The organism is Neisseria sp. HMSC061H08 (assembly GCF_001836795.1).
Lineage (GTDB): Bacteria > Pseudomonadota > Gammaproteobacteria > Burkholderiales > Neisseriaceae > Neisseria > Neisseria subflava_A.
This window is the reverse complement of the sequence record NZ_KV830588.1, coordinates 115,591-215,575: the sequence shown is the minus strand read 5'-3', so window position 1 is coordinate 215,575 and position 99,985 is coordinate 115,591. Positions and strand designations below refer to the sequence as shown.

At 49.9% G+C, this 99,985-nt stretch carries 95 protein-coding genes, 3 tRNA genes and 1 riboswitch; of the genes, 43 read left to right on the top strand and 55 right to left on the bottom strand.

The window, feature by feature from the left end; all coding sequences use genetic code 11:
* Positions 1-58 precede the first annotated feature (58 nt).
* From HMPREF2675_RS10040 to HMPREF2675_RS09980, 13 genes are all read right to left on the bottom strand, one after another.
* Positions 59-134, bottom strand: a tRNA-Val gene (locus HMPREF2675_RS10040).
* Positions 135-203: 69 nt separating this feature from the next.
* On the bottom strand, positions 204-2,186 hold the full coding sequence (locus HMPREF2675_RS10035; RefSeq protein WP_070814968.1) for a monovalent cation:proton antiporter family protein: 1,983 nt from the start codon (positions 2,184-2,186) through the stop codon (positions 204-206).
* A 264-nt stretch (positions 2,187-2,450) separates the two neighbouring features.
* Positions 2,451-3,197 carry a 3-oxoacyl-ACP reductase FabG gene (fabG, locus tag HMPREF2675_RS10030; RefSeq protein ID WP_070460425.1) on the bottom strand — a complete coding sequence of 249 codons (747 nt, stop codon included), beginning with the start codon at positions 3,195-3,197 and terminating at the stop codon, positions 2,451-2,453.
* Positions 3,198-3,241: 44 nt separating this feature from the next.
* On the bottom strand, positions 3,242-4,279 hold the full coding sequence (locus HMPREF2675_RS10025) for a glycosyltransferase family 8 protein (RefSeq protein WP_070460423.1): 1,038 nt from the start codon (positions 4,277-4,279) through the stop codon (positions 3,242-3,244).
* Positions 4,272-5,342: a WaaS/CpsH family glycosyltransferase gene (locus HMPREF2675_RS10020; protein WP_070460634.1), complete on the bottom strand. Its 1,071-nt coding sequence runs from the start codon at positions 5,340-5,342 to the stop codon at positions 4,272-4,274. Before HMPREF2675_RS10020 ends, HMPREF2675_RS10025 begins: the two co-directional genes overlap by 8 nt.
* Positions 5,343-5,397: 55 nt before the next feature.
* On the bottom strand, positions 5,398-6,399 hold the full coding sequence (locus HMPREF2675_RS10015; protein ID WP_070814967.1) for a WaaS/CpsH family glycosyltransferase: 1,002 nt from the start codon (positions 6,397-6,399) through the stop codon (positions 5,398-5,400).
* A 73-nt stretch (positions 6,400-6,472) separates the two neighbouring features.
* The gene (gene fabD / locus HMPREF2675_RS10010; protein ID WP_070814966.1) at positions 6,473-7,399 is read right to left on the bottom strand and encodes an ACP S-malonyltransferase; all 927 of its coding nucleotides are present in this window, start codon (positions 7,397-7,399) and stop codon (positions 6,473-6,475) included.
* Positions 7,400-7,408: 9 nt separating this feature from the next.
* Positions 7,409-7,756 carry a DUF1294 domain-containing protein gene (locus HMPREF2675_RS10005; RefSeq protein WP_070460417.1) on the bottom strand — a complete coding sequence of 116 codons (348 nt, stop codon included), beginning with the start codon at positions 7,754-7,756 and terminating at the stop codon, positions 7,409-7,411.
* Between the two features lie 51 nt (positions 7,757-7,807).
* The gene (locus tag HMPREF2675_RS10000) at positions 7,808-8,770 is read right to left on the bottom strand and encodes a beta-ketoacyl-ACP synthase III (protein ID WP_070460415.1); all 963 of its coding nucleotides are present in this window, start codon (positions 8,768-8,770) and stop codon (positions 7,808-7,810) included.
* 152 nt (positions 8,771-8,922) lie between these two features.
* Positions 8,923-9,993 carry a phosphate acyltransferase PlsX gene (plsX, locus tag HMPREF2675_RS09995; RefSeq protein WP_070814965.1) on the bottom strand — a complete coding sequence of 357 codons (1,071 nt, stop codon included), beginning with the start codon at positions 9,991-9,993 and terminating at the stop codon, positions 8,923-8,925.
* Between the two features lie 122 nt (positions 9,994-10,115).
* Complete coding sequence (locus tag HMPREF2675_RS09990) at positions 10,116-10,640, bottom strand: phosphoribosyltransferase (protein WP_070814964.1); 525 nt, start codon at positions 10,638-10,640, stop codon at positions 10,116-10,118.
* Between the two features lie 92 nt (positions 10,641-10,732).
* Complete coding sequence (rpmF, locus tag HMPREF2675_RS09985; RefSeq protein WP_002240035.1) at positions 10,733-10,912, bottom strand: 50S ribosomal protein L32; 180 nt, start codon at positions 10,910-10,912, stop codon at positions 10,733-10,735.
* 33 nt (positions 10,913-10,945) lie between these two features.
* The gene (locus HMPREF2675_RS09980; protein WP_070814963.1) at positions 10,946-11,449 is read right to left on the bottom strand and encodes a YceD family protein; all 504 of its coding nucleotides are present in this window, start codon (positions 11,447-11,449) and stop codon (positions 10,946-10,948) included.
* Positions 11,450-11,504: 55 nt separating this feature from the next.
* On the opposite strand from HMPREF2675_RS09980, the gene HMPREF2675_RS09975 reads away from it, so the two are divergent.
* Both HMPREF2675_RS09975 and HMPREF2675_RS09970 read left to right on the top strand, forming a co-directional pair.
* Positions 11,505-12,095, top strand: coding sequence for a Maf family protein (locus tag HMPREF2675_RS09975; RefSeq protein ID WP_070815027.1), 591 nt, complete (start codon positions 11,505-11,507; stop codon positions 12,093-12,095).
* Between the two features lie 54 nt (positions 12,096-12,149).
* Positions 12,150-12,860: an SAM-dependent methyltransferase gene (locus HMPREF2675_RS09970; RefSeq protein WP_070814962.1), complete on the top strand. Its 711-nt coding sequence runs from the start codon at positions 12,150-12,152 to the stop codon at positions 12,858-12,860.
* A 94-nt stretch (positions 12,861-12,954) separates the two neighbouring features.
* Here the strand turns inward: HMPREF2675_RS09970 and yidC are convergent, their stop codons facing one another.
* From yidC to rpmH, 4 genes are all read right to left on the bottom strand, one after another.
* A complete protein-coding gene (yidC, locus tag HMPREF2675_RS09965) occupies positions 12,955-14,601 on the bottom strand; it encodes a membrane protein insertase YidC (RefSeq protein ID WP_070814961.1) in 1,647 nt (548 codons plus the stop codon).
* A 118-nt stretch (positions 14,602-14,719) separates the two neighbouring features.
* Positions 14,720-14,941, bottom strand: a complete 222-nt coding sequence (gene yidD / locus HMPREF2675_RS09960) for a membrane protein insertion efficiency factor YidD (RefSeq protein ID WP_003684591.1) — start codon at positions 14,939-14,941, stop codon at positions 14,720-14,722.
* Complete coding sequence (gene rnpA, locus HMPREF2675_RS09955) at positions 14,938-15,279, bottom strand: ribonuclease P protein component (protein WP_070713604.1); 342 nt, start codon at positions 15,277-15,279, stop codon at positions 14,938-14,940. Before rnpA ends, yidD begins: the two co-directional genes overlap by 4 nt.
* A gap of 2 nt (positions 15,280-15,281) precedes the next feature.
* A complete protein-coding gene (rpmH, locus tag HMPREF2675_RS09950; RefSeq protein ID WP_002214728.1) occupies positions 15,282-15,416 on the bottom strand; it encodes a 50S ribosomal protein L34 in 135 nt (44 codons plus the stop codon).
* 319 nt (positions 15,417-15,735) lie between these two features.
* On the opposite strand from rpmH, the gene dnaA reads away from it, so the two are divergent.
* On the top strand, positions 15,736-17,304 hold the full coding sequence (dnaA, locus tag HMPREF2675_RS09940; RefSeq protein WP_070814959.1) for a chromosomal replication initiator protein DnaA: 1,569 nt from the start codon (positions 15,736-15,738) through the stop codon (positions 17,302-17,304).
* A 148-nt stretch (positions 17,305-17,452) separates the two neighbouring features.
* The gene (dnaN, locus tag HMPREF2675_RS09935) at positions 17,453-18,556 is read left to right on the top strand and encodes a DNA polymerase III subunit beta (RefSeq protein WP_003758101.1); all 1,104 of its coding nucleotides are present in this window, start codon (positions 17,453-17,455) and stop codon (positions 18,554-18,556) included.
* A 135-nt stretch (positions 18,557-18,691) separates the two neighbouring features.
* On the opposite strand, the gene HMPREF2675_RS09930 is transcribed toward dnaN, so the two are convergent.
* The 6 genes from HMPREF2675_RS09930 to orn form a co-directional block, all read right to left on the bottom strand.
* On the bottom strand, positions 18,692-19,054 hold the full coding sequence (locus tag HMPREF2675_RS09930) for an ACP-like domain-containing protein (RefSeq protein WP_070460395.1): 363 nt from the start codon (positions 19,052-19,054) through the stop codon (positions 18,692-18,694).
* Between the two features lie 297 nt (positions 19,055-19,351).
* Positions 19,352-20,938 carry an L-lactate permease gene (locus HMPREF2675_RS09925; RefSeq protein ID WP_070460394.1) on the bottom strand — a complete coding sequence of 529 codons (1,587 nt, stop codon included), beginning with the start codon at positions 20,936-20,938 and terminating at the stop codon, positions 19,352-19,354.
* Between the two features lie 333 nt (positions 20,939-21,271).
* Positions 21,272-21,907 (bottom strand): 7-carboxy-7-deazaguanine synthase QueE, encoded by a 636-nt coding sequence (locus HMPREF2675_RS09920; RefSeq protein WP_070713886.1) that lies wholly within the window; start codon positions 21,905-21,907, stop codon positions 21,272-21,274.
* 108 nt (positions 21,908-22,015) lie between these two features.
* Complete coding sequence (locus HMPREF2675_RS09915; protein ID WP_049359223.1) at positions 22,016-22,387, bottom strand: DUF1304 domain-containing protein; 372 nt, start codon at positions 22,385-22,387, stop codon at positions 22,016-22,018.
* Between the two features lie 73 nt (positions 22,388-22,460).
* Positions 22,461-22,883, bottom strand: a complete 423-nt coding sequence (queD, locus tag HMPREF2675_RS09910) for a 6-carboxytetrahydropterin synthase QueD (RefSeq protein ID WP_070814958.1) — start codon at positions 22,881-22,883, stop codon at positions 22,461-22,463.
* 63 nt (positions 22,884-22,946) lie between these two features.
* Positions 22,947-23,504 carry an oligoribonuclease gene (orn, locus tag HMPREF2675_RS09905; protein WP_039862353.1) on the bottom strand — a complete coding sequence of 186 codons (558 nt, stop codon included), beginning with the start codon at positions 23,502-23,504 and terminating at the stop codon, positions 22,947-22,949.
* 133 nt (positions 23,505-23,637) lie between these two features.
* Here orn and dxs point away from each other — a divergent pair, with 133 nt between their 5' ends.
* Genes dxs through HMPREF2675_RS09890 form a run of 3 tightly spaced genes read left to right on the top strand, consistent with a single transcriptional unit; the run spans position 23,638 to position 28,011 of the window.
* Positions 23,638-25,527, top strand: a complete 1,890-nt coding sequence (dxs, locus tag HMPREF2675_RS09900) for a 1-deoxy-D-xylulose-5-phosphate synthase (RefSeq protein ID WP_070814957.1) — start codon at positions 23,638-23,640, stop codon at positions 25,525-25,527.
* 35 nt (positions 25,528-25,562) lie between these two features.
* Complete coding sequence (locus HMPREF2675_RS09895; protein WP_070814956.1) at positions 25,563-26,573, top strand: glycosyltransferase family 2 protein; 1,011 nt, start codon at positions 25,563-25,565, stop codon at positions 26,571-26,573.
* A gap of 37 nt (positions 26,574-26,610) precedes the next feature.
* Positions 26,611-28,011 (top strand): L-serine ammonia-lyase, encoded by a 1,401-nt coding sequence (locus HMPREF2675_RS09890; RefSeq protein ID WP_070814955.1) that lies wholly within the window; start codon positions 26,611-26,613, stop codon positions 28,009-28,011.
* 79 nt (positions 28,012-28,090) lie between these two features.
* Here the strand turns inward: HMPREF2675_RS09890 and HMPREF2675_RS09885 are convergent, their stop codons facing one another.
* Entirely contained in the window at positions 28,091-28,312 is a 222-nt protein-coding gene (locus HMPREF2675_RS09885) for a hypothetical protein (RefSeq protein ID WP_036492912.1), read from the bottom strand.
* Between the two features lie 8 nt (positions 28,313-28,320).
* Positions 28,321-28,950: a C40 family peptidase gene (locus HMPREF2675_RS09880; RefSeq protein WP_049343546.1), complete on the bottom strand. Its 630-nt coding sequence runs from the start codon at positions 28,948-28,950 to the stop codon at positions 28,321-28,323.
* 260 nt (positions 28,951-29,210) lie between these two features.
* On the opposite strand from HMPREF2675_RS09880, the gene hslO reads away from it, so the two are divergent.
* The gene (hslO, locus tag HMPREF2675_RS09875) at positions 29,211-30,107 is read left to right on the top strand and encodes an Hsp33 family molecular chaperone HslO (protein ID WP_070814954.1); all 897 of its coding nucleotides are present in this window, start codon (positions 29,211-29,213) and stop codon (positions 30,105-30,107) included.
* Positions 30,108-30,281: 174 nt separating this feature from the next.
* On the opposite strand, the gene tyrS is transcribed toward hslO, so the two are convergent.
* The 4 genes from tyrS to ppc all read right to left on the bottom strand — a co-directional run bounded on the left by tyrS (position 30,282) and on the right by ppc (position 38,657).
* The gene (gene tyrS, locus HMPREF2675_RS09870) at positions 30,282-31,577 is read right to left on the bottom strand and encodes a tyrosine--tRNA ligase (RefSeq protein ID WP_070814953.1); all 1,296 of its coding nucleotides are present in this window, start codon (positions 31,575-31,577) and stop codon (positions 30,282-30,284) included.
* Between the two features lie 75 nt (positions 31,578-31,652).
* Positions 31,653-33,512: an acyltransferase family protein gene (locus HMPREF2675_RS09865; protein ID WP_070814952.1), complete on the bottom strand. Its 1,860-nt coding sequence runs from the start codon at positions 33,510-33,512 to the stop codon at positions 31,653-31,655.
* A gap of 485 nt (positions 33,513-33,997) precedes the next feature.
* Entirely contained in the window at positions 33,998-35,089 is a 1,092-nt protein-coding gene (ychF, locus tag HMPREF2675_RS09860; RefSeq protein WP_070814951.1) for a redox-regulated ATPase YchF, read from the bottom strand.
* A gap of 865 nt (positions 35,090-35,954) precedes the next feature.
* On the bottom strand, positions 35,955-38,657 hold the full coding sequence (gene ppc, locus HMPREF2675_RS09850; protein ID WP_070814948.1) for a phosphoenolpyruvate carboxylase: 2,703 nt from the start codon (positions 38,655-38,657) through the stop codon (positions 35,955-35,957).
* A gap of 187 nt (positions 38,658-38,844) precedes the next feature.
* Here ppc and HMPREF2675_RS09845 point away from each other — a divergent pair, with 187 nt between their 5' ends.
* The 6 genes from HMPREF2675_RS09845 to HMPREF2675_RS09820 all read left to right on the top strand — a co-directional run bounded on the left by HMPREF2675_RS09845 (position 38,845) and on the right by HMPREF2675_RS09820 (position 44,044).
* On the top strand, positions 38,845-39,309 hold the full coding sequence (locus HMPREF2675_RS09845; RefSeq protein WP_004519536.1) for a cyclic pyranopterin monophosphate synthase MoaC: 465 nt from the start codon (positions 38,845-38,847) through the stop codon (positions 39,307-39,309).
* Between the two features lie 49 nt (positions 39,310-39,358).
* Positions 39,359-40,105 carry a HesA/MoeB/ThiF family protein gene (locus HMPREF2675_RS09840; RefSeq protein ID WP_210399862.1) on the top strand — a complete coding sequence of 249 codons (747 nt, stop codon included), beginning with the start codon at positions 39,359-39,361 and terminating at the stop codon, positions 40,103-40,105.
* Positions 40,106-40,290: 185 nt separating this feature from the next.
* Positions 40,291-40,635 carry a CidA/LrgA family protein gene (locus tag HMPREF2675_RS09835; RefSeq protein ID WP_070814944.1) on the top strand — a complete coding sequence of 115 codons (345 nt, stop codon included), beginning with the start codon at positions 40,291-40,293 and terminating at the stop codon, positions 40,633-40,635.
* A 5-nt stretch (positions 40,636-40,640) separates the two neighbouring features.
* Positions 40,641-41,333 (top strand): LrgB family protein, encoded by a 693-nt coding sequence (locus tag HMPREF2675_RS09830; protein WP_107792257.1) that lies wholly within the window; start codon positions 40,641-40,643, stop codon positions 41,331-41,333.
* 42 nt (positions 41,334-41,375) lie between these two features.
* Positions 41,376-42,596, top strand: coding sequence for a bifunctional glutamate N-acetyltransferase/amino-acid acetyltransferase ArgJ (argJ, locus tag HMPREF2675_RS09825; RefSeq protein WP_070814942.1), 1,221 nt, complete (start codon positions 41,376-41,378; stop codon positions 42,594-42,596).
* A 77-nt stretch (positions 42,597-42,673) separates the two neighbouring features.
* Positions 42,674-44,044: a chloride channel protein gene (locus tag HMPREF2675_RS09820; RefSeq protein WP_079453746.1), complete on the top strand. Its 1,371-nt coding sequence runs from the start codon at positions 42,674-42,676 to the stop codon at positions 44,042-44,044.
* Between the two features lie 74 nt (positions 44,045-44,118).
* Here HMPREF2675_RS09820 and ubiB read toward each other — a convergent pair whose 3' ends face one another.
* Positions 44,119-45,630, bottom strand: a complete 1,512-nt coding sequence (ubiB, locus tag HMPREF2675_RS09815) for a ubiquinone biosynthesis regulatory protein kinase UbiB (protein ID WP_070814939.1) — start codon at positions 45,628-45,630, stop codon at positions 44,119-44,121.
* A 206-nt stretch (positions 45,631-45,836) separates the two neighbouring features.
* Positions 45,837-45,934: riboswitch (glycine riboswitch) on the top strand.
* Positions 45,935-46,144: 210 nt separating this feature from the next.
* On the opposite strand from ubiB, the gene gcvT reads away from it, so the two are divergent.
* The 18 genes from gcvT to HMPREF2675_RS09725 all read left to right on the top strand — a co-directional run bounded on the left by gcvT (position 46,145) and on the right by HMPREF2675_RS09725 (position 64,336).
* A complete protein-coding gene (gene gcvT / locus HMPREF2675_RS09810) occupies positions 46,145-47,245 on the top strand; it encodes a glycine cleavage system aminomethyltransferase GcvT (protein ID WP_070814937.1) in 1,101 nt (366 codons plus the stop codon).
* Between the two features lie 147 nt (positions 47,246-47,392).
* A complete protein-coding gene (locus tag HMPREF2675_RS09805; protein ID WP_141759974.1) occupies positions 47,393-47,932 on the top strand; it encodes a hypothetical protein in 540 nt (179 codons plus the stop codon).
* 36 nt (positions 47,933-47,968) lie between these two features.
* Positions 47,969-48,367, top strand: a complete 399-nt coding sequence (gene gcvH / locus HMPREF2675_RS09800; RefSeq protein ID WP_036492952.1) for a glycine cleavage system protein GcvH — start codon at positions 47,969-47,971, stop codon at positions 48,365-48,367.
* A gap of 107 nt (positions 48,368-48,474) precedes the next feature.
* Positions 48,475-49,026, top strand: a complete 552-nt coding sequence (locus HMPREF2675_RS09795; protein WP_070814933.1) for a DNA-3-methyladenine glycosylase I — start codon at positions 48,475-48,477, stop codon at positions 49,024-49,026.
* Between the two features lie 237 nt (positions 49,027-49,263).
* Complete coding sequence (locus HMPREF2675_RS09790) at positions 49,264-50,559, top strand: AAA family ATPase (RefSeq protein ID WP_070814931.1); 1,296 nt, start codon at positions 49,264-49,266, stop codon at positions 50,557-50,559.
* Positions 50,529-51,041, top strand: a complete 513-nt coding sequence (locus tag HMPREF2675_RS09785; RefSeq protein WP_210399860.1) for a hypothetical protein — start codon at positions 50,529-50,531, stop codon at positions 51,039-51,041. Before HMPREF2675_RS09790 ends, HMPREF2675_RS09785 begins: the two co-directional genes overlap by 31 nt.
* A 120-nt stretch (positions 51,042-51,161) precedes the next feature.
* Positions 51,162-54,014 carry an aminomethyl-transferring glycine dehydrogenase gene (gene gcvP / locus HMPREF2675_RS09780; RefSeq protein ID WP_070814929.1) on the top strand — a complete coding sequence of 951 codons (2,853 nt, stop codon included), beginning with the start codon at positions 51,162-51,164 and terminating at the stop codon, positions 54,012-54,014.
* Positions 54,015-54,237: 223 nt separating this feature from the next.
* Complete coding sequence (gene thiD, locus HMPREF2675_RS09775) at positions 54,238-55,047, top strand: bifunctional hydroxymethylpyrimidine kinase/phosphomethylpyrimidine kinase (RefSeq protein WP_070814927.1); 810 nt, start codon at positions 54,238-54,240, stop codon at positions 55,045-55,047.
* Positions 55,048-55,158: 111 nt separating this feature from the next.
* Positions 55,159-55,578, top strand: coding sequence for an OsmC family protein (locus HMPREF2675_RS09770; protein ID WP_049348121.1), 420 nt, complete (start codon positions 55,159-55,161; stop codon positions 55,576-55,578).
* Between the two features lie 260 nt (positions 55,579-55,838).
* Positions 55,839-56,552: a GntR family transcriptional regulator gene (locus HMPREF2675_RS09765; RefSeq protein ID WP_003748847.1), complete on the top strand. Its 714-nt coding sequence runs from the start codon at positions 55,839-55,841 to the stop codon at positions 56,550-56,552.
* Positions 56,553-56,624: 72 nt separating this feature from the next.
* Positions 56,625-57,404, top strand: a complete 780-nt coding sequence (locus tag HMPREF2675_RS09760; RefSeq protein ID WP_070814925.1) for a DeoR/GlpR family DNA-binding transcription regulator — start codon at positions 56,625-56,627, stop codon at positions 57,402-57,404.
* A 105-nt stretch (positions 57,405-57,509) separates the two neighbouring features.
* Positions 57,510-59,198: a glutamine--tRNA ligase/YqeY domain fusion protein gene (locus HMPREF2675_RS09755; protein ID WP_070814923.1), complete on the top strand. Its 1,689-nt coding sequence runs from the start codon at positions 57,510-57,512 to the stop codon at positions 59,196-59,198.
* Positions 59,199-59,281: 83 nt separating this feature from the next.
* On the top strand, positions 59,282-60,184 hold the full coding sequence (locus HMPREF2675_RS09750; protein ID WP_070814922.1) for a DMT family transporter: 903 nt from the start codon (positions 59,282-59,284) through the stop codon (positions 60,182-60,184).
* A 244-nt stretch (positions 60,185-60,428) separates the two neighbouring features.
* The gene (gene rho, locus HMPREF2675_RS09745) at positions 60,429-61,688 is read left to right on the top strand and encodes a transcription termination factor Rho (RefSeq protein WP_070814920.1); all 1,260 of its coding nucleotides are present in this window, start codon (positions 60,429-60,431) and stop codon (positions 61,686-61,688) included.
* A 56-nt stretch (positions 61,689-61,744) separates the two neighbouring features.
* The gene (locus tag HMPREF2675_RS09740) at positions 61,745-63,103 is read left to right on the top strand and encodes a deoxyguanosinetriphosphate triphosphohydrolase (protein WP_004519554.1); all 1,359 of its coding nucleotides are present in this window, start codon (positions 61,745-61,747) and stop codon (positions 63,101-63,103) included.
* A 132-nt stretch (positions 63,104-63,235) separates the two neighbouring features.
* Positions 63,236-63,312, top strand: a tRNA-Arg gene (locus HMPREF2675_RS09735).
* A gap of 12 nt (positions 63,313-63,324) precedes the next feature.
* Positions 63,325-63,399, top strand: a tRNA-Glu gene (locus tag HMPREF2675_RS09730).
* A gap of 391 nt (positions 63,400-63,790) precedes the next feature.
* Entirely contained in the window at positions 63,791-64,336 is a 546-nt protein-coding gene (locus HMPREF2675_RS09725) for a hypothetical protein (protein WP_070815025.1), read from the top strand.
* A gap of 83 nt (positions 64,337-64,419) precedes the next feature.
* Here HMPREF2675_RS09725 and HMPREF2675_RS09720 read toward each other — a convergent pair whose 3' ends face one another.
* The 3 genes from HMPREF2675_RS09720 to HMPREF2675_RS09710 form a co-directional block, all read right to left on the bottom strand.
* A complete protein-coding gene (locus HMPREF2675_RS09720; protein ID WP_070814918.1) occupies positions 64,420-65,730 on the bottom strand; it encodes an NCS2 family permease in 1,311 nt (436 codons plus the stop codon).
* Positions 65,731-65,957: 227 nt separating this feature from the next.
* Positions 65,958-67,280: a tRNA (N6-isopentenyl adenosine(37)-C2)-methylthiotransferase MiaB gene (miaB, locus tag HMPREF2675_RS09715; RefSeq protein ID WP_003684389.1), complete on the bottom strand. Its 1,323-nt coding sequence runs from the start codon at positions 67,278-67,280 to the stop codon at positions 65,958-65,960.
* 73 nt (positions 67,281-67,353) lie between these two features.
* Positions 67,354-67,749, bottom strand: a complete 396-nt coding sequence (locus tag HMPREF2675_RS09710) for a hypothetical protein (protein WP_049333912.1) — start codon at positions 67,747-67,749, stop codon at positions 67,354-67,356.
* 198 nt (positions 67,750-67,947) lie between these two features.
* Here HMPREF2675_RS09710 and hemL point away from each other — a divergent pair, with 198 nt between their 5' ends.
* Positions 67,948-69,231, top strand: a complete 1,284-nt coding sequence (gene hemL, locus HMPREF2675_RS09705; protein ID WP_036492983.1) for a glutamate-1-semialdehyde 2,1-aminomutase — start codon at positions 67,948-67,950, stop codon at positions 69,229-69,231.
* Positions 69,232-69,309: 78 nt separating this feature from the next.
* Here the strand turns inward: hemL and HMPREF2675_RS09700 are convergent, their stop codons facing one another.
* The gene (locus HMPREF2675_RS09700; RefSeq protein WP_003748822.1) at positions 69,310-69,774 is read right to left on the bottom strand and encodes a universal stress protein; all 465 of its coding nucleotides are present in this window, start codon (positions 69,772-69,774) and stop codon (positions 69,310-69,312) included.
* 186 nt (positions 69,775-69,960) lie between these two features.
* Here HMPREF2675_RS09700 and HMPREF2675_RS09695 point away from each other — a divergent pair, with 186 nt between their 5' ends.
* From HMPREF2675_RS09695 to rpmG, 6 genes are all read left to right on the top strand, one after another.
* The gene (locus HMPREF2675_RS09695) at positions 69,961-70,737 is read left to right on the top strand and encodes a tRNA threonylcarbamoyladenosine dehydratase (protein WP_070814916.1); all 777 of its coding nucleotides are present in this window, start codon (positions 69,961-69,963) and stop codon (positions 70,735-70,737) included.
* A gap of 10 nt (positions 70,738-70,747) precedes the next feature.
* The gene (locus HMPREF2675_RS09690) at positions 70,748-71,215 is read left to right on the top strand and encodes a hypothetical protein (protein WP_070814914.1); all 468 of its coding nucleotides are present in this window, start codon (positions 70,748-70,750) and stop codon (positions 71,213-71,215) included.
* Positions 71,216-71,307: 92 nt separating this feature from the next.
* Positions 71,308-72,204, top strand: coding sequence for a segregation and condensation protein A (locus HMPREF2675_RS09685; RefSeq protein WP_070814912.1), 897 nt, complete (start codon positions 71,308-71,310; stop codon positions 72,202-72,204).
* A 1-nt stretch (position 72,205) separates the two neighbouring features.
* On the top strand, positions 72,206-73,534 hold the full coding sequence (brnQ, locus tag HMPREF2675_RS09680; RefSeq protein ID WP_083323919.1) for a branched-chain amino acid transport system II carrier protein: 1,329 nt from the start codon (positions 72,206-72,208) through the stop codon (positions 73,532-73,534).
* A gap of 250 nt (positions 73,535-73,784) precedes the next feature.
* Positions 73,785-74,018 carry a 50S ribosomal protein L28 gene (gene rpmB, locus HMPREF2675_RS09675; RefSeq protein ID WP_002216391.1) on the top strand — a complete coding sequence of 78 codons (234 nt, stop codon included), beginning with the start codon at positions 73,785-73,787 and terminating at the stop codon, positions 74,016-74,018.
* A gap of 30 nt (positions 74,019-74,048) precedes the next feature.
* Positions 74,049-74,204 (top strand): 50S ribosomal protein L33, encoded by a 156-nt coding sequence (rpmG, locus tag HMPREF2675_RS09670; RefSeq protein WP_003684373.1) that lies wholly within the window; start codon positions 74,049-74,051, stop codon positions 74,202-74,204.
* A 224-nt stretch (positions 74,205-74,428) separates the two neighbouring features.
* Here the strand turns inward: rpmG and nqrM are convergent, their stop codons facing one another.
* From nqrM to HMPREF2675_RS09580, 18 genes are all read right to left on the bottom strand, one after another.
* Positions 74,429-74,650: a (Na+)-NQR maturation NqrM gene (nqrM, locus tag HMPREF2675_RS09665; protein ID WP_070814910.1), complete on the bottom strand. Its 222-nt coding sequence runs from the start codon at positions 74,648-74,650 to the stop codon at positions 74,429-74,431.
* Positions 74,651-74,667: 17 nt separating this feature from the next.
* The gene (locus HMPREF2675_RS09660; RefSeq protein ID WP_083323917.1) at positions 74,668-75,735 is read right to left on the bottom strand and encodes an FAD:protein FMN transferase; all 1,068 of its coding nucleotides are present in this window, start codon (positions 75,733-75,735) and stop codon (positions 74,668-74,670) included.
* Between the two features lie 132 nt (positions 75,736-75,867).
* Complete coding sequence (gene nqrF, locus HMPREF2675_RS09655; RefSeq protein WP_070814908.1) at positions 75,868-77,085, bottom strand: NADH:ubiquinone reductase (Na(+)-transporting) subunit F; 1,218 nt, start codon at positions 77,083-77,085, stop codon at positions 75,868-75,870.
* Between the two features lie 13 nt (positions 77,086-77,098).
* Positions 77,099-77,692: an NADH:ubiquinone reductase (Na(+)-transporting) subunit E gene (nqrE, locus tag HMPREF2675_RS09650; RefSeq protein WP_003684365.1), complete on the bottom strand. Its 594-nt coding sequence runs from the start codon at positions 77,690-77,692 to the stop codon at positions 77,099-77,101.
* Between the two features lie 3 nt (positions 77,693-77,695).
* A complete protein-coding gene (locus tag HMPREF2675_RS09645; RefSeq protein ID WP_003684313.1) occupies positions 77,696-78,322 on the bottom strand; it encodes an NADH:ubiquinone reductase (Na(+)-transporting) subunit D in 627 nt (208 codons plus the stop codon).
* Entirely contained in the window at positions 78,322-79,098 is a 777-nt protein-coding gene (locus HMPREF2675_RS09640) for a Na(+)-translocating NADH-quinone reductase subunit C (RefSeq protein ID WP_070814906.1), read from the bottom strand. The genes HMPREF2675_RS09645 and HMPREF2675_RS09640 overlap by 1 nt, the downstream gene beginning before the upstream one ends.
* Complete coding sequence (locus HMPREF2675_RS09635; protein WP_070460324.1) at positions 79,091-80,323, bottom strand: NADH:ubiquinone reductase (Na(+)-transporting) subunit B; 1,233 nt, start codon at positions 80,321-80,323, stop codon at positions 79,091-79,093. The genes HMPREF2675_RS09640 and HMPREF2675_RS09635 overlap by 8 nt, the downstream gene beginning before the upstream one ends.
* A gap of 2 nt (positions 80,324-80,325) precedes the next feature.
* Positions 80,326-81,669, bottom strand: a complete 1,344-nt coding sequence (locus HMPREF2675_RS09630; protein ID WP_070460322.1) for a Na(+)-translocating NADH-quinone reductase subunit A — start codon at positions 81,667-81,669, stop codon at positions 80,326-80,328.
* A 339-nt stretch (positions 81,670-82,008) separates the two neighbouring features.
* The gene (locus HMPREF2675_RS09625) at positions 82,009-83,427 is read right to left on the bottom strand and encodes a sodium:proton antiporter (protein ID WP_070460320.1); all 1,419 of its coding nucleotides are present in this window, start codon (positions 83,425-83,427) and stop codon (positions 82,009-82,011) included.
* A gap of 442 nt (positions 83,428-83,869) precedes the next feature.
* Entirely contained in the window at positions 83,870-84,229 is a 360-nt protein-coding gene (locus HMPREF2675_RS09620; protein WP_070460318.1) for a YbaN family protein, read from the bottom strand.
* Between the two features lie 14 nt (positions 84,230-84,243).
* Entirely contained in the window at positions 84,244-84,840 is a 597-nt protein-coding gene (locus HMPREF2675_RS09615; protein ID WP_070460316.1) for a DUF1415 domain-containing protein, read from the bottom strand.
* A 117-nt stretch (positions 84,841-84,957) separates the two neighbouring features.
* The gene (locus tag HMPREF2675_RS09610) at positions 84,958-85,440 is read right to left on the bottom strand and encodes an Lrp/AsnC family transcriptional regulator (protein ID WP_003684427.1); all 483 of its coding nucleotides are present in this window, start codon (positions 85,438-85,440) and stop codon (positions 84,958-84,960) included.
* Positions 85,441-85,842: 402 nt separating this feature from the next.
* Entirely contained in the window at positions 85,843-86,316 is a 474-nt protein-coding gene (locus HMPREF2675_RS09605) for a pilin (RefSeq protein ID WP_070460313.1), read from the bottom strand.
* 104 nt (positions 86,317-86,420) lie between these two features.
* Positions 86,421-86,870, bottom strand: a complete 450-nt coding sequence (locus tag HMPREF2675_RS09600; RefSeq protein WP_070460312.1) for a pilin — start codon at positions 86,868-86,870, stop codon at positions 86,421-86,423.
* Between the two features lie 792 nt (positions 86,871-87,662).
* On the bottom strand, positions 87,663-90,221 hold the full coding sequence (gene glnD / locus HMPREF2675_RS09595; RefSeq protein WP_070814904.1) for a [protein-PII] uridylyltransferase: 2,559 nt from the start codon (positions 90,219-90,221) through the stop codon (positions 87,663-87,665).
* A gap of 19 nt (positions 90,222-90,240) precedes the next feature.
* On the bottom strand, positions 90,241-90,537 hold the full coding sequence (locus HMPREF2675_RS09590; protein ID WP_003680870.1) for a helix-turn-helix domain-containing protein: 297 nt from the start codon (positions 90,535-90,537) through the stop codon (positions 90,241-90,243).
* Between the two features lie 422 nt (positions 90,538-90,959).
* Complete coding sequence (locus HMPREF2675_RS09585) at positions 90,960-91,400, bottom strand: TIGR01244 family sulfur transferase (protein WP_049323902.1); 441 nt, start codon at positions 91,398-91,400, stop codon at positions 90,960-90,962.
* Between the two features lie 78 nt (positions 91,401-91,478).
* Complete coding sequence (locus HMPREF2675_RS09580; RefSeq protein WP_070814903.1) at positions 91,479-93,230, bottom strand: M61 family metallopeptidase; 1,752 nt, start codon at positions 93,228-93,230, stop codon at positions 91,479-91,481.
* 332 nt (positions 93,231-93,562) lie between these two features.
* Here HMPREF2675_RS09580 and ccoN point away from each other — a divergent pair, with 332 nt between their 5' ends.
* Genes ccoN through ccoP form a run of 4 tightly spaced genes read left to right on the top strand, consistent with a single transcriptional unit; the run spans position 93,563 to position 97,153 of the window.
* Positions 93,563-94,996 carry a cytochrome-c oxidase, cbb3-type subunit I gene (ccoN, locus tag HMPREF2675_RS09575; RefSeq protein ID WP_210399859.1) on the top strand — a complete coding sequence of 478 codons (1,434 nt, stop codon included), beginning with the start codon at positions 93,563-93,565 and terminating at the stop codon, positions 94,994-94,996.
* A gap of 23 nt (positions 94,997-95,019) precedes the next feature.
* Entirely contained in the window at positions 95,020-95,631 is a 612-nt protein-coding gene (gene ccoO / locus HMPREF2675_RS09570) for a cytochrome-c oxidase, cbb3-type subunit II (protein WP_070814899.1), read from the top strand.
* A 4-nt stretch (positions 95,632-95,635) separates the two neighbouring features.
* Positions 95,636-95,803 (top strand): cbb3-type cytochrome oxidase subunit 3, encoded by a 168-nt coding sequence (locus HMPREF2675_RS09565; protein WP_003680865.1) that lies wholly within the window; start codon positions 95,636-95,638, stop codon positions 95,801-95,803.
* 30 nt (positions 95,804-95,833) lie between these two features.
* On the top strand, positions 95,834-97,153 hold the full coding sequence (ccoP, locus tag HMPREF2675_RS09560) for a cytochrome-c oxidase, cbb3-type subunit III (protein WP_083323916.1): 1,320 nt from the start codon (positions 95,834-95,836) through the stop codon (positions 97,151-97,153).
* Positions 97,154-97,303: 150 nt separating this feature from the next.
* Here ccoP and HMPREF2675_RS09555 read toward each other — a convergent pair whose 3' ends face one another.
* The 3 genes from HMPREF2675_RS09555 to HMPREF2675_RS09545 are packed head-to-tail and all read right to left on the bottom strand — an operon-like array spanning position 97,304 to position 99,672.
* A complete protein-coding gene (locus HMPREF2675_RS09555) occupies positions 97,304-97,750 on the bottom strand; it encodes a ubiquinone anaerobic biosynthesis accessory factor UbiT (RefSeq protein ID WP_070814897.1) in 447 nt (148 codons plus the stop codon).
* Entirely contained in the window at positions 97,737-98,654 is a 918-nt protein-coding gene (locus HMPREF2675_RS09550; RefSeq protein ID WP_070814896.1) for a U32 family peptidase, read from the bottom strand. The genes HMPREF2675_RS09555 and HMPREF2675_RS09550 overlap by 14 nt, the downstream gene beginning before the upstream one ends.
* Before the next feature lie 10 nt (positions 98,655-98,664).
* Positions 98,665-99,672 carry a ubiquinone anaerobic biosynthesis protein UbiU gene (locus tag HMPREF2675_RS09545; RefSeq protein WP_070814894.1) on the bottom strand — a complete coding sequence of 336 codons (1,008 nt, stop codon included), beginning with the start codon at positions 99,670-99,672 and terminating at the stop codon, positions 98,665-98,667.
* Positions 99,673-99,985: the final 313 nt, after the last annotated feature.

The window sequence follows — 99,985 nt, the reverse complement described above, 5'->3', positions numbered from 1 at the left end:
CTCTAACCAACTGAGCTACCACCGCGCATCCACTGTCAAAGACAATGAAAAGGAAACTTGGTGGGTGATGACGGAGTCGAACCGCCGACATTCTGCTTGTAAGGCAGACGCTCTACCAACTGAGCTAATCACCCGTGCGCAAAATTGCGAAGACGCTATTAAACCAAAAAATCCTGATGCGCGCAAGATTTATTTGCTGATTATTAGATATCTCCCTGCAAGCACCAGTTTTCAAAGGAAATAATTTCTTCCTGCTTGCCTGCGACAATCAAAATATCGCCGTTTTCCAAAACAAAATCAGGATCAAGTTCTTGGATTTTTCCGGTATTGCGGCGGATAAACAATAGTTTCAGATAATGCGCTGCCAATGGCAATTCACGGATGGTTTTACCGATGGCGTGTGCCTCGCCGTGCAATGGGAAAGCGTGGCGGCAGACGGCCTTGCTGTCTTCGTCGGAGAAGCTGTCATCATCACTGCCGACAAACAAGTCTTGCAACGATGCATAGCGGCTGTGACGGATGTGGGTTATGGTTTGATAAACATGGTTGTAGGAGAGGCCGTGGCCCAACATGGCATAGCTTGCCAGCACCAGGCTGGTTTCTTTGGTATCGGAGACGGTTTCTTCCGCGCCCATTTCGGTAAAGGTTTTGACGTAATCGTCATTGGTGGCGCGAACATAAACCGGCATGCTCGGATGCATGGACATGATGTTGCCGAGAACATGTTGTGTTTCATGCATATTGTTCAGCGTGATGACCACCATTTTGGCGCGTCCCAAGCCGGCGGCTTCCAAGACTTCGCGGCGTTTGGCATCGCCAAAGGAAACCGGCTCACCTGCGTTGCGTGCCACTTGTACGCGGGCAATGTCCAAGTCAAGGGCAAAGTAGGGGATGCCTTCTTGCGCTAATACACGGGCAACCGATTGACCGCCGCGTCCGAAACCGATAATCAGGACGTGTTCGGATTTGCTCATGGTTTCCACCAGCATGGAGTGTAAGTCCAAGGCTTTCATGTCCCAGTCGGATTTAACGAAGCGGCTGACGATGGCATCGCTGCTGCCCAAAATGAATGGCGCGGCAATCATGGAGAGCAAGACGGCTGCGGTGGCTGCTTGTTCCAATTCGGGCGAAACCATATTGATTTTGCTGGAAATGGCCAGCATCACGAAGCCGAACTCGCCGCCTTGCGCCAAATAAAGCGCACTCTTGAGGCTGTCGCCCACAGGGTTTTTCATGCGCAAAGCGATGATGAAGACGACCAGTGCTTTCAAGACCAACAGGATTGCCAACAAAATCAGGATTTGCTGCCAGTTGCCGATCAGCGCCTGAATATTCAGCTTCATACCGACGGTAATGAAGAAGAAGCCAAGCAGGATGTCGCGGAATGGACGGATGTCGTCTTCTACCTGAATACGGTATTCGGTTTCGGAAAGCAACATACCGGCGACGAATGCGCCCAATGCCATAGACAGGCCTTCAAGCTCTGTCAGATAGGCCACGCCCAAAGTAACCAGCAAAACGTTGATCATAAAGAGTTCGGACGATTTGCGTTTGGCAACCAGTCTGAACCAGCGTGACATCACTCGGCTGCCGACAACAAACAAAATGCCCAAGGTCAGCAACATTTTCAAACCGGCCAAGCCCAGCTCTACCCACAAGTTGCCTTCGCTGCCGCCAGCAAGCGCCGGAATCAGAATCATCAGCGGTACCACGGCAATATCTTGCATCAGCAAAACACCCATGGCCATTTGACCATGCGGCTGACCCAGCTCGGTTTTCTCCGACAGAATGCGGCTGACGATGGCGGTGGACGACATGGTCAGTGCGCCCGCAGTGGCAAACGCCCAGTTAAACGGCGTGCCCATTGCCATCAAAATGCCCATAATCGAGAGCATGGTAATGATGACTTGTAAACCACCCAAGCCGAATACGAGGCGGCGCATGGCTTTGAGTTTGGGTAGGGAGAATTCGAGACCGATGCTGAACATCAAGAACACAATGCCGATTTCGCCCAAATAGTCGGTGGCGTAGCTTTGCGGAATCAGTTTGAACATACCCGGACCGGCAATAAAACCGACCAAAAGATAACCGAGCATGGAAGGAATGTTGAACTTGCGACAGCAGATAACCGTAATAACGGCAACCAACAGAACAATGACAATGGGACCGAGGGAGAATTCGTGCATAGAGTGGGCGGCCTTTCGTTAAAAGTAGCTATTGTTATATAGGCCGTCTGAAACACGTCGAAAACCGACAGCAAATCCAAATAAAAACGCACAGAATGAACTTCATTTCTGCGATTTGATTTCCCGTATCATGCTTATTTGGACTTACTGTTTCGAGCGTTATCTAACGGATTATTAAGATTATATCAAGATAGAATGTAAAGTAGTGTTTTGATTGACAAAAAGGGCCGTCTGAAATATTCAGACGGCCTTTAAATAAACGGTTTAAGGCATCAACATGCCGCCGTTGACATGAAGTGTCTGACCGGTAATGTATTTTGCCTGTTCAGAAGCCAAGAACAAAACTGCATCGGCAATATCTTGCGCTTCACCGAATTTGCCCAAAGAAGTTTGCGCTTCAAAGGTTTTGCGGGTTTCTTCCGGCAGGGCGCGGGTCATATCGGTGTCGATAAAGCCCGGGGCAACGCAGTTGACGGTAATGCCGCGGCTGCCGACTTCACGCGCCATAGATTTGGAGAAGCCGATTAAGCCTGCTTTTGCCGCTGCATAGTTGGTTTGCCCGGCATTGCCCATCACGCCGACAACAGATGTAATGTTAATGATGCGGCCGGCACGCTGTTTCATCATACCGCGCAATACGGCTTTGGAGGCACGGAACACAGATTTGAGGTTAACCTGCATGATGTCGTCCCACTCTTCCTCTTTCATGCGCATTAGGAGGTTGTCACGGGTAATGCCGGCGTTGTTGACCAGAATATCCAGTTTGCCGAATTCTTTTTCGATGTCGGCAATCAGGTTTTCGATGGTTTCAGGTTCGGCAGAATTCAATGCACGGCCTTCGCCGCCCCATTGTGCCAAGCGTTCGCCGATTGCAGCCGCACCGCTCTCACTGGTGGCTGTACCGATAACTTTTGCACCGGCCGCAGCCAAAGTATCGGCAATCGCCGCACCAATACCGCGAGAAGCGCCGGTTACCAAAGCGATTTTGCCGCTCAAATCTTGTGTACTCATGTTTTATTCCTTAATTGCGATTGGAAAAATGGTTTCAGACGGCCTTATTTACCTAGGGAGGGTGCTTGATACCGTCGTTTGTTGATTCTTCGTAATAAATATTCTTTGTAGTATGCCCATGCTTGCTTTTTTTGTCCTTGTTTCCAAAGTCGTTTGGCTGCTTGTCTAAATTTCCTTTTAGGATTTGGAAAGGGCAACCAAGTTGATAGAGGTTGTTCTAGATATCCGTTATTCCATGGGGAATTCTTAAAATATTGATCATATGCGGGGTGGAAGCCTAATTGATGCCACGGTTTGATATGACCAACAAAATGGACTAAGCGGATATTGTTGGGATTATCGATCAATTCACTGTATTTTTGATGCCAATGTATCCAGTTAAAGTTTTCTGAAAGCCAGTGTACATGACCTATACAGGCTAAATTCAAAATATCTTGATCTGGGCAGGAGAGTTTAAAATTTTGTTTTTCTACGGCTTGCATTTTTTCAGACAAAATTTTATCTATTGCCATATCATTCCATTTGTCAATATTGAATAGAATGACCCCGGAGTTGAAATAAGGCTCAGTATCTGTAAAACCAAATTGATTGAGTTGTTTTATATATGCTCTGTATAAGATTGCATCAGGTACGGCGGCAATCAAAGAATTTGAAATGTCGATTTCAAATAAATCATCAATGTTACCCAAGCACAGTACATCAGTATCTAAATAAAGTGCAGTATGAGCAATACCTTTTAATAAGCAAGGGATACTCATACGGTAATACATAGCGATAGTAAAATAATGAGTAGTTTGCAGGGTAGAAAAGTATTCTGTATTTAAATGGTAAACGCTTATTGCGTAGTTTTGATTTGATGTTTCAATTTGATCGAAAATATTAAAATCATAACCTTCTGAACCACTAACTAACAAATGAAAATGTATTGGGCTGGTATTGTTTTGCAATACAGAAAGTAACGCAGTGCCGATGTGTTTGATATAGTTTTGATCGGCTGCATAAACAATATGTTTCGGCTGTTCAATGAATTCTCGTTTGCGGATATGAACAGTTTCTAATACCAATTTTTCTCTATCAAACATTTAAATTCTCCACAACTTCTCTATTGATTTCAGGTAATCTGATAGGGATATTCGGTTCAATATCAAATGCGCAGCTGATCCAGTTGCTGAAGCTGTATTTGTGTTTCAGGCCGGGGGCAAGCGGTACGTACGGCAAGGTCAGGAAGGCTTTGAGTTCTTCAAGGTTGCTTCCGTCCCAGTAGAACATATTGTTCGGGTGATAAAAATCGTAATGTACGATGGTCGGATTGGTCGTAATCAGTTTTTTGTCCAATCCAATCGCTTCGAAAATCCGCAAAGAGAGGCCGTAGTGCTTGCGGTTGAGGAAATCTACCAATACAGAGGATTTGGCCGCTTCTTCTAAGTTTTGACGATAGGAGAGGGCGTTTTCAAATGAGAAGAATTCGACTTCGGGAATGCCTAAAGCCGCTTTTTCTTCTTCGATTTTCTTACTGGCCAAGCGAAAATCTATTTCTAAACCGATTGAACGCGCAGCTTCGCAAAATGCACGGATGTCATTGTTGCGGTCGGCAGCGTACGAACCGATAAACAAGATTTTGTTTTGCGGGTTTTCAGACGGCCTGAAGCTGTCAAAGTAGAAGCTGGTGGTTGGAAAGAGTTTTTCGGTGTATTCGGGATGTTTGCCTTGGTCAAACGGATCGAAAAAGTAAAATTTGTCGAAAAATTCGATGTTGTCGAAGTCTTCTTTTAAGAAGGTCAGGGCTTCCCAGTTGTAATACACCATTAATTTTGAATGCGCTCTGAGCTTGGCGATGAAGTCTTTCGGATAGGCACCCAGCCAAATCATGAAGCAATAATCCGCTTGTTCGGGATGTTCGCTTAACAGGGAATTGAGGCGTTCTTCTACGGCGCGGAACATGGTCCGTTTTTTGAAGTCTTTTTGTCCAAGAATATTTCGATACCAGATTTTTTTCAGCCGTTGAAATACATTTTTGTATTTGAACTCTTTTTCTTCATAGGTCAGGGACAGCACTTCAAATCCGCATTTCTCCAAGTTCTCAATAATGAGTTCGTGGATTTTGAAGAGTTCCGGCATGGCGAGAATGACTTTTTTCTTACTCATAATGTATTCAATATAATATTTTGTCAGGCAGGTATATTTGCCATAGGCAATAGAGTTAATCAATGCCGAGCAGGCGGTTTAGCCATTGTGTAAACGAATAATAGGCTTTGATTTCAGGGGCAGGTTGCTGATACGGACGTGCCAAAAACTCAGGCAATGCGTCTAAATTACCGCCGTCCCATACGAACACGCGGTCTGGGTGGTATAGGTCGGTTTCCAAGATATGTTTGTTGGTGGTAATCAGTTTTTTATCGAAACGCAACGCATCAAAGATACGGAATGATAAGCCGTAATGTTCGAATTGTGCAAAATCGACGACTGCGCCGCAACTTTGCACTTGGCTGAGGTTTTCTTCAAAGCTGAGGATGCTGCTGCGGTCGAGATAGCGGATGCCGTTGTGTCCGAAGGCTTTTTCAGCCCTATCGTCTTTGCAGTAGATATGAAAATCCAAGGGCAGGTTGAGGCGTTCGGTTTCTTGGATAAAGCGTTTGGTTTGTTCTTCGCGTCTAAGTTCGTAGCCGCCCAAAAAGTAGAGTTTGTTGGTGGGGGCATATTCCGCCACGGGAAAGTCAAAGTAAAAATTGGTGGTGGCTTTGAAACGGCATTGTGGATATTTTTGAATATCATCGGGATCGAAAACCCAACATTGATCAAAATAATCCAAATATTCAATAATGTCTGGGAAACGGCCTACGCCATCCCATTGATAATTCACGCAAACATTGCTGTGTTCGCGGATGGTGGCGATGATTTCTTTTGGGTAAATATTGGCGCGGATACAGAGCGCATAATCGGCTTTTTTGCCGTTTAACAAGGCCAATTTTTGTTGAATGTTGTCGAGGTGGCGGCTGTATTTGAGGTATTTTTTATAGTTGCCGTCTTTGGTGATGTGTTTGTGGTAGAGGCTTTTGAGTCTGCTGCCCAAGTTCGGGTAATAGGAATCTCGGTCGTCATAGCACAGATTAATGACATCAAAACCAAGAAAACGCAGATTTTTTTCGATACATTGATCCAGTCCATACATGTAGGGAACGGCAAGAATAATGGTTTTTTTCATAATGTATTCGGATTGGAGTAGGCTGATTTTTCAGACGGCCTTGCCTGACAGGATAAGGCCGTCTGAAAACGTTTTAGTGGGCTTCGATAAATGCAGCCACTTGATCGGCATTGGTCAATGCGCTGCATACGGCTTCTTTGTTGATACGTTTGGCGAGGCCTGCGAGGACTTTGCCGGGGCCGCATTCGGCGGATTCGGTGATACCTTCGGAAACAAGCGCGTTGACGGTTTCTGTCCAGCGCACCGGGCTGTACAGTTGGCGTACCAAGGCATCTTTGATTTTGTCGGCATCATCGTAAGAGGCAACATCGGCGTTATGGATGACGCGGATTTGCGGTTGTTTGATGGTGATGTCTTTCAGTGCTTCGGCAAGTTTTTCCGCTGCAGGCTGCATGAGGCTGCAATGTGAGGGTACGGAAACAGGCAGCGGCAGGGCGCGTTTGGCTCCGGCTTCTTTGGAGGCGGCCATGGCGCGTTCGACTGCGGCGGTATTGCCGGCAATCACGACTTGGCCGGGGGAGTTGAAGTTGACGGCTTCAACGACTTCGCCTTGTGCAGCTTCGGCACAAATGGCTTTTACTTGTTCATCTTCCAAACCCAAAATAGCGGCCATTGCGCCTACGCCTTGCGGTACGGCAGATTGCATAAGTTCGGCGCGCAGACGGACCAGTTTGACCGCGTCTGCGAAATTCAATGCGCCGGCAGCGACGAGGGCAGTGTATTCGCCGAGACTGTGACCTGCAACGACTGAAGGGATTTTACCACCGGCTTCCAAGTAGGCGCGGTAGGTGGCAATACCGGCAGCCAGCATGATGGGCTGGGTGTTGACGGTTTGTCCGATTAATTCGGCATCTTCGCCGTTAATCATTGCCCACAGGTCTTGACCCAATACGGCGGAAGCTTCGTCAAATGTGGCTTTAACGATGGCTTGCTCGGCAAAGCCGTTCATCATGCCTAGGCTTTGTGAGCCTTGTCCGGGGAAGAAGAATGCGAAAGACATGGTAATTCCTTATTGGTTTGAATGTTTGAGGGTGTCTGCCAGCAGAAGGAGGGTGGCGACAGTATTGGTTGCGGTGGTCAGCCGGAAGGTGCGGACAAATCCGGGTTTGCTGGTTTTATGCCGGAATATGAGGCTGCCGCAATAACCGCCCGGCCAGCCACCAAGCAGGTTGAGCAGGTGCAATTTTGCTTCGGGTATGCGCCTGCCGTGCTTGCGTGCGCGCTGTTTGTCTTGGTAGTAAAGCAGGAAAACGTATGCACTTAGCGCGAGATAGGCAATTGCCAGTTTGGGCAATATTACAGCCGTTATGCTTAAAAACAGGCTGCTGATGCAGAGTGCAAACGTTAGGGATTTCATGGGTTTGAGCAGAATAGGCCGTCTGAAAGAGGTGTTCAGACGGCCCAATCGTTAGTATTTCACTAAAACCGCACCCCAGGCAAAACCGCCGCCGATGCCTTCGAGCAAGAGGTTTTGTCCGCGTTTGATTTGGCCGTTTTTAATGCCGACATCCAGTGCCAACGGAATGGAGGCTGCGGAAGTGTTGCCGTGGTCTTGGACGGTCAAGATCACTTTGTCCATGCTCAAACCCAAGTGTTTGGCGGTAGAGTCGATAATGCGCTTGTTGGCTTGGTGCGGCACAATCCAATCGATTTGATCAGCGGTGTAACCGGCTTCTTCGATAACGTCATCTGCGATTTTGGATAGCATTTTGACGGCAAACTTGAATACGCCGGGGCCGTCCATGCTGATGTAGGGCGAACCGCAAACCTGGCCGTTGGCGATTTGTCCGGGGACGTTCAAAAGGTCGAGGTAGTTGCCATCGGCTTTGAGTTTGCCGTGGATGATGCCCGGTTCGTCAGATGCGCTTAAGACAACCGCGCCAGCACCATCACCAAAGAGGACGCAGGTGGTGCGGTCGTTCCAATCGACGATGCGGCTGAAGGTTTCCGCGCCGATGACCAAAGCGTTTTTCGCCATGCCGCTTTTGATGTAGGCATTGGCAGTGGTCAGGGCATACATAAAACCGGCGCACACGGCTTGTACGTCAAAGGCAGGGCAGCCGTTGGCAATGCCCAATTTTTGCTGCACGATGGTTGCCGTAGAAGGGAATTGCATATCGGGAGTGGCTGTGGCGACGATAATCAGATCGATATCGTCAGCCTGCAAATCGGCATCTGCCAAGGCGCGGCGCGCTGACTCGGCGGCCAAGTCGCTGGTTTTTTCGCTGTCGTCTGCAATATGGCGAAATTTGATACCTGTACGCGTGGTAATCCACTCGTCGGAAGTGTCCACTTTTTTTGCAAGGTCGTCATTGCTGACGCGGTTGGCAGGAAGGTAGCTGCCTGTACCGGAAATTTTGGCATATTGCATGAGAACGGCCTTTTTAGAGAGTTGATTCAGATAGTCGGGTATTGTAAGCGAAAATGGGAAAATTCCCAATATTAAGAATGAAGTCGGTGATTAAAGATAAAAACAGGCCGTCTGAACATTTTGAAGTTTCAGACGGCCTGTGTATATCAGCCTTAAGCTTCCGTTGTTAGAGCAGCGGTTTCTTCCAGTTCGGCTGCTGCTTTGGCGGCTTCCAAAGCGGCCAACTGGGTGGCTACGCCTTGTTCGATTTGAGCGAGGCCGGCAGATTTGGCTTCGTGGTAGGCCTCTTCCAAAGCATAACGGAAGCCGACTTCGTCGGTTCCACCGTGGCTCTTAATCACAATACCGCGTAAACCAAGTAGGATGGCGCCGTTAAATTTGCGCGGATCCAATTTGCCTTTCAAGCCTTTGAGTGCGGGCAGGGCGGCAATGGCGGCAAGTTTGTTGAACAGGGTGCTTTGGAATTCACGGCGGATGGCGCCGCTCATGAATTTAACTGCGCCTTCGATGGTTTTGAGCATAACGTTGCCGACAAACCCGTCTGCGACAACGACATCGGCTTCGCCATATAAAACGCCGTTGCTTTCGATATTGCCGATAAAGTTGAGTTTGCTGCTGCTCAACAGTTTAAAGGTTTGTTTGACGGCATCCGTACCCTTGATGTCTTCTGTACCGACGTTCAAAAGGGCGACGCGCGGGCTGCCTTTTTCTGGGTGCAACGCGTGTACCAGCTCGCTGCCGATGATGGCAAATTGAACCAGTTGTTCGGGCGTACAGTCGACGTTAGCTCCCAAATCCAAAGCCAGGGTAACGTGTTCGCTGTCGGAAGGCAGGAATTTAGCGATGGCAGGACGCTCAATGCCGGGAATGGTTTTGAGGACGAATCGGGCGGTCGCCATCAGTGCGCCGGTATTGCCTGCCGATACGGCGGCTTGCGCGTTGCCTTCTTTGACTTGGTTGATGGCGATGCGCATGGATGATTCTTTTTTGTTTTTCAGCGCGGATTGCGGCGCTTCATCCATTTCGACGACTTGCGCTGCATGGCAGACGGTAATGCGGTCCATAGGTGCGCCTGCCGAGCTTAATGCTTGGCGGACTGCTGCTTCATCTCCGACCATAATCAGATGTACGTCGGATTGTTGTTTTAGGAAATCCACTGCACCGGGGACGGTAATCGCAAGGCCTGCATCTCCGCCCATGGCATCTACGGCCAGTGTAATCATGTTGTTCTCCGGTTTGTGTGTTTCAGACGGCCTCAGACAATAGGACAAGCACACTCATCTGATTTTCAGGAGATTGAATTGAAAATCAGATGAAAAGGCTTGTTGCGACGGTCGTGCCAGATTTATTGGTTTTGCGCGGCCAATTTGTTGTGTTCGTCGATGTCCAGCGCGTCCCAAGGATAGTTGATCCACCAGTCTTCAACGGTGATGCCGCTGAAATAAGGGACGCCTTCGGGAATTCTGCCGACTTTGGCTTTAATTTTTTCATGCAATACTGCCACGCCGATGGTGCCGAAATCTTCTTTCAGCAATTCGGTCAGGCAAAATTCCATGGTAACGCGGCTGTCGTCTACTTCGTCAACAACCAGTACGTTTTTGCCTTTCAGTACATCGGGAACGGGATCGAGCCATTGGACCTTTTTCACTTCCTCGGTCACTTGACCTTCGTGATCGTTGTCGTAGTAGGCTGTGGTCACGGCGTAAATCGGGATTTCCAAGAAGCAGCGCAACATGCGGGCAGGGATGAAACCGCCGCCGCCAATGGCAATCATGGCATCGTATTTGGTGCCGGAGTTTTGGATTTTTTCCGCCAATCCTTTGATTACGCGGTGGATGTCGTCGTAGGTGTACCAGATTTTACGTTTCATGGTGTGCTTCCGAAGAGGAAAATACAGGGTGCAATGCAAAAAAGCCAGTCATTGCATGGCAATATTCTGGCTTTTTCAGTCAGACGAACGGATTATTCGCCTTTAGCTTTTACCACTTTACGGCCACGGTACATACCGTTTGGAGAAATGTGGTGTGGACGATGCACTTCACCAGTTGCGCTGTCGACAGACAGAGAAGGCGCAGTCAGAGCGTCGTGTGAACGGTGCATACCGCGTTTAGAAGGGGATTTTTTGTTTTGTTGAACGGCCATTTCAAGCTCCTAGATAAATAAACTGTGTCCTAATTAACTGCTTTTCAAACCTGCTAAAACAGCGAAGGGGTTTGGTTTGTCCCGATTGACTTCGTCCAGTGTTCCATTGTTGTCGCAGTCTTCGTGTCGAGGGGAGAAAGGGAGCGACATCAGGATTTGGTCTTCAACCAGAGTCCGCACGTCAAGCTCTTTTTCGAGCAGCATGCCTTCCAATTCTTCATCGGCAAGCATGGCTTCGTCCAAACTCTCTTCATCGGCAAACAGGACGATACGGCTGGTTTCATCGAGCAGAAACGGCATGGGCGTAATGCAGCGCTGGCAAATCAGGGGCATGTCGGCTTTGACGTTCAAATCGAGAAACAGACGTTGCAGCCGGTCGCGGCCGCCTTGCAGCGTAAACGACACGCGCGTCTGTTTGTCGGCCGGATAATCGTGCGAACTTACTCGTTCATCCAATTCTTCGAGCAGGAAGCTGCCTTGCAGATTCTGCCCTTCGGCGGCGAAAACTTCTGGGTCAATCAAATTAGGGTATGACATAAACGGAGTATGATATAATTTCGGCGGTCTAACGTCAATGTTTTTAAGTAAAAATATGGAAGTAAAACTGCCTTTGGTTTTAGGGTCGACTTCGGTTTTCCGTTGCGGACAGCTTCGCCGTTTGGGTGTCGATTTTCAGACGGCATCGCCTGATTTTGACGAAACGCCTATTGCGGGCGAGCATGCGGGCGAAACGGCGCTGCGTTTGGCTAAAGGCAAAGCCCGTTCATTGGCGGCAGCTTTTCCTGCCGCGCTGATTATCGGCGCAGACCAAGTCGCATGGTGCGAAGGACGTCAATTGGGCAAACCGATGAACGTCGCAAATGCACAACAGATGCTGGAAAACTTAAGTGGAAAACGGATTGAATTTTACAGTGCAATCGTGCTTTTGAATACTGCCACGGGCAAGGTTCAGCATCATGTCGATCATACGGTGGTTACCATGCGCCAGTTGTCGCAGGAACAAATCAGCCGATATTTGGAACGCGAGCCGGATGCGGTTTATTGTGCCGGTGCGGCGAAGAGCGAGGGTTTGGGCGCTGCTTTGTTGGAGCGTATTGAAAGTACGGACCCAAATGCTTTGATCGGTCTTCCGATTTTCCGTCTGATTGATTTTTTGAAAAACGAAGGTGTGGAAGTTTTATAGTTTGAGGCCGTCTGAATGTGTTCAGACGGCCTGAGATTTTTTGGAGCTGCAAGAATGAAACCGATTTTGTATTTGATTCCTACCCCTTTGGGTGCGCCTGATACGCCATGCCTGTTGCCGCATGAGCAACAGGCGATTGTCGGGCTGACGGATTTTGTCGTGGAAGCGGAAAAAACAGCGCGCGCGCATTTGAAACATTTGGGCGTAACTACGCCTATCCGCGAGCTGAATCTGCAAACGCTGAATGAACACACGGATTTGAAGACTTTGCCGGAATTGCTGAAACCTTTGCAAGAAGGGCGCAGTATGGGTATTGTCAGCGAGGCAGGTTGCCCGGCTGTTGCCGACCCGGGCGCGAATTTGGTGGCGTTGGCGCATAAACACGGTTTTGAAGTACGACCTTTGGTCGGGCCGTCCAGTTTGTTGCTGGCGCTGATGGCTTCGGGCGCGAATGGTCAGAACTTTGCGTTTAAGGGTTATTTGCCGTCTGAAAAAAATGAGCGGATTCAGCGTTTGAAGGCTTTGGAACAACGTTCGCGCCAGCAGAATGAAACGCAGCTGTTTATCGAAACGCCGTATCGCAACGATGCGTTGTTGGCTGATGCGGTGGAAAACCTGCATCCTGAAACGCGATTATGCGTGGCTACGGACTTAACTTTGCCGACACAGGAAATCATCAGCCAGCCGATTGCGCAGTGGCGGAAAAGAAAAGAAATGCCGAATTTGAAAAAACGCCCGACGATTTTTGTGTTGCATGCCGCTTAAAACTGGATTGGGTTCAATTTCAAACTGTATTTGTTTGGGGAAATAAAAAAGGCCGTCTGAACAACAGACGGCCTTTGTGTTGCCTAAGCTTTTATCAAGAAACGACTTCGCCTTGGGCGCGTTGTTTTTCGATGCTGCGGTTGATGTGCCATTGTTGGGCGATAGTCAAGAGGTTGTTGACTACCCAGTACAGAACCAAACCGGCAGGGAAGAAGAAGAACATGATGGAGAAAATCAAAGGCATGACTTTCATCATTTTCGCCTGCATAGGGTCGGTTGACGGCGGATTCAGATAAGTTTGTGCAAACATGGTCGCCGCCATAATCAAAGGCAGGATGTAGAAAGGATCCGGACGGCTCAAGTCGGTAATCCAACCCAACCAAGGCGCTTGGCGCAATTCTACGGAGGCGAACAATGCCCAGTACAGGCCGATGAAGACGGGGATTTGCAACAGCATAGGCAGACAGCCGCCCAGCGGATTGATTTTCTCGTCTTTGTAAAGCTGCATCATGGCTTGTTGTTGCGCCATGCGGTCATCGCCGTATTTCTCTTTGATGGCTTGCAATTTAGGTGCGGCAGCACGCATTTTTGCCATAGAGCGGTAAGAGGCGTTGGTCAATGGATACAGTACGGCTTTGACGATGATGGTCAAAACGATGATTGCCCAGCCCCAGTTGCCGATGATGTTGTGCAGTTGGTTCAAGAGCCAGAAGAGCGGGGAGGCGAACCAGTGTACTTTGCCATAGTCTTTGGCCAGTTGCAGTTTGTCGGCGATGTTGGCGATAACGGAAGTGGTTTGCGGACCGGCATACAGGTTGATAGCGGTTTCGGCTTTTGTACCGGCTTGGATGGCGGCTAAAGGCACGCTGACGCTTGCGCTGTACAAGTTGTCGTTGCGGCGTTTGATGTCGATACGGCAGTCGCCTGCGGTGCAAACGCTTTGGCCGTCTTTAGGCTGCAAAATCCAAGTGGACATGAAATGGTGTTCAATCATGCCGAGCCAGCCGGTCGGCGTTTTGCGGATGTATTCGGCTTCGGATTTGCCGGATTTGGCATCGTCGTCCAAATCAGAGAAGCTGACTTTTTGGAAGCCGCCTTCAGGGGTATAAACCACCGGGCCGACGTAAGAGCGGGTGAAGTAGCCTTGGCCTTCGGGTTCGCTGTGGTCGCGGACGATGCGGTAGTCTGCGCTCAGGTTGATAGGTTGGCCGTTGCTGTTGGTAATGTCAAAGCGGACGTTAACCAAGTAGCTGCCTTTGGTGAAAGTATAAACTTTGTTGATTTTCAGGCCGTTGGTTTCAGGTGCGCTCAAGCGGACTTCAACTTTGTCGCCTTCCAAACTGTATTGTTTTTGCAGAGCGGTAAAGCTGATGCCTTTCAGAACGTTGTTGCCTTGTGCGTCCAAAAGCTCGGATTGGGCAACGTAGGTGTATTCCTTGCCGTCGTTAAACAGGACGAAAGGTTTGTGTTCGTCGCCGGTTGCTTTGTATTGCAAGAGGGTCAGCTGACGCAGGTCGCCGCTTTTCTCATCGATGACGGCTTTAACTGTGTCTGTGGTAACGGTAATAGGAGAAGCCGGGGCAAGCGCGGCTTCGGCAGCGGCTTTTGCCGGAGCAGTGGCCGTTTGCTGTTGCGCGGCTTGTTGCGCCGGATTAGGTTTGGGGCTGGGGAAAAAATGTTCCCAGCCGGCAAAAATTGCCACTGAAATGGCAAAAAACGCCATTAGTCTTTTAAAATCCATAAGAGATTCCTGGAATTGACGGATAGGTAATCGAGATGAAAACTGCTTCAGACGGCATTATATAGAAACCGACGGGAAATTAAAGGAAATCGTGTTCTTTAAATGGTTGACAGCAGCATTATGGAACAGGGTCATGGCCGTGTCCGCCGAAAGGATGGCATCGTGCGATGCGTTTGATTGCCAGCCATCCGCCTTTGAATGCGCCGTATTTTTTGACGGCTTCGACTGCGTATTGTGAACAGGTCGGGGTATAGCGGCAGCGCGGCGGAATGAGGGGGCTGATGCAGTATTGGTAAAAGCGGATGAGTGCAAGGAAGAGCTTGGAAAGCAGGGTATTCATCGGCGTTTTTTCATCAGCTGGGCAAGTTGGTCTCGGGCTTCAGGGGCGGTTTCCCGATTAAACGCCTGACGCACGCGCACAACAAAATCATGCGGCGGCAGTTGGTGTTGATTCAGCCTGAACCAGTCGCGGATGACGCGCTTCATGTAATTGCGGTCATGGGCGCGTTTGGCGGTCTTTTTGCTGACGACCAAACCAAGGCGCGGATGGCCGAGCGTGTTGTCTGCGGACTGGGAGACTTGCAGCAAATCGCGGCTGCGTCGGTTTTTCAACGCAAAAACGGATGAAAAATCATCCGTTTTTAATAAGCGATACTGCTTCGAGAAGCCGTAATTCAAAATTATACAGCCAGGCGTTTGCGGCCTTTGGCGCGACGGGCAGCCAATACTGCGCGACCACCGCGGGTTTTGGAGCGAACCAAGAAGCCGTGGGTGCGTTTGCGTTTGGTAACGGAAGGTTGATAAGTGCGTTTCATGATGTTTCCTAAAAATTGGTAGATAATTAAACCGTGAATTACACTCCAATTTGCCGCTTTTGTCAATCAATATAAAAACTTTTCGTTGGCCAAAGTGTGACAACGGGTTTTATGCATTAATAGAATTTGTGGATAAAATTTTGCGGCGGTTGTGGATAAAAAAGAGCGGAATGGGTATAATCGCCCAACCTTGCTTTTCTCTGTGCGCAAGGCCGTCTGAAAGCAGCGGGAGTATTGTAAAAATTTGATTTTTATCGGATTGCCTGTCTGCTCTGCCTTCTTGTATTTCCCAAATCTTCCATTTTCCGAGCTTAATCTCATGACGTTAGCTGAATTTTGGCCGCTGTGCCTTTGCCGCCTTCACGAAATGTTGCCTGCCGGGCAGTTTGCGCAATGGATTGCGCCTTTGACCGTGGGCGAAGAAAATGGCGTATGGGTGGTGTATGGTAAAAACCAATTTGCCTGCAATATGCTCAAAAGCCAGTTTGCCGCCAAAATTGATGCCGTGCGTGCCGAATTGGTGCCTCAGCAGGCTGTATTTGCGTTTAAGCCGGGCGTAGGTACGCATTATGAAATGGCGGCTCAGGCTGTTGCGCCGGTGCAAGTGCAAGAAGTCATTGAAGTTGAAGAGTGTGTAGAGCCTGTTCAAATGCCTTTGCAAACTGATGCGGCAGTAGAAGAAGACAGGCCGTCTGAAACGGTGTCCAAACCTGCCACAGCCAAGACGGCTGCCGAGATTTTGGCGCAGCGCATGAAAAACCTGCCGCATGAGCCTCAAGTGCAAACTGCCGCTCCGGCTGAGTCTAAAGCGGTTGCCAAAGCCAAAACCGACGCGCAACACGATGCGGAAGAAGCGCGCTACGAGCAAACCAATCTGTCGCGTGACTATACATTTGAAACTTTGGTGGAAGGTAAGGGCAACCGCCTTGCCGCCGCAGCCGCCCAAGCGATTGCTGAAAATCCGGGGCAGGGCTACAACCCGTTTTTCTTATACGGCAGCACGGGTTTGGGTAAAACACACTTGGTGCAGGCCATCGGCAACGAATTGCTGAAAAACCGCCCCGATGCCAAAGTGCGCTATATGCACTCGGACGACTATATCCGCAGCTTTATGAAGGCGGTGCGCAACAACACTTACGATGTGTTCAAGCAACAATACAAACAATACGATCTGCTGATTATCGACGATATTCAGTTCATCAAAGGCAAAGACCGTACGATGGAAGAATTCTTCTATCTGTACAACCATTTCCACAACGAGAAAAAACAGCTCATCCTGACGTGTGACGTATTGCCTGCCAAAATCGAAGGCATGGACGACCGTCTCAAGTCACGTTTCTCATGGGGTTTGACTTTGGAACTCGAGCCGCCCGAGCTGGAAATGCGCGTGGCGATTTTGCAGAAAAAGGCAGAAGCGGCAGGCATCAGCATTGAAGACGAAGCCGCATTGTTTGTCGCCAACCTGATTCGTTCCAACGTGCGCGAACTGGAAGGCGCGTTCAACCGCGTCAGTGCCAGCAGCCGCTTTATGAACCGCCCCGTCATCGACATGGATTTGGCGCGCACGGCTTTGCAGGATATCATCGCCGAAAAACACAAAATCATTACTGCCGACACCATTATCGACGCGACTGCCAAATATTACCGTATTAAAATCAGCGACATACTTGGTAAAAAGCGCACGCGCAACATTGCCCGTCCGCGTCAAGTCGCCATGAGCCTGACCAAGGAGTTGACCACCCTCAGCCTGCCGTCCATCGGCGACGCGTTCGGCGGACGCGACCACACGACCGTCATGCACGGCGTGAAAGCCGTAGCAAAACTGCGCGAAGAAGATCCCGAGTTGGCGCAAGATTACGAAAAACTCCTGATTCTGATTCAAAACTGAGTCAGAACCGGCTTTCAGACGACCCCTCTCTTAAAAGGTCGTCTGAAAACGCAAATACACATTGATTTTAACGGCGGCGAATCAACCATCGCGTCCGCCGAACCCGATTCAAAAACACCCGAAATAACCGATTCAAAAGGAATTGACCATGCTGATTTTACAAGCCGACCGCGACAGTCTGCTCAAGCCGCTGCAAGCCGTTACCGGTATCGTCGAACGCCGCCATACCCTGCCCATCCTCTCCAACGTCCTGCTCGAAAGCAAAGACGGTCAAACCAAACTCCTGGCGACCGACTTGGAAATCCAAATCAACACGGCCGGCCCGGAAAGTCAGGCAGGCGACTTCCGCATCACCACCAATGCCAAAAAATTCCAAGACATCCTGCGCGCCTTGCCCGACAGCGCCATCGTTTCGCTCGACTGGGCGGACAACCGTCTGACCCTGCGTGCAGGCAAATCACGCTTCGCCCTGCAAACCCTGCCTGCCGAAGACTTCCCGCTGATGAGCGTCGGCGAAGACATCAGCGCCGCGTTTTCCCTGTCGCAGGAGACTTTCAAAACCATGCTTTCGCAAGTCCAATACAGCATGGCAGTACAAGACATCCGCTACTACCTCAACGGCTTGCTGATGCAGGTTGAAGGCAACCAACTGCGCCTCGTCGCCACCGACGGCCACCGCCTTGCCTACGCCGCCAGCCAAATCGAAGCCGAACTGCCCAAAACCGAAGTCATCCTGCCGCGCAAAACCGTTTTGGAACTCTTCAAACTGCTGAACAACCCGTCCGAACCCATCAGCGTCGAGCTGCTCAACAACCAAGTACGCTTCCAATGCAACGGCACGACCATCGTCAGCAAAGTCATCGACGGCAAATTCCCCGACTTCAACCGCGTCATCCCGCTGGATAACGACAAAATCTTCCTCGTTTCCCGTACCCAACTTTTGGGCGCGCTTGAACGTGCCGCCATCCTTGCCAACGAAAAATTCCGCGGCGCGCGCCTGTTCCTGCAACCCGGCCTCTTGAGCGTCGTGTGCAGCAACAACGAGCAGGAAGAAGCCCGCGAAGAACTCGAAATCGCCTACCAAGGTGGCGAACTCGAAGTCGGCTTTAACATCGGCTACCTGATGGATGTGTTGCGTAACATCCACTCCGACGATATGCAGCTTGCTTTTGGCGATGCCAACCGTTCAACGCTGTTTACCGTACCGAATAATCCGAACTTCAAATACATCGTAATGCCGATGCGTATTTAAGCGGGGGACAAACAAAAAGAGCGTGTACGGTACACGCTCTTTTTTATAGGTTTGAATCAAAAGGCCGTCTGAAAATTGTTTTTCAGACGGCCTTTGATTAAACCGGGATGATTCGGTTAAATAGGAAAACTGGGATTAACGTGGACGTGGTTCGCAGTTTTTCACCAGGAATGAGCCGTTAGGGGCGTTCACGCCAACTACTTCAGAAGTAGTGTGGGTGTTTTTGTCGATGAAACCGGCAGACATTGCATAACCTTGACGGTTGGTGAAAGTAGTGCCAGTGCTGTCAGAACGTTTTTTGTTGACAACCAAAGAGGCTTTTTTGCCACCGGCGTTTACGTCAGCAGTAACTGCACGGCCACTACGGTCAAAGCCGTACATCACGTTCAGTGATTTGCCACCGTCACAATGGTAAGAAACGAAGCCGGCAGGTGCAGCGGCAGCAGAGAAGGAAACAGTAGCCAATGCGGCTGCAGTGATAACAGAAAGTAATTTCATGATCTAAGCTCCATATGAGGGTTGTGTGTTATCTTGCAAAGTGAGAAAGGGTTTTCGTTTGCAGATGAAGCATATTGTAGGCGTTTTGGTGGTAGTGACAATTAGGTAAATTGCAAAACAGTGTTTACTTATGCTTACCCGATTGTTTATTAATAGAAAGTTGTTTGTAATTTGGTGTTGCAAAGTGGCTATGCGGATTGTTGCGGAATATATACATTAATGATTCTTTAAGAAATATAGCAAAAGAATACAAAAAAGGCCGTCTGAATATTCAGACGGCCTTTGATATGAAGCGGTTTACAAGAAGAAAATTGAAGCGATAGTCACGGCGATGACGCCATAGATGCTCATCGGGATGACAGTTTTCTTGATGATCGCGCCTTCGGCGTTGTTTACGTTCAACACGCTGCATACGGCGATGATGTTGTTGATGCAGACCATGTTACCCATTGCGCCGCCAACGGATTGCAGGGCGAGGATGAGGGTAACGGACAGGCCGGTATCAAGCGCGATTTGTTGTTGAATCGGACCAAAGGTCAAGTTGGATACAGTGTTGGATCCGGAGAAGAATGCACCGATTGCGCCCAGGTATGGGGAGAAGTACACCCAGTGTTCGCCAGCCATATTGGCAAATTCTTTACCGATGATTTTCACCATGGAGTCGTCACCGCCAACCATCATCAGTTGAACCATAATCAATGCACCCATCAGGGCAAGCAGAGGTTTTTTGGTTTGGTTGAAGGTTGCAGCGTAGAAAGACCACGCATCTTTGAATTTGGTTTTGTACAGCAGGATGCAAATCCAAACGGTGAAGACAAACGGAATCCAAGCCGGAACGTAGAGGGTTTGGTAGGAAGCGTTTACGCCTTGGCCGAAGATGTTGCCGAAGGTGATGGTCAGGGAGTCGCTGACGGTGATTTTGGACAAATCAAACGGCAGTTGGAAGCTGAACCATTCTTCTTTGCTGGTCAGCAGGCCTTTGATGCCCAGCTGTTTGATACGGGTTATCACCAGCATGCCGATCAGCATACCCAAAGGAGCCAGTGCTTTGGCAACTTGTGCGAAAGGTACTTTTTCTGCATTCGGGTCTTTGGCGTAATCTTTGCTCAAGCCCCAGCCGCGGTTTGCGGCGAATACGGATACCATCAGGCCGATTGCGCCGGCAACCAGAGATGGGAATTCTTCATTGACCATCGCCAATGCAACGTAAGGAAGGGTACAGGAGAATACGGCGATACCGATGAAGCCCAAGTTTTTGCGGATTTCAGCCCAAGGTACGATGAAGCTCAAGCCGATCACAGGGATGATGAAACCAGCAAAGAAGTGCATTACGCCGGTTTGCATACCGATTTCCATAATGCTCTTTTGATCCAAGCCCAAAGGCGCGAAGCCGAACCAAGTCGGGGTACCTACTGCACCGAAGGATACGGGTACGGAGTTCATGACCAAAGTGAAGATGGCTACTTTTAATGGGTTGAAGCCCAAGCTCATCAGGATTGGCGCGGCAATGGCGGCAGGTGTGCCGAAACCGGATGCGCCTTCAATCATAAAGGCGAAAGACCAGCCGATGATCATCAACTGGGCAATCGGATTCGGGCTGATGGTGGCCAGCCATTTGCGGATGACATCGATACAGCCGGTGGTTTCCATCATGCGGTTAAACATAATGGCACCGAAAATTACGGTAATCGGGGTCAGGGTAGAGACGAGGCCGGACGCGGCTGTTGCGTTGAGCAACATGGCGTCGTCGCCGAAATAAAACAGTTTGATGGCATAAATCAGCGCGGCGGTAATCGGCAACGCGACGTAGGACGGCATACTGTTTTTCTTAACCATCAGCCAGATCAGCAGCACGATGGGAAAAATACTGAGAAAGAGAGCCATGGGATTATCCTCGGGGCAACAAGCATCATAACCGTCAATCAATGGCGGTTTGATGCGATGTGTTGAGTAGTTAATGTTTTTCGAATAAGGATTGCTATTTTTTTTAGATGCAACCAGTTATCAGGTAAATTGGTTTTACCAATTTATGAAAACTGTTGCACACTTTACGTAATCTTATGTAATCGGTCAAGAGGTTTGTAATAAAAAAGGCCGTCTGAAATAGGGTTTTCAGACGGCCTGAGAGCTTTGCCAGCAGTTCATTTGGTCGGATATCGAATGGTATTTACATTCAATATTTTGTAAAGATTTTGTTTTTAATTGATTTCAAACGAATTATTCTATTCCTGCCCATTTATGCGTTTGTACGCTCAATTGCCAATGTACGAGTGCATCGGGTCGGCTGTTTAACACACCGATTTGGCGGATGGTGTCGTAGATATTCATCACACCTTCTTGCTCGCAAGGCGAGAGGTAGTAATGTTGGGCGAGGATTTTGCGTTCCATCTCTTGGCAAAACGCAATGACATCGCCGTCGGCAACAATGCGCACTTCATTAGCTTTCTCGATGCAACTAGATTGATATTTGGCGGCGTAGCAGGCCTTAGGGCTGGTAGCAACGTAGTCGATTTGCGGCGGCGCGGGGTTGAGGCCGTTGGTTTCGATACACAGAAAATAGCCTTCGGCTTTGAGTGCGTTGAGCAGGGTATCCAAATGCGGTTGGATGGTGGGTTCGCCGCCGGTAATAATGATGTTGCGCGCCGTGTAGGTTTTCAGACGGCCCAAAATATCGGACAGGCTCATCATGCCGAATTTGAGGTAGTCGGTATCGCACCAGCTGCACGCAAGATTGCATTTGCCCAGGCGGATGAAAACGGCGGGCATGCCTGTATTCCAGCCTTCGCCTTGCAGGCTTTCAAAGATTTCGACAATGCGGTATTGGGGATTGTTCGGCGTGATGTGAATGGTCATGAATATTAGGTGTGCGGGATTGAATTGTTGTCGTGAAGCGTTTTGAGAAATCGGTTGAGGCAGCCATTCTTTCTGTCAGTTCAATAGGAAAGAATGGCTGGTGTGTGCTTAAGCGGCAATGACGGCTGCGGCGGCCAAAAATGCCGGCAAGCCTTGTTTGAACAAAATGCCTTTGTTACCGGACGAAAACGCGCCCCATGCGGCGGCGATGAGGACAAAGCCGAGGAACAGGATGGTCGCGCCGTAAACGGCGTTGTCGGGTGCAGCAAAGCGCGCCCATACCAAGCCAATGGCGAGGAAGCCGTTGTACAGGCCTTGGTTGGAAAATAGGGTTTGCACGCGTTTTTGTTCCATAAATTCGTAAGGCATGTTGAACAGCTCTGACGCTTTTTCGCTTGGGATTTGCGTCATTTCGAGCCAGGCGATGTAGAAATGTTCGACAGCGACGAAGAGGACGAGGAGGGTGGAGAGGAGTTTCATGAGGATTCCTTTTGATGTTTAGCGTATGGATGTGTTGGGGGAACAGACAGTCTGAAAAATAGAGGGCGACGGTTTATTCCCCTTCATATTCCGCACACGAAGTCGGCGTTTCCCATAATTTCACGCTGCACACTTTGATACCGGCGTTTTTCAGACGGCCATACATTTCTACGCTCATGTTTTCGGCTGTGGTGCGGCAGGGCAGGCGCAGGGTTTTCATGTTCCAGCCTTCCAAAAGTGCGGCGATTTGGCTTTCGCGTTCGTTGTTGCCGTGATAGATGAAGGCATGGTCGAACGGGTCTGTAATGTGTTGTTTGACGATGGCTTTCAGGTCGGTAAAGTCCATCACCATGCCGTCTTTTGCGCCGCCTTGGATAACGGGCGAGGAGACGGTGATTTCGAGTTTGTAGGTGTGGCCGTGTAGGTTTTGGCATTTGCCGTCATGCCCGTCGAGCATGTGCGAGGAATCGAAGGTAAAGATTTTGGTGATTTTCATGAGATGAAGGAAGCCGATCAGGCCGTCTGAACGGTGTAAAACCGGTTTCAGACGGCCTTAAGATTATTGTTCGGAAGGGAGTTTGAGGAAATGCTCGCGATAATGACGCATTTCTTCGATACTTTCGAGGATGTCGTCCAATGCCTTGTGCGAACCGCGTTTGACCACGCTTTTGGCAACGGCCGGATTCCAGCGTTTTGCCAATTCTTTCAGCGTGGATACGTCTAAGTTGCGGTAGTGGAAATAGGCTTCCAAACGCGGCATATATTTGACCATGAAGCGGCGGTCTTGATGGATGGAGTTGCCGCACATGGGCGTGGATTTCTCGGGTATCCATGCGGACATGAAGTCCAGCAGGTTTTGCTCGACTTCGGCTTCGGTCAGTTTGGATTCGCGCACGCGTTGGGTCAGGCCGGTGCGGCCGTGGGTGGCAGTGTTCCATTCGTCCATGCCGTCGAGCAATTCGTCGCTTTGATGGATGACGTATACGTCCGATTGCGCCAGTACGTTCAAATCGGAGTCGGTAATGATCATGGCGACTTCGATAATGCGGTCGTGTTCCGGGTTGAGGCCGGTCATTTCCATATCGAGCCAGCAGAGGTTGTTTGCGTTTTGGGTCATTTCAGACGGCCTTGTGTTTTCAGTTGGCAGTATTATAAAGGATAAAGGTTCGGGCCGTCTGAAAGCATTTGTAACAAGTTGTGCAATCTCTTGATATAATCGTCCGTTACACAAAAAATCACCGCCAAAAATCATGAACCCAAGCCCTTTGCTCGATATTATCGATACGCCTCAGGATTTGCGCCGTCTGGAGAAAAAACAGCTGCCGCAAGTCGCCGCCGAATTGCGCGAATTTCTGTTGGATTCCGTCGGTAAGACGGGCGGCCATTTCGCCAGTAACTTGGGCGCGGTCGAGCTGACGGTGGCCCTGCATTATGTGTACGACACGCCCGAAGACCATTTGGTCTGGGATGTCGGCCATCAAAGCTATCCGCACAAAATCCTCACCGGCCGCAAAAATCAAATGCACACCATGCGCCAATACGGCGGTTTGGCCGGTTTCCCGAAACGCAGCGAGTCGGAATACGACGCGTTCGGCGTAGGCCATTCTTCCACATCCATCGGCGCGGCATTGGGCATGGCCGTTGCGGACAAACGGTTGGGCAACAACCGCCGCAGCGTCGCCATCATCGGCGATGGTGCCATGACGGCGGGTCAGGCGTTTGAAGCCCTGAACTGTGCAGGCGATATGGATGTCGATTTGCTGGTCATCCTCAACGACAACGAAATGTCGATTTCCCCCAATGTCGGCGCGTTGCCGAAATACCTCGCCAGCAACGTCGTGCGCGATATGCACGGCCTGTTGAGTACCATCAAAGCACAATCGAGCAAAGTATTGGACAAATTGCCCGGCGCGATGGAGCTTGCCCAAAAAGTCGAAAACAAAATCAAAACCTTGGCAGGCGAAGCGGAACACGCCAAGCAGTCGCTGTCTTTGTTTGAAAACTTCGGTTTCCGTTACACAGGCCCGGTGGACGGACACAACGTTGAAAATCTGGTCGATGTATTAAAAGACTTGCGCGGCCGCAAAGGCCCTCAGTTGTTGCACGTCATCACCAAAAAAGGCAACGGCTACAAATTCGCCGAAAACGACCCCGTCAAATACCACGCTGTCGCCAAGCTGCCGAGCGAAGCTCCTGCCCCGGAAGTGAAACCTGCCGCGGCCAAACCGACTTATACGCAAGTGTTCGGCCAATGGCTGTGCGACCAAGCGGCGGCGGACGAGCGTTTGGTTGCCATCACGCCAGCCATGCGCGAGGGCAGCGGCTTAGTTGAGTTTGAACAGCAATTCCCCGACCGCTATTTTGACGTCGGTATTGCCGAGCAACACGCCGTTACCTTTGCCGGCGGTTTGGCGTGCGAAGGCATCAAGCCTGTCGTAGCGATTTACTCCACTTTCCTGCAACGCGCTTACGACCAGTTGGTACACGACGTTGCCTTGCAAAACCTGCCTGTTTTGTTCGCCATCGACCGCGCAGGTATTGTCGGTGCAGACGGCCCGACCCATGCCGGTTTGTACGACTTGAGCTTTTTGCGCTGCGTGCCGAACATGATTATTGCCGCACCAAGTGACGAAAACGAATGCCGCCTGCTGCTCTCAACTTGCTATCAGGCAAATTCGCCGTCCGCCGTCCGTTATCCGCGCGGTACAGGCACGGGCGCAACCATTTCAGACGGCCTGGAAACCGTTGAAATCGGCAAAGGCATCATCCGTCGAGAAGGCGAGAAAATTGCCGTTATCGCCTTTGGCAGCATGGTTGCCCCATCATTGACCGCCGCCGACAAGCTGAACGCGACCGTTGCCGATATGCGCTTTGTCAAACCGATAGACGAAGAGCTGATCGTCCATCTTGCACAAAGCCACGATTACATCGTTACCGTTGAAGAGAATGCCGAACCAGGCGGCGCAGGCAGCGCGGTGTTGGAAGTGTTGGCGAAACACGGCATTTGCAAACCGGTATTGCTGCTGGGTGTAGAAGACAAAGTTACCGAACACGGCGACCCGAAAAAACTCTTAGCCGATTTGGGGCTGAATGCCGAATCCGTTGAAAAACGGATTGCCGATTGGATAGAGGCCGTCTGAAAAATATTAAAACATCTCAATACATTGCGTAATTTATGAGAAAAAAATTAATCAGCATCAGTATGGTGCGCAACGAAAACGACGTGATCGAATCGTTTGTCCGTCATAATCTCGAGCTGATGGATGAAATGCACATCATCGATCATGGCAGCAGCGATGGCACAAGGGAAATCCTGATTCAATTGAAAGAAGAAGGTTTACCGGTATTTATCTATCAATATCAAGCGCTCAAGTTCAATCAAGACCAATTGGTAAACCTGCTTATGAAGCAGCTTGTAGCAAAAGATGAAGCGATAGATTTCGTTTTTCCGCTGGATGCGGACGAATTTATTTCATGTCCTAGCCGTACCATGCTGGAACAACTCTTGGATGTCATCGGTGAATACAAGATCGGCATGTATCTTTGGCGCGGCTATTTGCCGACATCGTTGCAATACAACCCTGATTTCACCACTCAATTTACCGAGCAACGCCTCGAAACGCTCTTTACCCCTAAAGTCATTATTCCCAGATGGGCTGCCGAATCTTGCAGCGTGATTATCGGCTGCCATTACATGTTGGATAAAGATGGCAACAAGGTTGAATCAACCCTGTTTCATTCGCCGAATTATCGAGGTTTACATTCCTGGTTTATCGAGCAGTTTTCCGCACAATTTGCAGAGACCGATTTGTTGTGGCTGGGGCATTTCCCAATCCGTTCCTTGAATCAGCACATCAAAAAAATCCTCGAAAAGTCCATCTTGATTGCCATTAAAGACGGAAGCAACGATATTGCCTGGGAAAACCAGTTGCGCGAATTGTTAGACAACGGCATGAAGATGGACTTGAACGATTTACGGCTGTTGGCATACAGATACCGCTCCGGTTCTACAAGTTTGGAAGACACGCATTGTAGAGTCAGCCGTTACGAACCCTTGCGTAAAAAACCGCTGACGCTGAAATACACCTCGCCGGAAGCAGGCGATCCTTTGATGACTGTCGGACATTTGGTACTTGCATTGGCAAGCGGTGCAAAAGATTCCTCTTTAGGCCTTAAGGCCGTCTGAAAAACAGCCAGCCCGCACACACAATAATAGGAAAATTATGATCAGCATCTTTGATATTTTCAAAATCGGCATCGGCCCGTCCAGCTCGCACACCGTCGGCCCGATGAAGGCCGCAGCCGCCTTTGCCGATTTGCTGCATGCCGAAAACTTGGACACACAAGTGGCGCGCATTGTCATTGAAGTGTACGGCTCGCTTGCCTTGACTGGTATCGGACACGGCACATTCGACGCATTATTGCTCGGTTTGGAAGGCAGCCTGCCGCACGATATTCCGCTGGCAGACATCCCCCAACGCTTGGAACGCATCCGCACGCAACACGTTTTAAAACTCAACGGCCGCGAAATGGCCTTCAATCCCGAAAAAGATTTGGATATCCGCGGCGACAAAGTGTTGCCCAAACATCCGAACGGCCTGAACTTTATCTCCTACCATTCAGACGGCCAGAAGCTGAAAGAGCAGATTTATTATTCGGTCGGCGGCGGTTTTGTCGTAACAGACGAAGGGTTTGCACAAGAGGCGCAGGAAAATGCCGATGTGCCGTATCCATACAAAAACTGCGACGAGTTGCTGGCACAATGCCGTCTGAACCAGTTGAATATTTCCGAAGTCGTGTTGGCCAATGAAGCAGCGTTGGCAGGTTGCGATGAAGCGGAAGTGCGCCGCCGTGTGGCCGCCGTAGCCGATGTGATGGAAAACTGCATCAAGCGCGGTTTGGGTGCGGAAGGGCAATTGCCGGGCGGCTTGAACGTCCGCCGCCGCGCGCCGCAGTTGGCGGCCAAACTCAAAGTCCTGCGCGAGAGCGAAATCGTCAATACCCAACTTTGGCCGATGGTGTACGCCATGGCGGTCAACGAAGAAAATGCCGCTGGCGGCCGCGTCGTAACCGCACCGACCAACGGCGCGGCAGGCATTATTCCTGCCGTCTTGCACTATTTCCGCAAATTTAATCCGCACGCCAACCAATCGCGTGTCGAAGACTTCCTGCTGACTGCCGGCGCCATCGGCATTTTGTACAAAACCAACGCATCGATTTCCGGCGCGGACGTCGGCTGCCAAGGCGAAGTCGGCGTAGCGTGTTCTATGGCGGCGGGTGCATACGCCGAAGTTATCGGCGGAACCCCGAAACAAGTGGAAAACGCCGCCGAAATGGCCATGGAACACCACTTGGGCCTGACCTGCGACCCTGTCGGCGGCTTGGTGCAAATCCCCTGTATCGAGCGCAACGGCATCGCCGCCGAAAAAGCCCTCAAGCTCGCCACCCTTGCGCTTTTGGAAGACGGCACAGACAAAAAAGTTTCACTTGATGAAGTGATTCAAACCATGCTGCAAACCGGCCGCGATATGAAGGCAACCTACAAAGAAACCTCACTCGCCGGCCTGGCCGTTACCTTGCAGAAAAAAGCCGTCCCCGTATCCGTGCGCGTGGTGGAATGTTAGAAATAGGGTAGGGGATCTGCCCAATAAAAAAGGCCGTCTGAAAAATTTTCAGACGACCTTTTTCGTATGGATTGAAGAACTAACCATTTTTTTGATAAGGATTTTCCAGCCCTGCCATTAAGTCGCGGAAGTATTCGCGCAACTGTTTTTCGGAGCAACCCATCAGCAAGGCGTCTTCAAAAGCGTCCTGCGCCATTTGGTAGAGTTCGTTCAAGTTTTCGGTCATGACTTTGACTTTTTCGGTACAGGAAACGATCTGACCGTCGTCGTCATACCATTTGGGCATTTGCGGCATTGCCATAGCTTACCTCAGTTTAAGAAACGGGAAGGATCGTTTTTCTTTACACGGCGGCCGAAGGCGTATTTCGCGCTCCAATATTTGTGGCCGAGGCTGGTAATTTCGATGCGTTTGCCCGTTCTCGGTGCGTGAATGAAATTGTTGTTGCCGATGTAGAGGCCGACGTGGGAAATACGGCCGCGACCCATGGTGCGGAAAAAGACCATGTCGCCCGGCTGCAATTCGGAACGGCTCACGGCAACGCCCATTTGCGCTTGTTCGGCAGAAGTGCGCGGCAGGTTCAGGCCCATGGCGCGTTTAAAGATGTGTTGCATGAAGCCGCTGCAGTCAAAGCCGGTGGAAGCCGATGTGCCGCCGTAGCGGTAGGCCACGCCGAGCAAGCCCATGGCGCTGCCGATTAACTCATCTGCATTGCCCGAAGGTGCACGCGTATTGTTGCTTGCGGCAGAATAGGTATTGGTGGGATGGACAGGGGTTGCCTGACGCGTATTGCCGTAAACATTGGCATTGTCGTTGAATTGGTTTAAAACACGCTGACGGGTGGTAATCAGGTTTTCCAAATCATCGGCGTAAGAAAAATTGACGCTCGCGAGCATGGCGACCGAAGTCCAAACTGCTGCGAGCCGGAGTAAAAAATTCATTGTACAAACTTCCGTTTCAGAAGGCATTCCCTGCCGATTGCAGGCACATTGCCGGTTTCTGAGATGTTATCCCGTATCATTCTCTTGTTATCTGCTTGATTGTATTAAAAAACTGTCTTTTTGGCAAAAAAACTGCTGTTATTTTGCGTTAAACCCTTGTTTCCAAACGAACTAGAAAAACATCGGGCGCGGTTTCGCTTGATTTATCCGCCGCTGCAACCATATAAGCGGCATTCATTGATTTATTTTCAGAGACTGACATGACACAAAATCACAGCGATATCCGTACACGCTTTATCTTTGACGATATGCCCATCCGCGGTATGCACATCCGCCTCGAAAAGGTTTGGCAACACATCGTCAACCAAAAACATTATCCTGTCGCCATCCGCCGCGCTTTGGGCGAGTTGCTGGCCGCCGGCTCTTTATTGTCTGCCAACCTTAAAAACGAAGGCACGCTGATTGTTCAGGTTCAAGGTCAGGGCCGTCTGAAAATGTTGGTGGTGGAAGCGACTTCTGAAAATACTGTCCGCGCTACTGCCCGTTGGGACGAAAACGCTGAAATCCGTGATGATGAAAGCCTGACTGCGCTGTTGGGCGACAACAGCGTGTTCGTTTTGACCCATCAGCCTAAAGATGCCGACCCTTGGCAAGGTGTTGTGCCGCTGGAAGGCGACAGCATTGCGCAAATGCTGGTCAACTATATGAAACGTTCCGAGCAGCTCGATACCTATATTACGCTTGCCGCCGACGACCACGCCGCAGGCGCATTATTGCTGCAACGTCTGCCGGAAGAAGAATTGGATGATGCTGCGTGGGAACATGTGACCACGCTTGCGCAAACGCTTACTCCGCAAGAATTGACCGGTTTGGACGCTCATCACGCCCTTTACCGCCTTTACCATGAAACCCCGCCCCGCGTTTTTGAACCGGAAGCCATTGAATTTGCCTGCACCTGCTCCCGCGGCAAAGTCAGCGATATGCTGTTGATGCTTGGCGGTCAGGAAGTCGGCGGCGTGGTGGCGGAACAAGGCAGCATTCAAATTGACTGCGATTTCTGCCATAGCAAATATGTGTTTGATGAAACCGATGTCAACGCTTTGTTTGGTGCGGACGTGGTGAATGCCGTCCGTCAAGAGAATGAGCGTTTGCAGTAAGTAAGCGATAAAAGTTGCTTAAAAAATTGGATTATTTAATAGAAGGGCAGGTGTAATACCTGTCCTTTCTTTTTGGGAAAACTGAATATCATCAATAGAAAATGCCGTCTGAAAAAAGTGTAGCTGATTTCAGACGGCATGATTGTTTTAAACGATGCGTTTAATGTTTAAAGATTATTTCCAAACCAACAAAGCGTGGTTGCGTTTGCCGCGGCGGACGATGGTGTATTTGCCGAAACGTTTGTGTTCGTCGGTCAGCATATAGGCATCGTCAGGTTTTTCAGCGGCATGGTTCGGATTGTTGGCTTCGGCAGGTTTGCCGTTGAGCAAAACCGCTTTGCTGTTGACAAAACCGCGTGCTTCTTTGTTGGAAGACGCCAAACCGGTTTTCACCAAAGTCTCCACCACGTTGAGGCTCTCGGAAACTTCAAAAGTCGGCAGGCCGTCGAGTGCCAGCTGCTCGAAGTCGCTTTCGGTAAGATGGCTTTGGTCTTCGGCAAACAGGCTTTCAGAAATACGTTGGGCGGCGGCAAGAGCGTCTTCGCCGTGAATCAGGCGGGTCATTTCCTCGGCGAGAATGCGTTGCGCTTCTGGCTTGGTGCCGCTGGCTTTGTCTTTGGCTTCGATGGCGTCTATTTCTTCGATGGACAGGAAGGTAAAGTATTTCAGGAATTTATACACATCGGCATCGGCGACTTTCAGCCAGAATTGGTAGAACTGGTACGGAGAGGTTTTCTTCGCGTTCAACCATACCGCGCCGCCTTCGGTTTTGCCGAATTTGGTGCCGTCGGATTTGGTTACCAAAGGCAGGGTCAGGCCGAATACTTGTTTTTGGTGCAGACGGCGGGTCAAGTCGATACCGGCAGTGATGTTGCCCCATTGGTCGGAACCGCCGATTTCCAAAACCGCGCCGTGGCGTTTGTTCAATTCGGCAAAGTCGTAGCCTTGCAGCAGGGAATAGGCGAACTCGGTGAAGGAAATGCCCACATCGTCACGCTCGATACGCTGTTTGACAGACTCTTTGTTCAGCATGGCGTTGACGGAGAAATGCTTGCCGATGTCGCGCAGGAAGTCGAGGCAGTTCATGCTGCCGAACCAGTCGGCGTTGTTGGCCATAATGGCCGCATTGTCGCCGTCAAAGCTTAAGAAAGGGGTCAATTGGTTGCGGATGCTTTCTACCCAGCCGGCAACAGTTTCGGCAGAATTCAAGCTGCGTTCGGCGGCTTTAAAGCTTGGGTCGCCAATCATGCCGGTCGCACCGCCTACCAAAGCAATCGGCGTATGGCCGGCTTGTTGGAAACGGCGCAATGCCAATACAGGCAGCAAGTGGCCGATGTGCAGGCTGTCTGCTGTCGGGTCAAAACCGCAATAGAGGGAAATTTTTTGTTCGTTTAGCAAAGCGTCTAAGGCTTCGATGTCGGTAGTTTGCGCGATTAAGCCACGCGATTGTAGGTCTTTGATGACGCTCATTGATATCTTCCAAAAAAATTAGCAGTTTTACAAACTGCTAATTGTAGCAAATTTCATCGGATGAATGGCTATGGCTTACTGAAGAAGCGTGTGTTTTTCAGAAAAACGCTTGGCCAGTTCTCTGCCGCCGTAAGGGTTGATGTGGTCTCTATCGGAATAAACCGGCAATCCGTTGATTTTGAAATTCTGCGGAATATAGGCGGCGGCATCGATAATGTGCACATTGGCATATTTTTCGGCTAATTTTTTGATGCGTTCGTTTCCTTTAAAAGTGTTTTGCTCATCAATAACAAGATTTTGATTAAATCCCGGTATGCGGTAAGACAAAATATAGGTGCGCAAACCGTTGTAGGATAGATTAGGGTTGTCCAGCATCAGGTAAACGGCTTGTTTTTCCGAAGAAAGTTTTTTCAACATGAGGTCGAATTTTTTGAAAAAATCGGCATCGTAAGCAAGGGAGTGGCTGTTTTCAGGCATTTGGCTGCCCCAGCGCATGGCCAAAAGCACTTTTGAGTATTGGGGCAGATGCTCTTTGGCATACTCATAAACGGCACGGCAGGAAGCGTTTTGCTTGAATACGGGGGCGGCATAATCTTCTACATAGGCACAACTGTCCGCAGTGACCATTGTTGCCAACCATTTTTCTTTTTTGCCGACGGTATCAAAAAACGTTTTATATTGGTCGGCATGCGAATCGCCCAAAATCAGTAATTCCGGCTGCTTGTCGGTATCGCCCCAAACACATTGTTTGTCGGTATTGTTGTGGCAAGAAGTGTAGGAACGCGCCAATCCCATACGGTCGTATTGCTCCATAAACGGAAGCCTCATGGCAAGAAAAGGCGTTATGGCCAAAACAAGCATGGGGGCGGCATAAACCCATGCCACAGATTGGGCAAAAGAGCCTTTCCACTTTTTAAACGGTTTCTCGACAAAATAATAAGAAAGCAGAGAGAGTGCAAACATTAAGACAATCGCGGCCGCAGTCGAATACGAAGGCAGATTGTTTACACCGATGTATCTCATAAAAGCCAATACAGGCCAATGCCACAGATACAGCGAATAGGAAATCAAGCCTATGCCGACGGTAATCTTCCATTGGAAGAATTGTTTCAGCCGGTGTTCAAATTGATTGAAATAAATGAATGCGGCGGCGGCCAAACAAGGAATGATGGCGGCAGGCCCCGGGAAATAGGCGGTTTTTTCCGTATAGGCAAACAGGCAGGCAAACAGTACGCAGACGGAAAGCAATGCGCCTGCCGCCGCATATGGTTTGCCGGTATCCAGCCCTTGTTGTTGCCGATATTGCATCCACACGGCCGTCAACGAGCCGATCAGCATTTCGCAGGCGCGCAGATGGGGCAGGTAATATTTATCCAGTGAAGTCGGTATAAAAGAAGCCAAAATGCTGAATACGCATAGCGTGATGAGGAAGGCAAACTGAGTGCGCCAACTTTTGCGGACGACCAGTAACAGCAATATCGGAAAGACGAAATAATATTGCTCTTCAACCGATAAAGACCAAATGTGAAGCAAAGGTTTTTCTTCTTGTATGGGGTCGAAATAGCCCTGACCCTTTGCAAAAAAGATATTGGAGATGAACCCCAAGGTGGACAGGGCTGTCCTCCATAAAAGGGAAAAATCATCTTTGGTGAATAAAAGAAAGCCGCATATCAGCGTTATCGTTAATACGGTAAAAAATGCGGGCAGTATCCGCTTGATACGGCGGATGTAAAACTTTTTGAACGAGAAAATCCCGCTGCTCATTTCACGATGGATAATCATCGTGATCAGAAAGCCGGAAATGACAAAAAAGATATCGACACCAAGAAAGCCGCCAGGCAGCCAGTTTTTTTCAATATGGAAAACGACAACGGATAGAACAGCAACGGCACGCAATGTATCAATATCTGGGCGGTAAGATAAAACTTTGCTCATAATATTTTGATTTTAATTAGTTTATTTTAATGGCATCGTCTGAAAAGTAATTCCTGCCGAGAATGGCAGTATTTCGGAGATCAGCCATCGTTTGTCAGTACTGGGCAGTTTGTTTGCCTTCTTAGAATGATTGCTGATGATATGCGTTTGAATAGTAATAGATTAGAGTAGGGATACAGTTGATAGTTTCAACATAATATTTAATATGTTGTTTTTATAATGAATCAATACGATGTGGTATTGTTTAATTATTTATTGTCATATCAGTGGTATTGTTATTAATGATGTAACCTTGCGCTATTTTTAGGTAAGGCGTAGGTAAGAAACGAGAGATTTTAAGAAAGAAAAATTACGGGTCATGCCCGTATTTATTATGGAGATGATGTCTTGTTTTGTTGATATTTCAAGACATGAGGCCGCCTGAAAATAAATTCAGACGGCCTTAATCTTAGAAAAGGCCGTCTGAAAAAAGCGGTACGCTGGGTTTATACGTTAAAGAGGAAGTGCATCACATCGCCGTCTTGTACAACGTATTCTTTGCCTTCCACACGCATTTTGCCTGCTTCTTTGGCTTTGGCTTCGCCGCCTAAAGCGATGAAATCTTCGTAGGAGATAACTTGGGCACGGATGAAGCCGCGTTCAAAGTCGGTGTGAATCACGCCGGCAGCTTGTGGCGCAGTGTCGCCTTTGTGGATGGTCCAAGCGCGGACTTCTTTGACGCCGGCGGTGAAGTAGGTTTGCAGACCCAAAAGGTCGTAACCGGCGCGAATCAGGCGGTTCAAGCCGGGTTCTTCCAAGCCCATCTCGGCGAGGAATTCGGCTTTTTCGTCCTCTTCCAATTCGGCGATTTCGCTTTCCATCGCAGCGCATACAGCCACAACCGGCGCGTTTTCTTTTGCAGCCAATTCTTTCAGGCGGTCGAGGTGCGGGTTGTTTTCAAAACCGTCTTCGGAAACGTTGCCGACGTACATGGCAGGTTTGGCAGTCAGTAGGAACAGCGGCTTGAGCATGGCGAGTTCTTCTGCGTCCAAACCGAAGGAGCGGACGGGTTTGCCTTCGTCCAGATGCGGCAGCAGTTTTTTGCACAGCTCGACCAGTTTTTGCGCGTCTTTGTCGCCTGAGCGGGCGCGTTTTTCTTCGCGGACGATGGCTTTTTCGACGCTAGCCAAGTCGGCCAGTGCCAACTCGGTGCCGATGGTTTCGATGTCGGCAATCGGATCGACTTTGCCTGCAACGTGAACGATGTTGTCGTCGTCAAAGCAACGTACGACGTTAACAATCGCGTCAGTCTCGCGGATGTTGGCGAGGAACTGGTTGCCCAAGCCTTCGCCTTTGCTCGCGCCTGCAACCAAACCGGCAATGTCGACGAATTCGACGATGGCAGGTTGCATTTTTTGCGGATTGACGATTTTTGCCAATTCGGCCATGCGCGGATCAGGGACTTCAACGATGCCGACGTTGGGTTCGATGGTACAGAAAGGATAGTTTGCCGCTTCGATACCCGATTGGGTCAGCGCGTTAAAGAGGGTGGATTTGCCGACGTTGGGCAAACCGACGATGCCGCATTTCAAGCTCATGGTTTTTCCTGAAAAGATAAAAGTTTAACGGCGGATTATAGCATATTGTGGAGGTACTCAAAACAGCCGCAATGCTGGTGTGTTCTTATAATAAAAGGCCGTCTGAAAAAAGAGGGAGCAGGCATTCAGCTTATTGTGCTTCTGAAGAATGAGTAAATGAATAAAGCCATTAAATAAAACAATTTTTCGGATAGGAGGCTTAAGATCAAACCCAAAAGAATGCCCAGTACCCAATAAATCATCTGACGGTGTTTCGGGTTGGATGCGGTACGTAACATTTTGAAATACAAAACCAAACAGCCGAACATGCAGATTGTTTGAAACAGAATGAGGGGGAGGCTGTCAATGGCTTTGGAAATCGAACCATAAAGGATGATTGTCCCTATGCGTATGCATAAATAAATTAAAGCTGAGCCTGCAGCCGAACTCCCAAAAGGGACGGGCGTGTCGGATGAGTCGGCTGTTTTGTGGGGCTGAAGTCTGCCGAATAACAAGATAAATACAATGTCAAACATAATGATAGTTGCCTTGGTGTGAGGTATTTTTATTTTTCAGACGGTATCTGGGTGGTCTGAAAGCTTATTGTGCTGCGATATGGGGCAGTGCCGCATTAAGGTATGTCAGTAAGTTGACTATCATCGTGCTGAAGCGGTTGCCATGCTTCATTGAACACATTGATTTTGTAGCGGGTTATCTGCTATTGCCCAAAATAGTCCGAAATACGGGCAAGTTAAATGAATAGGGTAAGAGTGGCAAGCAGGTTAAGAAACATTATGAGGCTTATGAATAAAGCCTTTGCTATGGCTCGCAGTTGGTTGAAAGGCCGTCTGAAAATTGTTTCAGACGGCCTTTTTTCCGTACTGCTTTAACCGGTATTACGCAAACCTTGCGCCACGCCGTTGATGGTCAGGTGAACCATCAGCAGGGCGTGCGGATTGTCGGGCTCTTTGCGTAGGCGTTTGAGCATGGCGACTTGCAGGCCGTTGAGGGCGTTCAAATATGGAATCCTTAAGGCAAGCGAACGGGCGAGGCTGCGGTTGTCGCGCAGAAGCTCTTCGGTTTGCAGCAGGTCGAGCAGTGCTTTGCGGCTGCGTTGGTATTCTTCCTTGATCATGCCGAAGATGACTTTTGCTTTATCGGGCGATTCGCTCAAGCCGGCGTAGTTTTCCGCCAAGGTGATGTCGGTTTTCGCCATCACTTGTTCCATATTGGAGAGCATGGCTTGGAAGAATGGGTTGCTTTGGGCGTGTTCGCGCAGGGCGGCCAGTGTGTTGGGATTCCCTTCGCACAAGGTTTCCACTGCGCTGCCGAAACCGTACCAAGCCGGCAGCATGAGGCGGTTTTGCATCCATGAGAATACCCACGGAATCGCGCGCAAGTCTTGAATCCGCGCTAAGGTCTTGCGGCTGGCGGGACGGCTGCCGAGGTTGAGGGTGGCGATTTCCTGAATCGGGCTGGTTTGCAGGAAGTAGTCGATGAAGTCGGGGTGGGTAATCAGTTCGCGGTAGTATTTGAACGATACGTCCGATAAATCCTGCATCAGCTTGGCATCAGGGTCTTTTTTGTCCGGCAGGATGCTGGCTTCCAAAGTCGCGGCAACCAAGGTTTCCAAGTTGCGTTGGGCATTGCCTGGGTCGGCATATTTGGCGGTAATGACTTCGCCTTGCTCGGTAATGCGGATTTGTCCGGCAACGCTGCCCGCAGGTTGCGCCAAGATGGCTTGGTAAGAAGGGCCGCCGCCGCGGCCTACGCTGCCGCCGCGGCCGTGGAACAGGCGCATGCGGACATCGTATTTTTTGAAGAGTTCGACCAAGCCCAACTCTGCCTGATACAGACACCATGAGCTGGTAACGTAGCCGCCGTCTTTGTTGGAGTCGGAGTAGCCGAGCATGATTTCTTGGATGTTGCCGCGGCTTTCGAGCAGGGCATCATACCAGTCGAGGCGGAACATGGTTTCCATGACCGGACAGGCGTTTTCGAGCGCTTCGATGGTTTCAAACAGAGGCACGATATTGATGCGGCTGTGCGGTTTTCCGTTTTCCACCACCAGCAGGCCGCTTTCTTTCAGCAGCAATGCCAAGGCAAGCAGGTCGCTGGGTTGTTCGCAGTTGGAAATAATGCTTTGTGTAACGGCGTCTTCGCCAAATTCGTCTTTGATTTTGCGCGCTTCGTTGAAAATCGCCAGTTCGTGGCGGGGATGGTCGCTGTATGTGATGAACGGGCTGTACAGCGGGCGTTGATGGCTCAATTCGCGCAACAGGGCGGTTTGTTTTTGCTCTTCGTTCAGGCTGTTGTAGTCTTCCAAGCCTGCGTGTTGGAAAAGCTCGGCAACCACATCGGCGTGTTTGCCTGCGTGTTGGCGCAGGTCGAGCGGCATCATGTGGAAGCCGAACACGGACACGCTGCGGATAATGTCGGACAGACGGCCTTCTGCCAGCAGTTGGCTGCCGTTTTCGTGGAGCGAGCGTTGCAGTTTTTTCAGGTCGTTGAGGAATTCTTCAACCGTGGCATAAGGCTCGAGGAAGCCGAATTTGCAGCCCATGCCCAAACCTAGTGAGCGTGCCTTGCCCATGGCGCGTGCCATGATGTAGGCGATGGCGCGGCGGTAGGGTTCTTCGGTGCGGGCGATTTCTTCGTCAGGTGAGAGGGCGGCCAGTGCCATCACGTCGTCGTTGACTTTGACGCGGCGGATGGAGAGCGGCAATTCGCGGTAGAGTTTGTCGAGTTCGCCACGATAGAAACGGAACACTGCGTCGGCATGCCGTCTGAACGCAAAACGCAAGGTTTCGGCAGAAACAAACGGGTTGCCGTCGCGGTCGCCGCCGATCCAGCCGCCGATTTTAAGGATATTCGGAACGCGGACGCCGGGATAGGCCGTCTGAAAATCACGTTCCATTGTGCGGTAGAGTTTGGGCAGGGCTTCAAAGAAGCTCATTGGGAAGATGGATACACCGTTGTTGATCTCGTCGTTGACGCTGAGTTTGTGGCGGCGCGTTTCGCTGGTCTGCCACAAGCCCAAAAGCACGGTGTCGATTTCTCGGCGTAACTGAGCCAGCGCATCAGGATTGGTGCAGCGTTCGCGTTGCGGCAGCAGCGCGCGGATGCGGCGGTTGAAGCTCAAGACGGTTTGGCGTTGCACTTCGGTCGGGTGCGCGGTCAAAACGGCGGTAACGACTGTATTGTCCAGTTGTTGTTGCAACGCTTTGCCGTTGACTTTTCCGGCTTTGAGCTTGCGCACGGTTTCCGTCAGGCTGCCTTCTGCTGCGCTGTGGCCGGCATCTTCGTGGATTTGGCGGCGGCGTTCGTGGTGCACGTCTTCGGCGATGTTCAAAATCTGCGCGAACAGGCCGCAGGCCAAGGTTAAATCGTGGGTTTGTTGTTCGTCCAATTGCGGCAACACCTTTTCAATCAAGGCGGCGCTGTCGTCTGAAGTCGATAATAACTTAACGGTTTCGACCACCAAAGGCGACGCTTCCTCATGCAGCAGATTGAAAAGAGACTGTTTTAAAAATTCCGCATCCGCCGCCAGAGCGGCATCTTTTGGATTATTTAAGATATGCAGTTGCATGATTTTTCTCTTATTTAAATGTTAATTTGGGTTTGTCCTGAATCCATTGTATAGCAAATTTTTGTAAACTGCCAATGCTGCCGTCCGATACATTTCAAACCGGAAAACAGCCGTCCGTATCCGCCGCGTGGCCGGTGTCTGTAAAATGCCGTAAAATATTGACTATCCAAACAGAGGCGAGAACCCCATGATCGAATTCCCCAACCAGCCCGATTTTCCTGAACAACACACCGCCGTCGCCGTCGGCACCGTCAACATGAGCCAGCAGGCGATACGGGTGTTGATAGAGAATGCCACCGAAAAGGCAAGTATCCTGACCATCGCCCGCGTTGCCGCCATTCAGAGCATCAAACAGACCGCCAACCTGATTCCGCTGCACCTGCCCGGCCGCATCATCGGCGTGCAGGTTGATTTCGATATTAACGTCGAGCTGGCCTGCCTGAAAGCCACATTGACCGTCCAAGCGAACAGCAACGGCAGCATTGCCACCGAAGCCCTGACCGGCCTCAATCTGGCACTCTTGAGCGTTTACGACATGATGAAAGACGTTGACCGCAATATGATGCTCAGCGGCATCCGCCTCGAATCCGAAACCAGCAGCGAAGGCCGTCCTTTCCTGTTTGACAACGCCTACGAAAATATCAATTTCTAAACCACTCAGGCCGTCTGAACCTTGGGTTTCAGACGGCCTTATTGTTATGATGAATGATCAACAACTCTTGCGGTTCAGCCGCCATATCCTGCTTGACGAAATCGGTATCGAAGGCCAAGAAAAACTCTTGGCCGCCCATGTGCTTGTTGTCGGTTGCGGCGGACTGGGTGCGGCGGCCTTGCCGTATCTTGCCGCTGCCGGTATCGGCAGCCTGACAATTGCCGATGCCGATGCCATCGACGAGACCAACCTTCAACGCCAAATCACGTTTACCGAAGCCGACATCGGCAAAAACAAGGCTTTGGTCATGCAAGGCCGTCTGAAACAGATCAACAGCCAAACACACATTACAGCCATTACCGAATTTCTCGATGAAGCCAGGCTTGTCGAATTGGCAAACGCAGCCGACATCATTCTTGATTGTTCCGACAATTATCCCACGCGCCAAGCGGTCAACCGCGCCGCCGTTGCCATGCGCACGCCTTTGGTTTCCGCCGCGACCGTCGGCTTTGACGGACAAATTGCCGTGTACCGTCCCGATCTTCCCAATACGCCCTGCTATGCCTGCCTGTTTGACGGCGAACAAGCCAGCGATGGTGCTTGTGCATTGTTCGGCGTTTTTTCGCCATTGGTCGGCGTTATCGGAACGACCCAAGCCGCCGAAGCGCTTAAAGTGCTGATCGGTATCGGTACGCCGTCGCACGGCAAACTTTCCACCTATAACGCGTTGAGTGGAAAATGGCAGCAATACGGGGTGAGACGTAATCCCGAATGCCCGGTTTGCGGCGGCCGTTAAAGACAAAAAGCAGGGTAAGGGTTTCGACATTGCCTAAGCAACCCGCTAGAGTAATCATACTTATCTTTCATTAAACTTGTAGGAAGGCGTTTCTTCCCTTTTCAGACGGCCTGTGGCACGATATGATTCAATGATTAATAAATTTTTTGAGGCCGTCTGAAAAAGGATAAGGAGAAACCGGCTTAATGAATATTATTCGTGCCTTATTGGTGGTATTGGGTTGCCTGGCTTTGGGCGAGGCAACCGTTTGGATTTTGGGTTTGAAGCTGCCGGGCAGCATTGTCGGCATGGCTTTGCTGTTTGCCGCGCTTCAGGCAGGCTGGGTCAAATTGTCTTGGGTGGGAGAGCTGGCAGACATTTTGATGGTAAACCTGACTTTGTTTTTGGTGCCGCCTTGCGTGGCCGTCATCAGCTATTTGGATGTGATTGCAAACGACTGGTTTTCGATTTTGACGGCCACAATCGGCAGTACGATCTGCGTATTGTTGGTGACCGGCAAAGTGCATGAGTGGGTCAGGAGGTGGATGTGATGAACATAGACGGGCTGTTGCGTATGCCCTCGGTCATGTTGTTCCTGACTTTGGCCGTGTATGCTTTGGCGGTGCAGATTCGGGCGCGCACGGGGAATGTGCTGTGTAATCCGGTATTGATCAGTACGCTGGTGTTGATGGGTTATTTGAAGGTATTTGCCATCGATTACGAGCTGTACCATTCTGCTTCGCACTTTATTGATTTTTGGTTGAAACCGGCAGTCGTGTTGCTGGCGGTGCCGCTTTATCGAAATTGGGACCGTATCCGCAGCCAGTGGTTGCCGGTGGTGTTGTCACAGTTGGCGGGCAGCGTGACAGGCATTGTTACAGGCGTGTATTTTGCCAAATGGCTGGGCGCTTCGCGCGAAGTGATTCTGTCGCTGGCTTCCAAATCGGTGACCAACCCGATTGCGATCGAAATCACGGCGTCTATCGGCGGTATTCCGGCGATTACGGCGGCAACGGTGATTATTGCCGGACTTTTTGGACAGATGGCCGGATATAAAGTGTTGAAAGGGACGTTGTATATGCCTTCTTCAGTGGGAATGTCTTTGGGTACGGCCTCACATGCGATGGGTATTGCGGCGTCTTTGGAATACGGCCGCCGTATGGCCGCATATGCCGGCTTGGGCTTGACGCTCAACGGCGTATTGACGGCGGTATTGGTGCCTATCTTGATTCCCTTATTGGGCGTATAGCGTTTAGGCCGTCTGAAAATAGTGTAAACAGGAGAAAATGATATGGCTGTAAATTTGACTGAAAAACGTGCAGACGAATTGTTGGAAATCGACGGCATCCGTCTGTTTACAGGTCGTGCCGGCATCAAGCAACAAGACCGCGACGATTTGACGCTGATGGTGTTGGGCGGCGGACATACGGTGGGCGCGGTGTTTACGCAAAACCGTTTCTGCGCCGCGCCGGTGCATATCGCCAAGTCGCATCTGTTTGACCAAGACGGTGTGAGTGCCTTGGTCGTTAATACGGGCAATGCCAATGCGGGTACCGGCGCGCAAGGCCGTCTGGATGCGATTAAAGTGTGTGCGGCCGTGGCGGAACAGGTCGGCTGCCAATCCAATCAGGTGATGCCGTTTTCGACCGGCGTGATTTTGGAGCCGCTACCTGTGGATAAAATCGTGGCCGCTTTGCCGCAAGTGCGCCCTGCATTCTGGTCGGACGCGGCGCGTGCCATCATGACGACGGATACTGTACCGAAAGCCGCTTCACGCACAGGCTTGGTCGGCGAGAAACACACAGTCCGCGCTACCGGTATCGCCAAAGGTTCGGGCATGATTCATCCGAACATGGCGACCATGTTGTCGTTTATCGCCACCGATGCCAAAGTGTCCCAACCGATTTTGCAACTGATGACGCAAGAAATCGCAGACGAAAGTTTCAATACGATTACCGTGGACGGCGATACCAGCACCAACGACAGCTTCGTCATTATGGCGACAGGCCGTTGCGGTCAGAGCGAAATCGACAATACGGCCGATCCGCGCTATGCCCAGCTTAAAGCCTTGCTCGGTTCGCTGGCATTGGAATTGGCGCAGGCGATTGTCCGTGATGGCGAGGGCGCGACCAAGTTCATCACGATTGAAGTGCAAAACGCGAAAACCCGCGAAGAAGCGCGCAAAGTGGCTTATGCCGTCGCCCATTCGCCTTTGGTAAAAACCGCGTTCTTTGCCTCCGACCCGAACTTGGGCCGTCTGTTGGCCGCCGTCGGCTATGCCGGTATTGAAGGCTTGGATGTCGATGCTTTGAAAATGTGGCTGGATGACGTGTTGGTGGCCGAAAACGGCGGCCGTGCGGAAAGCTATACCGAAGAGGCAGGGCAAGCCGTGATGAACCGTCCGGAAATCACCGTCCGCATCGATTTGCAACGCGGCGATACGGAGGCGGTCGTCTATACCTGCGATTTGTCGCACGAGTATGTGTCGATTAACGCGGATTACCGTTCTTAAAAACCTTTATCCTTGTGTTCAGACGGCCTTTGAGAAAAGCATCAAGGCCGTCTGAACACATTGACTGCATGCCTATTATGAAATTTCCACAGACTTGGGCGGCGCGCCTCGCCCACAAAATCCGCCAAACCAAACGCCTGTCGAAAAAAAGCATGGCTTTTCTGTTTTTGCTGGCAGGCTCGGCGCTGGTTGCCCTGACGGCTTTGCTGTTTGCGCGTTTGGCGGATTTAGCTTTGGAATGGAATGCCTTGTTGGTAGGGAAATATCCGTGGTTTGCATGGGTGGCCTTGCCGCTGGGCTTGCCGCTTTTGGCGTGGTTTACGCGCAAATTTGCGCCGTACACTTCCGGCAGCGGAATTCCGCAGGTCATCGCTTCGTTGTCTTTGCCGTATGGCGCGCAGAAAACCCGTCTGATTCGTCTGGGCGAAACCTTTTTTAAGATTCCGCTGACGTTTTTGGGCATGATTTTGGGGGCGTCGATCGGCAGGGAAGGGCCGTCTGTACAAGTGGGCGCGGCGGTCATGAACGCTTGGGGCGCGTGGTGTAAAAAGCACGGGCTGGCGTTTAGAGGCATGCAGGAAAACGATTTGATTGCCGCAGGCGCGGCCGGCGGTTTGGCGGCAGCGTTTAACGCGCCTTTGGCCGGCGTGGTGTTTGCCATCGAAGAATTGGGGCGCGGCGTGCTTTTGCGTTGGGAGCGCCAAATCCTGATGGGCGTGTTGGCAGCCGGTTTCATTCAAGTGGCGATACAGGGCAACAACCCGTATTTTTCAGGGTTTCAAGGGCATGAGCTGCCAAACATGCTGATGTGGGCTGCAGTGTCGGGCATCGTCTGCGGTGTGGCAGGCGGATTGTTCGGCAGCTTTTTGTATCGCGGCGCGGCGGCATTCGCACCGGTGCGCTGGCGCAGTTTCATCCGCCGTCATTTGTTGGTAGTCGCCTTTGTAATGGGCATTTTGCTGGCGCTGCTCGGTACGTTTTATCAAGGCAAAACCTATGGCACGGGCTATCACGAAGCCGCCGCCGCACTCAAAGGCGCGTATGAAGCGCCGTTTGGCTTGGCCGCCGCAAAATGGGCAGCGACTGTGTTCAGCTATTGGGCGGGCATTCCCGGCGGCATCTTCACACCGTCGTTAACCATCGGCGCGATGATAGGCGAACACATGGCTTCTTTCGCACAACTGGGCGACGCATCCAATGTCGCGGTTTTGCTCTGCATGGCCGCATTCCTTGCCGCCGCGACCCAATCGCCGTTGACCGCCGCCGTGGTGGTAATGGAAATGACAGGCGGACAAAATTTACTGTTTTGGATGTTGCTGACTTGCATCTTCGCTTCGCAAGTCTCGCGCCAATTCTCGCCGCATCCGTTTTACCATGCCGCAGGTTTGCGCTTCAGACGGCATATCGAAGCCGAAAGCGGACATGTTCAGCACGAGAAAAAAGAATAGGTCGGCATATAAAAGGCCGTCTGAAAATCGATTTCAGACGGCCTTTATTATGTCGTTTAAAGCTGTATTTCAGTTTACTTAAACAGCAAAATCAGCAACAAAACAACCGCAATCACACCCAGCCACAGGCTTTGGCGTTGCTGTACTTTGACCAGATGCACATAGGCATCGCGCATTTCCTGTTGGCGGTTTTCATCAACCAGCGCGCTGATTTTGCGCGGCAGGGAAGGGATGATTTGCGCCCAGTCGGGGGCTTCGTTTTTGAGATTGCGCCAAAGGGCTTTGGGGCCGACCTGTTCGTTCATCCAGCGCACCAAAAACGGTTTGGCGGTTTTCCACAAATCCAAATCGGGATCGAGTTGGCGACCCAAGCCTTCGATGTTAAGCAGCGTTTTTTGCAGCAATACCAGCTGCGGTTGGATTTCGACATTGAAGCGGCGGCTGACTTCAAACAGGCGCATCAGCACCAAGCCGAAGGACATTTGCGAAATCGGTTTGTTGAACACAGGCTCGCACACGGCGCGGACGGCGGCTTCCAATTCTTCCGCGCGCGTGTCGGCAGGTACCCAGCCTGATTCGATGTGGGCGGTGGCGACACGGTGGTAATCGCGGTTGAAGAAGGCGAGGAAGTTGATGGCGAGATAGCGTTTGTCGTAATCGGTCAGCGTGCCGACGATGCCGAAATCGAGGGCGATGTAACGGTTGTCGGCGGCGACCAAAATATTGCCGGGGTGCATATCCGCATGGAAAAAGCCGTCGCGGAATACTTGCGTGAAGAAGATTTCCACGCCGTAATCGGCAAGTTTGTGCAAATCGATGCCGTCGGCTTTGAGTTTGGCGATATCGGATACCGGCGTGCCGTCCATCCATTCGATGGTCAGCACATCGCTGGTGCAGTAGTCGTAAAACACCTTCGGCACAATCAGCATATCGCTGTTTTGGAAATTGCGTCCGAGCTGGCTGGCATTGGCGGCTTCACGCATCAAGTCCAATTCGTCGTGCAGGTATTTGTCAAATTCGGCCACCACTTCGCGCGGCTTTAAACGCTTGCCGTCTGAAAACAAACGCTCCACCCAGCCTGCACCAAAGCGCATCAGCGACAAATCCTGTTCGATAACGGGCAAAAGGTTGGGGCGCAAGACTTTCACGGCGACCTGTTCGCCCGAATGCAGGCGGGCTTTGTGTACTTGGGCGATGGACGCGCTGGCGACAGGCTCGGTTTCAAATTCCGCGTATAAAGTGTCGATGGATTGGCCCAGCGATTTTTCGATTTGCGAGCGTGAAAGCTGCGCGTCAAACGGCGGCACTTTGTCTTGCAGCCTTGCCAGTTCGACCGCGTAATCATGCGGAATCAAATCGGGACGCGTGGACAATACCTGTCCGAATTTGATGAAAATCGGCCCCAGGCTTTCCAACGCCAAACGCAGGCGTACGGCAGGCATCTCGTGTTTGAACTTGGACGACTGCGGCAGCATATTGAGGAAAGTCCGCGCCCAACCCGGACGGACCAGCGAGGCAATCAGCTCGGCAAGGCGGTAGCGGTAGAGCGTGCAGAGGATGGTTTTAATGCGTTTGAGGCGGTTCATGATGGACGCGGATAAATCGAAAAAACAGAATTATATAGGAAAAACGGGTAAGGGCTTCAGACGGCCTGAGACTTTTGCAAAAACATTTGCCGCATAGCTAACAATTTTATAAAGGCTCAAGTTTTGCCGCCCCAATAAAAAGACGGATATTCACATCATAAATATTCGTCGGCTACTTGCCCAAACCGCCGATTCAAGCCATAATCGGGAAATGTGCAGGAGAGTGTTACACCCAACTACAATGTAACCACCGAAGGCGCAGACACCCTTAAATCGCTCAGGTATCAGGGACTGCACATTGAAACAAACAATCTGGAGAGCGGCGTTGAAATAACGTCCACCGAAGGGGAGAAGGCCGTCTGAACCACCATTCAGACAACCGCGCAAAGCAGTGAGCAGACTGGTTTGCCATCCAGCGGATACGGCCGAAAATCTCAGGTTCAAGGACAGATAGGGTCATCCGCGCACAGGTGCGCGGGCGGCATCTGAACAAAAAATCCGGAGAAACTTGAGAATGACTGCTCTGAAAACCACCCCGTTTTATCAAGCCCATCAAGATGCAGGCGCGAAGCTGGTAGATTTTGCCGGCTGGGAGCTGCCCATCCATTATGGTTCGCAAATCGCCGAACACGAAGCCGTGCGCACCGACGCCGGTATGTTTGACGTATCCCATATGCTCGTTACCGACGTAGCAGGCGCAAATGCCAAAGCCTTTTTCCGCAAATTGATTGCCAACGATGTCGCCAAACTCGCTTTTGTCGGCAAAGCCCTTTATTCCGCTTTGCTCAACGACAACGGCGGCGTGATTGACGACTTGATCGTTTACCGCACCAACGAAGCCGAAACCCAATACCGCATCGTGTCCAACGGCGCGACCCGCGAAAAAGACACGGCTCAATTCCACAAAGTTGGACAAGAGTTTGGCGTTGCCTTCAATCCGCGCTACGACCTCGGTATGCTTGCCGTACAAGGCCCTAAAGCCATCGAAAAACTCCTGACCGTCAAACCCGAATGGGCGGACGTGATTCACGGCCTCAAACCGTTCCAAGGCGCGGATTTGGGCAACGACTGGTTTGTCGCCCGCACCGGCTACACTGGCGAAGACGGCGTCGAAGTCATCCTGCCCGGCACCGAAGCCGTCGTATTCTTCAAAGCCCTGCAACAAGCCGGCGTACAGCCCTGCGGCCTCGGCGCGCGCGACACCCTGCGCATGGAAGCCGGCATGAACCTCTACGGCAACGATATGGACGACGACACCAGCCCGCTCGAAGCAGGCATGGGTTGGACCGTTGACTTGAAAGACGAAAGCCGCGATTTCGTCGGCAAAGCCGCCTTGCTGGCATTGAAAGAAAAAGGCGTTGCCGTGAAACAGGTCGGCCTGTTGCTCGAAAAAGGCGGCATCCTGCGCGCGCATATGGAAGTGTTGACCGATAAAGGCCAAGGCGAAACCACCAGCGGCGTATTCTCTCCAAGCCTGAAACAATCCATCGCCATCGCCCGCGTACCGAAAGACTTTGACGGCGATACCGCCAAAGTGCTGATGCGTGGCAAAGAAGTGGACGTACGCGTACTGAAGCTGCCGTTTGTGCGCAACGGTCAAAAACAGTTTGATTAATATCGGTTCAGACGGCCTTTATTTGTTAAGGGCCGTCTGAAAGCAGGTTTTAAGGAATTGTTATTTCCTATGAAAGCAACCTTTGGCAGTTTATTGTTGTTATTAATGTTATCGGCTTGCGCTTCGTCTGCCGGCGAGCGCGGATTGATGTTTTTCGATACAGAAGGAAAATCCCGTACTGCAACATTTATGAAAACTGTCGGCGGCAATGGAAAGATTGCCGGCGAGGTGATGATAGATGGGGAATATGCTCTTGATATTATCCGCATGAATGATGATTTGAGTATTGCCGTGCAAGATAATAAGGGTAGAAGCCGTGCTTCCGACCTGAAATCATTGTCGCAAACGAAATCATTTACCCTGTTTGCGTTCAGCCGTTATGCGGGCACAGTTGAAGTGGATAAAGTATCGGCTGTTACAGGCATTTGTGCAGATTACCGCAGCAAAGGCCTGAAGGTTGCCGTTGCAGACAATATGAGATCCAAACAAGGAATCATTGTATTCCGTGCAAGCGGAGTAATGGCAAGTAACAAGCGCAAGATAAACGAAGCATATTTGGATTATTCTGCATCCCCTAAACTTCCTTCCGCTCAAAAGCAAAAATTGGAACAAGATAAAAACAATATGATTGCCGTCCATTACGGACGCTTGGAAGAATTAATCGCACGAGGTATCTGCGCACGCTAAGCTGTGCAGATGCCGTCTGAAAATAACCCTCTATCAATGGAGTATCAAACCATGAGCAACATCCCAGCAGAACTGAAATACGTTGCCAGCCACGAATGGCTGCGCCTTGAAGAAGACGGTACCATCACCGTCGGCATTACCCATCACGCGCAAGAGCTGTTGGGCGACATCGTGTTTGTCGAGCTGCCTGAAGTCGGCGCAAACCTGGCTGCCGAAGAGCAAGCCGGTGTGGTTGAGTCTGTAAAAGCCGCATCTGACGTGTACGCGCCGATTGCAGGCGAAGTCGTTGCCGTTAACGAAGATTTGCCAAGCGCTCCGGAAACTGCCAACAGCGATCCTTACGGCGCAGGCTGGTTCTTCAAAATCAAACCTGCCAACCCTGCCGATTACGACGGTCTGCTGACTGCCGAACAATACGCAGGCGAAGTAGCTTGATTTTTGCAAACATCCAAACAGGTTTTTCATCTGTTTGATATTGCAGGTCTTAGGTCGTCTGAAAAATGCTTTCAGACGGCCTTTGTTTCAATTTTTCCTTAGTAAACATGAATTACTGCGAATTTGTCGCCACGCTTCCTGACGATACGGACAACCCCAACAAACATTATCACGACACGCAATACGGTTTTCCGATTGAGGATGACAATGAATTGTTTGAGCGGCTGGTGTTGGAAATCAATCAGGCAGGATTGAGCTGGACGTTGATGCTAAAGAAGCAGCAGGCATTTCAGACGGCATTTAAAGGTTTTGACATCGATACGGTCGCCGCATTTGACGAAGCCGATATTGAGCGGTTGCTTGCCGATGCAGGCATCGTCCGCAACCGCCTGAAAATCAACGCAGCCATTTATAACGCGCGACAAATCAAACAAATACAGCAAGAATACGGCTCATTCAAAAACTGGCTCGATGCGAACCATCCGCTCGACAAGGCTGAATGGGTGAAACTGTTTAAAAAATATTTCAAATTTGTCGGCGGCGAAATCGTCGGCGAATTTCTGATGAGTACCGGCTACCTGCCCGGCGCGCATATTCAAAGCTGTCCGGTTTATCAAGAAGTTTTAGAATGCCGCCCGAAATGGGCAGAGGTCGTCTGAAAACGGGTTTTGGGCAAAATCTGTTTTCAGACGGTCTCTAAAGCAGCAGTCGAACAAATACATGCAATGGGGTGGGATATAGGGTATTTGTGGAGAGGCTGGAGAAGTTTTTGAAGGAAGAGGTTTTTTTGTGAGTTACTGGTTTTGTTTGAATACATTTTTTATGGAGTAATTTCTCCGTTGTTATAATGTAGATATTTCTCCGGTGAGAATGGAATATTCGAAAGGTATATACAAATGCTTCAAAAGATCCATATACAAAATTTTAAAAGTTATAAAAATCAGGATTTACACCTTGCTCCATTGACTTTGATGATTGGTGCAAATGCCTCTGGTAAAAGTAATGCGATTGAAGCTTTTAGATTTTTATGTTGGTTGGCTGGCGGTCAGAAATTATCGGTTTTACAAAATGCAGTTAATGATTCAGAAAAAATTATTCGAGGGAATGTATGGGAGTTGTTTTACCCTGAGTCAGGCTCCTTTGTTTTAGGGGGTACTACGGATGATAAAGCATGGAATACTTTCGAAGTGGAGTTGGATTTAAGAAATAATGAAGAGTTACATATAAAGCAGGAGAAAATCATTGCTGTTGATGAGAAAGTGCCTTTGTATGAAATTAAGCAAATATCGAAGGGTTTGGGAACAGATGTCAGCGTGGCATACAATAATTTTGCTAATGGAGGAAAAAAACCTCAAATTCGCTGTACAGACCAAATTACTATCATGAATCAACTATCCGGTCCGGCACCGTTTGCGGCAAAAGATAAAAAAGCGCAAAAAGAAATTCCAAAAATTACTAATAGATTTCAAGAATTACTTAGTAATACCTTATTTTTAGACCCTGTCCCATATTTAATGAGAGAAGATAGTTATCCGAATAGAAGGCTTCAGGGGAATTGCTCGAATTTGTCCGGTGTGCTTTATACGTTATGGGAAAATGAAAAGAATCGGCCTGCTATTCTTGATTTCATAAAAAGTTTGCCAGAGCAGGATATCAAAGATATTCGATTTTCAAAAAATGGTAGGGGGGAAGTCTACTTGGAATTGGTTGAAAATTTTGGAAATCAAGAACGAAGTCAGTCTGCCGGATTACTTTCAGATGGTACTTTGCGTGTCTTGGCTATTGCCGCCGCTTTGTTGTCAGTTCAGGAAGGTTCGACTGTTGTAATAGAGGAGGTTGATAATGGAATTCATCCTTCAAGGGCAAAACAGTTGCTGGAAACTATGCAAAGACAAGCAGAGAAAAGAAAAATCAGATTATTGCTTTCAACTCATAATCCTGCCCTGATGGATGCACTTCCTGATAATGCGTTAGGTGATGTGGTCTTTTGTTATCGCGATATGAACGAAGGGGACAGCCGTTTAATTAAACTATCTGACTTATCCGATTATCCTGAGTTAATTCTGCAGGGTAAGTTGGGAGGATTGGTCACAAAAGGTATTGTTGACCGTTTTGTGAAAAATCCTGTTGATAAGGAAGAGAAAAAGCGGAAGGCTTTAGTATGGCTGGAAAATATCAAGGGGAATTCGTGATGAATTCGATATGTATTATTGATACCAGTATTTTCTTGAATATTTTAGACGTACCTAGTCGGAATAATGATAAGGAAAGAGTGATCAGAGATTTCGAAGAATATATTCAATCAGAGCAAGTATCATTTTTTTTACCTATGGCTACTGTTTTGGAAACAGGAAATCATATTGCTCAAAATGGAGATGGTACTGTGCGGAGAAAAACGGCACAGAGATTTTGTGATGAGGTCTGTAAAGCTATAAAAGGAGAAGCTCCTTATCAGATTAGTAATTTTCCAGATACGGGAGAGATATTGGATTGGTTGGCTGAATTTCCTGATTCGGCAGGTAGAAATAAGACTCCTAGTAGAAATGAAGGAACAAGTTTTGGAGATTTAAGCATCATCAAGGAATATGAGAAAGCCAAATCCAAATTTCCTATGAGTGAAATTTGGATTTGGTCTCTTGATAGTGATTTGGAAAATTATCATTGCAGGCAATAAACTCACATAACCAATCCAGTGAACCCTACCTTTCAGACGACCTCCCGAATCCAAACGTCGTCTGAAACATCAAAACACCTGCCCTTCGCGGCAGCTTCCTACAACACCGAAGGAGTAGAAATGAAACTATCTGAATTGTTCAACCCGAACGAATTTGCCGCGCGCCATTTGAGCTTTGGCGACGAGGCTGCGCTTTTGGAAGCGCTCGGCGAGAAGAGCATGGATGATTTTGTCGGCAATACCGTGCCGCAAAGCATCCGTATGCCGTCCGAACTCGATTTGCCCGAAGCTTTGACCGAGGCGGACGCGTTGGCGAAATTGAAAGGCATTGCGTCGAAAAACGTGATCAACAAATCCTATATCGGTTTGGGTTATTACCCGACCCGCGTGCCGAACGTGATTTTGCGCAACGTATTGGAAAATCCGGGCTGGTACACCGCCTACACGCCGTATCAGGCGGAAATTGCCCAGGGTCGTTTGGAAGCTTTGTTGAACTTCCAACAAGTGTGTATCGATTTGACCGGTTTTCCTGTGGCAGGCGCGTCTTTGCTGGACGAGGCAACTGCCGCGGCGGAAGCGATGGCGATGGCGCACCGCGTGGGCAAAGTGAAATCCGAGCGTTTCTTTGTGGATGCGCGCGTGTATCCGCAAACTTTGGACGTGATGAAAACCCGCGCCAAATATTTCGGCTTTGAGCTGGTGGTCGGCGATTTTGCCCAAGCGGATGAAGGCGAATACTTCGGCGCGCTGTTCCAATACGTCGGTAAAGACGGCGACGTGCAAGACTTGCAGGACGTTATCGGCCGTCTGAAAACAAAAGGCACAATCGTGGCCGTTGCCGCCGACATCATGAGTTTGGTTTTGCTGAAATCTCCGGCCGAGTTGGGCGCGGATATTGCTTTGGGCAACACCCAGCGCTTCGGCGTACCGATGGGCTTCGGCGGTCCGCACGCTGCTTATTTCGCGTTTAAAGACGAGTTCAAACGCTCCGCTCCAGGCCGCATCATCGGCGTATCCAAAGACGCATCGGGCAAACCTGCCTTACGCATGGCTTTGTCCACCCGCGAGCAACACATCCGCCGCGAAAAAGCGACATCCAATATTTGTACCGCACAGGCATTGCTGGCGAACTTGGCCGGCATGTACGCCGTTTACCACGGCCCCGAAGGCGTAAAACGCATTGCCAACCGCATTCACGCGCTGGCTTCTGCCTTTGCCGACGCGCTGGTTTCAGACGGCCTGAATGTGGTTTATAAAGTCTTCTTCGATACCGTTACCGTTGATTTCGGCAGTAAAGAGAAAGCGGACCAAGTGTTCGCCGCTGCTTTGGAGTCGGGTTACAACCTGCGCCGCGTCAACGATACTCAAGTTGCGGCTGCATTCCATGAAACATCGGCATACGAAGATTTGGTTGATTTGTACCGCGCGTTTACCGGCAAGGATACGGCTACATTTGCCGATGACGTCAAAGGCCGTCTGAACGCCGAGTTGCTGCGTCAGGACGATATTCTGCAACATCCCGTGTTCAACCGTTACCACACCGAACACGAAATGCTGCGCTACCTGAAAAAACTCGAAGACCGCGACTTGGCGATGAACCGCAGCATGATTTCGCTCGGTAGCTGCACCATGAAGCTCAATGCGACTGCGGAAATGTTGCCGATTACTTGGGCAGAGTTCACCGACATCCACCCCTACGCCCCCAAAGACCAGGCCGCAGGCTACCGCGAACTCTTGACCGACATGGAAAACAGCCTGAAAGCCATCACCGGCTTTGATGCGATTTCCTTCCAGCCCAACTCCGGCGCGCAGGGCGAATACAGCGGCATGCTCTCCATCCGCCGCTATCAAGAAGCCAACGGCGAGGGACACCGCAACATCTGCCTGATTCCTAAATCCGCCCACGGCACCAACCCTGCGACTGCCGCCATGCTTGGTTTGAAAGTCGTCGTCGTCGATACCGACGAACACGGCAACGTCAACATCGATGATTTGAAAGCCAAAGCCGAGCAACACCGCGACGCTTTGTCCGCCATCATGATTACCTACCCGTCCACCCACGGCGTGTACGAAGAAGGCATCCGCGACATCTGCCGCATCATCCATGAAAACGGCGGACAGGTTTACATGGACGGCGCCAACCTCAACGCCCAAATCGGCATCATGCAGCCTGCGGAGGTCGGTGCGGACGTGTTGCACATGAACCTGCACAAAACCTTCTGCATCCCTCACGGCGGCGGCGGCCCGGGCGTCGGCCCTATCGGTTTGAAAGCCCACCTCGCTCCGTTTGCACCGGGACACGCTTTGACCGACACCCACAGCGCCAGTGCCGACCAAACCGCCGTTGCTGCTGCGGCCTTCGGTTCTGCGTCCATCCTGCCGATTACTTGGATGTACCTGACCATGATGGGCAAACAAGGCATGGAACAGGCAACACGCTGGGCGTTGCTCAACGCCAACTATGTCGCCAAACGCTTGAGCGAAGATTATCCGATTCTGTATGCAGGCAAAAACGGCCGCGTCGCACATGAATGTATCGTTGATTTGCGTCCGCTCAAAGCCGAAAGCGGCATCACAGAAACCGACATTGCCAAACGCCTGATGGACTACGGCTTCCACGCTCCGACGGTTTCCTTCCCCGTTGCCGGTACGCTGATGATTGAGCCGACCGAGAGCGAAAGTAAAGCCGAACTCGACCGCTTCATCGCCGCCCTGAAACAAATCAAACAGGAAGTGCTGAAAGTCGAGCGCGGCGAATGGCCGAAAGAGGATAATCCGCTGGTGAACGCTCCGCATACCGCCGCCGACGTAACCGGCGAATGGGCGCACCCGTATTCCCGCGAAGAAGCCGTCTTCCCGTTGCCGTTCGTCCGCGAACACAAATTTTGGCCGAGCGTGAAACGTTTGGATGAGGTCTATGGCGACCGCAATCTGGTTTGCTCCTGCTTGCCGATTGACGCATACGAAGAATAAGCCTGAATAGGTTTAACATTGAACAGGCCGTCTGAAAATGAAAATAGTTTTCAGACGGCCTTTTGTTTGTTAAGATATTCCGCCCGAGAACGTACGTTTGTTTTGGGTAAAACAACAAATAAGGCTTTCGGAAAGATAAACGGCGCGCCTTTGTTTGCGGATAAAACCAAAACGGCTTTCAACAACGATAAGCAAAAGGCCGTCTGAAAAACAGGAGGACACGATGGACGAACTTTTTATTCAAACGCTGACGATTGCCGGCTCCGATTCCGGCGGCGGCGCAGGCATACAGGCGGATTTGAAGACATTTCAAATGCGTGGCGTGTTCGGTACCAGCGTACTGACCGCGGTTACCGCACAAAATACTTTGGGCGTATCGGCGGTGCATCCGATACCGACCGACATGATTGCCGCGCAGATTGCCGCGATTCAGGAGGATTTCCACATCCGCGCTTATAAAATCGGCATGCTGGGTACGGCGGAAATTATCGAATGCGTGGCGGAACAAACGGCCGAATGCGACTTCGGCAAACGCGTGTTGGACCCGGTCATGATTGCCAAAGGCGGCGCGCCGTTGTTGGAAAACTCAGCCGTCGAAGCCATGAAACGCCTGTTGCTGCCGCATACGGACGTCTTGACGCCCAATCTGCCCGAAGCGCAGGCCTTGACGGGCATCAATATTGAAAACCGCCAAGATGCGGAACGTGCCGCCAAAATTCTTCAGGATTGGGGCGTAAAAAATGTGGTGATTAAAGGCGGCCATCTTGCCGACAGCCAAAGCGAATATTGCACCGACTGGCTGTTTACGCCAAATGAAACCATCGAGCTAAACAGCAAACGTTTCCCAACGCCGCATACGCATGGTACAGGCTGCACGTTTTCTGCCTGCATTACTGCCGAGTTGGCAAAAGGGTTTAGTGTTCCCGAGGCGGTTCAAACGGCAAAAAACTATATTGCCGCCGCCATTTCCCATCCTTTGGGCATCGGGGCAGGGCACGGGCCGGTCAATCATTGGGCGTATCGGGACGAATAATGCGTTTAGGCCAATTGTAATTGATTGTATTTTTCAGACGGTCTGACTAGGTTTATCACTTGAAATTGTTTACAATATCAGATTAATGCTTTTACGGATAAAAAAGACACCATGCAAGTTACCTCAAAATGGATAGACGGAATGTGCTTCGTCGGTACAACGGCAAACGGACACAGCGTTGTGATGGAAGGCGCGGCGGCTGAAGGCGAAGTCAAGCGCGGCCCCAGCCCGATGGAAATGCTGTTGTTGGGTGTGGCAGGCTGTTCCAGCATCGATGTGGTGATGATTGCCGAGAAACAACGCCAAAAAATCACCGACTGCCGTGCCGAAGTGACTGCCAAACGCGCCGACACCGCGCCGCGCGTGTTTACCGAAATCCATATCCATTTCAAAGTGTATGGTCGGGATTTGCAAGAAAGCGCGATTGAACGCGCCGTACAGATGTCTGCCGAAAAATATTGCTCCGCATCGATTATGCTGGGCAAAGCGGCAAAAATGAGCCACAGCTTCGAAATTGTCGAAGCAGAATAGGGCGGTTTTCAAGGAAAAAGCCGGAGCGTGAACCGGCTACCCACAAAAAAAGCAGATATATTCACGCATTAACATGAATATATCTGCTTGCTTTTTATTCCTTTTTTTCTCTCTCTATCAGCCTTTATAACTTGGCTTGTTGACCTCATTGTGCAAGTTTCGTTTAACATTGTCAACAATTTTTAATTATATTTTAACCAACCCTGAAATATGCAGGTCTGCAAGTCATTGCGCCTCAACACAAATACTGGGGAAACATTATGGATTACGAAAATAATACTAACGTTGCGCCTGCAACTTCATCGCTTATTTTGGAAGAACGTCACGATTCCGAGCTTTTCCGCGTGTACGCATTGATTTTGGACGGGATTACCGACCATCTGCTGCTGCCGGGCAAAAAATTGACCGAGTCCGAGCTGTGCCGGCAAATGGTTTGCTCGCGTAATACCGTGCGTGGCGCATTATCGCTTTTGGCGCACGACAAAATCGTCGATTTGCAGCCCAACCGCGGCGCATTTGTCCATGTGCCGGACTTGAAAGAAATGAAAGACGTGTTCAACACGCGTATCGAAATGGAAAGCATGATTCTGAGCGTCCTCATCGATATGCCTGATTTGGAAACGCGCCTGCAACCGCTTTACGCCATGATTGAGCAAGAGGGTGCAGCCTCCGAAAGCGGCGACCGCGTGGGTTGGAACCGCCTGTCCAATGCCTTCCATGTCGAATTGGCGCGGCTGTTGGACAACGACGTCCTGTTTGAAATCATGAATACCTTGTGCGCGCGTTCTTCACTGATTGTGGCCGTTTCCGATCCGCTTCGCAAAGAAAAGCGCACCATCAATTCCAATTCGCACCATGAACACCGCGAAATTCTCGATTTATTGGTGGCCGGCAAACGCAACCGTGTGACCAAAGTCATGCGCCGCCACTTGAGCGCGTGCATCGAACGCTTGGAACAGAAACTCGAAATGTAATCGGTTTGACAATAACAAGGCCGTCTGAAATATTCAGACGGCCATTGGTTTATCCCTGCAAAGCAAAATGCCATGAAACCCAAAATCCAAAGACACGAACATATCCTCACCCTTATCCGCGAACATAACTTCATGACGGTGGAAGAGTTGGCGGCGAATTTGGATGTGACGCCGCAAACCATACGCCGCGATGTGCAGGAATTGAGCGAAACCGGACAGCTCAAACGCTATCACGGCGGCGCGTCTTTGGGCGACGTTTCAGTCGTAACGGCAGGGCAGGAGCGGCGCAACCATCAACAGCAGGAAAAAAACGCCATTGCCCGGCTGATTGCTTCCAGCATTCCCGACAATGCCTCGCTCTTTATCAGCATCGGCACAACCATGGAAGCCGTCGCCGCCGAGTTGGTCAGACAGCGTAAAAACCTGCGGATTATCACTAACAATATCTACGCTGCCTCCATCACTGCGGCGCGTACCGACTACACGGTCATCATCGCTTCCGGCGTGGTCCGCCCGTTGGATGGCGGTATTACCGGCGTGGCGACCGTCGATTTCATCAACCAATTCAAAGTCGACTATGCCATCATGAGTACCCACGGCATAGAAAACGACGGCTCGCTTTTGGATGACGATTACAAGGAAGTCAGCGTCATGCAGGCGATGGTGAACAATGCCCGCGTGCGCTATCTCGGCGTCGACCACAGTAAATTCAACAGCAATGCCTTGGTCCGACTGGGCGATATCGGCGCATTCGATAAGTTGTTTACCGACCGCACACCATCCGCCGCCATGCAGAAAACCCTAAACGAGCGCGGCGTGGCGTGGCAGGTTGCCGACCCTGTATCAAAGTAGCCAAGTCGGGTACAATTGAGCCATCATTCCATTCCTTTCAGACGGCCTGATTGAATGCCCAGGCCGTCTGAAAACAGAAAATCATCTTTCCATCAAAGAAATATTATGTTGAATAAAGACCAATTCGCGGACAACCACTTTATCCGCACCATCATCGAAGAAGACCTCAAAAGCGGTAAGCATACAGCCATCCAAACCCGTTTCCCGCCCGAGCCGAACGGCTACCTGCACATCGGCCACGCCAAATCCATCTGCCTGAACTTCGGTTTGGCTTATATTTACGACGGCCTGTGCAACCTGCGTTTCGACGATACCAACCCCGAAAAAGAAAACGACGAATACGTCAACGCCATCAAAGAAGATGTCGAGTGGCTCGGTTTTCATTGGGCGGGCGAACCGCGTTTCGCTTCCAATTATTTCGACCAGCTTTACGATTACGCCGTCGGTTTAATCAAAGACGGCAAGGCCTATGTCGATGATTTGACGCCCAAAGAAATGCGCGAATACCGCGGCACGCTGACTGAGGCGGGCAAAAACAGCCCTTATCGCGACCGCAGCGTCGAAGAAAATCTCGACCTGTTCACGCGCATGAAAAACGGCGAATTTCCAGACGGCAGCAAAACCCTGCGCCTGAAAATCGATATGGCATCAGGCAACATCAATATGCGCGACCCCGTCATCTACCGCATCCGCCGCGCCCATCACCACAACACCGGCGACAAATGGTGCATCTACCCAATGTACGACTACACGCATTGCATTTCCGATGCCATCGAAGGCATCACGCATTCCTTGTGTACGCTCGAATTTGAAGCCCACCGTCCGCTGTACGACTGGGTGCTGGACAACATCCCCGCGCCGCACGCCACCCGTCCGCGCCAATACGAGTTTTCCCGTTTGGAGCTTCTGTATTCCATCACGTCCAAACGCAAGCTGAACCAACTGGTTTCAGACGGCCATGTTTCCGGCTGGGATGACCCGCGTATGCCAACGATTTCCGGTATGCGCCGCCGCGGCTACACGCCCGAAGGTCTGCGCCTGTTTGCCAAACGCGCCGGTATTTCCAAATCTGAAAACGTGGTCGATATGAGCGTGTTGGAAGGCGCGATTCGCGAAGAGTTGGAAAACTCTGCGCCGCGCCTGATGGCGGTTTTGAATCCGCTTAAAGTCACCCTGACCAACTTTGAAGCCGGCAAAACCCAAAGCCGCCGTGCCGCGTTCCATCCGAACCACGAAGAAATGGGCGATCGCGAAGTACCTGTTTCCCAAACCATCTACATCGAAGCCGACGACTTTGCCGAAAATCCGCCCAAAGGCTTCAAACGCCTGATTCCCGGCGGCGAAGTGCGTTTGCGCCACGGCTATGTGATCAAGTGCGATGAAGTAGTAAAAGACGAGGCAGGCAATGTGGTTGAACTCAAGTGCAGCATCGACCACGATACCTTGGGCAAAAATCCCGAAGGCCGCAAAGTCAAAGGCGTGATTCACTGGGTTTCCGCTGAACACGCCGCCGAAATCAAAGTCCGCCTCTACGACCGCCTCTTTACCGTCGAGCGTCCCGATGCCGTGCGCGGCGAAGACGGCAACTACCTGCCGTTTACCGATTTCCTCAACCCTGAATCCATCAAGGAAATCACCGCCTACGCCGAGCCTGTCGCAAAAGATTTGCCGGCGGAGAGCCGTTGGCAGTTCGAGCGCATCGGCTATTTCGTCACCGACCGCAAAGACCACAGCAAAGACACGCCGGTGTTCAACCGCACGGTAACGCTGAAAGATTCTTGGCAGCCTAAGTAATCTGTTTGCAGTCGCTATATTGAAGGCCGTCTGAAAACGTGAAATCCGGTTTTCAGACGGCCTTTGTCGATAAAAGGGATGAGATGGAACGTTATTCTGTACATTTGAAACTGCTGGGAATGGCGGTGTTGTGGGGTGCGTCTTGGCCGATGGGGCGGATGCTGGGGCAGTCGCTGCCGCCGCTGACGGGCGGGGCGGTTCGGTTTGTCTTGGCTTCGGTTTTGTTGTTGGGCTGGTTGTTTGCGCGCAGTAGGTTCGCGACTTTGGCGGCTTTGTCGGCGCGGCAATGGCTGGGTTTGACGGCAGCCGCTTCCGTCGGCGTGTGCGGCTATGCGGTGTTTTTTATGCTGGGTTTGCAGACTATGCCGGCAGGCAAGGCGGCGGTGGTCGTGGCGGTGAATCCTGTGTTGACGCTGCTGTTGGCAACTTGGTTTTTCGGCGAGCGTCTAAACGCGAAGATTTTGGCGGGTATGCTGCTGGCGGTCGGCGGTGCCATTATGGTGGTAACGCAAGGGCAGCCGTTGACGGTATTGTCGGGCGGCATCAAGGCGGGGGAGTGGCTGATTTTCGGCTGCGTGGTCTGTTGGGCGGCTTATACCTTAATCGGTCGCGCGGTTTTGCGCGGGATAGATGCGCTGACGGTAACGACGGCAACGTCGTTCATTGGTGCGTTGATGTTGTCGGTGGTGGCGTTGTGGACGGACGGAATACCGTTTGAGGCGATAGCGGCAATGGATGGGCGCGGTTGGACGGCCTTGGCGTGGCTGGTCATCGGTGCGACGGTATTGGCCTATGCGTGGTATTTCGAAGGCGTAAAGACTTTGGGTGCAGGCAGCGCGGCGGCGTATATTACGCTTGTGCCGATTTTCGGTGTGCTGTCTTCGGCGTGTTTTTTGGGCGAACCGCTGCATATTTCGTTGGTTGCGGGCTGTGCGGCGGCAGTCGGCGGCATGACGCTGATGCGGTACGGGCAGAGGGCCGTCTGAAGTTGGGTAAATACTCGGATTTTGGGCGATGGGGTTGCGATTGCCAAGCTGTTGCCGGCCATAATCTTATTGCAGGGTAAGATTATGGTCTCGGTTCAGTGTTCGATTTAAAAATTTGACACCCTGCCTCCAACTGCCTAAAATTCAACTTTCTCAAAAATCTACCGTATCCTGCGGCACGATTTCATACTTTCAGACGGCCTGTGTGCCATCTCTCTGATACCATCCAAAATATATCAATACTATGCACGTTTCAGAACTCCAAACCCTCCACATTTCCAAACTCTTGGAAATGGCAGAAGAACATGGCATTGAAAACGCCAACCGTTTCCGCAAACAAGACCTCGTTTTTGCCATCGTCCGCCAGATGATGAAGCAGAATGTCAGCTTTACCTGCTCGGGCACACTTGAAATCCTGCCCGACGGCTTCGGTTTCCTGCGCAGCGCAGATACTTCTTATCTTGCCGGCCCTGACGATATTTATGTTTCGCCCACGCAAATCCGCCGCTTCAATCTGCACACCGGCGACACCATCGAAGGCAGCGTGCGCGTACCCAAAGACAACGAACGCTATTTCGCACTTGTCCGCCTCGACACCATCAACGGCGATCCGCCCGAAGTCTGCAAACACAAAATCCTCTTTGAAAACCTTACGCCTTTATTCCCAACCGAACAATTCAAACTCGAGCGCGACATCAAAGCCGAAGAGAATCTGACCGGCCGCGCCATCGACTTGGTTTCCCCGATCGGTAAAGGCCAACGTGCATTGTTGGTGGCGCCGCCTAAAACCGGTAAAACCGTAATGTTGCAAAACATTGCCCACGCCATTACCGCCAATTATCCTGATGTCGAGCTGCTTGTCCTGTTGATTGACGAGCGTCCGGAAGAAGTGACCGAAATGAGCCGTTCTGTACGCGGCGAAGTGGTTTCCTCTACGTTTGACGAACCTGCGCAACGCCATGTACAAGTGGCCGAGATGGTGATTGAAAAAGCCAAACGCATGGTCGAACACAAAAAAGACGTAGTCATCCTGCTGGATTCGATTACTCGTTTGGCACGCGCCTACAATACCGTCGTGCCGACTTCGGGCAAAATTCTGACCGGTGGTGTCGATGCCAACGCTTTGCATCGTCCGAAACGCTTTTTCGGCGCAGCGCGTAATGTGGAAGAGGGCGGTTCGCTTACCATTATCGCGACAGCGCTTGTTGAAACCGGCAGCCGCATGGACGACGTGATTTACGAAGAGTTCAAAGGCACGGGCAATATGGAATTGCACCTTGACCGCCGCATGGCAGAAAAACGCCTGTTCCCGGCCATCAGCATCAATAAATCCGGTACGCGCCGCGAAGAATTGCTGGTGCCGAACGATCAGTTGCAACGTATGTGGCTCTTGCGTAAATTCCTGCATCCTATGGACGAAATCGAAGCGACCGAGTTTTTGGTGGGCAAACTCAAAGACTCTAAAAATAACGACGATTTCTTTGAATTGATGCGCGGTAAATAAGCATAAGGCCGTCTGAATATGTTTCAGACGGCCTTTACTTTGCTTGAGGAACCTTTATGACCATCCGAATGAATTGGCAAAACTTATTATCTACTCAACGTTTCCGTACTAAAAACGGCGAAATCGTGCCGACCGTTACCCCTTCGACGCAGGAAGGTGCCGATGCTTTGCGTACGGATTTTCACATTGACTACGACCGGGTTGTTTTCTCCGGAGCCTTCCGCCGTCTTGGCCGTAAAACGCAAGTGCATCCGCTGGCGCAACATGACTTGACGCACAACCGTCTGACGCACAGCGTTGAAGTTGCCAGCGTGGGCAGGAGCTTGGGCAACCGCGTGGGCGTGATGTTGCACAACGGCGGTTTTCTGCCGCAGGGCAATACGCCCAGCGATATTGGTGCCGTGGTGCAGGTTGCCTGTTTGGCACATGATTTGGGCAATCCGCCGTTTGGCCATACCGGTGAAGATGCTTTACGCGATTGGTTCAGACGGCCTGAGCATCAAATTTATCTGAACACATTAAACGAAGCGGAACGCAACGATATTCAAACCTATGAAGGCAATGCGCATAGCCTGCGTATCGTTGCCAGCCTTGAAATGTATCCGGAAGCAGGCGGAATGCGCCTGACTGCGGCAGCCATCGGCGCATTGCTGAAGTATCCGTGGACAACGCAACATCCAAACGGCAGAAAGAAATTCAATATTTATCAAACAGAGTTGCCGTTTATCCGTCAAGTTGCTGATGAATTGGGACTGGTTTCCGCAGGAATAGACAGCTGGGCGCGTCATCCTTTGTCTTATTTGATGGAGGCTGCCGACGATATTTGCTATGCCTTGCTGGACTTGGAAGATGCCGTCGAATTGGATTTACTCACGGATACGGAAGTGGAGAGTATCTTGTCCGAGCTGACCTTTGCCGAAAGCGCATGGCATGCCAGCTCCAGCCGTCAGCGTTGTGCCATGTTGCGCGGTATTGCGATTGGCAAGGCGATTGATGATGTCGCGCAAACCTTTATGCTGCATCAGTCCGACTTGTTGGACGGAACATTCAAAGGCAAAGACTTGCTTGCTCTGTGTAGCCCGCAAGTGCAAAACACTTTGGCAAAAGCGAAAGAATTGGCGCAAACACGGATTTTCCGCCATCACACCAAGCTCTTGACCGAAATTGCAACATTCCCATGCTTAGGCTCCATCTTGGATTTGCTCGTCCCTGCCGCTTATGCCCTGATTGCTGAAAAACAGTTGGCAACGCGTCAGTCTTTGGCGTTGGAATTATTGAAAAAGCACAATCCGATTCTTCCTGAAGACAGTCTGTATCAGGCCTATATGAAAATCTTGGATTTTGTCGGCGGTATGACCGATAACTCCGCCGCCAAAATGGCGCAGGATTTATCAGGAGTAGGGATTTTACGTTAATTTTATATTGTTTAATTTCAATCATTTAATTAAAAATATAAAAAATATCTGCGAAAAGAGTAGACAGGTTTCAGTAAAGTCTATATTATTCGGTCTTCTTGATTCACAACGCACTAGCGAAGTGATGAGGATGCACCCGTAGCTCAGTTGGATAGAGTATCTGGCTACGAACCAGAGGGTCGGGCGTTCGAATCGCTCCGGGTGCGCCACAAGATTTATCCGCGCCCATCGTCTAGCGGTTAGGACATCGCCCTTTCACGGCGGTAACCGGGGTTCGATTCCCCGTGGGCGTGCCAGTTTCCAAAAAACGCAATCTGTTTCAGATTGCGTTTTTTTATTGCATTTCTTGTTTATGTTTAAGGCCGTCTGAAACGCTCAGCAAATCGAGAGGCAGAAGTATATAAAATAAATTGCTCAGACTTTTGTCGTCTAAATGCGCTTTTCAATCTCATTTTACCATTGCCGACCCCCGATTTATTGACAACAGTATTCATCTTAAAAATTCCCAAACCTGAATTTACATGATTTCATATTTATAATTTATTGATTTTAGAAGATAAAAATATACATTTAAACTTTTCTTAAAAAATGCCGTCTGAGATAAAGACAAGACGGAATATCTCTGTTAATGTGTAAATGTCAGCCGGCCTTTGCTGGTTTTTTATTGAAACCATTTTGGAGTCAATTATGAATATGAATGTTAAATTAATCGTTCCTGCCGTTTTGGCGGCTGTTGCCCTGACTGCATGTAGCAGCGGTTCTAAAGCCAAACCTGAAGCCAAAGCTGCGCCTACTGCGCAACAACAAACCCAAGCTCAGGCTCAACAAGCTCAAGCTCCAGTACCTAATACTTTGAAAGTAGACTCTATTGACGGTAAAAAAGAAGTTCACTACAAATGCGGTAAAGACGGCAAAGAGCCTTTGAGCGTAATGTACGGCTTCAAAGGCAACGAAGTTGTTGCCGCCCAAGTAAAATACAAAGGCCAATTAACTGAAAACCTGTTCCGTATCACTGACAGCAGCAAAGATGTAAACGCATTCTGGGGCGGTAATGTTGCTTGGGTTGCTGAAGCTGCCACTGCAGCCAACGTAGACAAAGTTGATGGCAACATGCTGACTATCCGCGGTACTACCGAAGTAAACGGCAAACAAGAAGTGGTTGATCAAATCGTTACCCGCTTCTGTGCATTGGACAAAGGCGCTAAACCAGCTGCTAAAAAAGTGAAAAAATAACCTTTTACCGACAGCTTTAAACGCTGAGTAAAATAAAACAGGCCGTCTGAAAAGTTTTCAGACGGCCTGTTCTTTTGAACAGTTTAACCCAAGAACCAGAATTTCAATGCCCACAATACGGCGACAATCCATACCATAGGCGGTACGTCTTGGGTGCGGTTGCACAAGAGTTTGATGAGTGCGTAGCTGATAAAGCCGAACGCAATACCGTCGGCAATTGAGTAGGTAAACGGCATGAAGACGATGGTCAGGAATGCCGGTGCGGCTTCGGTCATGTCGTCCCAATCGATTTCGCGCGCGCTACGCAACATTTGCGCGCCAACATAGAGCAGGGCTGGAGCGGTAGCGAATGCAGGAATGCTTTGAACCAGCGGGGAGAAAATCAGACAGGCCAGCATCAGTACGCCGACGGTAACGGCAGTCAGACCGGTACGGCCGCCGGCAGAAACGCCTGCCGCACTTTCAACGTAAGGGGTAGTGGAAGAAGTACCCAAGGCGGCGCCGGCGACGATGGCGGTAGAGTCGGCAAGCAGGGCGCGTTTCAAACGCGGCAGTTTGCCGTCTTGCAACAGGCCTGCGCGGTGGGAAACGCCGACCAATGTGCCGGTAGAGTCAAACAGGTCGACCAGGAAGAATACAAAAATCACGCTGACCATGCTGACGGTGAACAAGCCTTTGAAGTCCATCTGCATGAAAGTCGGCGCAATGCTTGGGACTTCGCCGACCACGCCTTTGAACTCGCTCAAGCCCAAGACGGTGGAGACGGCAGTCAGCGTCAGAATGGTAATGATGATGGAGCCTTTGACGCGGAAGTGGCCAAGTGCAACCACCATCACAAAGCCTGCCATCGCCAGCAGGGCGGTAGGCTGGTGGATGTCGCCCAAACCGACCAATGTGGCAGGATTGGCCACAATCACGCCTGCGCCTTTGAGCGCAATCAATGCCAAGAAGAGGCCGATACCTGCGGCAATCGACATTTTCAAGCCCATGGGCAGGGCGTTGACCAGCATTTCACGTACTTTAAAGAAGCTGAACAGGATGAAAATAATGCCTGAAATGAAAACGGCACCCAAAGCCACACGCCAGTCCACGCCCATGCCTTTGACCACGGCAAAGGTAAAGTAGGCGTTCAAACCCATGCCCGGAGCGAGGGCAATCGGGTAGTTGCCGACAAAGCCCATCACGAAACAGCCGATGGCGGAGGCGATACAGGTGGCCACAAATACTGCGCCCATATCCATGCCGGTTTCACCCAGAATCAGGGGATTGACGATGATGATGTAGCACATGGCGAGGAAGGTTGTCACCCCGGCCATAATTTCCGTGCGGACGTTGGTCTGATTGGCGTTGAGGTTGAATAATCTTTCCAAAACGCTTTGATTTGAAGAACTCATTCGAGATATTCCTTTGGGGAAAGCCGTTCAAAGACGGCATCATCGGGTTTAATTGTCGGAAGCTCGGATTTTGACCTTAACTTCTCAACAGATAAGGGAATTTTCGGGCGGTATTATACTGAAAAGCCTTTTGTTCGGGTAATAAAAATACATGAATCAGATAATGCCGGGCCGAACCAAGATAAAGGCCGTCTGAACAGTTTCAGACGGCCTATGTTTGTGTGTGCTTATACTGGTTTGCCTTTCAGGGAGAAGGTGTAGGCTTCGGTGATTTCCAAATCGATCATTTGGTTGATCATGTCGGGTGTGCCGGTAAAGTTGACCACGCGGTTGTTGGCGGTACGGGCTTGCAGTTGGTCAGGGTCTTTTTTGGAGATGCCTTCAACCAAGCAGCGTTGAACCGTGCCGATCATGGTTTGGTTGATGCGCGCAGTTTCGGCTTCGATGACTTCGTTCAAAGCTTCGAGGCGGCGCACTTTTTCTTCATGCGGCGTGTCGTCGTGTAGGTTGGCGGCAGGCGTGCCCGGACGCGGACTGTAAATAAAGACGAAGCTCAAGTCGAAGGCAATGTCTTTTACCAGTTTCAAGGTTTGCTCGAACTCGCGCTCGGTCTCGCCCGGGAAGCCGACGATAAAGTCGGAGCTGAGGCACAAATCAGGACGGATGGCGCGCAGTTTGCGGATGATGGATTTGTATTCCAAGGCGGTGTAGCCGCGTTTCATCGCGCTCAATACGCGGTCGGAACCGCTTTGAATCGGCAGGTGCAGATGGGAAACCAGCTTCGGCAGGTCGCGGTAGCACTCGATAATCGCGTCGGTAAATTCGCGCGGATGGCTGGTGGTAAAGCGCAGGCGTTCGATGCCGGGGATTTCGTGGACGATGCGCAACAAAGTGGCAAAATCGCAGATTTCGCCGTTTTCCATTTCGCCACGATAGGCATTAACGTTTTGGCCTAAGAGGTTGATTTCTTTAACGCCTTGTTGCGCCAAACCGGCAATCTCGGTCAATACGTCGTTGAGCGGGCGGGAGAATTCTTCGCCGCGGGTGTAAGGGACGACGCAGTAAGAGCAGTATTTGGAACAGCCTTCCATAATGGAAATGAACGCCGAGCCGCCTTCTACGCGCGCAGGCGGCAGGTGGTCGAATTTCTCGATTTCGGGGAAGGAAATGTCGATTTGAGACAGGCCGGTGGTTTCTTTGTCAACGATGAGTTTGGGCAGGCGGTGCAGCGTTTGCGGGCCGAAAACCACGTCCACATACGGAGCGCGTTTGACGATGTTTTCGCCTTCTTGAGAGGCAACGCAGCCGGCAACGCCGATGATGAGGTCGGGATTTTTTTCTTTGAGCGGACGTACGCGGCCCAAGTCGGAGAAGACTTTCTCTTGCGCTTTTTCACGCACGGAGCAGGTGTTGAACAAGATGATGTCGGCGTCGTCAGGTTGGGTAACCTGTTCGATGCCGCCGTGTTCTTCGGCGAGGACGGACAGCATTTTTTCGCTGTCGTACTCGTTCATTTGGCACCCGAAGGTGCGGATAAATACTTTTTTCATGGTTTGTTTTGATTGATTTGCTTGTTGTAAAAGGGTTCAGACGGCCTGTGAAATACTCGGGCCGTCTGAAAAATTATTCTTCCGCCTTTTTCTGCTTTTTGGCGTGTTCGATGAACCTGTCGGCTTCGGCATCGGTCAAAATCCAGATTTCGCGGACGAGGCGGCTTTCTTCGTTGTATTTGAACGCGACGGCTTTGCCGGTTTGGTTCAGCAGGCGGCCCATGGGGATGAAACGGTCGTTTTCATCGTGGATTTTGGTGAAGCGGGTGATTTGCAGTTTGGCTGCATTGCCGTCCACAATGCCCAAGGTCAGCAGGCGCGTCCAAGAAAAACCACCTTTGCTGACTTTCAGATAAGGCAGATCGACAGTTTTTAAAACGGCCACGTCCATATCATCAGGCAGGCTGCGTTGTGCATGGACGAGGGAGGACGCCAAAAGGGCGAGGCTGAGTATGAATCCGCGTAACATGATGCTTTTCTTTTATTGTTTCAATAGGTCGCGGATTATAGCACAAGCAGGAAAAATGTGGATAGAGTGTTTGTTTTTAAAGAATAATTTTGATTTTGCTCCCGATTCTTATTTTGAAGCTTGGGCCGTCTGAAAAGGATTTGGTGTTAAAATGGCTCCGATTTGATTTTCAGACGACCTCTTACGAAAGAATTGACCATGAACCGTAATGAAAGCTTGTTCAACCGCGCCAAAGCCATTATTCCCGGCGGCGTAAACTCTCCTGTGCGCGCATTCGGCAGCGTCGGCGGCGTGCCGCGCTTTATCAAAAAGGCAGAAGGCGCGTATGTTTGGGATGAAAACGGCACGCGTTATACCGACTATGTCGGCTCTTGGGGCCCTGCGATTGTCGGCCATGCCCATCCTGAAGTCATTGAAGCCGTGCGCGAAGCAGCATTGGGCGGTTTGTCGTTTGGTGCGCCGACTGAAGGCGAAATTGTCATTGCCGAAGAAATCGCCAAAATCATGCCGTCCGTCGAGCAGCTGCGCCTTGTCAGCTCCGGTACGGAAGCAACGATGACCGCCATCCGTCTGGCACGCGGTTTTACCGGCCGCGACAAAATCATCAAGTTTGAAGGCTGCTACCACGGCCATTCCGACAGCCTGTTGGTTAAAGCAGGCAGCGGTCTGCTGACGTTTGGCAATCCTTCTTCCGCCGGTGTGCCTGCCGATTTTACCAAACACACTTTGGTACTCGAGTACAACAATATCGCCCAACTGGAAGAAGCCTTTGCACAAAGCGGCAATGACATCGCCTGTGTGATTTTGGAGCCTTTTGTCGGCAATATGAATCTGGTTAGGCCGTCTGAAGCCTTTGTCAAAGCCTTGCGCGAATTGACTGAAAAACACGGTGCCGTGTTGATTTACGACGAAGTGATGACCGGCTTCCGCGTGGCGCTGGGCGGTGCGCAATCTTTGCACGGCATCAAACCCGATTTGACCACCATGGGCAAAGTAATCGGCGGCGGTATGCCTTTGGCGGCGTTCGGCGGCCGTAAAGACATTATGGAATGTATTTCCCCGTTGGGCGGCGTGTATCAGGCAGGTACATTGTCCGGCAATCCGATTGCGGTTGCAGCCGGTTTGAAAACGCTGGAAATCATTCAGCGCGAAGGCTTCTATGAAAACCTGACTGCCCTGACCCAACGTCTCGCCAACGGTATTGCCGACGCGGCCAAAGCGCACGGCGTTGAATTTACGGCGGACAGCGTGGGTGGCATGTTCGGTCTGTATTTTGCTAACCATGCACCGCAAAACTACGCCGATATGGCGCGTTCCAATATTGAAGGTTTCAAACATTTCTTCCACGGTATGCTCGACCGCAATGTTGCCTTCGGCCCGTCCGCTTATGAAGCCGGCTTTGTTTCCGCCGCGCATACACCCGAGCTGATTGACGAAACCATTGCTGCGGCACACGAAGTGTTCAAAGAAATGGCGAAATAAAAGCTGAAGCTGTCATGTGAAAAAAGGCCGTCTGAAAAATATTCAGACGGCCTTTCGCTATTTTAAATCAATGCTTGATTATGCTTCTTCGGCTTTGCTGCGGATAATCAGTAGAGGCAGGTGGCTTTGGCGCATTACGGTTTCGGCGAAGCTGCCCATCAGCAGGTGCATCAGGCCGGTGCGGCCGTGTGTGCCGAGTACCAGCAGGTCGGCGCCGTTTTCGTCGGCGTAGTCAACCAAGTCTTGCGCCATTTCGCGCGCGCCTTTGTTGGCGACCAACAGGTGTTTTACGATGTTTTCAACGCCGTTTTCACGCGCTGTTTTTTCTGCGAAATCCAAAACTTCGTTACCTTGGGCAACGGCGGCGGCTTCGTAGCTTTCGTGTTGCAGGAATTCAGGAGCCAAAGCCATGTATTCTGCAGGGTTGGCAACGTGAACCAAAGTCAGTTGGGCTTTGTTGAGGCTTGCCAGTTCGGCGGCGTGTTTCAATGCATTGAGGGAGGTCTCGCTACCGTCAACGGCTACAACCAGATGTTTGTACATATTTATTCTCCTTTTGCGCCGAGTAGCGGCACTTTCGTTTAATATGAAATCAGAACTTGTCTGAATGTGAAACGATTATAAACTCTTTCGGGCGGGTACAACAGCCCATCTGCTTTCAAGTATAATGTCTGTCCGAATCGCCTGTCGCGTTTTTCATTAATTTATTGATATATCACAAGGTTACTTATGCAGGACGCCGCTTTTCTTTCTTCGCGCCGCTTTGGCGGTATTGCCAGACTTTACGGAGACGAAGCACTGGCGCGCTTTTCGCGTGCGCATGTGTGCGTGGTCGGTGTCGGCGGCGTCGGCTCGTGGGCGGTGGAGGCGTTAGCGAGGAGCGGCATCGGTCGTTTAACGCTGATTGATTTGGACAATGTTGCCGAATCCAATGTCAACCGCCAATTGCACGCCTTGACCGATGATTTCGGTAAGGCAAAGGTTACCGCTTTGCGCGAACGCATTGCCCAAATCAATCCGAAATGCGAAGTGACGGAAATTGAAGATTTTGTGACCGAAGACAATCTGGACGAGCTTTTCAGACGGCCTTTTGACTTTGTCATCGACGCCATCGACCAAATCCGTGTAAAAGCGGCGATGGCGGCGTATTTCGTGCAACATAAACAACCGTTTATTATCAGCGGCGGCGCGGGCGGACAGAAGAATCCGGCGTTGATTCAAACCGCCGATTTGAGCCGCGTTACCCACGATCCGCTGCTTTCCAACTTGCGCTACACCTTGCGCAAACGCTACGGCTTCAGCCGCAATACCAAAGAAAAAATGCGCGTGCCTTGCGTTTATTCAACCGAGAATATTACGCCGCCGCAATCCGGCGAAGCGTGTTCGACCGATGCCGCGCCGCAAGGTTTGTCCTGCGCGGGCTATGGCGCGAGTATGCTGGTAACGGCTTCGTTTGGGCTGTATTGCGCGCAGGCTGCGGTGGAGCATATCGCGGGGCGGAAGTGAGGGGTAGGAAATGGGTAAGAACCGATTTTTTAAAGCCTACTTTATTGCCAGTCTGATTTATGCGGTATGGTTCGGCGTATTGATGTATGCCGTCGATCCGATGTTTCTCGATGTAATGGAATGCAATACGCTGCCGGGCGATTATTTGTGTGTGCAAAGCGGTTATACCCGTCCATTCACCACTTTTCTTTATCCGTGTCTGTCCGTCGTGATATTCAGCCTTTTGCACGCCGGTATCATGAAATGGCGCAAACGCCGTTCTGTTAAAATGATTTGGCTTTTGGTCGGCTGCGAAAGTTTGCTGCTGTTGGCTTTGATGGTGGCGATGCTTGCGAGGGATGGTTTTGTGTTGTCCCGCGATATTAGCTCGGTACTGACGGGTACGGTTTTCGCCAGCCTGCCGCTGTTGGGTATGGCCTTGGCGCAGACATTTGCCGTCGCCATTGTTTCTTTGCAAATCAATCGTAAAAAACGCTGATTTTTATATTAAAAACGGGTTGTCCTTGTTTCAGACGGCCTTTTGTTGATGCAACTTCTTATTAAACTTCAAAAGAAAAAGACCCTTTAACCATGCCTTCAGAGCACCTTATTTCTTCCACTGCCGCAACGCCGTCTGAACATACCGTTGCGTGGGTGTTCGGTCAGCCTGTTACCGATGTGCCGCAGGATTTGTTTATTCCGCCTGATGCGTTGAAGGTGGTATTGAGCAGCTTCCAAGGGCCGTTGGATTTGTTGCTGTACCTCATCCGCAAGCAAAATATCGATGTCCTTGATATTCCTATGGTGAAGATTACCGAGCAGTATCTGCACTATATTGCTCAAATGGAAGCGTATCAGTTTGATTTGGCGGCAGAATACCTGCTGATGGCAGCGATGTTGATTGAAATTAAATCGCGCCTGCTGTTGCCGCGTCCTGAAGAAGTTGAGGATGAAGAGGCGGATCCGCGTGCCGAGTTGGTGCGCCGTCTGTTGGCTTACGAACAGATGAAACTGGCGGCTCAGGGCTTGGATGCGTTGCCGCGTGCGGGGCGAGATTTTGCTTGGGCGTATCTGCCGTTGGAAATTGCGGTCGAAGCGAAGTTGCCGGAAGTGTACGTTGCTGATTTAACGCAGGCTTGGTTGGGTATTTTGTCGCGTGCCAAGCATACGCGCAGTCATGAAGTGGTGCGGGAAACCATATCTGTGCGCGCGCAGATGACGGCGATTTTGCGTCGCTTGAACGAAAGCAGTATCAGCAAGTTTAGCGATTTGTTTAAGCCGGAGCAGGGCGCGACATATGTGGTGGTCAATTTTATTGCATTGCTGGAATTGGCTAAAGAAGGCTTGGTGCGTATCGTGCAGCCTGAAAATTATGGTGAAATCGAAATCAGCCTGAAAGACGGTTTGGAAACAAACGAAGCTGAAATGCTTTCAGACGGCCTTGAAGCCGATGAAACCGATAATGAGAATTTGAAAAAAGAGAACTAAAATGGATTCGACGACAAGTCATACCAAAGCTTCTTTATGGGCAGTGGGCTTAATGTTGTTTGCTCTGTTTTTTGGGGCGGGGAATCTGATTTTTCCTGCTTTTTTAGGGCAGCAGGCCGGTGAAAACTGGCTTTCGGCCATGTTTGGCTTTTTGCTGACAGGGGCAGGTTTGCCATTGCTGGGCGTGATTGCCGTCGGTTATTCTGGCTCGCGCGATGTGGAGGCATTGGCTTCCCGTGTTGCGCCTTGGTACGGAGTGACTTTTGCCACTGCGCTTTATCTGGCAATCGGCCCTCTGTTTGCCATGCCGCGTACGGCGACAGTGTCTTTTGAAACTGCGATTTCCCCTTTCATTGACGAATCTTGGAAAAACATCGCATTGGCAGTGTTCAGCCTGGTGTTTTTCGGTATTACTTATTGGCTGTCGATTTCCCCGGGTAAGCTGGTTGACCGTATCGGTAAAATCCTCACGCCTGTTTTGTTGTTGTCAATTGCGATATTGGTCGGCTATGCCGCCATTAATCCCATGGGCGTGCCGCAGGCGGCGCAAGGCGATTTTGCCACTCATCCGTTGGTTAAAGGTATTTTGGAAGGCTACGGCACCATGGACGCGCTGGCTTCGCTGGTGTTTGCCATTATCGTTATCGATGCCGTTCGCGCCATGGGTGTGGACAACCGCGCGGACTTGCTGAAGACCACGACGATTTCGGGCGTGTTGGCGGCTTCTTGTTTGGCAGTGGTTTACCTGTTTATCGGCTATATGGGTGCGACAGGCGTGGCCGGTATCGGTTTGCAGGAAAACGGCGCGTCGGTTTTGTCTAAAACTGCACAGTACTATTTCGGTACGGCCGGTATTGTGTTGCTTGGCGTCATGGTGCTGCTTGCCTGTCTGAGTACGGCGGTTGGCTTGATTACTTCATGCGCCGAATATTTTAACCGTCTCTGCCCGGGCATTTCTTATAAAGCCTTTGTGATACTGAATACGGTGGTGTCTATCCTGTTGGCCAACAAAGGCCTGTCAGCAATTTTGCAGTTTTCCATCCCTATGTTGATGCTGTTGTATCCGCTGACTATCGTCATCATTCTGCTGGCTTTGACAGATAAATTGTTTGGCGGCGGCCGTATTGTCTATTTCTGCACCATGATGGCGGCCCTTGTGGTCGGTTTGCTCGATGCCTATAAGGCCGCGTTTGGATTTAATGCTGACACCGCTGCCGCTATCGAGCGCGCATTGCCGTTTTACAATATCGGTTTGGGATGGGTTGTTCCCTCTTTAGCCTGCTTTATACTCGGCTGTATTTTGAATGCGGCATTGAAGAAAAAAGCATGACGATAAACAGGCCGTCTGAAATGTTCAGACGGCCTGTTTATTTCGCCGGCCACGCAAACGACAGATGATTTTTTTAAAGAAATCCGTTATAATTGAAAAGTTAAGGCTTTGCGAAATACCGTTTCGCAGATGCAACATATTGAGAAGATTTATTTCCACAAATCCCGTTTTTTCAGTAAACGACTTGAACTGAAGGCGGATTTCGTGGTATAAATTGCGTTTTACTATTTTAGAAGTTTGGAGACTAACCATGGCACGAGTTTGCAAAGTGACCGGTAAGCGCCCGATGTCTGGCAATAACGTATCACACGCCAACAACAAAACCAAACGTCGTTTTTTGCCTAACTTGCAATCACGTCGTTTCTGGGTAGAAAGTGAAAACCGCTGGGTTCGCCTGCGCGTTTCTAACGCTGCATTGCGCACCATCGATAAAGTAGGCATTGATGTCGTATTGGCTGATTTGCGTGCTCGCGGCGAAGCTTAATTTAAACACCATTAATTAAGGATTACTGCAATGCGCGATAAAATCAAACTGGAGTCCAGTGCTGGTACTGGTCACTTCTACACAACTACTAAAAACAAACGTACTATGCCTGGCAAACTGGAAATCAAAAAATTTGACCCAGTAGCCCGTAAACACGTTATTTACAAAGAAACTAAATTGAAATAATCCGGTTTCTTCCAAGAAAAAGCTCCTGTTTTGCAGGAGCTTTTCTTTTTTCTCGATTGGTTTGGAGTGTTTTGTTTTAAACGGGTGTGCAAGATATGGTTGGATTGCTTTGGAAGAGGCAAAATAAAAGAGCGTGTATCCATTGGGATTACGCTCTTTTATTTTTCAGACGGCCTGATAGGGGATAAGCATCCTTACATCACTAATAAACATTCAACAACGACTTAATGATCAACCTTGATGCTTTGGTTGTCGGAATGTTGTTTTTTATCCAGCTCTTTTTGCAAGGTATCGCATGGCGTGTCGCAATCGCACATTTTCTTCATGCCGAGAGAGGAAATGCCGCCGCAGCTGCCTTTGATGGTGCGTTTGGAGAAAATATAGCCGACTGCCATGCCGAGGATGACAATGATAAAAATACCGAAAGTCAGAAGGAGGGTTTTCATGTGTGTATTCCTGAAGGTTAGTTTAATAATTTCTTGAATGTGCTGGACATTTTAGTATGGTAGCCGCCTTGAGGGTTTCGGATGATAAGGAAAACGGCGAGATTTTCTTGCTCGGCAAGTTTAAGCGCTTCGGTTTCTCCGAGGACGAACAATCCGGTTGAAAGGCCGTCTGCAAGTGTGGCGTTTTCAGCTACTACGCTGATGGAAGCAAGGTTGTGGCTGATGGGTTGTTTGGTTTTAGGGTTGATGATATGGGAAAGGCGGCGGCCTGACTTATCGACATGGAAAATGCGGTAGTCGCCGGACGTGGCCAGTGATTTATTGTCCAATGGAATAGTGATTTGGGTGGTGCCTCCTTGAACGATATTGGGCTGCTCGATGCCGATACGCCAAGGGTTGCCTTGCGCATTGTGGCCTTTGCCATGCAACTCGCCTCCGATTTCTACCAAATAATTGCCGATATTGAGTTTTTCAAGTTCGGCGGCGGTTTTATCCACGCCAAAGCCTTTGGCGATGGAGGATAGGTCTAAATAGACTTCGGGATGGGTTTTTGCGAGTGTAGGCTGCTGCCCATCTTGGGAAAGTTTGAGTTTGTCCGTACCGACCATTTCTGAAGCATGTTGGATTTCTTGTACAGTCGGTTCGTGTGTGATTTCTTTTTGCGGGCCGAATCCCCAAAGGTTGACCAAAGGGCCGACGGTTACGTCCAGTGCGCCGTGCGTCAGTTTGTTTAAACGTAAGGCTTCGCCGGTTACATAGGCAAAGTCTTGGGAAATGGGCATGGCCTGATTGACGGTGCGCAGCTGGTTGAATTGGCTGATTTCGGAATCGGTCTGGTAGGTAGACATTTGACGATTGACTTCTTTAAGTGCGTCATCAATGCGTTTTTGTATTTCAGCAGGGGAGGGGAGTTTGTCTTGGCCGTCTGAAAGATATTTGACGGTATAGGTCGTGCCCATGGTCTCGCCTTGCAGGGTAATGGTTTGTTGTTTTTCGGGTTGGCAGGCAGAGAGGGTGAGTGCGGAAACGATGGCAACGGTACAACCGATTATCGGACGGTAAAACGAATTGGAAAGAAACGGCATAAGGGATTTGCGGATTATTTTTTGAAGCCTTTATTGTATCGTAAAAGAAAGGTTCAGGCCGTCTGAAAGTATGGTTTTCAGACGGCCTGGAAATAAAAAAGGAAGAAACCGAAGTTTCTTCCTTTTTGTCTGTTAGCCGCCGAAATCGTCCAAGAGGATGTTTTCGTCTTCCACGCCCAAGTCTTTGAGCATTTTGATCACGGACTGGTTCATGATCGGAGGGCCGCACATATAGAATTCGCAGTCTTCCGGTGCTTCGTGGTTTTTCAGATGGTTTTCGTAAACCACGTTGTGAATGAAGCCTGTATAACCGTCCCAGTTGTCTTCAGGCAATGGGTCGGACAGGGCGACGTGCCATGCGAAGTTCGGGAATTCTGCTGCGAGTTGGTCGAAGTCTTCGACATAGAACATCTCGCGTTTAGAACGTGCGCCGTACCAGAAGGTAATTTTGCGTTTGGAGTTCAAACGTTTCAACTGGTCGAAAATGTGGGAACGCATCGGAGCCATACCCGCACCACCGCCGATAAATACCATTTCGGCATCGGTGTCTTTTGCGAAGAACTCACCAAACGGACCGGAAATCGTTACTTTATCACCGGCTTTAAGCGACCAGATATAAGACGACATTTGTCCTGGAGGCGCATCAGGTACGCGTGGAGGAGGCGTAGCGATACGCACGTTCAGCATGATGATGCCTTTTTCTTCAGGGTATGAAGCCATAGAGTAGGCACGCAAAATCGGCTCATCCACTTTGGAAACGTATTGCCACAGATTGTATTTGTCCCAGTCTTCGTGGTATTCCTTAGGAATGTCGAAGTCTTTGTAGGCAACAGTGTGAGGAGGGGCTTCAATTTGGATGTAGCCGCCGGCGCGGAAAGGAACTTCTTCACCTTCAGGAATGGCAAGCTTGAGTTCTTTAATGAACGTTGCTTTGTTGTCATTCGAGATGACGGTACATTCCCATTTTTTCACGCCGAATACTTCTTCTGGTACTTCGATGTCCATGTCGGTTTTAACGTTGACCTGACAAGACAGACGGCAGCCTTCGCGCGCTTCGCGTTTGCTGATGTGGGACAACTCGGTTGGCAGAATGTCGCCACCGCCGCTTTTCACGACAACGCGGCACTGACCGCATGAGCCGCCGCCACCGCAGGCGGAAGGAACGAAGATGCCTTGGCTGGCAAGCGCACCCAGCAGTTTGCCGCCGGCAGGCATCGTCAGCTCTTTTTCGTTATTGACTTTGATGGTGATGTCGCCTTCGCTCACCAACTTGGATTTGGCAAACAGAATCATCAGTGCCAAAACCAAGACGATGAGGGTAAACATCACGATACCTAAAATAATCTCCATGCCGATTCCTTTCTTATAACTGGATGCCGGAGAACGACATAAACGCCATTGCCATCAGGCCAGCGGCGATAAAGGTAATGCCCAAGCCTTTGAGGCCTTTAGGGACATCCGAATATTTCATTTTTTCGGTAATGCCCGCCAAAGCGACAATAGCCAAAAGCCAGCCCAGACCTGCGCCGAAACCGTATACAACGGACTCGCCGAAGTTGTATTCGCGTTGCGCCATAAACGATACGGCACCGAAAATCGCGCAGTTTACGGTAATCAGGGGCAGGTAGATACCCAATGCGTTGTAGAGGGCAGGGACGAATTTATCCAAGAACATTTCCAAAATCTGCACCAAAGCGGCAATCACGCCGATGAAGGTGATGAATTTCAGGAAGGTCAGGTCCACACCTTCAACCAGCGCGCCGTCTTTCAGCAGCGAGTAAACCAGTTGGTTGGCTGGGACGGACAGGCCGAGTACGAAAGTAACGGCAACGCCCAAACCGAATGCGGTGGATACTTTTTTAGATACCGCCAAAAATGTACACATTCCCAAGAAGAAGGAAAGTGCCATGTTTTCCAGAAAGACGGATTTTACAAAGAGGCTTAAGTAATGTTCCATGTGTTATTTCTCCGCCTGTTCAGGTTTCCAAGTGCGCAGACCCCATACCAAGAAGCCGATGATGAAGAACGCGCTAGGGGCGAGCAAGAACAAGCCGTTGGTTTGATACCAGCCGCCATCTTGTACTGTTTGGAAAATGGTGTAGCCAAAGAGCTTGCCAGAGCCGATCAGTTCGCGGATGGTTGCGATGATGATCAACATCATGCCGTAACCTGCGCCGTTGCCGATACCGTCAACCAAGCTTTCCAGCGGCGGCTCTTTCATGGCGAATGCTTCGGCACGGCCCATTACGATACAGTTGGTAATAATCAGGCCGACGAATACGGACAGCTGTTTGGACAGCTCATAAGCAAAGGCTTGGAGCAGTTGGTCAACCAGCGTTACCAAGGAAGCAACAATCGCCATTTGCACAATAATACGGATGCTGTTGGGGATGTAGTTGCGTACCAAAGAAATGAAGAAGCTGGAAAAACCGGTTACCAAAGCTACGGAAATACCCATTACGATGGCCGTCTGAAGTTTGGTGGTAACCGCCAAAGCCGAACAAATACCCAAAACCTGCAAGGCAATCGGGTTGTTGTCGATAAAGGGTGAAAACATCAAATATTTCAAGCGTTTCATGTCAGCCATTATTGTGCTCCTGCTGATTTCAATTTGTTCAGGTAGGGGATATAGCCGTTTTCGCCGAACCAGTAGGCGAACGAACCTTGCACGCCTTTAGATGTCAGCGATGCGCCGGAGAGGGCATCTACGCCGTGTTCTTTGTCTGAGCCTGCGCCTTTGCCGACGTGCAGGGCGAGTTTGCCTTGTTCGTCAAACAGTTTTTTGCCGACGAATTTTTGTTGCCACAGAGGGTTGCCGATTTCGCCGCCCAAACCCGGGGTTTCACCTTGGTCGTAGTAGGTAATGCCGTTGATGGTGTTGCCGTCAGGTTGAATGGCGACAAAACCGTACATGACAGACCACAAGCCGTTACCGTGCATAGGCAGGATGATTTGGCTGACTTTGCCGTCTTCGCCTTTTACCAAGTAAACCTCAGTGTATTTGGCACGGCTTTTGATGCCTGCCAAATCGTCTTCAGGTTTGATTTGGATGCTTTGGGCAGGGTCTTTGCCGGCAACGCGTGCGCTGAAGTCTTTAGGCGCATCGGCGACGTATTCGCCGGTAGCCAAGTCCACGACACGTTGCTCGATACGCTCGGCAAAGGTTTTGCTGATGTCGGTGTTTTTATCCATCAAACCGGCTACGCTCAAGATATAGCCTTGTTTATCTTGGAGTTTTTGTTTCTCTTGGATTGGTTTCAAGCCAACGACCGCACCAGCAACGATGATGGAACAAATCAGGCTGACAACCAATACCACAATCAGCGTGCCGCTGAAGCTGTCTTTATCGAATTTCTTAGCCATTGCTGCGCGCCTTTCTGCGTTTGATGTTCGCTTGTGCGACGAAATAGTCGAAAATCGGGGCAAACAGGTTGGCAAACAGAATCGCCAACATCATGCCTTCGGGGTAAGCAGGGTTGACCACGCGGATCAACACGCACATTACACCGATAAGCGCTCCGTACCACCATTTGCCGACATTGGTAAAGGAAGCGGAAACAGGGTCGGTCGCCATAAACAGCATACCGATGGCGAAGCCGCCGACTACCAAGTGCCAGTACCAAGGCATGGAGAACATGGCGTTGGTGTCCGAACCGATGAAGTTAAACAGTGAAGACATGGCAATCATACCGATCATCACGCCGGCGATAATGCGCCAAGAGGCAATACGGGTGAACACGATAAACGCGCCGCCGATTAAGAGCGCCAAAGTGGACACTTCGCCGATTGAGCCGGGTACATTACCGATAAACGCATCCATCCAAGAAATGGCTTGACCGGTTACAGCATTTTTCAGGCCGTCTGCACCGTGTGCCGCCCATTGCGCCAAAGCAGTGGCACCGGAATAGCCATCAACCGCAGTCCAAATGGTATCGCCGGTAATGTTGGCAGGGTAGGCGAAGAACAGGAACGCACGGCCTGCAAGAGCAGGGTTCATGAAGTTTTTACCTGTACCGCCGAATACTTCTTTCGCAACCACAACGCCGAAAGAAATACCCAAAGCCGCTTGCCACAAAGGCAGGGTAGGGGGAACAATCAAAGCAAACAGAATCGAAGTCACGAAGAAACCTTCGTTGATTTCGTGTTTGCGTACGGATGCGAACAAAACTTCCCAGAAGCCGCCCACAACAAATACAGTCGCGTAAATCGGCAGGAAGAAAATCGCGCCGAACAGCATTTTGCCCAACACGCCCGCCTCAGACGACATATTGATGCCCAAAGCGTTGGCAAGGGCGTAATGCCAGTCGTTGGCGATATTTTGTTGCAGCAAATCAGGCGTTAACGCACCGAATGCCTGTGCGCCGACGTTGTACATACCGTAGAACATGGCAGGGAACAAAGCCAGCCACACCAAGATCATCATGCGCTTGGAGTCGAGCGCATCGCGGACGTGGGCCGCTTTGCGCGTTACCGCGCCGGATGTATAGAAAATCGTCGCCGCAGCTTCGTAGAGGGCATACCATTTTTCATGTTTGCCGCCCGGCAGGAAGTGCGGTTCGATTTTTTCAAGAAAATGTTTCAAGCCCATAATCAGCCTTCCTTCTCAATGGTTTCCAGCACCTTGCGCAACAGCGGGCCGTATTCGTATTTGCCCGGGCAGACGAAGCTGCACAAAGCGAGGTCTTCTTCGTCCAATTCCAAGCAACCCAATGCCTGAGCGCTGTCGGTATCGCCGACGATTAAATCGCGCAAGAGCAGGGTAGGCAGGATGTCCAACGGCATCACGCGCTCGTAAGTGCCGATCGGTACCATGGCGCGGTCGCCGCCGTTGACGGCTGTGTTGAACTTGAAGAGTTTGTTTTTCAGGAAATGGCCGAGGGTTGTGCGCGTGATGGAGTATTTGTCCGGTTGTGGCGCAACCCAGCCGAACAGCTCTTTGCTGCGGCCTTCTTCGATAACGGAAATCTGATTGTGGTAGCGGCCGAGGTAATCGTGCGCGCCTTGTGCAATCGCGCCGTTCAATACTGAGCCGGAAATCACGCGGTTGTCTGCATCAACCAATTCGCCCGCAGTAATTTGCGATACTTTCGCACCCAAAACGGTACGCAAGAGGCGCGGTTTGTTGACTTGAGAGCCGCCCAGGGCAACAACGCGTTCGGTGTTCAGACGGCCTGTTGCAAACAAACGGCCAATGGCAATTACATCTTGATAATTGATGGTCCAAACGGTTTTGTTCGCACCGACTGGTTCGATGAAATGAATGTGCGTGCCACTCAAACCAGCAGGATGCGGGCCGCCAAATTCATGTGTTTCGATGTTGGCAGCGTTTTCAGACGGCACATCTGCGCCTGCTGCTTTACACACATGGATTTTACGCTCGGTCAGGCAGCTCAATACCAACAGGCCGCGTTTGAAGTCCTCGGAGGCTTCTTTGATGATGACTGTAGGATCGGCAGCCAGCGGATTGGTGTCCATCGCATTGACGAAGATGGCGAACGGCTCGGCATCGACGGCAGGGATTTTGCTGAACGGACGGGTACGCAGCGCAGTCCACAAACCGGATTGAATCAGGTTGCGGCGCACTTCTTCGCTGCTCAATTTTGCCAGCGCTTCAGGTGCGTAGCGTTCGAACTCGATTTCGTCGTTGCCTTCAACGGCAATCACGACTGACTGAAGTACGCGCTTTTCGCCACGGTGAATCGCGGCGATTTTGCCTGAAGCCGGAGCGGTAAATACTACGCCCGGATTCTTTTTGTCTTCAAACAGCACTTGGCCTTTTTTGACGGCTTCGCCTTCCTTGATTTTCATCGAGGGGCGCATGCCGACATATTCTTCGCCAAGCAACGCGACTTCGGTAATGGCCGGGCCGTCATAAATGACTTGCTCCGGTCTGCCTGCGATAGGCAGGTCTAAGCCTTTTTTTATCTTAATCATAAGGATGCGTTACTTTTTGGTGGGTTGAGATTCGGATGTCGGATTGTTTTTTCAGACGGCATGTAATGCTTTGAAACAAAGGGTGGGCCGTCTAAAAAAAAGCAGAGGTTTGCTATAAAAACAATGAATAAACGCAAACAACAAAGCTTTAGATTTTATCAGGTATAGGCTGCTTTATGTCAGTTTTACGCTTATTTTTACGGGAAAATTGGGAAAAAAGTAGGAATGTGTAATCGAGTGTTAAGGGAAATAATTTTTAACTGATTGATATTTAAACGCTATATTTGATGATATAGCTGAAAATAAAAGGCCGTCTGAATTTCAGACGGCCTCTAAGTTTTAAAAGAGCTGCCAAACGAAGAAAATCATCGTATGCAGGGCAAACAGCGGTACCAATACAATTACCGACCATGCCATGTAGCCGAAGAAGGAAGGCATCGGTACGCCGCGTTGTTCGGCAATGGCTTTGACCATGAAGTTCGGCGCATTACCGATATAAGTGAGCGCGCCCATAAATACGGAACCCATGGATACTGCCAGCAGCGAATGGAACAGATGGCCTGTCATCAAAGCTTGGGCATCGCCACCGGCCATATTGAAGAACACCAAATAAGTCGGCGCGTTATCCAAGAATGCCGACAACAAACCGCTCATCCAGAAATACATCACATTAATCGGATTGCCTGCCGCGTCGTGAACCAAAGAAACAACAGAAGCCAATGCGCCTGTTTCACCAGCTTTCAAAATCGCCAAGACGGGGGAAATGGTAATGAAAATACCCAAAAACAGTTTGCCCACTTCGGCAATCGGCTCGAAGTTGAACTCATTGCCTGCGCGTACCTGTTTGGGCGTAATAATCCAAGATACGGCGGTCAAAGCCAGCAAAATGCCATCGCGCATCAGGTTTTGCAAGGCGTAATGGCTGCCCAAGATTTCAAAGCCCGGATGATTTGGTTTCCACAAGCCGGACAATAAAACCGCGCCGACTACACCGGCCAGCAACAGGAAATTCCATTTGCCGTAAATTTTGACTTTTTCTTCTTTATCGGAAGGAGCAGGAGCAAGGTGTTCGCTTTGTTCACGGTTGAAGTGTCGGCTGTCGATGATGTAGAAAACGGCCAGTAAAACCACAGAACTGATCAATACAGGCATCAGCATGTGTTTGACCGTCCACATGAAATCTACGCCTTTCAGGAATCCTAAGAACAGCGGAGGATCGCCTAAAGGAGTCAGACCACCGCCGATATTTGCCACCAAGAAAATGAAGAAAATCACAATGTGAACGCGGTAGTGGCGTTTATGGTTGGCTTTCAAAAGCGGACGAATCATCAGCATCGCCGCGCCTGTTGTCCCCATGATGGAAGACAAAGCCGTACCGACTGCCAACAGGATTGTGTTCAATTTAGGCGAACCATGCAAATCGCCGCTGACAAAAATACCGCCTGAAATGGTATAGAGCGCCAAAAGCAGCAGGATAAAGGGGATATATTCTTCAACCAATGCATGGGCAACGGTATGTACGCCGGCTCCGAAACCAAAGGTTACGATGAATGGAGTTAAAAACAGCAGCGTCCAAAACGCCGTAATTTTGCCGAAGTGGTGGTGCCAAGTATGGGAGAAAAACAGAGGTCCGAGTGCAATAGACAAGAGAATCAGTGCAAACGGCAGACCCCAAAGCAGGCTTGCGGATGAGCCGTCAAAATCGGATGCCGCAGCAGGAAAGGCGGCAAGAAGCAGTAAAAATGAGAGATAGCGCATAGTATTTCCTTTTTATTCTGTTGCGCCGTGAGGAACTTCGTTGAGAAAGCACGGCGGTGAAATATTCAGGCCGTCTGAAAATATCCAGACGAACTGCGCGGTGGTGTCAGGGGAAAGTATAACGCAAAGCAAGTGTTAAGGGACGGTTTAGAGTGTTGGAATCAAAAGAAATGTTGATACAAATAAAGAAATAAAAGGGAGGGAAGTAGTCGAAAGTAGTAAAAAAATGTTTTTGAAACAGGAGTTTGAAATATTGAAAATAATGCTATCGAAAAAATACTTTGAATTAATTTTAGCTAAAATTTACATTTGATTGAATAAATGGAGGCCGTCTGAAAAATGAGGATGAAATAGGGTGTTTTAGTCCTTACTGATTGTTTTAATGGATAAATTAGGTGTGAAAATAAAAAACAGGTAAGCGAAAATGCCCACCTGTTTTATTTTATGCCTCCGGCCGTAACCACATCCACACTGCCACGCAGCTACAGAAGACTGATGAAACGGCACCCATCCACCAGCGTTCTGGAAATTGCCAAAACATAAACAGGCAAGAAAGGGCCATCATGCCGATAGCGAAGAATTTTGCCTTGCGTGGCACGGCGCCGTTATTTTCCCAGTTTTGTATGATCGGGCCGAAATGGCGGTGATGATACAGCCAATTGTGAAAGCGCGGCGAAGCTTTTGCCCAGAAGGCGGCGGTCAATAAAATGAAAGGCGTAGTCGGCAGTAATGGCAGGAAAATGCCAATAATGCCCAAGACGAGCGACAATGCGCCGCAAAAAATCAATAAATAGCGAACCATATTCCCGTCACCAATTATTTGTTTTCAGACGGCTTGTGATGTGGAAATGGACAACGCGGAATGTCTAATTTATCCCAGCCCTCATGCCCCATTTTTTCCAGCAGCGCGATATTGCGGTCAAAAATTGCCGAGGCATCGGGAAATGCTTCAGCCGCTTTGGCAATACTGTCTTCACGAATCAAGTGCAAAGTCGGGTAGGGTGAGCGATTGGTGTAGTTGCTGATGTTGTCGGCTTCAGTGCCTTCAAATTGGAAGTCAGGATGGAACGGCGCAATTTGGACAATGCCTTCCAATTCGTTTTCTACAACGGCATCATCGGCGATTTCCAACATTTGGTTGAAGGTTTCAAAATCAGGGAACAGCGTTGGATGAACCAGTAAAGTGGTTTCCAATTCCGAAGCGGGCGTATTGCCCAGAAGCTGCAATTCACGATCCAAGTCTTCAAGGAAACCATCCAAATGACGGGCTTCGCTGACAACGATGCGAACCAGGTTTTTAACGTGCGGCGCTTTGGCAAACGGGCAGAGATTCAGCCCGATAACGGCTTTTTCCAGCCATTGTTTGGTATGTTCTGAAACAGTATTGCTATCGAGATGGGTGGTGTCAGTCATAGTAAAAGCTTATGTGAATTATTCTTAAAAAGTATACAAGTGTATGGACATGAAAGCAAACCATTGGAATTTAAAAGGCCGTCTGAAAAACAGACGGCCTTTATCGGTTTCAAATCATCAATCCTGAACCAAATGAACCAAAGGCAGAGCAGTCGTGTTTTTAATTTCTTTCAACACAAAACTTGATTGCGCATCTTGCACGCCGTGGTGCGAAAGCAGCGTGTCCAAAACAAAATGGGAAAACGCGTTCATATCGGTAAAAAAGGCATGGAGCAGATAATCGGTTTCGCCCGTTAAAGCAAAGCAGCTCAATACTTCCGGCCAAGCGCGGACAGATTCGGAAAAATCCTCGCGCGCATCTTTTGCCTTGCTAATCGATACACGGATAAAAGCCTGCAAACCCAAGCCCAAAGAGACAGGGGAAAGCTGGGCGGCATATTTTTGAATGATGCCAGCATCTTCAAGCTGTTTGAGACGGCGCAGGCAGGGAGAAGGGGAGAGCGCCACCTTTTCAGAAAGCTCAACATTGCTCAACCGCCCATTTTCCTGCAAAACCTGCAGAATTTTTAAATCCGTTTTGTCCAAGTTTAGATGAGGCATGATGGTTCTCCCAGTGTCGATAATATATGTTTTGAAAATGAAAAATGCTTAAAAATAAAGACTTGCATGGTTAAATTATATATTGAGTTCAGATGTGCGACAAATTGTCTTATCAGGGGTGTTGCGAATTTGTTTTATGTAGTGGTGAAAAGATGAAGGCCGTCTGAAACTAATCAAGACCAAAGTTTTATGTCATATTAGGATTGGATATAAAGAGGCCGTCTGAAAATGATTTCAGACGGCATTTATTTTCGTAATGTGATCATTCAGGCTCTTAAGGACCTTGTTTTGGAGAGTTTTGTTCTTTTGGTTTGTTCGCTTTCCGCGTTTGTATTTGGCTTTGTTTGGGGTGTTTTCTTTGCAATGTATTTGTGTGTTTTTCTTAGGGTATATGCTTGCTTCTTATCCGTGTGAGTTGTCACGGCACATGGCGGGAACCATTATCGGATCCAGCGTTCCGCCGCATTGCCAGTTGAGCAACCAAGTCGAATCGTTATGATTTCGATAAGGGGTCAGGGTCAGGACTTTGCCTTTGTTTTGCCCTTTATCGAAAGGAATGCTGATTTTGCCTGTATCTGCTTCTACAGTTACGCCACCGTTTTGGATGTATGTGCCGCCGATGCGTTGAGCGGTAACGCCGATTGAGCCTTGTTTACTGACATCCTCTGCATTGGGCAGGCGATTATTTACCGCTGAGGCAATGCTGATTTCGGTTTTCAGGTCGTCGGCAAGGTATAGTGCTTCGGAGGCTTGCGCCCTACCGATATAGTTTTGATAAGTGGGTATGGCGACAACAACCAGAATACCGAGGATGGCGATAACTATCATCAGCTCAATTAGGGTAAAACCTTTTTGGGCTTGAAATGGGGTATTCATTTGAGCGTATCGTTTTTAAGTTTTTTTTATTTTTATAAAGCAAATCCCATAATCACATTATGGGATTTGCTCTTTAAGCTTTTAAATTTGTTGGTAACAAATTATTAACGGCAAGAAGAAGGCAAGAATTTGCTATCAACAGTACCTTTCTTACAGGTCCAAGTGAAAGAACCTTTAGAAGAGGTAGCATTACCAGTTACATCAGGTGATAACATAACTGTTTTACCTTTAATATCATTATTGACATCAGTATTTTTCATTGTTGCAGTCAGAACACCATTTGTGCCTACAGCAACTTGAGCAACGTATTTACCTTTAATATCGGTAGGTGCTGCGATACCAGCCTCTGTATTATTTTTAGGCCATTTACCTTTATCTGCATAGTATTCAACAACAGCAGACTTTTGACCTTCCATCAAAGAGATGGCTTCAGAAACTTGAGCACGTGCAGTGTAGTCTTGGTATGCAGGCAGGGCGATAACTGCCAAGATGCCGATAATCGCGATGACGATCATCAATTCGATCAGGGTAAAACCTTTTTGGATTGCTTTCATTGTTTAAAACTCCAGTTTGAAAGTGTGAATAATTGTGTTTAAGTAAAAAGTCCGTAATGTGCTTGGCACTATGTATTATGAGTAAACCATAAGTAAGAAGGAATATACAGCTTCCGTCGGGCTTGCTGCTTTGAGGCTTGGGCCTTATCGGACGTGTTGTTTCAAGCAGTCGGTGTGCCAAGTGCGCAAAATTGATTAAAAAATTTATTTTTTATTTTTTATTTATTGTTTTTATTGGGATTATTTTTAAAATTTTAAATTTTGTGATGTTTTGTTTGAAAGTTTCAGGATTTTAGAGAAATTAGGGAGTTGACGTTTTTTGTCAGTTTTGTGTTTTTTGTGACAGGGAGTGTGTGCGAGTTTGGTCATGTGACGTTTTTTGTCAGAAATTAATCTTGTTTCAATAATATGTTAATTGATTTGGATGGGTGGTGATTTTATGGATTAATCGGTGAGTTTAATATTTTTTGATTTTATTTTTTTGTTTTTTATGAGTTTTATTTTTTATGCGTATTTTGTTTGAATACGGATAAGGAAAAAATTTGGAAGGAAGGATTTTTGAAGGGGATTTGGCATAATAGGTGAATGAAAATTTGTTACTGAAATTATATCCATATGGGTTATGATTTTAGAATGTAGTTTTATGTCAGAAGGAAGTTTTGGTTTCGAATTTTAAGGCTTTGGATTTCTTGAGTGTTTGAGAAGGGTATATTCAGGATGTTTATATTTTTGGGTGCGATTAGGGTGAGCAAAAAATGCTCACCCTATGTTTTTAAGATGTTCAGACGGCCTTTATGGGGTTAAGACTTCGACCAATGCCTGCTTTAGGGTGTTTTGGATTTGCGGGTCTTGCAGGGATGGGCTGTAGGTAATGAAGCTGTCCTCAATGCGCTGATCCAAGGTGGTAATTTTGGCGTAGCGCAGGCTGATGTTGTGGGCGAAGAAGGTCTCGGCGATGTCGGCGAGGAGGTGGGGGCGGTTGACGGCGGTGATGTCTATGGTGTGCCAGCCAGGATAGTCTTCTTCGGGGGTGATGATTACGGTAGGCGGAATGGGGATGTGGCGGATGCGGCGGCTGATGTGCGGGCGGCCGCTTTGTTTTTGAACGGTGGTATTGCCGTGGATGAAGCTGTTGAGTTCGGCTTCAAGTGCGCTTTGGCGGTCGGGATATTCTTCGGGCGGGAGATTGTCGGGAAGTTGGAGAATAAAGGTGTCGAGGATGTAGTCGTGCTCGGTGATGAAGGCGCGGGCGGCTTGGATGTCGAAGCGGTGGCTGCTGAAGATGCGGCAGAGGCGTGCGAAGAGGCGGTCGCCATTGGGCATGAATACCATGACTTGAAGGCTGTTGCTTTGGGGAAGGATGCGGCTGCGGACGGCCGGACTTTGGGTGTCGTAGGCGAGGTTTGCGGTGTGCCAGAGGATTTCCCGCGTTTGATGGCGGACGTAGTATGCGCTGCCGAGGATGCGGCGGAGTTTTTGTTGGTTTTTGAGTGGAACGGCCGCGCGTGTGAGCTGATCGGTCGAGGCTTGTTCGCGTCGGTTGGGGAGGCGTTCGGGATCGTGGTGTTTGCTGTTTAAAACGGCGGCGGTGCTGTGGTAGAGGGTTTGGAGCAGACTGGCGCGCCATGTGTTCCAAAGTTTGGGGTTGGTGCCGCGGATGTCGGCAATGGTAAGCAGGTAGAGTGCGTCGAGGTATTCGCGTGTGGGAATACGGCGGCAGAAGGCTTGGAGGACGTGCGGGTCTTGGATGTCTTCTTTTTGGGCAACGGTGGACATGAGCAGGTGGTTTTCAACCAGCCATGCGAGGAGGTGGCTTTCTTCTTCGGTGTAGTAGTGGTTGGCGGCGAATTGTTGTGCGTCTTTGATGCCTTCTTTGGCGTGATCGCCGCCACGGCCTTTGGCGATGTCGTGCAGCAGGGCGGCGGTGTAGAGAACATGTGGTCGTGGATAGGCCTGCATGATGGCGCTGGCTTCGGGCATTTCGTGGCTGTGGGTTTCGATGGCGAGACGGCGCATATTGCGGACGACGGTCAGGATGTGGTCGTCTACGGGGTAAATATGGAAGAGGTCGTGTTGCAGCAGGCCGGTGATTTTTTCCCATGCGGGGAGATAGCGGCCAAGTACGCCGTAGAGGTTGAGAAAACGGAGGGTTTGGGTGAGGCCGGTACCGTGCTTGAAGAATTGGATAAAGCGGCGGCGGTTTTCTGGATTTTGGGTAAAACGGGTGTTGATTTTTCGTGTGGCCGCCCACCATGCGCGCAGTGTTTGCGGCTCGATGGTGGTGATGTTTTGCTCCTGCATGGTTTGGATGATGGTGAAGATGTGTTCGGGGTTGTGTTCAAACAGGGCAAGATCGTTGGCGGCGATTTGGTGGCCGATGCGTTTGTAGCGGCTGTCGATGGGGTGGATATGTTGGGGACGGCTGGAGGTTTGATGGTTTTTGAGAACCGGTATGAGGATGCCGTTGAGTTGTTTGATGGCTTTGGTGGCACGGTAGAAGGTGTGCATCAGGGCTTCGCTTCGGCCGCGGATGTCGGGTTGGGTATAGCCTAAGCTTTCGGCAACTTGGGACTGGTAGTCGAAAAGCAGCCTGTCTTCGGGGCGGTCGGCAGTAAGGTGGAGGTGAATGCGGATATTGGCGAGACGGCGGTAGCCATGAGCCAGCATGCCGGCTTCGGTGCGTGTGAGGACGCCGGCGGTAACGAGGGCGGTGGGGTTGCTGTCTATGCCTTGTGCTTTGGCTGTCCAGATAAGGGTGTGGATGTCACGCAGGCCGCCGGGGCAGGTTTTGATGTTGGGTTCGAGTTGTGCGCCTGTGCCTTGGGATTTGGTATGGCGTTGCTCCATTTCGAGGAGTTTGGCTTCGATAAAGGCGGCTGTGTCGCGGCGTGTATTGAGTTTGTTTAGAAGTTGGGCGGTAAGGTTAGCATTGCCTTGGAGATGGCGTGCTTCAAGAAAGGCAGTTTCGCCGGTAATGTCGTTTTGGGTGCTTTGGAGGATTTCTTCTATGCTGCCGCTTTTGATGGCGGGATTGAGGCGTGCGTCCCAAAGGGTTTGGATAAATTGGGCGGTTTGTTGTTGCAGGCCGTCTGAAAATGGGGCCGAGGAAATAATTGCTAAGTCCCAGTCGGAATGGGGATAGAGTTCGCAACGCCCGAAGCCGCCGATGGCAATGAGACTGATGTCGTCGCTGTCGGGAAAGTGGATTTGCCAGAGGGTTTGCAGCAGGGTTTCGGCAGCGGTGATATGGTCGCGGAAGTAAACGGTAGGGCGGTTGTTTTGGCGGTAGGCAGTTTCTGCTGCGGCTTTTTGCTGCCGGTAGGTTTGGATGGCTTGTTGGGCGGCGGTCATGATGGTATCTGGTTTTGAATTAGGCTTGGGTGTCGGCAGGCTCGGTCATTTGGCGGAGCATTTCTTGCGGCGGAAGGAGAAGTTTGTAAGGGGCGATTTTGAGTGCGGATGCGATTTTTTCGATGTTGGAAAGGGCGATGTTCCAGCGTTTGCGCTCGACGGCGGAGACGTAGGTGCGGTCGAGTCCGCATTGGCGTGCGAGTTCTTCTTGCGACCAGCCGTGATTGACGCGGTAGAGGCGCATGTTGTAGGCGATAACGGCGCGGAGGTCTTGCGGATCGGGCAGACTGGGAGGGGGAGTGAGTTTGTTGACCATGGTGTTTTGGGTTTATGATTTGAACGATAAGGAGATTTTATACTATTTTTGCTAGGGGAAAGGAAAGGCCGTCTGAAAGTTTCAGACGGCCTTCAAGAGGGTAGGTATAAAAAAAGGGGGTGGCACTCAGCCACACCCAAACACACACACATCAAGAGGAAAGAAAAATCATTTAATAAGAGAGCTGGCTCTTATCGAGGAAACTGGAAGATTCGGGCATGGCCCTGAATCATTGAAAGGCATTATAAATGAAAATAGGATTGGGGTATTGACACAGGTCAATTCTGTTTTAATTTAGAAAATATATCTCCAAGATAGTGGAAATAAATTATAAATAAGCTAAGGCCATCAGGCCGTCTGAATAATCGGTTTCAGACGGCCTGATGGCCTTAAGGGCTACTAGTTACTATATAAATTAGGTATTAAGCCAAACCTTTATCTTTGGCTTCTTGCAGGCGAGCTTCAAAGTTGCTGAGGTTAACGCCTGCCTGTTCGGCTGCGGCAACCACTTCGGCTACGGATGCGCCGTGTTGCACTTGATGATAACCCCAAAGCAGGGAGCAACGTGTGCCGGTACGACAGAAGGCAAGAATAGGAGTTGGAGATTGTTGCAACAGATTTTGAAAGGCTGCAACATCGGCTGCGTTGATTTGAGGCGCGACAACGGGCTGGTGTGAGAATTGGTTGATGCCGGCCTCTTTAAACCAGTTTTGCACTTCGGCAAAAGCCGGTTGGTTTTCTTCTTCGCCGTCCGGGCGGTTGCAGATGACGGTTTGGATGCCGAGGCGTACGGCTTCTTGAACATCGGCTTCGGTCAGTTGGGGGGCGATATAGAGGGAGTCGGTCAGCTTGCGGATGGGCATAGTTTTTCCTTTCTTTATATTGAATGGGTATGTTGATTTCAGACGGCCTGTGAAGTAGCAGGCCGTCTGAAGTTTTATTTAATGATTGTACAACCAGTTTTCGAGTTTTTGGCGATCGGTAATGTGCAGCAGGGCGGTATTGGCTTCTGCTGCTTGGACTGTGATGCTGGTCTCGCGCAACAAGCCTTGGCGGAAGAAATGGATGGTGGTGCGCGTGCCGATAGGCAGTTTGCTCCACTGCGCTGCAAGGTCGTTGCAGGCGTAGCCGCCCAAGGCGATGATTTTGTCTTGCGGGCAGAGTCCGGCATTTTCTGCGCTGCCGCCATTGAATACATGAGTCAGGACGGCATAGTCGCTGTTTTGTTTGAAACGTGCGCCCAAATCGTTGGCTGGGGCAACCGATTGGGGTTCGCTTGCAAATGCTCCACCGTGTTGACGAGGTAGGGGGATAAAGTCGAGTTTGACACCTACGCTTTGCAGACATTCTGCGAGCGGAAGATCATCGGTGCTGTATAAGGCCGTCTGAAAGAAGGTTTCTAAATCTAAACCGGTTATTTCTTGACAGCGGATTTGCCAGTGTTTTTCGGGTATGCCTTGATGGGTGTTGCACCAGTCGCGATAGTGTTGCTGCATCACGCTGTCGAGGTTGTATTTGCCTTGGCTTTTTTCACGGCTGATAAGGTCGAGGCAAAGTGCGGCCAGTGCGCCTTTTTGATAATAGCTGACGATGGCGTTAGGGCTGTTTTCGTCTTGTTTGTAGAACTTGTCCCATGCGCTGAAACTGGATTGGGCAAGTGTTTGTTTCAGACGGCCTTGTGTCTGCTGTACGCGTGTAATGCCTTGTGCAAGCAGGGTAAGGTAGGCTTCGGGGCTGATGGTTTTGCTTCGGGCGAGAAAGAGGTCGTCGTAGTAGGACGTAATGCCTTCAAATGCCCAAAGTTGCTCGGTGTAGTTTTCTTGGTCGAGGTTGTAAGGTGCGAATACGGCCGGTTTGATGGATTTGACGTTCCATGCGTGGAAGTATTCATGGGAGAAGAGGCCGAGTAATTCGGTATAGGCTTTGTCGGCCTCGCCCATATTATAGGGTGGCAGACTGTGGCGATCGGCGAGCAGGGCGGTGCTGCTGATGTGTTCCAGCCCGCCGTAGAGGTTGTCGCCCAGATGTAGTAAGAAAAGGTATTTGGTAAACGGGGCAGGGGAGGGGAACATCGCCAACTCGGTTTCGCAGATTTTTTGAATATCGGCGAGGAAGCGGGCGCGGTCAAAATCGGGATAGATGCCGCTTAATGCAATACGGTGGGGAATGCCTTGTGCTTCAAATTCGAGAAATTCGATGATGCCTGTTTCAACAGGGTGATCAATAAGCTCGGCATATGAGGCCGTCTGAAAAGTGGTCGCCGAAATTTGTGGCAGGGTGGTGGCTATCTGCCATGTGTGTGGCAGGGTAGGAAATTCGACTTGGTGCGGTTGTTCCTCTTGTCCGTGTACTTTTAAGAATAGGCATGCGCCGTCGAAAAAGCCGCGCTCGGTGCTGAGGAACGAGCCGCGAACGGATAAGTCGAATGCGTAAACAGTGTAGTAAATTTCCCACGCTCCACTGAGGGCAGGGGTTTGCCAATGGTTTTTGCTGGTTTGTGTCAGCGGCTGGGCTTTGCCGTTGCAACGCGCACTGATGTGTGTGATGTGGCGGGCAAAGTCACGGATGAGGTAGCTGCCGGGAACCCAGTTGGGCAGGCTGATTTCTGTTTCAGAATCATTGGCTTGAGTGAATGATAAGGTGATGTGCCATTCATGAGACAGAAAGTTGGGGGTAATTTTGTAATTAATCATAGCTATCGTATAGTTTGCTAAAGTTTATTAAGGATAAGTGTTTTAAAAGGTTAGGTTTAATCTATATCAATAAATCTGTACGAAAAAGGGGACTTGAAAAAATACTGTGCCCGATTTATTGGATATATTTAAATAATTTATTGATTATAAAAGAAATAAGATTATGTCTTACTAAAGGTTTTATGCAATATGGAATGTAATTTTGCTTGGCATGTTGTGGTGTCTATGTTAAATTTAGAAAAATTTGAGCCTTGGCCGTATTGCGCTTTTCATAAACGTAAGGGTTGGGGTGAGATAAAAATTTTTTATACCCATAATTTATGGAGACTTCCATGGACACACAAACTTATAACTACAAAGTGGTGCGCCAGTTCGCCATCATGACTGTAGTTTGGGGTATTGTGGGCATGTTGGTCGGTGTAATTGTAGCCGCCCAATTATTTGCTCCATCCCTTGATTTATCTGAAATTGGACCTTGGTTCCACTTTGGCCGCTTGCGTCCGCTGCATACCAATGCGGTTATTTTTGCATTCGGTGGTTGCGGTCTGATTGGTACATCATACTACGTTGTTCAACGTACATGTAATACCCGTCTGTTTGGCGGTTGGTTGCCTGCATTTACCTTCTGGGGTTGGCAGGCCGTCATCGTGGCTGCGGCTATCAGCTTGCCTATGGGTTATACCCAAGGTAAAGAATACGCCGAGTTGGAATGGCCTATCGACATTTTGATTACGCTGGTGTGGGTTGCCTACGCTATCGTATTCTTCGGTACGATTGCCAAACGTAAAATCAAACATATTTACGTTGCCAACTGGTTCTACGGCGGCTTCATCTTGGCTGTTGCGCTGTTGCACATCGTCAATAATATCAGCATCCCTGCCGGTTTGATGAAATCTTACCCGGTTTACGCTGGTGCAATCGATGCGATGGTTCAATGGTGGTACGGCCACAATGCAGTAGGCTTTTTCCTGACAGCCGGCTTCTTGGGTATGATGTACTACTTCGTACCAAAACAAGCAGGCCGTCCTATTTACTCTTACCGCTTGTCCGTCGTTCACTTCTGGGCTTTGATTTTCACTTATATGTGGGCAGGTTCTCACCACTTGCACTACACCGCATTGCCTGACTGGACTCAATCTTTGGGTATGGTATTGTCTTTGATCCTGTTCGCACCTTCTTGGGGCGGTATGATCAACGGTATCATGACTCTGTCCGGCGCATGGGACAAACTGCGTACCGACCCGATTTTGAAATTCTTGATCGTTTCTCTGTCTTTCTACGGTATGTCTACCTTCGAAGGCCCGATGATGTCTATCAAAACAGTTAACGCTCTGAGCCACTATACTGACTGGACTGTTGCACACGTTCACGCCGGTGCATTGGGTTGGGTAGGCTTCGTAACCATCGGTTCCGTTTACTATATGATCCCACGCCTCTTCGGTAAAAACGAAATGTACAGCACTAAATTGGTTGAAGCGCATTTCTGGATTGCAACCATCGGTGTGGTTCTGTATATCGCCGCGATGTGGATTGCCGGTGTGATGCAAGGCCTGATGTGGGGTTCTTTGAACGAAGACGGCACACTGACTTATTCCTTTGTCGAATCTGTAAAACGTACCATGCCTTACTACATGATTCGTTTTGCCGGCGGTCTTCTGTACCTGAGCGGTATGCTGATGATGGCATACAACGTTTACCGTACAGCCATCAGTGGCAAAGCGGTTGATGCCGAGATTCCCGCGGTGTCTCAAACCCAGCACCACTAAAAACATAAGAAAAGGCTACCAAAATGAAATTACAACAATTAGCTGAAGAAAAAGTTGGCGTCCTGATTGTATTTACCCTGCTTGTAGTCAGCGTAGGTCTGTTGATTGAAGCCGTGCCGCTGTTCTTCTCCAAGGCTGTAACCCAACCTATTGAAGGTGTGAAACCTTATAACGCTTTGCAAGTGGCCGGTCGTGATATTTACGTACGCGAAGGCTGCTACAACTGCCACTCTCAAATGATTCGTCCGTTCCGTGCAGAAACCGAACGTTATGGTCACTACTCCGTTGCCGGTGAGTCTGTTTATGACCATCCGTTCCAATGGGGTTCCAAACGTACCGGTCCGGACTTGGCTCGTGTAGGCGGCCGCTATTCCGACGAATGGCACCGCATCCACTTGCTGAATCCGCGTGATGTTGTGCCGGAGTCCAATATGCCTGCTTTCCCATGGCTTGCCCGCAACAAAGTCGATGCCGAGGCAACTGTGGCGCATATGAAAGCCCTGCGTAAAGTCGGTACGCCTTACAGCGATGAAGAAATTGCAAAAGCTCCTGAAGCTTTGGCAAACAAATCAGAGCTGGATGCGGTGATTGCATACCTGCAAGGCTTAGGCTTGGCATTGAAAAACGTAAGGTAACATCATGGACGCGAACTGGGCTCGCTCGCTCTTTACTGTTTGGGTTTTTATCAGTTTCATCTTAGTGCTTTATATTGTTTTTAATCGACGTAATAAAAAGAACTACGATGATGCTGCCAACAGTATTTTTGACAATGATGATAAAGGGTCGTCTGAAAAAGACGGGCGATAACAGTTTAGTCCGTGATCACGGAGCAAAAGAATGAACACAACATCCCAATTTACCAGCAATTTCTGGAATATATACATTGCAGTTATTGTCGTGCTCAGCTTTATCGGCTTGGCATGGCTGCTGCTTTCCCAAAACGTTGTGAAGCGTCCTAAAAAGGGCGAAGAAGTACAAACTACAGGTCATGAGTGGGACGGTATCTCAGAATATAACCATCCTCTGCCACGCTGGTGGTTTTGGCTTTATGTCCTGACATGGATTTTCGGTATCGGCTATTTGGTCATGTATCCGGGTGTCGGTGACTTTAAAGGTATCTGGGGCTGGACTAGCCACGGTCAGTATGAAGAAGAGGTTGCTAAAGCCGAACAAGAATACGGCCAAGTGTATGCTAAGTTTGCCAAAATGCCGATTGACCAAGTGGCTAAAAATCCTGAAGCACGTGCTATTGGTCAAAACCTTTTCAATACCTACTGTATCCAATGTCACGGTTCAGATGCTAAAGGCTCTAAAGGCTTCCCAAATCTGACTGACGATGACTGGTTGTGGGGTGGCGAACCTGAAAAAATTCAGGAAACCATTGAAAAAGGCCGTACTGCCGCCATGCCTGCATGGGGTCCTGCTTTGGGTGAAGAAGGTGTGAAAAACGTAACACAATATGTTATGTCCCTTTCTAAACCTAAAGGTCAATACGACGAAGAACGTGCAGAGCGTGGTAAAGCCCTGTTTAGCGGCCCACCTGCCAACTGTTTCACTTGTCACGGCGACAAAGGTCAAGGTATCCAAGGCCTCGGCCCGAATCTGACCGACGATGTATGGTTGTGGGGCGGTACTCAAAAAGCGATTACCGAAACCATTACCAACGGCCGCAGCAGCCAAATGCCTGCTTGGGGCCACTTCCTCGACAAAGACAAGCTGCACATCATGACTGCCTATGTTTGGGGTTTGTCCAACAAAGACGGTAAAAAAGCTCCTGCTAAAAAAGCCGAGCCTGCTCCAGCTGCTCCTGCAGCCGAAGCATCAGCCCCTGCAGCTGACAGCGCAGCATCTGCCGCTCCTGCATCAGATGCCAAAGCAGCTCCTAAACCTGAAGAGGCTTCTGCCAAAGTTGATGGTAAAGCTGTTTTTGAAGCCAGCTGTAAAACATGTCATGGCGGTTTGATTCCTGGCGCTCCTGTCGTAGGTAAAAAAGAAGACTGGGCTCCTCGCATCAAACAAGGTAAAGACACTCTGCACAAACATGCTATCGAAGGCTTTAATTCTATGCCGGCTAAAGGCGGCAATGGCAGCCTGAGCGATGATGAAGTTAAAGCAGCTGTAGACTTTATGGCAAACGAGTCTGGCGCAAAATTCTAATTTTGAGTCAGATTGAAAAAAGCGTACCTAACAAGGTACGCTTTTTTATATTTGATAAAACCGATGAGAAAAGACATATTAAAGAGACTAAATATATAAGGCCGTCTGAAACATTCAGACGGCCTTTGTTCTTGTTTCAACCAAAATTAATCAATCCAAAGTGGATGTACTGCGTTTCAGGAACCATTCGCTGAAAGGCCACTCGACACTGTCGAGTAAGTTTTTGGTAATTAATCCCAATTCCGTATCGCCTTCAATTTGCAATTTACGGTTGAAAAATAAGGTATCGGGATCTTCCTCGCGCATCATCATGCGCATGAAGTCTATACCGTTGGCGGCCAGCCTCAGATCGGGGGTGCCGCTGAAGTTGTCATCCAGGAATTTTTCGGTATTGGCACTAAACCGCACTTTAATACCGGCATCCAAAACTTCGATTTCGAATTTTTTTCCGGCAAAAAGTTCCATATCGGCAGGCAGTAAACCTTTTTTCAGCATGGTATTCAATACGGAGACTAAAACAAAGCGCGGAGGTTTGCCGGGAAGTTTGGTACCGATTTTCGCCATCCATTTGGGTAATATGATTTCAGGCAGCGCCATAATATGCCTCCTTCACGGTTTCAATACCGGGCTGACCGCGCCAATAGCCGTCAACCAGCGTTCCGGTAGTCAGTCGTTCCAACTCGGGGCGAATATCTTCCCATGTGGCTTTCCCGTCCAATACATCACGGTGAATTTGGATAATTTCAGCCATGCCGTGCATTTGTGGCGACAGTCTGAGCATATTCATGCCGATTTTATTTAAGTCTTCATGGTGGGGCAGTAGGTTTTGGCAGCCGTAAGACATGGTTTGGATGCCGTTGATGGTAAGAAACGGCTGGCCTTCGCGCGTATTCATGGCCATACCGTGCTCATGGTCGAGACAGCGGAATTCGCAACTGTCTTTATTCAGATTGTAATGGCGGGCGGTAAAGCAACGTGAGGAATAGGCGAGCGGCATTTTACCCCAAGCGAAGAGTTCGGTTTCAATGCCGTCTGCAGCCTTGATGATTTCGGCAACCTTATCGCGGCTCAGTTCAGACGGTGCAATCCAGCGGAATGCCCCTAATTTTCGGAATACGTCCAAAGTGGTTTCGTTGTAGATATTCAGGCTTGCACCGGCAACAAACGGGATGCCATGTTCGCGTACCAATTTAACCGCCCCCATGTCGTTGGCTTCAACTTTGAACTTTCCCTGCTCTGTGATTTTGCGTAGGCGTTTCAGATCAGATTCACTTTCGAGCAGGACTTGTGAGGAAAGAATAATCTCCTTACCGCTTTCTGCCAGGTCTTCAGCCAGTCCGAACCAGTCAGCAAAGCGCATTTTCTGACGGCGTGAGCAGACTACCTCGCCCAAATAGACCGTGTCCAACGGCGTATCCAGCATGGAAACGTAAAATTCCAGCAGGGCTTCTTTTTGCCAGAAAAATAAAATAGGGCCCAGCGACAATTTTAATGAATTCATTTTTTCCCCCTTATTTCCATGGGCGGTTGTATGCGCCCAAAGTTGTCTGATGACCTTCCGAAACTTTGCTCAAGGCATTGTTCCAGGATGGATTGACTTTGAAATGCGACGGGTTGGCTGCGGCTGCATCCAATGCTTGGCGCAGGGATTTAGTTACTTGCGCCGTATACATCGGACTACGTTGGCGTCCCTCGATTTTGATGGCAGACACCCCGATTTTGATGAGTTCAGGCAACATTTCCAAAACATTCAGGCTGGTCGGTTCTTCCAAAGCATAGTAGGTTTCATCATTGACTTCAAAGCGGCCTTTGCACAAGGTTGGATAACCTGCGGGTTCATTGGGTTTGTATTGGTCTATCAATACCTGGTTTAGACGTACGTTCATGCGGTCGGGCAGTTGTTCCCAGCGGACGGACTTTGCCGGAGAGCAGACACCTTGCATATTGGGCGATTCGCCTGTTGCATAGCTCGACAAGATGCAACGGCCTTCCACCATCACACACAAACTGCCGAAACCAAAGACTTCAATTTCCACATCAGTATTGTCAATCACATGTTTGACCTGATCGATGGTCAGCACGCGCGGCAAAACGGCACGACGGATGCCGAACAGCTCTTTCATCATATTGATGGCTTCGTAATTGGTGGCCGAACCTTGTACCGACATATGCAGGCGTAAATTCGGATGTTTGTCTGCCGCATACGCCATGATGGCGGGGTCGGCAACAATAATCGCATCGGCACCCAAATCCGCCGCTGTATCCACAGCAGCGTGCCAACGCTCCACTTGGCCGGCTTGTGCGAATGTATTGATGGCCATCAGTACATTGCGTCCGCGCGCATGGGCGTAAGCTACGCCTTCTCGCGCAGATTTCATATCGAAATTCAGTCCCGGAAAGTTTCGTGCATTGGTTGCATCTTTCAAACCCATGTAAACCGTGTCCGCACCGTTGTCCACAGCGGTTTTCAGTGCAGGCAGGTTGCCGGCGGGGCAGACTAATTCTGGAATTTTCTGCATTTTGTGTTCCTCGTCTTGATGATAACCTCTATCGGGTTAATCAATATTTTGTAGAATTCCGGATATTTTATGGATTAATGACACAAGATATGCTGACTTAAATCAAATCGAAAAATTCAGGTTGACGTAGACATATTGTTTACAAAATCTTTACAGACGTTGTTTTTTATATATTTCATGTGCTTAAAAATTTTGATGACGGATTTTGTTTCAAAATCGGCTTATGTTTTTAACTATCGCATTTATTAATTTTTACAATAATGGCGATAGAAAAATGAAAAAAAGGCCGTCTGAAAATCTTTTTCAGACGGCC

Excerpts from the sequence above, each read along its gene's own strand:
- HMPREF2675_RS10035 (WP_070814968.1), bottom strand. The coding sequence starts at position 2,186 with ATGCACGAATTCTCCCTCGGTCCCATTGTCATTGTTCTGTTGGTTGCC.
- fabG (WP_070460425.1), bottom strand. The coding sequence starts at position 3,197 with ATGAGTACACAAGATTTGAGCGGCAAAATCGCTTTGGTAACCGGCGCT.
- HMPREF2675_RS10025 (WP_070460423.1), bottom strand. The coding sequence starts at position 4,279 with ATGTTTGATAGAGAAAAATTGGTATTAGAAACTGTTCATATCCGCAAA.
- HMPREF2675_RS10020 (WP_070460634.1), bottom strand. The coding sequence starts at position 5,342 with ATGAGTAAGAAAAAAGTCATTCTCGCCATGCCGGAACTCTTCAAAATC.
- HMPREF2675_RS10015 (WP_070814967.1), bottom strand. The coding sequence starts at position 6,399 with ATGAAAAAAACCATTATTCTTGCCGTTCCCTACATGTATGGACTGGAT.
- fabD (WP_070814966.1), bottom strand. The coding sequence starts at position 7,399 with ATGTCTTTCGCATTCTTCTTCCCCGGACAAGGCTCACAAAGCCTAGGC.
- HMPREF2675_RS10005 (WP_070460417.1), bottom strand. The coding sequence starts at position 7,756 with ATGAAATCCCTAACGTTTGCACTCTGCATCAGCAGCCTGTTTTTAAGC.
- HMPREF2675_RS10000 (WP_070460415.1), bottom strand. The coding sequence starts at position 8,770 with ATGCAATATGCCAAAATTTCCGGTACAGGCAGCTACCTTCCTGCCAAC.
- plsX (WP_070814965.1), bottom strand. The coding sequence starts at position 9,993 with ATGATTACACTGGCCGTAGATGCCATGGGCGGAGATGCAGGCCTTGCG.
- HMPREF2675_RS09990 (WP_070814964.1), bottom strand. The coding sequence starts at position 10,640 with ATGAAACGTAAAATCTGGTACACCTACGACGACATCCACCGCGTAATC.
- rpmF (WP_002240035.1), bottom strand. The coding sequence starts at position 10,912 with ATGGCCGTTCAACAAAACAAAAAATCCCCTTCTAAACGCGGTATGCAC.
- HMPREF2675_RS09980 (WP_070814963.1), bottom strand. The coding sequence starts at position 11,449 with ATGTCATACCCTAATTTGATTGACCCAGAAGTTTTCGCCGCCGAAGGG.
- HMPREF2675_RS09975 (WP_070815027.1), top strand. The coding sequence starts at position 11,505 with ATGGAAGTAAAACTGCCTTTGGTTTTAGGGTCGACTTCGGTTTTCCGT.
- HMPREF2675_RS09970 (WP_070814962.1), top strand. The coding sequence starts at position 12,150 with ATGAAACCGATTTTGTATTTGATTCCTACCCCTTTGGGTGCGCCTGAT.
- yidC (WP_070814961.1), bottom strand. The coding sequence starts at position 14,601 with ATGGATTTTAAAAGACTAATGGCGTTTTTTGCCATTTCAGTGGCAATT.
- yidD (WP_003684591.1), bottom strand. The coding sequence starts at position 14,941 with ATGAATACCCTGCTTTCCAAGCTCTTCCTTGCACTCATCCGCTTTTAC.
- rpmH (WP_002214728.1), bottom strand. The coding sequence starts at position 15,416 with ATGAAACGCACTTATCAACCTTCCGTTACCAAACGCAAACGCACCCAC.
- dnaA (WP_070814959.1), top strand. The coding sequence starts at position 15,736 with ATGACGTTAGCTGAATTTTGGCCGCTGTGCCTTTGCCGCCTTCACGAA.
- dnaN (WP_003758101.1), top strand. The coding sequence starts at position 17,453 with ATGCTGATTTTACAAGCCGACCGCGACAGTCTGCTCAAGCCGCTGCAA.
- HMPREF2675_RS09930 (WP_070460395.1), bottom strand. The coding sequence starts at position 19,054 with ATGAAATTACTTTCTGTTATCACTGCAGCCGCATTGGCTACTGTTTCC.
- HMPREF2675_RS09925 (WP_070460394.1), bottom strand. The coding sequence starts at position 20,938 with ATGGCTCTCTTTCTCAGTATTTTTCCCATCGTGCTGCTGATCTGGCTG.
- HMPREF2675_RS09920 (WP_070713886.1), bottom strand. The coding sequence starts at position 21,907 with ATGACCATTCACATCACGCCGAACAATCCCCAATACCGCATTGTCGAA.
- HMPREF2675_RS09915 (WP_049359223.1), bottom strand. The coding sequence starts at position 22,387 with ATGAAACTCCTCTCCACCCTCCTCGTCCTCTTCGTCGCTGTCGAACAT.
- queD (WP_070814958.1), bottom strand. The coding sequence starts at position 22,883 with ATGAAAATCACCAAAATCTTTACCTTCGATTCCTCGCACATGCTCGAC.
- orn (WP_039862353.1), bottom strand. The coding sequence starts at position 23,504 with ATGACCCAAAACGCAAACAACCTCTGCTGGCTCGATATGGAAATGACC.
- dxs (WP_070814957.1), top strand. The coding sequence starts at position 23,638 with ATGAACCCAAGCCCTTTGCTCGATATTATCGATACGCCTCAGGATTTG.
- HMPREF2675_RS09895 (WP_070814956.1), top strand. The coding sequence starts at position 25,563 with ATGAGAAAAAAATTAATCAGCATCAGTATGGTGCGCAACGAAAACGAC.
- HMPREF2675_RS09890 (WP_070814955.1), top strand. The coding sequence starts at position 26,611 with ATGATCAGCATCTTTGATATTTTCAAAATCGGCATCGGCCCGTCCAGC.
- HMPREF2675_RS09885 (WP_036492912.1), bottom strand. The coding sequence starts at position 28,312 with ATGGCAATGCCGCAAATGCCCAAATGGTATGACGACGACGGTCAGATC.
- HMPREF2675_RS09880 (WP_049343546.1), bottom strand. The coding sequence starts at position 28,950 with ATGAATTTTTTACTCCGGCTCGCAGCAGTTTGGACTTCGGTCGCCATG.
- hslO (WP_070814954.1), top strand. The coding sequence starts at position 29,211 with ATGACACAAAATCACAGCGATATCCGTACACGCTTTATCTTTGACGAT.
- tyrS (WP_070814953.1), bottom strand. The coding sequence starts at position 31,577 with ATGAGCGTCATCAAAGACCTACAATCGCGTGGCTTAATCGCGCAAACT.
- HMPREF2675_RS09865 (WP_070814952.1), bottom strand. The coding sequence starts at position 33,512 with ATGAGCAAAGTTTTATCTTACCGCCCAGATATTGATACATTGCGTGCC.
- ychF (WP_070814951.1), bottom strand. The coding sequence starts at position 35,089 with ATGAGCTTGAAATGCGGCATCGTCGGTTTGCCCAACGTCGGCAAATCC.
- ppc (WP_070814948.1), bottom strand. The coding sequence starts at position 38,657 with ATGCAACTGCATATCTTAAATAATCCAAAAGATGCCGCTCTGGCGGCG.
- HMPREF2675_RS09845 (WP_004519536.1), top strand. The coding sequence starts at position 38,845 with ATGATCGAATTCCCCAACCAGCCCGATTTTCCTGAACAACACACCGCC.
- HMPREF2675_RS09840 (WP_210399862.1), top strand. The coding sequence starts at position 39,359 with ATGAATGATCAACAACTCTTGCGGTTCAGCCGCCATATCCTGCTTGAC.
- HMPREF2675_RS09835 (WP_070814944.1), top strand. The coding sequence starts at position 40,291 with ATGAATATTATTCGTGCCTTATTGGTGGTATTGGGTTGCCTGGCTTTG.
- argJ (WP_070814942.1), top strand. The coding sequence starts at position 41,376 with ATGGCTGTAAATTTGACTGAAAAACGTGCAGACGAATTGTTGGAAATC.
- HMPREF2675_RS09820 (WP_079453746.1), top strand. The coding sequence starts at position 42,674 with ATGAAATTTCCACAGACTTGGGCGGCGCGCCTCGCCCACAAAATCCGC.
- ubiB (WP_070814939.1), bottom strand. The coding sequence starts at position 45,630 with ATGAACCGCCTCAAACGCATTAAAACCATCCTCTGCACGCTCTACCGC.
- gcvT (WP_070814937.1), top strand. The coding sequence starts at position 46,145 with ATGACTGCTCTGAAAACCACCCCGTTTTATCAAGCCCATCAAGATGCA.
- HMPREF2675_RS09805 (WP_141759974.1), top strand. The coding sequence starts at position 47,393 with ATGTTTTTCGATACAGAAGGAAAATCCCGTACTGCAACATTTATGAAA.
- gcvH (WP_036492952.1), top strand. The coding sequence starts at position 47,969 with ATGGAGTATCAAACCATGAGCAACATCCCAGCAGAACTGAAATACGTT.
- HMPREF2675_RS09795 (WP_070814933.1), top strand. The coding sequence starts at position 48,475 with ATGAATTACTGCGAATTTGTCGCCACGCTTCCTGACGATACGGACAAC.
- HMPREF2675_RS09790 (WP_070814931.1), top strand. The coding sequence starts at position 49,264 with ATGCTTCAAAAGATCCATATACAAAATTTTAAAAGTTATAAAAATCAG.
- HMPREF2675_RS09785 (WP_210399860.1), top strand. The coding sequence starts at position 50,529 with ATGGCTGGAAAATATCAAGGGGAATTCGTGATGAATTCGATATGTATT.
- gcvP (WP_070814929.1), top strand. The coding sequence starts at position 51,162 with ATGAAACTATCTGAATTGTTCAACCCGAACGAATTTGCCGCGCGCCAT.
- thiD (WP_070814927.1), top strand. The coding sequence starts at position 54,238 with ATGGACGAACTTTTTATTCAAACGCTGACGATTGCCGGCTCCGATTCC.
- HMPREF2675_RS09770 (WP_049348121.1), top strand. The coding sequence starts at position 55,159 with ATGCAAGTTACCTCAAAATGGATAGACGGAATGTGCTTCGTCGGTACA.
- HMPREF2675_RS09765 (WP_003748847.1), top strand. The coding sequence starts at position 55,839 with ATGGATTACGAAAATAATACTAACGTTGCGCCTGCAACTTCATCGCTT.
- HMPREF2675_RS09760 (WP_070814925.1), top strand. The coding sequence starts at position 56,625 with ATGAAACCCAAAATCCAAAGACACGAACATATCCTCACCCTTATCCGC.
- HMPREF2675_RS09755 (WP_070814923.1), top strand. The coding sequence starts at position 57,510 with ATGTTGAATAAAGACCAATTCGCGGACAACCACTTTATCCGCACCATC.
- HMPREF2675_RS09750 (WP_070814922.1), top strand. The coding sequence starts at position 59,282 with ATGGAACGTTATTCTGTACATTTGAAACTGCTGGGAATGGCGGTGTTG.
- rho (WP_070814920.1), top strand. The coding sequence starts at position 60,429 with ATGCACGTTTCAGAACTCCAAACCCTCCACATTTCCAAACTCTTGGAA.
- HMPREF2675_RS09740 (WP_004519554.1), top strand. The coding sequence starts at position 61,745 with ATGACCATCCGAATGAATTGGCAAAACTTATTATCTACTCAACGTTTC.
- HMPREF2675_RS09725 (WP_070815025.1), top strand. The coding sequence starts at position 63,791 with ATGAATATGAATGTTAAATTAATCGTTCCTGCCGTTTTGGCGGCTGTT.
- HMPREF2675_RS09720 (WP_070814918.1), bottom strand. The coding sequence starts at position 65,730 with ATGAGTTCTTCAAATCAAAGCGTTTTGGAAAGATTATTCAACCTCAAC.
- miaB (WP_003684389.1), bottom strand. The coding sequence starts at position 67,280 with ATGAAAAAAGTATTTATCCGCACCTTCGGGTGCCAAATGAACGAGTAC.
- HMPREF2675_RS09710 (WP_049333912.1), bottom strand. The coding sequence starts at position 67,749 with ATGTTACGCGGATTCATACTCAGCCTCGCCCTTTTGGCGTCCTCCCTC.
- hemL (WP_036492983.1), top strand. The coding sequence starts at position 67,948 with ATGAACCGTAATGAAAGCTTGTTCAACCGCGCCAAAGCCATTATTCCC.
- HMPREF2675_RS09700 (WP_003748822.1), bottom strand. The coding sequence starts at position 69,774 with ATGTACAAACATCTGGTTGTAGCCGTTGACGGTAGCGAGACCTCCCTC.
- HMPREF2675_RS09695 (WP_070814916.1), top strand. The coding sequence starts at position 69,961 with ATGCAGGACGCCGCTTTTCTTTCTTCGCGCCGCTTTGGCGGTATTGCC.
- HMPREF2675_RS09690 (WP_070814914.1), top strand. The coding sequence starts at position 70,748 with ATGGGTAAGAACCGATTTTTTAAAGCCTACTTTATTGCCAGTCTGATT.
- HMPREF2675_RS09685 (WP_070814912.1), top strand. The coding sequence starts at position 71,308 with ATGCCTTCAGAGCACCTTATTTCTTCCACTGCCGCAACGCCGTCTGAA.
- brnQ (WP_083323919.1), top strand. The coding sequence starts at position 72,206 with ATGGATTCGACGACAAGTCATACCAAAGCTTCTTTATGGGCAGTGGGC.
- rpmB (WP_002216391.1), top strand. The coding sequence starts at position 73,785 with ATGGCACGAGTTTGCAAAGTGACCGGTAAGCGCCCGATGTCTGGCAAT.
- rpmG (WP_003684373.1), top strand. The coding sequence starts at position 74,049 with ATGCGCGATAAAATCAAACTGGAGTCCAGTGCTGGTACTGGTCACTTC.
- nqrM (WP_070814910.1), bottom strand. The coding sequence starts at position 74,650 with ATGAAAACCCTCCTTCTGACTTTCGGTATTTTTATCATTGTCATCCTC.
- HMPREF2675_RS09660 (WP_083323917.1), bottom strand. The coding sequence starts at position 75,735 with ATGCCGTTTCTTTCCAATTCGTTTTACCGTCCGATAATCGGTTGTACC.
- nqrF (WP_070814908.1), bottom strand. The coding sequence starts at position 77,085 with ATGGAGATTATTTTAGGTATCGTGATGTTTACCCTCATCGTCTTGGTT.
- nqrE (WP_003684365.1), bottom strand. The coding sequence starts at position 77,692 with ATGGAACATTACTTAAGCCTCTTTGTAAAATCCGTCTTTCTGGAAAAC.
- HMPREF2675_RS09645 (WP_003684313.1), bottom strand. The coding sequence starts at position 78,322 with ATGGCTGACATGAAACGCTTGAAATATTTGATGTTTTCACCCTTTATC.
- HMPREF2675_RS09640 (WP_070814906.1), bottom strand. The coding sequence starts at position 79,098 with ATGGCTAAGAAATTCGATAAAGACAGCTTCAGCGGCACGCTGATTGTG.
- HMPREF2675_RS09635 (WP_070460324.1), bottom strand. The coding sequence starts at position 80,323 with ATGGGCTTGAAACATTTTCTTGAAAAAATCGAACCGCACTTCCTGCCG.
- HMPREF2675_RS09630 (WP_070460322.1), bottom strand. The coding sequence starts at position 81,669 with ATGATTAAGATAAAAAAAGGCTTAGACCTGCCTATCGCAGGCAGACCG.
- HMPREF2675_RS09625 (WP_070460320.1), bottom strand. The coding sequence starts at position 83,427 with ATGCGCTATCTCTCATTTTTACTGCTTCTTGCCGCCTTTCCTGCTGCG.
- HMPREF2675_RS09620 (WP_070460318.1), bottom strand. The coding sequence starts at position 84,229 with ATGGTTCGCTATTTATTGATTTTTTGCGGCGCATTGTCGCTCGTCTTG.
- HMPREF2675_RS09615 (WP_070460316.1), bottom strand. The coding sequence starts at position 84,840 with ATGACTGACACCACCCATCTCGATAGCAATACTGTTTCAGAACATACC.
- HMPREF2675_RS09610 (WP_003684427.1), bottom strand. The coding sequence starts at position 85,440 with ATGCCTCATCTAAACTTGGACAAAACGGATTTAAAAATTCTGCAGGTT.
- HMPREF2675_RS09605 (WP_070460313.1), bottom strand. The coding sequence starts at position 86,316 with ATGAATACCCCATTTCAAGCCCAAAAAGGTTTTACCCTAATTGAGCTG.
- HMPREF2675_RS09600 (WP_070460312.1), bottom strand. The coding sequence starts at position 86,870 with ATGAAAGCAATCCAAAAAGGTTTTACCCTGATCGAATTGATGATCGTC.
- glnD (WP_070814904.1), bottom strand. The coding sequence starts at position 90,221 with ATGACCGCCGCCCAACAAGCCATCCAAACCTACCGGCAGCAAAAAGCC.
- HMPREF2675_RS09590 (WP_003680870.1), bottom strand. The coding sequence starts at position 90,537 with ATGGTCAACAAACTCACTCCCCCTCCCAGTCTGCCCGATCCGCAAGAC.
- HMPREF2675_RS09585 (WP_049323902.1), bottom strand. The coding sequence starts at position 91,400 with ATGCCCATCCGCAAGCTGACCGACTCCCTCTATATCGCCCCCCAACTG.
- HMPREF2675_RS09580 (WP_070814903.1), bottom strand. The coding sequence starts at position 93,230 with ATGATTAATTACAAAATTACCCCCAACTTTCTGTCTCATGAATGGCAC.
- ccoN (WP_210399859.1), top strand. The coding sequence starts at position 93,563 with ATGGACACACAAACTTATAACTACAAAGTGGTGCGCCAGTTCGCCATC.
- ccoO (WP_070814899.1), top strand. The coding sequence starts at position 95,020 with ATGAAATTACAACAATTAGCTGAAGAAAAAGTTGGCGTCCTGATTGTA.
- HMPREF2675_RS09565 (WP_003680865.1), top strand. The coding sequence starts at position 95,636 with ATGGACGCGAACTGGGCTCGCTCGCTCTTTACTGTTTGGGTTTTTATC.
- ccoP (WP_083323916.1), top strand. The coding sequence starts at position 95,834 with ATGAACACAACATCCCAATTTACCAGCAATTTCTGGAATATATACATT.
- HMPREF2675_RS09555 (WP_070814897.1), bottom strand. The coding sequence starts at position 97,750 with ATGGCGCTGCCTGAAATCATATTACCCAAATGGATGGCGAAAATCGGT.
- HMPREF2675_RS09550 (WP_070814896.1), bottom strand. The coding sequence starts at position 98,654 with ATGAATTCATTAAAATTGTCGCTGGGCCCTATTTTATTTTTCTGGCAA.
- HMPREF2675_RS09545 (WP_070814894.1), bottom strand. The coding sequence starts at position 99,672 with ATGCAGAAAATTCCAGAATTAGTCTGCCCCGCCGGCAACCTGCCTGCA.